This window comes from Ruegeria sp. C8, assembly GCF_056537565.1.
Map to the genome: position 1 here is coordinate 57,672 of NZ_JBQFRV010000005.1, position 115,343 is coordinate 173,014.

A 115,343-nucleotide genomic window follows, 5' to 3' on the forward strand; every position below is an offset into this window, starting at 1 on the left:
TTGTCGGAGCGGTTGACAAAGACATGCAAGCATCAGTCGCAAGCCTCGTGCGGGTTCCAACGCGGCCCCTACGGATGTCTGGCGCGCGCACTGATCTTGTTATTCAATTGATCGGCGACAACAACGAGGTGATTTCATCCGCGCCGGTTTTCACAATGGATACGCACGACGCCAATGGTGATGACTGCGGTTGCGGCGGAGGCGGCAAAAAGGATCCGGCTGAACCGCCCTACAACTTCATTGCAGCAATGGGTGATGTCGACCTCGGAACCGCAATTCGAATTTGCCAGGGTGATACGACGCTATGGGAACGCAAACGGCCGGCGCGGTCCATTCAAGTAGCATCGGCCGAAGCCAGTATTGGCAAATCTGGTATAAAGGTTTCCTGGAAAACGAATGGAGCCAAACGAGGTTATGCCCCTGATGTCTGGCTGCAATGGTCCGCTGATGGCGAACGCTGGAACGGCCTGACCGTTGGCGTGACGGGTAACTCTGTTGAGATCGACCCAGCCGTCATCCCAGCCGACAAAGTCAGGATCAGGGTACTCGCGCATGACGGCTATTCCACCGCGACGGCCGACACCAAGCCAGTTAAACTACCCGTGGCGCCGCCCGAGCTTGCTATCATTCATCCCTTGGAGGGTCAGGTGGTGCGCGCAGACAGACCGCTACACCTCTGGGGCACATTCACAGGGCGAACAACAGTAAAACCTGTTGAATGGTATCTGGACGGTAAAAAGGTCGCGAAAGATCTGGATGCCTGGGTCGATGCATCCAAACCCGGTGAGCATGTGGCAGAACTGCGCGCAAAAGGTGCGAACCGGGTAGCCGTCAAGTTTTCTACAAGTGCCCGCTAGTTGACCACCTTTGATGCGCTGCAGAACACAACGTTCCAATGATCGCATCCAGGGCTGACGCCTGAAGTCCGGCGCGCGTAAGAAGTGATTGCAGAGTCCACATGGCAAGAGGCAATACGCGCAGTGTGCTGAGGACTGAGAAAAGCGACAAAGACCTAACTTAAGAGTGTCTCATCAAAATCTGCACATCTTGGGCAGGGGAAATGCGCATTCGCCAGTCACATCTGGCGGCATGAAACGTTTGACCGCAGATAACTTGGCATGGTGCGCCTTCGCGACCGCCTCCGCAATATTGGCAGCGCAGCCTTTGCAATGGCTTGCACAAAGCTGGCTTGGCCCGGCTTACGGGTCGCACGGATACATCTATGTTCTGCTGATTTTTGGTTTGGCCGGCATGAGCCTTCTGAGCGGCCGTTCGAATGTAGCGGGCTATCAAATACCAACGATTGCCTTGTTGTTACTGGCAGCTTTGATCCGATTTTTAGGACAGGTTTTGTCGGTCAATATCCTCAGTGCTTTCGCGCTTTCATTGGATGTTTTCGCGCTGGTTGGGGTCTTGCAGCTGCATCGGCGCCCCTTCGCGCTTTCGCCATTCTGGATGGCCACTCTGTTTTTGTTTTCCTTACCAGCCGAGATGGTCTTGCAGCGCACGCTTGGCTTCTCCATCGAAATGGCAAAGGCTATTCCCCGAAAGGCAAAGAGTGAATGGCGTGACCTACATTCTGAAAGTTGTTTTTAGATTTCAAGTTCACCCGGACACTAATAGAAATTGATCGGAATGGTTTCATAGAGTCCGCACGTGATCGATTGTCTAAATTTTTTTGTTTTCAATACAGTAAGGCGCTGTATCTTGAGGCTAACGGACCAGCGTTAGCACCCGGGAGATTTCACAATGGAATTGATTACAGAACAGCTTCGCGCCTTCCCGATCATGGCATTGTTTCTTTGTCTGGGTCTTGGATACGGCGTCGGAAAGTTTCGGGTCGGCAAGTTCGAATTGGGGGGCATCGCTGGCACTTTGTTGGTGGCCGTCTTCATTGGCCAGATCGGTGGGATCAACCTTAGTACCGATGTTCAGAATGTATTCTTTTCCCTCTTCATATTCATGGTCGGTTACAATGGGGGGCCTCAGTTTTTTGCGGCCTTGAACCGAACTGCGCTGACCAAGCTACTGGCCGCGTTTATGATGACCCTCTGGGGGTTGTTTTTTGTTATCGTTGTTGCTCGATTGGCGGGCTTGGACAAAGGGCTGGCCGCGGGGCTGGCCGCTGGCGGCCTGACACAATCTGCAATCATTGGCACCGCTGGAAACGCCATAGATCTGCTTGGGCTCGCCGCTGATGAGGCGGAAAAACTGAAAACCAACATCGCCGTAGGATACTCGGTTACTTACATCTTCGGCTCAATCGGCCCGATATTGGCAGTTAGCATCATTCCCATCATCATGCGTGTCGATCTGCGGCAAGAAGCGATTAAGTTGGCTCAGAAACTCGGCGGCGGTGGTCCCAAACTAGAGGAAGGTGAGTTCCTTCCCATGAATCGGTTTGACGCCCGCGCCTATCAAGTAAATGCCGATGCAAGCATTGCCGGAAAGTCCGTCAAGGACATCGAAAGCGGCTATGATGGCGATCTGATCGTAGAACGATTGCTCCACGATGGCGCTCCTGTAGATCCGACCCCCGAAACGATAGTCAATGCCGGAGACACGGTGGTCGTCTCCGGCCTCGTCGCGACTTTGACCCAGTTCGAGGGGAGCGCCAGTGGTGAAATCGGAGAGTATCCTCCTGAACTGACTGTTGTGGAGGAACGTCGCAACGTCGTGGTCACCAACCGCAAACTGACCGGTAAAACCTTGGCAGAACTGCGCGAGGCTCTGACGGCGGATCAAAGGCGCGGTGTTCATATCTCAAAGATCACTCGCATGGGCCATGATGTTCCCGTCCTGCACAATACTGAGATCCACGCAGGTGACGAGATCAGTATTGTCGGCCACAAGGACGACCTGAATCGAGTTGCCAAAGTTGCGGGCTATGTGCCGCCTTCGGCCTCGGTCACCAATTTCATTGCGTTGGGGATTGGCGTGGCCATCGGCTATCTGATCGGAGAGATCAGTTTCGTCATCGCAGGAACGAAGGTGGCTTTGGGGTCCGGCCTCGGTTGCCTGGTTACAGGATTGATCATCGGCTATTTGCGCATCCGGCAACCCAAGATCGGCGGTATCAACCGTGGGGCCGCGAATTTCCTTCAGAGCTTTGGTTTAGCTGTGTTTGTTGGTGTTGTTGGCCTAAATGCTGGCAAACCTGCACTAGAGGCAATTCAGGAATATGGGATCATACTTCTGCTTTTGGGTGTTGTGGTTACATTGATGCCCATGATCGTGCAGTTCCCAATCAACTATTTCGCCCTACGCATTAAGAACCCGGTTGAGGCCTGTGCGGTTGTGACCGGATCACGCTCGGGCAATCCCGGTTTTGCGACACTATTAGAAAAAGCCGGGAACTCGACACCCACACCCGCCTTTACCATGACCTATGCCGTGGCCAATATCTTCCTGACACTCTGGGGGCCGTTGGTTGTGGCTTTTGTTCCGTAAGTCAGACCGCACAACAACCGGGACCCTAGCTTGGAAGCGTGAGATCAGCATGTGTGTCAACCACCACGCTGATCCGTTGCTCTACGCCGTTGCGAGATCTCAACCGTGCAAAGGCAGTCCTTTCGAGGCACGGTAGGCCTGCACGTAACCAGTGGCCACTGCGCGTACAGCTCTTCCAATCTGGCGGTAAGCACTATCATCCAAGTTGGCGAAGGATACCCGCGCCGACCAGTTCGGCGCGTCAAAGCCCGATCCATTCAGCAACACGATCCCGTGGTCCTGAGCCAGTTTGAAGGATATATCCAGCGGGTGGACATTCTCTTTGATCCACTCGACCACCTCTTCGCCCACGTATTTGCGAAGCCAGAATTCGAAGTCGATAATACCGTAGTATTTGTCGAACAGCGGATTATCCGGAACTTCGATGCCCATTCCATCGACCAACTCGTCAAAGCGATGCTTCAGAATACCCCAGCAGAATTTCTGATAGGCCTTCTCGTCGTCCATAAGCTCGACCAACGAAAACAAAGTCATCATCACTTGTTGTGGCAGCGATAGGCCAGCAGTGTGGTTCAGCGCAACATCGCGGCTGTCGGCGACGATCCGGTCGATGAACTTGAACGAGGATGGGTCAGGCGTCAGCGTTTCGTAGCGTGCGTTGACGACGGCTTTGGTTTCATCGGGAGCATCCGCTATCATCTTGTCGAAGATGTTATTCTCAGCCACCAAAATCGCGCCTAAACGCCACCCTGTGCAACCAAAATACTTGGAGTAGGAATAAACCCCGATAGTGTTCTCAGGTAGATGCCCCAAGATAGACTGAAAGTTTGGAACGAAGGTCCCATAAACATCGTCAGTCAAAATGATCAGGTCCGGGCGGCGGGTCTTTACGAACTCAACAAGCCGAGCCGAGACTTCGGGGCTGATAGCGACTGAAGACGGGTTGCCCGGGTTGACCAGAAAGAGTGCTTTGACTTTTGGGTCGGACAGAATTTCGAAATCTTCGTCGTTGAGTTGGAAGTGGTCCTCTTCTTTCGAAGATACATCCACTGTGTTCAGCCCGTAGTCTTCAAGGACCGGCATTTCCAGATAGGGCGTGAAAATCGGTGTACCCAACGCAATCGTGTCACCGGCATTCAGCAATCTCTGGTTCTTGAGCGCTTTGAAGATGTAACACATCGCTGCGGTTCCGCCCTCAACTGCATAGATATCAAACTTTGCATCCGGTCGGTGCCCCGCGCACATCGCCCACATAACGTATTCGTGGACGATCGCTTCGTTGTGTTCCATGCAACGGTCGGGCATTGGGTAATGGTCGCCGACGATACCATCGGTCAACTCGAGCACGAAATCGTCTGGCGTAAACCCAAATTTCTCAATCGCAAAATCAACGACCGCCACCAAAGTATCTGCACCAGGAGGGCCGTTTTCTTCAACCGATTTGGCGCAATACTTTTTTAACCGGTCATAGCATCCTGGCCCTTGCGGCATCCCAGCCAGACCGACCTCCGGCTCATTCCGATGGCGCTGAGCTTCTGTCATGGCGAACTGCCCCAAAAGGAAAAATGCCTCACGCGCTTTGGTGGCGATCCAGTTTGGGTTCCCTCGACCGGCATTTAGATATGGCAAAGCCATCTGCCGCGCCTCTTTTTGCGCCAACTTGATAAGTTCGTCTTTGATTTGGAAAGGACTTAGGTTTTCAAATTTATGCAGATTGAGCGATTCTGGCATGACTTCCAATCCTTGCGTTAAAACAGATGACGTAGCTCAGCGGATCGCATGCAAGGCAATGTGTCAATGAAAACAACGCTAGTTGTAGGGGTCAGTGCGCAACCGAGGATTGGGTGTCGTCATTAGAAGCTTTGGCTGCAACCTTTTTTGCAAGGTAGTCAGAGTGATAGAAATTGCGCTGAGGCTCTGAGCTGACATGCCGCGAGAAGTTGCAATGGCCGAATAGGGGGCGTCACAATCATTCTGCGTGCGTATGATAAACGCCGCTTTCTGAGGGTCTGTCGAGAAGCGTTGGGTAGCGTGCAACTCTACTGAAAGTCGCTTCACAAAACACCCGGGCTGTGAAGTTCTTGTTTACGTTGATGTCCAAGGTTTAATTCTAGGCGAACAGAAGCGTTTGCTCCTAATGGTTCGAAATCTAACCAGAATGCGGTTGTGCCAATGGGAAAGGCCAGGTGATCTGCCGAAACCAATTTTTCTGAAATTCTAAGAAAATTCCAACGAGCATTGAGCAATCGACTCAAAACTCACGTTCTTCTTGTCGCTTCAAAAGATGTGTCTCAATCAGTTGAAAAGCATATCCGATGTAGACTCTCTGCAGAAATCCGACAGCGGCGATGTCTTCACGCTCCAGTGCGTTGGCCAAATCAGAGGTCTCTCGCACCAATGAGTCGTAGGCAATTATGCCAACAATCTGTTCCATACGATGCCAGACGCTGGACGACTGGAAATATGCCTGGTTCCAGAATTCGCGCAGAGAGTGGTTTCCGATCAGAGATGTGATCAGGGTCTGTAGTCGTTGGTTCAGTTTTACGTATTCCTGAGAGTCCAGCTGCTCGCGCAACGCGACGGCTTTTTCATGGATCGAACGCGCTTCTTCGCGGTGAAATTTTGTGACAGTGATCGGCGACAAGGTTCCGATCAACTGTGCAAGCTCCATCCTCATTTCGTAAAGATGGCGGACACGTTCTGCTGAAAGCTCGATGACAACGGTGCCGACACCATTGCGCGTCTCTACTAATCCAAGATGCCCGATGCGCGCGATGGCATCTCTGACGGGGGTTCTGCTGACACCGAATTCTGTGGCAAGCGCAGCCTCTTTCAGTTGAGTGCCCGGAGGGTAGTGCGCGAAGCAGATGCGCTCCAAGATTTGTTCTTGGATCTCGTCTACGGTTGCCTTTGAGGGCGTCGCAATTCCTGAATCTGCGATAGTCACGTTTCTGATCCCTCTGGGTGCTCTTTGCTGTCTTAGACTACCAATCAGTAGTCTCTCAACAACCGACCGTACCCAGTAATTTGGTCATCAACACCCGCTTTACGCAAGACATCCCAGGCCATGGCTTGATTGGAACAAACTACGGGTTTGTTCAGGGCGTCTTCGAGTCGTTCAATGACTTCGAGTGACCGCAACGCACTGCAGCTAATAAACACGGCATCGGCCGTCCGAGAATCGACCGAATGGGCCAACTGTTCGATCACGTCCGGGCGCACACGGATCATGTCGCTGTCTTTTTCCAGATTCAGGCCGAGTATATCAGTGACATGGAACCCTTGATTTTCAAGATATTGTTTTTCTCTCAGATTCACTTCTTCCAAATAGGGTGTGCACACCGCTATCTTTTCTGCCGCAAGTGTTTTGAGAGCGCGAATGGCGGAGGTGATCAAAGAGGTCGCGATCGCGTTGGGTGCGCCTTTGCGCAGTTCGCGAAATACGTTTTCTTCTCCTAGGACCAAACTGCCGGACGTGCAGGCATAGCTGATCACATCCAGACTACCATCTGGCAACAGGGTTGACGCAGCGCGTGCCAGGTCAGCCCCGACTGCGGTCAGACTGTCAACTGTGATGCTGTCTGGAATGGCCACTCGGGTGAAATGTGCGCCGACGCCTTCTGGCATCAGTTTCATCATATCGTCTTCGATTGTCTGCTCGGTCGCGAGTAGGACGAAACCCATTTTTGCCCGTTTGTGGCGGCCCTCATCGAACATGGATCCTGGATCAATTCTCATAGCCTGCATGCACCTTAATCATTTTGTCGTGAAAATAGTGAGTAAAATTGATCATTGACATTAAGCTGTATACAGGACAACTGTCCCGCCAGCCTGATTGGGGTTCCTCAAACACAGGCCGAGATTCGATCAAAGGGAGGTACCTTCGCAAATGCAGGTGTCAAAATTTCTGAAAACTGGGGCTGTCGCGCTCGGCTTTGCCGGGTTCGCCGCGTCCAGTGTATCGGCTCAGGACATCATTCTGGGCCACGTCATGGATCAGGAACACATCTTCCACAAAGTATCCGAACAGTTCATCGAACGGCTGGACGAGCTTTCTGGTGGAACCATGTCGGTTTCTTATCACCCCGGTGGTGATCTAGGCGATTGGACATCGATCGTTGAGCAGGTCGCTCAAGGCGCTGTTCAGATGACAATGTCGTGGAACCATTCCGAACTTGATCCGCGCTGGGACGTGTCCGTTCTGGGCTATGTCGCAAACGACTGGGAGTCGGGCAAGGAAGTCTACGGTCCCGGTTCGACGATGAACGAAGTCTACAACGGCATCATGAACGACCTGGGCATGGAGTTGCTGGGTACGATTCCAACGGACTTCACGGGTTTCGTTGTGCGCAAAGGCGTTGACGTTCCCGTAAACTTCCCGGCCGATGCAGAAGGTTTCAAGATGCGCGTTCCGGGTATGCCCATGGCGATCGAGCGGTACAAAGCAACCGGCTTTTCGGCCGTTCCGATGGCATTCTCCGAGGTGCATACAGCATTGCAGACCGGCGCCATTGACGGTCGGGCTTACTCGCCGCCATCCGAAGTTCTGTTGTTCAAGGACGTGTTGAGCGCGTACGTCTTCACGCGCGAGAACTTTGAACACACCTTCTGGACTGCAAACAAAGCCTGGTTTGATGGCCTGACAGCGGAGCAGCAAGGCTGGGTGAAAGAGGCGGCCAACGAGGCTGTTACTTGGGCGTGGGAAAACGCCGAGTCCGAAAGCCCCAAGTGGTTCGAGCAGATCGAAGCGGCCGGGATTGAAGTCGTTGAACTGACCCCCGAGCAGCTGGATGCCTACCGCTCAAAGGTTGTCGCCGTCGAATACCCCTACATGGAGGAGATCATCGGCACAGAAGTGATGGGTGCCATCAAGCAGGCGGCCGGCGTGGAATAGCGCCACTTACGAACACGCGCAAAGCCCGCTTTGCGCGTGTTTCCTTTTGGGGATGGGAGGGAAAATGACGAAGGATATCTTGCATACGGACAGTCTGGACGATGTCCTGGTGCCATCGCCGATCATACCGGTGCCTGCGGCAGAGGATCGCGAACTGCCTGTCTATCGCGGCCTGGATGGCCTGTACTCGCTGGAATCCCAAGTTGCGTGGCTGATGCGAGTCATCATGTTTGTCGCAATGCTTGCCCTTGGCCTGGTCATGGCCGCGCAGGTGTTCATGCGATATGTCATTTCGTCTCCGTTTCTCGGTATCGAAGAGCTGGCACCGATGATGGCCTTGTGGATCTACTTCATCGGAATGGCGTATTGCTCCCGCGAGCGTGACCACATCGAAGGTGGTGTAATGTCGCTGATCTTTCGGAATCGAAAGACATTGCTTGCCTTCCGTTTGTTCGGGTCGATCCTCTGCCTGGTCGCACTAGTCGTTTTCGCCAAATACGCGTGGGACTTTGCGCAGTTCAACATCAACCTGAACCGTAAAAGCTCGTATATGAAATTTCCAAAGTACATGTGGGATTTCAGTATGGTCTTCGGCTTCGTGCTGATGGGTTTCTACATGCTGCTTCAGATCTTTCTCGAAGCCCGCGCCCTGAACACTGGCAAGGGAGGAGAATGACATGACGCTGTTCTTCGTTGCTATCGCAATCGTCATTGTCCTGCTGCTGATCGAAGTACCCGTCGGCTTTGCCTTCGGCATCGGTGCGCTTGTCTTTGGCACTTTACAGGGCACAGACATCTCGTTTCATGCCGGGTTCGGCTATTCGCAGGTCAGTGCCTTCTCGCTTCTTGCCATTCCGCTGTTTATCCTGTCGGGCACCCTGATGGGCGCTTCGGGGATATCCGAGCGACTCCTGGATTTCGTTAATTCCTTCGTCGGACGCACCAAGGGCGGGCTTGGCGCAGTTACTGTTGTGACTTGTGCGTTGTTTGGCGCGATTTCGGGATCGGCCTCTGCTGCGATTGCGGCCATCGGGAAAATCATGGTCCCGCGCATGATCAAGGAAGGGTATCCGCCGGGCCATGCAACTGCGCTAGTGGCTGTTTCTTCTGTTCTTGCGCTGATGATCCCACCCAGCATTCCAATGATTGTCTTCGCGATTGCGATCCGCGAGTCAGTGGCCAAGTGTTTTCTTGCAACCATGGGCCCCGGGATCCTGCTTGCCGCGACCTATTGCGCGTTGAACTTCTGGTTTCCGCGCAACAATACGACGATCACAGTTTCAGAGAAACTTTCTTTTTCCGGCACCGTGAAGGAAATCGGCCAAACCGGTAAACGTGCGAGCCTTGCGATTATCATGCCTGTGATCATTTTGGGTGGCATCTACAGCGGCATCGCCACTCCGACCGAAGCAGGGTCGATGGCGCTGGTTTATACTCTGGCCGTTGGTCTGTTGATCTACCGTACGCTGCCGTTCGACAAACTGTTTGCCTCAACAGTCGAAGCCGCACGTCTGACTGGCGCGATCCTGATGGTTCTGTTTTTCCTGTTCGTCATGAGCCGCGGTATGGTTTTGGCCAAGGTGCCGACACAGTTTGCCGATCTGTTGCTGACCATATCGGAAAACAAGATTGTCATCCTGTTGTTGATCAATCTGCTGTTGCTGATCATGGGCATGATCATCGACGACGTTTCGGGTGGAGTTCTGGCTGCGATTATCCTGCTGCCGGTAACGCAGAAGATTGGTTTGGATCCGATCCATTTCGCTGCCATTGTCGGTACAAACCTGGGATTGGGCAACATCTCTCCGCCCTGTGCACCGCTGCTTTACATGGCCGGGGGCGTCACACGACAACCCCTGTCAACCTATGTCGGCCCGACCTTGAAGTTCCTGCTGTTGGGTCACCTGCCAATGGTCTTCGTTGTTACCTTCGTGCCGCCGGTCGCTCTTTTCTTGCCGGGTCTCCTAAACTGAGGCGCGAAAACGCCGCCCGCGTGGAAGGCGGGCGGCGTTGAAATTGAAAATCGAAATGGCCGCCCATGCGACAATGACAGGACGGCCTGAAGTTCAACCCTGCCATCGGTTTTGGTGTCATGCCGTTGGCTTTTCTCGAAGGAAAAAGGCACATGCTTGAACACGCAAAACAAAGAACGACTGAGCTTCAGAGCCGCATGAAGGATGCAGGCATTCAAAAGGCAGTGTTTACGGATGAAAGCTCAATGGCCTATCTGGCAGGTTTCTGGGGTTACCTGGGGATCGAGTTCGGGCGCCCAACGATGTTGGTGGTGGACGCGGATGACTCGCCTGTCGTCATCACACCGCTGATGGAGTCGGAGATGGTCGGTGCGATGACATGGGTCGAAGACGTGCGCACCTGGGAAGATATCGGACAACGCACATGGGGCCGCGCGCTGGCCGGTGCTTTGGGCGAGAGCCCATCCGAGATCTGGGTTGAAAAGGGTTCGATCCCTGCAATTGTCCGCAATCATCTGGACGAGACTTATCCGGGTGTTCCTCTCAAGGATATCTCTCCGGTATTGGGCGCGATGCGGACCATCAAGTCACCTTTCGAAATAGAAGTGATGAAACAGGCTGGAGAGATCGCTGGTGCGATGATGCTTGCGGCGCACAATTCCTTGAAAGAAGGCGCACAGGAATACGAGAGCGCGCTGGCGGTAATTGATGCAGGTTCGCGCAAGGCGGCCACTTTCTTGACTGACAAAGGTTGGGACAGCTTCGTCTCCCCTATGATCCACAACCTGCAGATTGTTCAAAGCGGCAAGAATACCTCGATGGTGCATGGTCGTGCCGGTGTGAAAGCATATGAAAAGTTTGATCCCGTCTATTTCTGCTTCTGCAACATGGCGCAGTTCAAACAGTACAAGCTGGGCTTTGACCGTATGTTCCACATCGGTGAAGTGAAAGACCTGGACCGCGAGGTGCAGCAGGCTGCGATTGACGCACAGCAAGCCGCGATCCACGCGATCCGCCCGGGCGTTCTGGCCGAAGACGTCGCTGCAGCCGCCAACGAAGTCTATCAAGAGCGTGGTTTTGAAACCGGCTACCGTACCGGTCGATCCATCGGTGTTGCATATCTGGAAGCGCCGGAGCTCAAAGCCGGAGACAAGACAGTTCTGCAGCCGGGCATGACCTTTGCGGTCGACGGCGGCATTTCGGTCGATGGTGTCACTGCAGGTCGGATTGGTGACTCGGTGGTCGTGACGGAAACCGGGTTTGACTACATCACCAACTTTCCGCGTGAGATCCTGCTTAGTAAATAGGCCTACAGACGGTGGTATCGGTCAGGGCAGCAGATTGCTAAATGGTTGAACTATCGCAACTGTGACGCACGAGTGCGGCGCGCGTCTTGGCGCGCCGGAGGATTCATCGGAACCTGCGTGGATGGGTAACATGCAAAAACTGAAAAAAGAGACTCTGAAAGGTATCTGCAACCAGATGGCCTCACACGACTGGAGCGATGCGGAAATAGACGAACTTGTAGACCCGAAACTGGGCATCATTACCGGATTTCAGGAGTTGCTGGACGAGTTGGAGGTCCTTCGCAAGATCGACCTTGGCACAATACCTCCGGCCCTGACTGTTCAGAAGCGATAGACAGATGACAAATGAAATAGCATTTGACACTGTCCGCGGTCTGAAATCCAGGCTCGATGCCGGTGACATAACGCCAACTGAACTCGTCGCGGTTTTTGCCGAGCGGATTGCAAGGCACAATGACCGATCCAAAGCCTTTATCACCGTGACAGATAAATCTGCGCGCCAGGTGGCCGAAACCCTCACGCGCGACGATCTGGAGCGGTCGCGTTTTGCGGGTATTCCATACGCATCCAAAGATCTTTTCGACATCGAAGGTGTTCTGACATCAGCGGGATCGCGCGTGTTTCATGACAGAATTGCATCGGAGGACGCCTTTGTCATCGCCCGTACGCGAGAGGCAAACGCGCTGAGCCTGGGCAAGACCAATCTTCATGAGTTTGCTTACGGCGCAACCGGCGAGAATGAGGTCTATGGAACTTGCGTGAACGCCTATGACCCAAGCCGACTGGCCGGAGGATCATCCAGCGGATCAGCGGCAGCTGTGGCCTTCGGCTTGGTCCCTGCCAGCCTAGGTACGGACACTGGCGGATCGGTGCGTGCTCCAGCAGCGCTGAACGGGCTAGTCGGACTGAAGCCAACCATTGGCCGAGTGCCGACGACGGGTGTGGTGCCGTATTGCTGGACGTTAGACCATGTGGGCATCATGACTCGGGACGTCACAGATTGCGCTGATTTACTCGGGATCATTGCGGGCTACGATCCACGCGATCCGGGTTCGCAAAACCTAGCGGTCGAAGACTATGCCGCAGCGCTCGATGGCGATATCTCTGGGTCGCGCATCGGCATTCCCACAAATTTCTATTTCGAGCGAACTGATCCGGAAATCTTGACAGCATTGGAAGATGTCAAACGCTTTGTGACTGCGAAGGGCGCGGCCTTGGTCCCCGTGACCTTTCCGGATCTCGAATATAGCCGCGCCGTGTCTCTCGCCGTTCAGATGCCGGAAGCTCTGAGCGCGCATTCGGCCTATTTGCAAGACCGGGGTGAGCTTTATGGGCAGGACTTTCGCGCCGGATTGGCGCTGGGACAGACGCTCCTGGCGGAACACTACATTCGGGCCAAGCGCTTCGTAGAACTCTATCGGCAAGAGACCAACGCGTTGTTTGATGAGGTCGACCTGATCCTGACGCCGGCGACGCCGGAAATTGCGCAAAAGCTGGGAACTGTGAAGACAACCCGTGACGGTGTGGAAGAAGCAGTTGGCAATGCCATCACGCGCTTTACCACCTTCTTCAACATGTCCGGCCATCCTGCGCTGACGATGCCCTGTGCAATGCACTCGGAAGGATTGCCGATAGGGTTGCAGCTGGTTGGCAGGTATTTCGAAGAAAGCACAGTTCTTCGTGCCGCCTTTGCCATTGAAAACGACGGGGCGTTCACAATCCCGCGCCCGAATGTAGACGGCTAAGGATGAAACTTCGAACCTTTATTGTCGATGCTTTTTCCGACCGTACGCTTAGCGGAAACCCTGCTGGCGTTTGCCCACTGCATCAATGGCTGCCTGTACAGGTCATGCAATCCATCGCGAGTGAGCTGAACCAATCTGAAACGGTGTTTTTTGTTCCTCGCGCAATTGCGCGCAATCGCGCAGGGCATGCCGAATTCGACATACGTTGGTTCACCCCAACGCGCGAGGTGGATATGATCGGGCACGCGACCCTAGCGGCCGCTCACATCGTGTTTTCCAATCTCGAGGTCCGGTTGGAGGTGGTCACCTTCCATTCCAAGTCCGCCCGGATGACCGTTCGACGTGGGGAAAACGGATTGCGTCTGGATATGCCCGCACTTGTGCCAGAGGTGGTCGATGCCCCCACGGGTCTGATCGAAGCACTGGGGAAGAAGCCTTCAGCTTTATTGGCTGCAAAGCACTATCTGGCTGTTTTTGAGAGCGAAAATGATATTCTGAGCTGTGCTCCGGAATTTGCTGCTCTGGCAAAACTACCATTGCCCGCAGTGATCATATCGGCGCAAGGGACAGGGGAATTTGATTTCGTTTCACGGTTCTTTGCCCCGGCAAATGGTGTGCCAGAAGATTCCGTATCAGGCGTTTCACATTGCTGTTTGACGCCATACTGGTCTCGGAGACTGGAGAAAAAACATTTGTTGGCTCGTCAGCTTTCTGCGCGAGGCGGAGTCATTGCTTGTGAAGCGGATGGCAACCGCGTCATCCTTGAAGGCGTTGCTGTTACTTCGTTGGAGGGTTTTTTGTTCGCTCAATAGAGCGACTGCCAACCGACCCTGGGCGCCAAACGGACCGCAGAGGCTCTTAGGCACGTTTCTGCCGCGCTGATCGTGCTGGATGGCTTGCGACTTTTGGTGGTTTTGACATATAAGCCGAGATAACCTCTGGGGGGGATATAGAAAGGCCGCAGAGGCACTGACAACGTGAGAGCAGTTCAAAGATATACGCAGAATGCGATGGCAGCTTTACTCTGCCTGTCTTTGATCTTTTGGTCGCTTCAGCCAAACGTGGGCCATGCTCCGACAGTGATTGAAACCGTGCAGGAGCATTTGCAGATCATTGCAGAGCACGGGCATACCCATGGCTTTGAAGAAGATTTGTTGTGGGCGATGCACGGGCACAGTCATGATGGTGCAGATCACGACCACAGCCAAATGGTCATACCGGAACCGGAAAATGCGCTGTCACTAGCCTCGCTTTCTGATGACAGGGCGTTCGACCGAGCGCCGGACGGCCCAACCAAGAACTACGGTATAGACCGACCTCCGCGCGTGTGACGTCGCCCCATTCGGGGTTTTCGACATCACATAACAACGGAGAACATCCATGAATCTAATCTCACGGGGTCTGGACAGGCGCGCGACGCTCCTGCTGGCCCTCATTATAACCAATCTGGCACTGAGTACGTCTCAGGTACTGGCTCATAACGTCACGGAAGGCGATGCGGGCTATATCCAGGAAATTTGGGGCGTGAACATCATTCCCTTCATGTATCTTGGCGCCAAACACATGGTCACAGGCTACGATCACATCCTATTCCTGCTTGGCGTTGTGTTCTTTCTCTACCGAGCCAAAGATGTCGGCATCTATGTCAGCCTCTTTGCGATCGGTCACTCGACAACAATGCTGTTGGGCGTTTGGTTCGGCTGGGGCGTAAACGCATATATCGTCGACGCCATTATCGGCCTTTCGGTTGTCTACAAGGCGCTCGACAATCTTGGTGCGTTCCAGCGCTGGTTGGGGTTTCAGCCGAATACCAAAGTCGCGACGCTTATCTTTGGCCTGTTCCACGGCATGGGTCTGGCGACCAAAATCCTCGACTACGATATCGCTCCGGAAGGGCTTCTTGCCAATCTGTTGGCGTTCAACGTGGGTGTGGAACTTGGCCAGCTTACGGCCCTTGCGATCATCCTTATCGTTATGGGGTTCTGGCGCAAAAGCCCTTACTTCTTCCAGCAAGCTTACAGCGTAAACGTCATCATGATGACCCTCGGGTTCATTCTGATGGGCTATCAGATGACCGGCTATTTTGTTGCCGCGTAACGGAGTTCAGAAAATGTTCAACACAGAAAGACCAAGTCTTGAAGAACTGCCAAGCTCGGCTCAGCTTATCCGCTCGACCGTCATTGCAGGTGCGTCTGCCGTCGCGATCCTTGTCACGGTGGTTCTGCCAGCCGAATACGGGATCGACCCGACCGGCGTTGGCCGCGTGCTCGGGCTGCAAGAGATGGGCGAGATTAAATCGCAACTTGCAGACGAGGCCGAAGCAGACCGCAAACTCGAAAGCCAGGATCAGTCGAGCTTGCTGAACGACGTCCTTGGCCTCTTTGTTGGGTCGGCTCATGCGCAAGAGGCCGAGGTCTGGCAGGATGAAACCAGCTTTATACTGACGCCCGGAGAGTCGACTGAATGGAAGCTGGTCATGGAAGAAGGCGCGACGGTTGAGTACCGTATGGTCGTTACAGGCGGTCGGGTGAACTTCGACCTGCATGGTCACGGTGGCGGTCAGTCGATCACCTATGAAAAGGGGCGTGGATCGACCGGTGCCGAAGGCACCATCGAAGCGGCCTTTGCCGGTGAACATGGTTGGTTCTGGCGCAACCGAGACTCTGGTGACGTATCAGTGATGGTTCAAGTCCGCGGGGACTACAGCGAGGTCGTCGATTAAACGAAGCATTCGTCGCGCAGGTTTTCTGCGCGGCGGATCATTTAGGCGAAGGGAGGTTTCGGGCCTTTAGTACCGCATCATGTCAACACGCTGTCCACGCCCGTCTTGGCGCCGTGCGGCGACGCGGTAGGACACTGTCGCCACTTTGCTCATCTATTGGCTATATGTCTCGCGCCCAATGTTCACCTCACAGGCCAAGCCCCCCAGGCGCTTCGATATTCCAAGTTCCAGCGTTCCACCGTAGGCGGCCAATAAATCAACGGAAATCGGCAGCCCCAACCCTGTTCCTTTTACAGAGGTATCGAGTCGACCGCCGGAACGCAGGACCTCAAGCCGGGCCTCCTCTGGGATTCCGGGGCCGTCGTCCTCGACGCGAAGTTCGATGCCTCTTTCCGTTCGCCTCGCGGTGATTTGGAATGTCGTCCGGCTCCACTTGAGGGCATTGTCGAGGAGGTTTCCGATCACTTCCTCGATGTCTTGGGGGTCCATGCGAACGTGAAGACCAGTCTCGCAATTCGAAACAAGCGTCTTCCCCTCGCGTTCGGCCATCACCGAGAACAACCGGGACAGTCGTTCCACCGAATTCGAAAGATCTGTCCTGGAATGCGTTAACTCTCCGGTGTTTGATGCGCGCATGCGCGCAAGTGAACGGCTAAGCTGGGCGTCAATTCGGGTTAGGGCTTCTTCCGCAGGTTCCGTATGTGCGCCGGCGTCTGCGAGTTCTGCCAATTCGTTTCGCAAGATGGCCGTCGGTGTCTTGAGGGCATGTGCCAGATCCGCTGCTTGCCTTCGCGAACCTGAGACAATCTCGCGGTTTCGATGCAGAAGTTTGTTGAGATCTTCCACCAGGGGAGAAACCTCCTCCGGGTAGTCTTCGGGAGCCAACTCATCGCCTCGATCCCAACGATGAGCGACATCGGCGCGCAATTTCCGGAGCGGGCCAACAATGGCGGACATCAACAAAAGAGAGCTTGCCACTCCGATCAACCCAACTAATCCGAAAACCGGGAGCAGGTATCTTTGTGCAGCGCTGCGTTCGTTGATCAGTTCGCTCCTGCTTTCGGCGACAGTTACGCCCCACTCCGTTCCATCTTCGAATGTGATCTTTTGATAGACGCTACGAATGGCTTCGCTATCTGGACCGGAGGTGTTCCAAATGATTGTTTCGTCATTTCCGCGCGGAGGCTCGGCGATCGTTTCATCGAAGAGTGAAGCGGATGTATAGATGGCGCCGGTACTGTCCGTTACTTGCCAATACCGCCCCGAATATGGCGTGCTATAGGCCGGGTCGAATACCAACTGCCGCAGGGTTTCAGGGTCATCCGTGGTGGCGCTGAGGCCAACAACAACCTGCGTGTGCCGGTCTTGTAGCGTTGCGTCGAACTGCTCCAGAACGCGCGTATTGATGTAGGAAAACACCATCAGCGTACCGACCCCTACGGACAGCGCTCCCGAAGCGATACCTCCGAGTAATGCCCGTTGGCGCAACGAGAGCATTAGGCGGAGTCAATCATATAGCCGCGACCCCGGACGGTTGTGATCAAATCGGAGCCCAGTTTCTTGCGCAGGCGGGTCACAAATACTGCAATCGTGTTGGAATCTCGGTCGCCGTCATATTCGTAGATGTGTTCAGACAACTCAGTACGCGACACCATGCGACCGATGTTGTGCGCCAGATAGGTCAGAACAGCGATCTCCTGCGCGGTCAAATCGACAGGTATGCCCCCAACGGTGACCCGACCATTCCGCGTATCCAGAGAAACCTCTCCCATTTCTATCACGGGGTTCAACTGACCGCTCTGACGTCGCAAGATGGCCCGTACCCGCGCCGCCAATTCAGGCATGTGAAACGGTTTGGTCATATAGTCATCCGCGCCAGCATCCAGACCGTCGACGCGTTCGCTCCAGCCATCTCTGGCCGTCAGGATCAAGACCGGGGTTTTGACACCCGCGCTGCGCCATTCGCGCAGGACCGAAATGCCGTCACGCTCAGGCAGGCCGATGTCGAGGATGATCATGTCGTACGGTTCAGTCGACCCCAAATGCAGGGCATCTGTACCATTGTGGGCCACGTCGACCACGCGACCTTCCGCACCCAATAGCTTTTTGACTTGCTCACAAAGCTGGGGTTCGTCTTCAGCAAGGAGTATTCGCATATCCAGAGACTACAGCTAAATCAGCGCGATCTTAACTCTAATTTTTTCCACCGCCATTGCCGCCGCCGTTGCCACCGCCATTGCCGCCGCCGTTGCCACCGCCATTGCCGCCGCCGTTGCCACCGCCATTGCCGCCGCCGTTGCCACCGCCATTGCCGTTTCCATTTCCACCGCCGTTGCCGTTGCCGCCAGCATTGCTTCGGCCCGCACTGTTCCCACGGGTGGCAGAGGCGCTCTGACCGTTGTTGCTTTGGGATTTGGTCGAATTGCGTGCGGCTTCGGAAATCTCGCGCCCGGTACTTGAGCGGTTCGAGACGACTGTGCCGGTTTCGGCGTTCACGATCACGCTTACGATCTTTCCGCCCGGCTTTTTGACCAGAATACGATAGTAGATCTTGTCTGTTTTGAATGCGCGCGCATCAACAGGGGTTCCGCCGTATGCTTTCTTCACGCCTTTGATGACACGGTTCAGCCGTATTGCACTGCCTGACAACGTTGCCATACGCAGTTCAGACTGTTTGAGTTCGCGTGCATCTGCCGCCGCTTGTCCCCCGGACAAGGCGGTTAGCAAAGCTGCAACCAGAAAAAACGCTTTGGCCTGCATAACACCCTCAAACACCTTCATCGAAGACTACTAGGCCAGACATGAACCGATGATGAACAAGCAGTTAGCCCTGCGTTCAAGCGACCTCAAGTTAAATCAGTGGCAAGGGCTTTGATTCGGCTGCGAGTCATACTGCCGAAACACTGTGGTCAACCTCAGCACGCTGATTGCCGTTGCTGAAGGTTTTGAGGAGATTGAAAATGAAAACCACCAAGTGCGGACTGCTAAAAGCTTCGACGATCGCGATTGCCTTGTTGGGGTCCACGGCCATTGTAGCCACCGTCGCAGCTCCTGATTTTGCTTATGCCAAACCAGGCAACGGTAATGGTGGCGGCAATGGCGGTGGAAACGGTGGTGGTAACGGCGGCGGCAACGGCAATGGCGGCGGAAACGGCAACAGCGGCGGCAATGGCGGAGGCAATGGAAACGGCGGCGGGAATGGCAACGGCGCTCAGGGAGATCGCGGAGACAACAGCTCGGCTGGAAATGGTAGCCGTGGCAACGGGGCCGACAAAAGCCGTGGCGGCACCAGAGTCGGGATATTCGGACAAGGGAAAACAAAGTCTCAGTCTGCTCGGTCAGGTACGAAAAAAGGCGGAGGGTTCTCTCTGAAAGATCTGTTCAACGGGAATGGCAAAACCCGCCAAACGACAACCGTTCGAACGCAAAAGGCCAAGGTGCAAAGAACGGTTCGTCAGACTGTCACTGTAGAAGAGTCCAAGCGCCCTGTTTCCCGCACCAAAGGTAATCGTATGGCTGCGCTGCTTGGTGCACATCCGTCCGAGTTGGGTGCCCTGAACGCGGCCAATGCAAGTCCAACGGCCCTCGCCAATGCTGCGCCCAATTCACGGGTTGGCAGAATTGCCACGTACCGCGACACTGTGCTGGCCGGAGAACCCTTGCGTGAGGAACTGGAAGAACAGTTGGAGTTTCTCGAGGGACTGGAAGAGCCAGATCGTACAGTTCAAGAAATCGAGGATGACTTGGAAGTCGCATTGGGTGAGGTTCAAACCAATCGGGACACAGTCGCAGAGCTTGAACAGGCTTTGGAGGACGCGGGCGGTAGCGACCCGGATATCGAAGCACAGCTAGAAGAGGCCCAAGTTGAATTGGACGCTTCGATCGATGAAGCTCAGACTTTGAATGACGAGAGACAGGCAGCCATTGAATACAATGAAGCCGTTGAAGAGGTGGAAGAGCTGACAGAACTTGTTGAAGAGCAAGATCTGGCTGAACGTGAGGCCCTGGAAGCCGCTGCCAACAAGCCTGTCACCGATGCGGTTGAGGAACAGGTCAAAGCGCTGCTGGGACTGTGACCTGAGGCTTACTGGCCATCGCCCGCTTCCACTTCAGGATGAACTGAAGGCTGTAGCGCCGGCGAGCCTTTCGGATACCAATTTGGCAGGTCGACCTAGTCGGCCTGCTAGGCGCAAACTCTTGATGATTGCGATGCGCAACAAGAAAATCCCGCCCCAATTTGGGGCGGGATTTGTGTTACAATTCCCATGTTTAGGACGATAATCGAGAATTGTCGGGGGGGTCAGCTGATTTGTCTTCAGACGTTCTGGTGAGCCTCGGATAGCCGCTTGTTTTTTATGATCTCTGTCAGTGCGTTTTCAATAGGAGGGAAGCGGCTATTGCTCGAATTCATTGTGGTTTGCAGGCGCTCTTCAGCAGATTCGCTAGAGGTCCTCATCGCAATTTCAGTGCTGCGATCTTCAGTCATAAAGGCAGGCTTGACCATTTTGTTCCCCTTGTTTTCGTCAAACGATGTACGTCTCGTTCGATCCAACTTAGTCAGTATGCCTAAAGTTGTTTGAACCCACTGCGAATACACTGTTCACGTTCGGTTAATGTTGTTTACGAAATAAGAACAAACGAATTGTCCGGCCGTGCGCTCCTTCAATTACCCCATTCCAACTTTGCGGTTTGAAAGGTCGTTAGCTGAGGCTGTCGTGCCAACGAACCATCGCGTCATAGTGGGAGACTTCAGCGGTAAGCCAGTCTCCGCCTATTGCATTGGCCAAATCCCGACGGGGATCATAAATGGAAGACGCAGTTAAAGGAGGCAAAAGGATGAAAACGGCTCTAGCAATCACAGCGACGGTGTTCGTAATGCAAACCGGGTCGGTTGCGAGTGCGAGTTTTGACATCCAGTCTCTTGATCTGAGACAGACTGTTGGGTCGCACAATGCTATGCAGCCTGTTCTCGTGAAATCAAAAGCAGGACATTGTCCACCGGGCTTGGCCAAAAAAGCAGTTCCGTGCGTCCCCCCCGGACAAGTCAAACGATACCGAGCTGGGGATTACATCTACGATGGCTATGTGCGCATCAACGATCCCTACAGATATGGTCTGAAAAGAAACGGTTACTATGTGCGGGCCGGAAACTATGTCTACGAGGTAGATCGACGAACGAACGAAGTGCTGAACTTGATCGGTGCAATAGCGGATATTCTCAACTGACGGCCAAATGGCGTAAAAAGAAAACTGGGGAGAATCGGCTGATCCGTAGGCCGTCACGTGCGGCCTTTTCCTGCCATGGGCCAACAACCTCAATTGCTACAATGCGACCCGCCAAAACTGACATTCGTTACAACCGCAAGATTGTGGAGTAGGTTGCGGACGCGGACTAAGCCGTCCTTCGATGTCTGGCAGTGAGCAATTTTGTTGCGCTTTATTGCCAGCAACTAAACCGAGGGAAAGCGCAGTAACGGGCACTACCTGCAGTCGCCGACCTGCAGGCAAAGACGTCGCGATCATTCTGCAAAGACAGTACTTTTTCTGATCCGTTGCATTCCATGACGCGTAGTCACTCAATGAATGACTTGGGTGAGGTGTACGGATTTGCAAGTCGTCTGGTTCAAGCGAGATCTCCGTGTTTTGGATCATGCGACCTTGGCACATGCGGCCAGGGTTGGTCCCGTGCTGCCGCTCTATGTTGTTGAACCCGAGTTTTGGCTGCAGCCCGATGCCTCAGAACGACAATGGAGCTTTGTTTCTGAGACACTTGCGGAATTGCGTGAGGCAACTGCTCAGTTGGGACAGCCACTGGTCGTTCGTATCGGAACAGTGATTGAGACACTTACGGAACTGAAAAAACAGGGATTTCTGGAGGCCTTATGGTCACACGAGGAGACGGGGAACGATTGGACCTATCGCAGGGATCGAGATGTCGCGGCTTGGTGTCGTGACGCAGGTGTCCCTTGGCATGAGATTCAAAACCACGGCGTTATCCGCCGACTGAAATCCCGAGACGGCTGGGCGAACCATTGGGACGCGCAGATGTCGCGACCAACAGAAAAGGCGCCGCAGCTTGCACCCTTGTCCATTGAGCTTGGTGCGCTCCCAAGCAGCAAAGATCTTGGCCTCGCAGGGGCCGTATGTACGGGTCGGCAAATGGGCGGGCGTCAAGTGGGGCTGGGGCTTTTGAACAGCTTTCTGAGCAACAGGAGCATTGACTACCAGCGTGCAATGTCCAGTCCCTTGAGTGGTGCGACGGCATGTTCGCGGCTGTCTCCCTATATTGCGTGGGGCGCGATCTCTGTTCGCGAAATTGCGCAACAGACGGAAAATGCGCGGCGCACGCTTCCCGTGGGCGCAGGGAAATGGCAGAAATCGATGCGATCCTTTTCAGCGCGTTTGCACTGGCATTGTCATTTCATTCAAAAGTTGGAGGACGAACCGCAAATAGAGTTCGAAAACCTTCACCCGCTCTATGATGGCTTGCGCCCCAAGAAACCGGATGCGGTGCTTCTACAAGCATGGTCAACAGGTGAGACAGGGTATCCTTTCTTGGACGCCTGCATGCGATCTCTGCGCGCGACAGGTTGGTTGAATTTCCGCATGCGGGCAATGGTGATGGCAGTCGCAAGCTATCATTTGTGGCTCCATTGGCGCTCGCCGGGCCTGCATCTGGCCAGGATGTTCACCGACTATGAGCCCGGTATCCATTGGAGTCAGGTCCAGATGCAATCTGGCACAACCGGCATCAACACCATCCGTATTTACAACCCCGTCAAACAAGGCCTGGATCAGGATCCGAACGGCATATTCATTCGTCGGTGGGTGCCGGAACTGGCAGAGATACCGGATGCACATCTGCATGATCCATGGAATGCGGATAACGCAGCTGCGGTTCTTGGCCGAAAATACCCAATGCGCGTCTTTGACCATCTGGCGGCGGCAAAGGCTGCGCGAGAAAAAGTGTGGGCGGTGAGGCGCGGGCCGGAATTTCGCGATCGAGCGCACGCAATCGCCACCAAACACGCAAGCCGAAAGGCTGAACGCTCTCGTAAAAGAAAAGCCAAAACACCGCGGAATGTGGCTCAACTTGACCTACCGTTCGGAGACCTCAAGTGAAAATGCGCAAGAAGGCGGATTTACCGCAAAAGATCTGTCCAGTCTGCCAACGTCCCTTCGTGTGGCGCAAGAAATGGGAGAAGGTCTGGGATGACGTCAAATACTGCTCGAAACGCTGCAAGGCTGCCGCATGACTTTGGAATTTCGTGTGGTGGATAACGCTTTTGCACAGCTGAGGTTCGAATCTACGCGCGCCGCAGGATTGAGGCGTTTGGAGCAATTCGTGCCCCGCACTGGACGCGACTATGCGCAAAGCCGAAATTATGACTTTGGCCCCGACCGACGCGGCAATGTATCTACTCTCTCACCCTGGCTGCGACACCGCTTGATAACTGAGGAAGAGGTTCTTTCACGCGTTCTGTCCGCACATGGTGAAATGGTTGCCGACAAGTTCATTCACGAAGTGTTTTGGCGCACGTATTTCAAAGGCTGGTTGGAGCAACGGCCAAGTGTTTGGTTTAGCTACCAAAGAAACTTGGTAGCGCAAGTGGAGCGTTTGGAAGCCGATACAACGTTGAATGCGGCGTATCGGGATGCTGTGTCAGGCCGCACAGGTATCGAGTGTTTTGATTTCTGGATGCGCGAGTTAAGCGCAACGGGATATCTCCATAACCACGTAAGGATGTGGGTGGCCTCCATTTGGATTTTCACGCTCAGACTCCCTTGGGAACTGGGCGCAGATGTCTTCATGCGCCACCTTGTCGACGGCGATCCGGCGTCAAATACCCTGAGTTGGCGTTGGGTGGCGGGTCTCCACACAAAGGGAAAAACCTATCTCGCGCGCGCCGACAATATCGCGAAATACACCGATGGACGGTTTCAGCCCCAAGGCTTGGCCAACGTCGCTGAGCCACTGGTTGAAGCAACAGATCATCCGCGCATCGAAATCCGCCCGCAGTCAGAAAAACCCCTCTCAAAGCCGTATCTGCTGCTGGTGACAGAGGAAGACATGTCCGCAGCAGATGCCGTCTCGTTGCGCCCCGCAAGCGTGGTCGGCCTAACGGCTACACATGGTCGTTCGCCGGGTCCGGTCGGTGACTTGCCGTCTGCTTTTGTCAAACAAGCAATGAATAGCGCACTCTCGCCGTTCGGAGAGATTGGACAAGTCAAGGACGATTGGTCCGAGCCCCTGATCAAGGCGGCTCATACAAATAAAGTTGATACGATTGTCACAGCCTATTGTCCTATCGGTCCGACACGGGTGCGCTTGGACCGTGCCGTACCAAAGCTGAACGAGGCCGGCATTGATCTGCGTCGTATCTGGCGCCCTTACGATGCGCACGCGTGGCCACACGCCAGAGCAGGGTTCTTTGGCTTCAAGAAGAAGATCCCGTCCATAATGCAGGTCCTGAATCTGACCCGCTAGCCGTGTAAACAAAACCGGGAAAACGCCGTGACATACGCCGCAATTGTGCTTCCAAATCAAATTTTTGCAGAACACCCCGCATTTGAATTGCCGTTGCAAAAGGTGATCTTGTTCGAAGATCCGTTGTTCTTCGGAGACCCGCAGTATCCCGCCAAAATGCACAAGCAGAAGCTCTGGCTCCATAGGGCGAGCATGGCTCGATATCGCCAAGAGCTCGAGATCAAGGGCTTTGATGTGGACCTCTTTAAGTATGAGCCCTCGACCAAAGCGTGCCTGCATTTGTTCGAGCGGCTTTCTCTGGATCAGATTTCTCGGGTCGCGATGGCTGATCCCGTAGATTCAGTCGTGGAAAAGCGTTTGAGTGAGGCATCGCAAGCAACAGGAATTGCGATCGAATTCCTTCCTTCGCCCGGCTTTCTGAACACACGTGCCAGCAATCAGGCCTGGTCTGCCGGCCGAAAACGTTGGTTTATGGCGGAATATTACAAAAGCCAGCGACGCCGATTGAACATTTTGCTTGAGAACGATATGCCATTGGGCGGCCAGTGGAGTTTCGACGAAGACAATCGCAAAAAGGTTCCAAAAGCCCTGCTACAAAGCTTGCCTTGGATCGACTGGCCGCAGCACGACAGTGTGGACCAAGCGGCGAAAGACAATGTTCTGTCTGAATTTCCCGACGCGCGCGGACATCTCGATACCCTTTATTATCCTACTTCGCACGCGGCTGCACTGGCGTGGCTTCACCAGTTTTTGGAACGGCGTTTCGACCGGTTCGGTGACTTTGAGGATGCGATTGTTGAGGGCGAAAGCTGGCTTTGGCATGCTGTCCTCACACCTGCATTGAACATTGGCTTGATCACGCCAAGGCAAGTCATTGACGCGACTCTGAACCATGCCCAGCGCAAGAAGACGCCCCTCAACTCTGTAGAGGGGTTTATCCGTCAGATCATAGGTTGGAGAGAGTTCATGCGCGCCACCTATGAAGATTTGGGCGTACGTATGCGCACAACCAATCATTGGCGTCACAACCGACCAATGCCTTCCTCCTTCTATGACGGCACAACAGGGATAGACCCGATTGACGATACGATCAGACGGATCCTGCAGACTGGCTACTGTCACCACATCGAAAGGCTGATGGTACTCGGCGGGTTTATGTTCTTGTGTGAAATCAAGCCAGACGACGTCTACCTGTGGTTCATGGAAATGTTCGTGGACAGCTACGATTGGGTCATGGTTCCAAATGTTTATGCAATGAGTCAAAACGCGGATGGGGGGCTGATCACGACCAAGCCTTATTTTTCCGGATCAAACTACATTCGGAAGATGAGCCATTGGGGCAAAGGCGAATGGGCCGAGATTTGGGACGGCTTGTATTGGCGCTTCATTTTCAAACATAGAGACACGCTTTCAAAAAATCCGCGTTGGGCCATGATGTGTCGCACAGGCGATAGGATGTCGCTGGAAACAAAAGAGAAGCATCTGGAAAAGGCCAACTCTTTTCTGGCCGAATTGAACTGAGTGCAACTACGGTTCCGCTCAATAAGGGTTAGGGAAGTTTACGCCCATTGCGTGTCACGATTAGTGTCGCTTTGCCTATGTGGTGGCATAGTCGGTAACCGCTGCTCGGCAACCAACTTGCCAGATTGTGGACAGCCAAGCGGAAAACGCTTCTGCAAACCGCGTGTTGCCAGCTAGCTCACCATAATACTGGCTTTGCTCGATCCACAATTTCGCATCGGCCTTGGAGGCCCGAGCAGTGTTTTGCAAATGCTCCCATTGGGGGTCGTTTGGCGCGATCTCCGAGCCATCTTCACGAACGCCTGCGCACATCCGGCACCAGAAGGCTTCGGCCAGTGCCAAACCAGTCAGAGAACGGCCGGAAGCAATGGCATCGCGCAACGAAGGCAGCAAGAACCCGGGATGTCGTGAAGACCCGTCAAATGCCACGCGACGTGTCGTGTCGCGGATGGTGCTGTTTGCAAATCGCTTTTCAACCAATCCAAGATATTCAGTTGGCGTGGTGCCAGGAACGGCTTCGACATAGGGCAAGATCTCTTCTGTCTGAACCTTCTTGAAAAACGCTACGATGTCCGGATCCTGCATGCAGTCTGAAATCGTCGGTACGTTCAGAATTTCCCCAATATTGGCAAGCAGCTGATGACCTCCGTTCAGGATGCGCAGCTTCATCATTTCATATCCGTGAACATCGTGTGTCATCGTGACCCCAGCCTGTTCGAGGGGCGGTCGCCCGGCACAGAAGTCATCCTCGACGACCCATTGACGAAAATTCTCATGCGAGACCGGAGCGCGATCGTCGATTCCAAGCGCCCGACATTGCGAAATGACCTGCTCGGTCGTCGCGGGCACGATGCAATCCACCATCGAGTTCGGGAATGCGCCCTTTTGGGCGATCCAATCCGCCAGCTCCGTGTCGACCAGACGTGCCAAACCAACAATGCAGGTTTTTAGTATTGCGCCGTTGCCCTGAAGATTGTCGCAGCTAAGCGCCGTAAACGGTTCCAATCCATTCTCACGTCTTTGCCTGTATGACTCGACCATCGCACCGAAAACTGTGCGTGGCTCATGCGGGTTCTTCGCGTCGTACCTTATGTCTTCATGATCCAAGTTGAACACGCCGGTGTTGGCATCCAGAAAATAGCCGCCCTCGGTTACAGTCAGGGACACAATTCTGATAGACGGATCAGCCATCCGGCGGATGAGTGCTGCGTTACCTGCCTCAATCGGCAGATAGTCGATCATCGGGCCTATGACCTCTGCGGATATTCCTTGTGGATCCAACTCGATCAACGTGGTCAGGCAATCCTGCGCCAACAGCCTCTCACGCATCTCAGCGTCGTAGCTGCGCACTCCGGCTCCGATAATGCCCCAATCGTAGGCTTGGCCCTGCTGCAAGAGCTGATGAATGTACCACGCCTGGTGGGCGCGGTGGAAATTTCCAAGACCGATATGAACAATGCCCGGCGTCAGCTCCGAACGCTTATAGTTAGGGGTGCCGACAGTCGCTGGGAGGTCTGCAAGCCTGTCTTGCCGCAGCTGGATCAGAGGGTTTGAGTGTGCCACAGGGTTCATCAGCTCATCCAATTTCCACCGTCGACATTGTAGGTTTGTGCAACGATGTATTTTGCCTCGTCCGAGGCGAGAAACACTGCCATGCCCGTCAGGTCTTCGGCCCGGCCCATGCGGCCATAGGGAACGGCAGCGGCCACTTCGCGTTTCTTCTGTCCCGGCAGTTTACCTTCGTGTTTGGCAAAGAACGCATCGACGCCGTCCCAGTGTTCGCCGTCCACCACACCTGGCGCGATCGCGTTCACGTTGATCCCGTGCGCGATCAGGTTCAAGCCCGCAGATTGGGTCAGGGAAATGATCGCGGCCTTGCTGGCACAATAGACGGCGACCAGCGGTTCACCGCGCCGCCCGGCTTGCGACGCCATATTGATGATCCGGCCTTTGGTGCCATGTGCGATCATATGGCGCGCGACGGCTTGCATGGTGAACAAGGCACCGGCAACGTTGATGTCAAAGACGCGCTCATAGTCGACGCGCTCAATCTCGACAATCGGGGCGGCTGTGAAGATCGCGGCGTTGTTGACCAGGATGTCAATTGGGCCGAAATGCGATGCCGTGCGGGCGACGGCGTCGTCGATACTCTGCTGGTTTGTCACGTCCATTTCGACAGCCAGAGCGGACGCGCCGATCTCGGCTGCGGCCTGTTTAGCGCGTTCGATGTCGATATCCGCGATGGCAACGCGTGCGCCTTCCGCGACATAGGATTTGGCAAAGGCCAGCCCGATGCCGCGCGCGGCACCGGTGATCAGAGCGATTTTGCCATTCAGACGGGTCATTCGATCCGCAGTCCTTTTTCATCGAAGCGGTGGATGACGTCGGCCCGTGGCGTCAGGTGAATACGATCCCCGTGACGGAACCCAACCTCGCCATCGGCGCGAACCGTGATCGTTTCGGCCAGTCCGGTGTCGTGGACATGGAAGAAGGTGTCTGAACCCAAATGCTCCGAGACGCTGACAACCCCGGACCACTCGCCCTCGGTTTCCGAAACAGCGATATGTTCCGGGCGGATGCCGATGGTTTTCGCGCCATGTTTTGCGGCCTCTTCACCCTCGATGAAGTTCATTTTGGGGGAGCCGATGAAGCCCGCAACAAACAAGTTACGAGGTGTACGATAAAGCTCCAGCGGGCTGCCGACCTGTTCGATCACTCCGGCCTGAAGGACGACGATCTTGTCAGCCATGGTCATGGCTTCGACCTGATCGTGGGTCACGTAGATCATAGTGGTCGCTAGACGTTCATGCAGCTCGCTGATCTCAAGCCGCATGCCAACGCGTAGTGCCGCGTCGAGGTTGGATAGAGGTTCGTCGAACAGAAACGCCGCAGGTTCGCGCACGATTGCGCGCCCGATGGCGACCCGCTGGCGTTGGCCGCCGGACAGCTGGCCGGGGCGACGGTCGAGATAATCGGTCAGGTTTAGGACGCTGGCGGCACCTTCGACCCGCTTATCGATCTCAGCCTGATCCAGCTTCGCCATCCGAAGAGGAAAGGCGATGTTCTTGCGCACGGTCATATGGGGGTAGAGCGCATAGGACTGGAAAACCATCGCCAGCCCTCGTTTCGCGGGAGGGACATCGGTGGCATCCGCGCCGTCGATGTCGATAGAGCCCGAGGTGATATCCTCTAACCCTGCGATCAGACGCAGCAGGGTGGACTTACCGCAGCCCGAGGGGCCGACGAAGACGGTGAACTCGCCATCTTCGATGGTCAGGTCCAGCGGTGGAATGACCTGCACGTCGCCGAAGCTTTTGGTCACGGACTTGAGTTGAATACGTCCCATGTGTCGTTTCCTTATTTCACAGCGCCGAAGGTCAGGCCGCGGACAAGTTGTTTCTGGCTGAACCAGCCAAGGATCAGGATTGGTGCAATCGCCATGGTCGAGGCCGCGCTGAGCTTGGCAAAGAACAGGCCTTCGGGGCTGGAGTAGCTGGCGATGAACGCTGTTAGCGGAGCCGCGTCGACGGCAGTGAGGTTGAGGGTCCAGAACGCCTCGTTCCAAGCCAGAATGAAGTTCAGCAGCACGGTCGAAGCGATGCCGGGGATGGCCATTGGCGTCAGGACGTAGAGAATTTCTTCTTTCAATGTCGCCCCGTCCATCCGTGCAGCTTCCAGAATTTCACCCGGAATTTCGCGGAAATAGGTGTACAGCATCCAGACGATGATCGGCAGGTTGATGAGCATCAGGACGACGACCAGCCCTCCGCGCGTATCCAGCAGGCCCAACCGAATGAACAGCAGGTAGATTGGGTAGAGAACGCCGACCGCAGGCAACATCTTGGTCGACAGCATCCAAAGTAGAATGTCCTTGGTGCGCTTGGACGGAACGAAGGCCATCGCCCATGCGGCGGGGACGGCGATGATGACGCCCAGAATGGTCGAGCCCCCGGCTATGATGACCGAATTCCATAGGAACCGCATATAGTCGGACCGTTCCTGCACGATGGCGTAGTTTTCCAGCGTCCAGTTGAAGTTCAGGAACAACGGTGGGCTGGCGATTGCCTGCGCCTCGGTCTTGAAGCTGGTCAGGATGGTCCAGAGTATCGGGAAAAAGATCAGCAAACCAACGGCCCAGGCGAGGGCGGTATTCAGCGATTTGCGGCGGGTTGTGACAGCGCGGGCCATGATCTTACCTCCTCACGCGTCCAGGTTCTTGCCGACGATGCGCATCAGGAAGATCGCAACGATGTTGGCTAAGATGATTGCGTAGACACCTCCGGCTGATCCGAGGCCAACGTTCTGGCTCTCCAGCACGCGCTGGAAGATCAGGTAGGTGAGTGTACGGGTGCCGAATGCGCCGCCGGTGGTCACGAAAATCTCAGCGAAGATCGACAAAAGGAAGATTGTCTGGATCAGGATCACGATGGTGATCGCGCGGCTCAGATGCGGCAGGATGATGTGGTAGAACCGCTTCAGGACCGGCGCGCCGTCCATCTCAGCCGCTTCCAACTGCTCACTGTCCAGCGATTGGATCGCGGTCAACAGGATCAGCGTCGCGAATGGCAGCCACTGCCAAGATACGATCATGATGATCGAGGTCATAGACGCCTCGGACAGCCACGAGATCGGCTCGGCCCCGAAAAAGCGCCACAGATGGGCCAACAGGCCGTTTACCGGATCCATGAACATGTTCTTCCAGACCAATGCAGACACGGTTGGCATGACGAAGAAGGGTGCGATCACGAGGATGCGGACAACACCTTGGCCCCACATCGGTTGGTCCAGAAGCATCGCCAGAAGGATGCCCAGGATAACGGTGATGACCAGAACCCCTCCGACGATCACAAGCGTTGCCTGAACCGCGGGCCAGAAGGAACTGGACGATACGAACCGGACGTAGTTGTCGAAGCCGACCCAGCCCAGATCCCCACCGCGCAGGGGCAGATATTTCTTGAAGGAAAAATACAGCGTCATCGTCAGGGGCACGAGCATCCAGCCAAGTAGCAGGACCACTGCGGGTGCCATCATCAGGCGCGCGACGGATCGGGAGTGTTGAGTAGCCATTACGCAAACCCTCTCTGTTCAGGCGTAGCTTAGCCTGCGAGAAAAATGTGGGTTGTGGAAGGGGTGAGCGGGGGGGCAGCTCTTCTGCCCGCCCGCGTGGGAGGATGCCTCAGTACCCTGCGGCTTCCATTTCTTCGGCGGTGAAGGCCTGCGCTTTGGCAAGTGCTTCCTCAACCGTTTGCTGTCCGGCGTAGACTGCCGAGAACTCTTGGCTGACCTGTGTCGCAATACCCGCGAACTCTGGGATCGCAGCGAACTGGATGCCAACATATGGGACAGGTTTGACCGTTGGGTTGTTTGGATCAGCGGACAGGATCGAGTCCAGCGTCATCTTGGCAAACGGAACCTTCTGGTATTCCGGGTTCTCATACAAAGAGGAGCGCGCGCCCGGCGGTACATTTGCCCAACCTTCGTTTTCAGCAACTAGCTCAATATAGTCTTTAGACGTTGCCCATTCGATGAACTGCTTGGCTGCGTCTTCTTGCTGTGTACCGGCCGGAATGGCCAGTGCCCAAGCCCAAAGCCAATTGGAGCGTTTGCCCAATCCGGTGTCGGGTGCCAGCGCAAAACCAACGCTGTCCGCGACGGTCGAGTCGTCCGGGTTGGTCACGAATGACGCCGCAACAGTGGCGTCGATCCACATGCCGCACTTGCCTTGCTGGAACAATGACAGGTTCTCATTAAACCCGTTGGTAGCATAGCCTGCCGGACCGGATTCCGTCATCATTTCAACGTAGAAGTTCAGCGTGTCAGACCATTCGGGCTGATCGAACTGGGGCTTCCAATCTTCGTCGAACCAGCGCGCGCCGAAGGAGTTAGACATCGCCGTGATGAACGCGCCGCCTTCACCCCAACCGGCTTTGCCACGTAGGCAGATGCCGTTGATGTCGGCGTCTCTGTCGGTCATCGCCGCCGCTGCTTCTTTGATGAATTGCCAGCTAGGCGCCTCGGGCATTTCCATGCCCGCCTTTTCCATCAGGTCAGTGCGGTACATGATCATCGAGCTTTCGCCGTAGAACGGCGCCGCATACAGCGTTCCGTCATGGCTTAGACCGCCCGACATCGCCGGCAAAATGTCACCGACGTCGTACTCTTCGGAAAGTCCGTCAAGCGGAACCAGCCAGCCATTTGCGCCCCAAATCGGGGTCTCGTACATACCAATGGTCATGATGTCGAACTGACCACCTTTGGTGGTGATGTCAGTGGTCACGCGCTGGCGCAGTACGTTTTCTTCCAGCGTCACCCACTCGACGTCAATGCCGGTCGCTTCGGTGAATTTGTCGGTGTAGCCCTGCATCCGGATCATGTCGCCGTTGTTTACGGTGGCGATCGTGATGGATTGTGCGTGGGCCGCGGCCGTCGCGACGAACGTCAAAGCAGTCGCCGCACGAAGTGCGTGTTTCAGATACATCCCTGTCCTCCCTGAGCTTGGATGTCGTGTAGAGAGGGTAGTTCAAGATTTGTCGCGGCGTCAATAAAAACTTTACGCGCGTTAATTTTTGACGTTATGCGGATTCCCTGAGAACCAATCGGGCCGGGAAGAGGGTTTCTGTCCGATTCTCAAATTTCCCACCGTTTTCAATGAGTTCGAAAAGCGTTTCGACACTTCGGGCCGCCACATTGTCGTAGTCATGCGCCGCGGTTGTCAGTGAGGGGCATGTGAATTTTGCAAAGGGATGATCGTCGTTCGAGGCCACCCGCAGAGTACAGTCGGCTTTCCGCCCGACGCGAATCCCCTGCTCAAAACACGCCGCCAGAAAGCCGATTGCCAATCGGTCATTGCTGCACAAAACCGAGTCCGTGCGTAACTTGCGTTCATCCAAAACCTTGAGCGCACCCTGTCGACCAATCTCCTCAAAGGCCCAGCCAGCGCCTTCGATTTTGATCACATGCGGTTCAAAACCCAGGCGCTCCATCACCTCGACATAGGCCTTCCGCCGCTTGTTGGCATTGGGGTTTGCAGGTGTCCGCATTTCGAAGAACGAGGGTGGCTCGCCAGTGCGGGTCATGTATTCCACGGTCTGAGACACAAAGCTGAAGTTGTCGGACCCGATAAACGCCGCGCCCAAACCGTCAAGGTTACTGTCGAACAGAACCGTCGGCACACTGGCACAGAATTTCTCGATCGCTGACTTGTCAGAGATACGCCCCAAAGGCGCCAACAACACGCCCGCAGGTTTCAAAGATTGCAAACCGTCCAGGATTTCGTTTTCCAGTTTCTGTTCACCGTGAGCGCTGAAAAGGAACGGACGATACCCCGCTGCAATACAGCTTTGTTCAAGATACCGAGCGATTTCAGCAAAGAACGGATCAGCCAGATAGGGCACGACAATGCCGATATTCTTGGTCAGTTTACGGTTCTGGTTCACCGCATAGATGTTCGGGCGATAGTCAAACCGCTCCAGCGCCTCTTCGATACGCGCTCTTGTCGTTGGGCGAACGCTATCGGGATCGTGGAAGTATTTGGACACAGTGGGCCGCGAGATTCCGCTGAGCGCCGCGAACTCTTCCATATTCTTGATTTTGGTCATGCCAGTCTGCCTGCGGATCACAGCCGCTTTGATCTTATCTTACTTTTACATATTCTTTGCGCGCGCTAAAAAGATCAATAGCCAGGCAAGTTCTGTTTGTTTCTGTACGCAAGCGGTTTGAATGTATCTCGGGATTGATATCGGAGCATCGGCGGTCAAGCTTGTTTGATCGAATTTTCGCGACGTCCTCAATGGGGACTACAACGTCTCCGCAACACCCCGGCTGGTCAGAGCAGCACCCAAACCTTTGGTGGAAGGCGACGCTTGATGAGTTGAACCAGCTTTCAGGGCCAATCGCACTATCAGTGCGATCGAATGACCTTGTTTCAGTCATTTTCTTTAGGCACGTGGGTCGGTTTTCTACCATCGTAGATAAACGCGTTTCAAACGCATTCGATCTGCTCGCATGTTTGCAGGAATTGGAACTCAGGGCTTTTGCAACGCAGGCAACCGGCATAACGTTCCTTTTTTTGATGAAATTGGCGACGAGTTGCAGATCTACGTGACGGAGAACCGAATTGAATTTCGGCAGCGAGCCCAAAGCAGATAACTTGAACGTCAGGGTCTTTGAAGATTTGCACTCGATTTTGCGACTTGCGATTTCGATGTGCCCTGCTAGCAATAAACTATGAAAAAGTGGATAATCTCAAATATTAGTTTTAGTTGCAGTATCGTCATTTATGGCGGGTCAGAAGTTTCACCAGTTTATGTACGATGATATTTGTTTGGACAAGGGTGGTGGGCGAAACCCGGGCGACTTTCCGATCTGCGTAGTTGAATAGCTCAACGACAGCTAAGTCCGCATAGCTGACAACTGTCCAAAAGGCTCCACTCTTTCTATTGAGACGGAACGGCTTGCCGTTTGGGCCAATATTGCGCGATGGACTGTTCTGATATGTCCCAGAAATCTCGCATCGAAGAGTGCGGCTGAAAAGCTGGTCAGAGGTGTCAAACGAAAGACACCCAAGCAGTACTTAGCTGAGGAGGAAATCAGGACTATATTTCGACCGACCTCGGTGGACAGACAAGTACTGCCACCCTGTGCTGCTGCTAAGTCGCAGAAAGCCTGTATTCCTTCTGATCGAAAGAGTTTTGCGAAGCTGGGAAGAACCGTATGGCGGGTGACACGGTCAATGAGGCTATCACGTCGGAAGTCAACGAGCGGCTATCCGAAGTTCCGACCCAGATGCGCGGCGTATGCCGCTTTTGCAATGGGCCTTTGAAGCAGGCAGAGCGTCCGAGCCTGCCTGCTTCTCTGCGTATTCAAGCGCGACTATGCGTCGGAGCGCAGGATGACGGGCGTGATCCGCGTGCCTTCGCCCTGAACATAGGCCATCTGAATGATCAACTCGGCCAGAGGTTCCAGATACCGTGCGCTCAGCATGGCCCCGCTATCGACCGGGTCATAATTGATGGCACGCACCAACTCGGCCACCGTTTCTTTTGCCCCAGCATCGTCCCCGGCAAGGAACACCTGAGGGCGGATGCCGCCATAGGTTGGATCCGAGTCAACGACATCAGCAAAGATCGCGTTGAAGGCCTTGACGACCGGAACGCCCGGCAGCTTCGCCTGGCAGACCTCGCCTGCGGACGTGGAATGCCCCAGGGTCAAAGCCATGTAGTCATCGGTCAGGGGGTTGGTGCAGTCGACCACCAACTTGCCTTCCAGTGACCCCAGAGCGTCCAATGTATCGTCCAGCGCCGTGAATGGGACGGCGATGAACACAACCTCGGCGTGTTGAACCAGATCGGCTGCAAGGCCACCTTTTATACCATGTCGGTCCGCGGCCTCGGCCCCCCGTCCGGCATCTCGCGAGCCTATATGAACCACATGATCCGTTGCAGAAAACCGGCGCGCAAGCGCGTTGGCGACATTGCCAGTTCCGACGATAAGCAAATTTCTTGAGTTGGGCACGACGACGTTCTTCCCCTTGATAATGTTGCGATTCCGAGGATAGTGGAATCGGTATCATGATGATAATTGTTTTTTGCGCTCTCTTTCAGATTGCAGCGCTTCAGGCGGGCGATTGGTGTGTTTCAGCCGCGCTGTAAGTGCCCGTTGGCAGGGTGAATGGTGAAATAACACGATGGCAATTGATCTCGACGATTGGCTGCGCGCGCTTGGAATGGAGCGCTACATCTCAGCGTTTCATGACCATGATGTGGATGGCAGCCTGTTGCCGACGATCACTGCAGAAGATCTCAGGGATATGGGGGTCGCGTCGGTTGGCCATCGCCGTCAGTTGCTGAACGCAATTGCTTTGCTCCGCAGTGGTCAGGCATCGGACCTGACAAACGGTCCATTTGCGGAAAAGGCGGATCGCAGTCACTCGGTCGCGCCGCAACAGCGGCGGCAGCTTTCAGTGGTGTTCACGGATCTTGTCGGCTCGACCCAACTGTCCGAACAATTGGATGCAGAAGAGCTTTCGACCCTGTTGACCAGCTACAAAAGCGCCGTGACCGAGATTGTCGAGGAATATGGCGGCTTTGTCGCGCAATATCTTGGTGATGGCGTTCTGGCCTATTTCGGCTGGCCGCAGGCCTATGATCATGACGCCGAACGGGCGATCCGATCGGGGCTGAGCATCGCCGATTCGATGCATTTTCTGGGGCGGCCGCATGGGGTCAAGCTGAATTGCCGCATTGGCATCGCAACGGGCAATGTCGTTGTCGGGGACCTGATCCGCAACTCGTATATCGAAGAGGATCAGGCCGTCGGGCGCGCGCCCAACCTGGCTGCCCGTATCCAGTTGATGGCAAAACCGGGCACCTTGGCGATTTCGGATGAAACCAAAAAGATCGTCGAAGGCAAATTCGATCTAACCGATCTGGGAAATCACAAATTGAAAGGCTTCCGGGGCGAGGTGCGTATCTGGCGCGTCGAAGGCGCAACGGACGGCCCCTCCCCCGATTTCAAGCGTCGGTCCAAAGAGAAGCTACCGATCATCAACCGCAAGGTTGAGCTGGGCCAGTTGGATAGCGCGTGGGAGCAGGTCGAGCAGGGCGTTCCGCGCTCGATGCTCATTTCCGGTGAGCCGGGGATCGGCAAGTCCCGACTGGTGGAAGAGTTCGTATCGCATGTGCTTGAGGCAGAGGGCGACGTTCTGCGCTTTCAATGCTCGCCCTTTCACACCAATGACGCCTTGTATCCGGTGCTGAACCAAATCTGGTCTATGGTTTTGGGCGGGGGGCAGCTTTCGGCCGGGGACACGGCCCAGCGGCTGGAACAGATTTTTTCGGCTACAACTCTGGATCCGAGCAAGACAGCCTCATTGGCGGATGCCTTGATGCAGTTTCGCGAACACGGGCGCGACACCACGCTGCCTCTTGATGCGCTGGGCCGGAAAGAGATGACGTTTCAGGCGCTGATTGCTCTGTTCGAATGGTATGTGCGCGACAAGAAAGTGCTGGTTGTCTTCGAGGACCTTCACTGGATCGACCCGACCACCAAAGAGCTATTGGGACGGCTGCTCGAGACGTTCAAAGATGAGCAGGTCATGGTACTGCTTACCTGCAGGCCCGCGTTTCAAACCGCGTGGGAGGTCAATTCCCGCGTCGAACTGACCCGGCTGTCCAACGAGGAAATCGGCGAGATTGCCGCACATGTCTACGATCTGAAACCAGTTCCGATGCCAGTGCTGGAATTGATCGCAGATCGGTCCGACGGGGTGCCGCTTTTTGCCGAAGAGCTTTCCAAGTCGTTCATTGAAACCGGGGTCTTTGACCGAACCGATGGGGGCGGCACCTCGATTGATGAGACGGCGGTACCGACCACGCTGAACGAGTTGTTGGTCGCCCGCCTTGATCGTCACCCCGAATCCCGCCGGATACTGCAGACGGCTGCGGCCATTGGTCGGGATTTTTCCTTCGACGTTCTGTCTGCCGTGATTGATGAATCCGATCATGCGCTGTCGGCTCATTTAAACACGTTGGTATCGGCGCAGATTATTGTTCCCGCCCCGGCTGCGGCTCGCAGATACTCATTCCGCCACGCCCTGATGCGCGATGCAGCGTATGAGACCATGCTGCGATCCGTGCGTGCAATGGTGCATGCGCGTATTGCGGCTGTACTTGGTGCGCGGTTTCGCAAAATCACGCCCGCTCATGTTCTCGGCAGCCATTGGGGGTTGTCCGGCAACCATGCGGAAGCGACTCGGTGCTTCCAACAAGCTGCGGAGCAGGCAAGTTCGCGCTATGCAAATACAGAGGCCACGGCCTATTTTAAATCCGCGTTGAACCATCTGGAACAGGTCACCCTTTCAGACGGGTTACACCCCGGCACCCTGCCGGAACGTGCCGATCTGCTGGAACAGCTTGGCACCGTCTTGACCTTGGTTCACGACCTTGACGGCGCGGTTGCGGCTTATCGTGAGGCCGTAGTGTTGGTTCAAGACAACCCGCGGAAAACTGCTCGGTTGCACCGTCTGACCGGCAATGCGTTGCAACAGGATCGCGCGGGATCACTGGCCGAACTTGCCGCCGCCGAGGCTGCGCTGGATCAAACCGCGTGGCGGGACGACGCCGAGCTGCTGCGAGAGTGGATCGACATCCAGCTTAATACGCTCAATGTTCACTACTGGAGCGGGGATGGCGAGGCGATGTCTCAACTGGCGGCCGGGCTTGCGCAGGATGTGGGCAGCATGACCGCAGAACAACGCGCCGAGTATTTCGATCAACTGGTGCTGCGTGACCTCAGAATGTCGCGCTATGATCCGACTGAAGACACGATTGGAACCGCATCGAACTATGTGTCTGCGGCTGAGGAAACCGGCAATCTCGCCATAGTTGCCTCGGCCCTGTTTATCCTTGGGTTCGTCAATCTGCACAGCATCCGCCTGCCTCAGGCACAGGAGGCGATGAGCGCAGGTTTGGAGGCCGCGCGCAAATCCGGTCACCGGAAGATCGAGGTGCGCTGCATGACCTATCTGTCGCTCGTCTACCGGCGCATGCACAACCCATCCGAGGCCACGCGCCTGTCTCATGAAAGCATTGCGCTGGCGCGGGAACTACAGATGCACGAATATATTGCATTGGCGACCGCCAACCTGTCGTGGGAGGCATGGCAGCGCAGCGCAGACAGTACCGCGTGCAAGCTGGCCCGCGACGCGATGGTTCAATTCGAGAAGACCTCGATCGCTTATCCGTTTGAATGGTCCGCGCTGTTGCCTTTGATTGCATCCAGCCAGACGCAGAAAGACCTGTCAGAAGTACCCAACCTGTGCGCCCGCCTTCTGGACAGCAGCCAGCAAAACCTGCCCGAGACGCTGCGCAATGTCGTGGCAGATATCGCCACCCTGACAGGCTCGGATGACATGCCCCTGATCAAACAGCGCATCGCTGCGTTGATCGACGCTGCACGCTATTCTGGGTTCCTCTAACACGGCCCATTGGCCCAAGACTGCCCCAGCCCGAGGGAAAGCTTGCGGCAACGGGTTCGATTTGCTGTAGTGAACGTGCCTGTATTGAGTGGAGGAGACATAATGTCCGAAAGCGATATTGAGAATTTTAGACACGACCTGATTATTGCAAGCGATGATGGCACAGTGCTGCATATCCCGCGTGAGGTCTGGGACAACAAAGCCTATCAGGTTGATCCCGAGAAGTACCAGAACGACAAGGGCTGGGCCTTGGTGCGAGAGCTTCTGGAATGTGGTGTGAGCCTTGCCACCATCCCGCCCAAAGACTTCCTGCCGCCTGACAAGTTCGAACCCGAAGGGACCTGCTATCTGGTCAATATCGACGGGCTGAAACAGAGGCACAAATTCACACGCAGCTAGGATCAGCCCCTCTGACAGACATGGGGCAGGAGGGGGAAGACCAGCACCGAGCGCCTGCCCACGCGGTTCCGTCCGTACAGGTTCTGGACCGTGTCTTGCCCCATATGAAACGCCTTGGCGTCACCCGGCTGGCTGAACTGACCGGCCTGGATTGCATCGGCATTCCCGTCTACGCCGCGCATCGCCCGAATGCGCGGTCTCTGGCCGTGACGCAAGGCAAAGGCGCGACCGTCGCGGATGCAAAGGTTTCGGCCTTGATGGAGGCGGTCGAGCTCAGCTGCGCTGAAACTCCGGTTTTGCCCCTGCGTCTGGCATGCGCCGATGACTTGGCGAAGTCGGAAAAAGTGATTGATCTTGAGCGTCTGCCCAGGATCTCAGATCACCCCATTTCGCGCGGCAAACCCGTGCTTTGGGCCGAGGGAAAGGCGCTCTCAGATGATCATTCGGTCTGGGTCCCCTTTGAACTAGTCCACATGGATTACACGCTACCCCTGCAGCCCGGATTGGGGTGTTGTCTGATGTCGTCGACCGGCCTCGCCTCGGGCAGCAGCGTTGATGAGGCTACCTGTCAGGCTCTGGCCGAAACGCTGGAGCGTGATGCGGTGACTTTGTGGAAGCTCAACCCAAGCAACATGGCGTCCTGCCGGGTCGATCTGCACTCCGTCACAGACCCGACTTGCAAAGCGCTTCTTGACAGGTTTGACGCCGCAGGCGTGGCTTGCGCGATCTGGGACGTGACCTCGGACCTTGGAATTCCCGCATTCTTTGCAACAATCATCGACCGTCAGGATGACACGAGACGTGGCTTGCAGGCGGCCTCGGGGGCAGGGTGCCACCCTGCGCGGGGCATCGCCTTGTCTCGTGCCCTGACCGAAGCGGCGCAAAGTCGGCTGACCCTCATCTCAGGCGCGCGGGATGATCGCACGCGCGACTATTATGAAGCACGGCGTAATGCAGAAACGCTCTGGTCGCAGCGCGCCGAGATCGTTGAGGCGGACACGCCACACCGGTTCGATCGAGTGCCGTTTCATCAGGTCCGCTCCCCTCGTGATAGCCTTGACTGCATGCTGGCCGCGCTAGAACGGGCCGGGCTTGAGGTGCCGGTTGCAGTTGATCTTTCGGTTCCCGACCTGCCCGCAACGGTCATGCGGGTCATTGCGCCGGGGCTTGAAGGTACATCCTACGCGCCCGGATACCGCCCCGGAGCGCGCGCGCGGAAGGTGTCATGAGCCAAGGTGACATCGTCCTCTTTGCCGGTCCTTCCCTGCCGCGCCGGTGTGACGTGGAAGACCGGTTGCCGATCCGGCGTCTTGGGCCTGCGGCGCAGGGCGATCTGCTGAAGGCAGCGCTTGCTCGCCCGCGTGCCATCATCCTGCTGGATGGCTATTTCGAGGCCTTGCCTGCCGTCTACCACAAGGAAATCCTGTGGGCCTTGTCCGAAGGCATCCCCGTCTATGGTGCCGCCTCGATCGGTGCTCTGCGCGCGTGTGAGCTTGGCAGTTTTGGCATGGTCGGGGTCGGTGAGATCTTTGACGCGTTCGCCCAATTCCGGCTTGAAGCTGATGATGAGGTCGCCCTGATCCATGCGCCTGAAGAGGTCGGTTTTGCCAACCTTTCCGAGCCACTGGTGAACATCCGCTGGACACTGGATGCCGCTGTCGCCGCGCAGGTTGTTGAGCGGCAGTTGGCGGATGCCCTTGTCGCAGCCGCCCGTCGCAGGTTTTATCCCGATCGCAGCTTTGACAGCCTCTTGGAAGACTGTGCAGCTTTGGACCCGGTCGCCGCAGACCGCCTTGAGGCATGGCTTCCCGAGGGTCGAATTGATCAGAAAAACCGCGATGCACAGGCCTGTTTGAAGCGTGTGGAGAACGACTGGCGGAACGATACGCTTCCCGCCGCGCCAGCGTTCGAGTTCCGGCATACGGATGCGTTCGAAACCCTTCTGACAGGCGTGCTGTCTCATAACCCGCTGAATGATCCTGAGGTCCTTGCGCGATGCATGACCGCCTCCGGTGATCGGTTCGACGCGCTGCGCCTTGCCGCAGAGATCGACGCGCTGGCTCTTGCGCTGGACCAGCACTCCGGGCAACCCGTTCCGGGCGAAGACCTTGTGCTTGCAGTATCAGAGTTTCGGCAGCGGCACGGCCTGCTTGATCAGCAGGCGCTGCAGCACTGGCTGAGTCGAAACGGCGTGGATATCGACGCCCTGTCCCGCAAGTTGGAGGAAAGCGCGCGGATCGCCCGTGCGCGGCAACAGATTGAGCCCCACCTGAACGACCGTATGCGAGACTTGCTCGTCTTTGCACAGGGGTCGTCACAACCTGCGGACAAAGGCTAGCGCTGACGCCGTTTTCGTTCGACCTTACGCTTGATCTTGTCCTTCTTGCGCTTGGTGCTGACCGACTTGCGTCTGGTTGCGCGTCCCTTCGGCCCGCGTCCTCGGGGCAGGGCCTGATCGTCAATGGAGAGTAACTCCAATTCCAAGCCGCCCGTGACCGGTGTCGCCTCGGTCAATCGCACAGTGACACGTTGGCCTATTGCTATGATCAGACCGGTATCCGAGCCCATGAGGGTTCCCGCTTCGCGGTCGAAATGGAAGAACTCACGCCCCAGCGATCGGACAGGCACCAGCCCGTCCGCGCCGGTTTCGTCCATCTTCACGAAGGCCCCGAAGCGCGCGATTCCGCTGATCCGGCCCTTGAACTCATTGCCCACACGTTCGCTGAGATAGGCCGCCAAATAGCGGTCAGTCGTGTCGCGTTCAGCCATCATCGAGCGTCGCTCAGTGTCCGAGATATGGGTCGCGGTTTCGTCAAGCCGGGCGATTTCATCCTCGGTCAGACCGTCATCACCCCAGCCATGGCCCGAGATCAGCGCGCGGTGGACGATCAGGTCAGCATAGCGACGAATGGGCGAGGTGAAATGTGCATAGTTCCGTAATGCCAACCCGAAATGACCGAAGTTTTCGGGATTGTAATAGGCCTGCGCCATCGACCGCAGGGTCGTCAGGTTGATCAGTTCCGCATCCTCGGTACCCGCAGCCGCATTCAGCAGGGCGTTCAGGTGACGGGTTTGCAGAACCTGACCCTTGGCAAGGTTCAGGCCAGCGGCTTGGGCCGTTTCGCGCAAGCTTTCCAGCTTTTCAGGCGCGGGTTCTTCGTGGACGCGGAACAACAGTGGCCGACGTTTCGCAATCAGCGCTTCAGCTGCGGCGACGTTGGCAAGGATCATGAACTCTTCGATCAGCTTATGCGCGTCCAAACGGTCGCGGAAGGCGACGCTGGTGACCTCGCCCGTATCGGACAGAACAATCTTGCGTTCCGGTAGGTCCAGCTCCAGCGGTTGCCGCGCCGCGCGCGCGGTTTTAAGCGCGGTATAGGCGGCGTAGAGCGGCTTCAGAACCGTCTCCAACAACGGTCCCGTGCGGTCATTGGGGGAGCCGTCGATGGCCTCCTGCACCTCAGCATAGTGCAGCGACGCGGCCGAGCGCATCAGGCCGCGCACGAAGCGGTGGCCGATCTTGTTGCCCTCGGCGTCGATCTGCATCCGCACAGCTATACAGGCCCGCGGGACGCCTTCGTGCAGAGAACACAGATCACCGGACAGGCGATCCGGCAGCATCGGCACGACGCGATCCGGGAAATAGCTGGAGTTGCCGCGTTTGCGTGCCTCGCGATCCAACGCGGTGCCGGGCTGTACATAGGCCGCAACGTCGGCAATCGCGACCCAGATCACATGACCGCCGGGATTCTTGGGGTCGTCATCGGCATGGGCATAGCAGGCGTCATCATGGTCGCGCGCATCCGAGGGGTCGATGGTCAGCAGCGGCATGTCCCGCAGGTCTTCGCGGCCCTTCAGGCCAACGGGCTTGGCCTTGTCGGCCTCGGCGATGACCTTGTCGGGAAAATCGTCGGGGATGCCATGTTGATGGATCGCGATCAGCGATACAGCCTTGGGTGCGGACGGGTCGCCCAAACGTTCGACAATGCGGGCGCGGGGCAGGCCCATGCGGGATTTGGGTCCGGCCTGTTCGGCCTCGACCAGCTCACCATCTTTGGCCCCATGCACCGCACCTTCAGGCACTTGCCATTCGGTCTGGCTGGCCTTGTCGATGGGCACGATCCGCCCGCCCTCGGCCCCTTTTCGGAACAGGCCCACAATTTTGCGCGGATTGGTCCCAATACGGCGGATCAGGCGGGCTTCGTAATTGTGGTCTTCTTCCTGCACCACGGTCAGACGGGCCAGAATCCGGTCGCCTTCGCCCAAAGCGGGATCGCTGGCGCGGGTGATCAGCAGCACGACCGGCTCAACCCCTTCGCCATGCCACTCCAGAGGCCGCGCGAACAGGTCGCCATCCTCATTTGGGGCCTTCACCTGCAGCACGCTGACCGGAGGCAGACGGTCCGGGTCGCGATAGCTGCGCTTGCGCTTTTCCAGATGCCCTTCGGCCTCAAGCTCTTTGAGGATGCGTTTCAGATCAATCCGATCCGCGCCCTTGATGCCAAAGGCCTTGGCGATATCGCGTTTCGAGGTCAGGGTGGGGTTCGCCGAGATCCAATCCAGGACCTCTTGCTTGGTGGGGATGCGAGTCATGGGTTTGGCCTAGCACGGTGGTGAGACGGCGTCATGACTAAAATCGCAGCCCCCTGACCCAGTCAGGCGAAGTAGTCTTTCAGGATGCGGGTATAGATCGCCTTGAGCTGCTCGATCTGAGCTACCTCGACGCATTCGTCCACCTGATGCATGGTCCGCCCGACCAGCCCGAACTCGACCACCGGGCAGTGGTTCTTGACAAACCGCGCGTCGGACGTGCCGCCCGTTGTCGACAGCTCGGGCGTGATGCCAGTCTCGGCTTTGACGGCTTTTGACACCAGATCGGAAAGCGTGCCCGGAGGGGTCAGAAAGCTTTCGCCCGAGATCTTGATCCGTGTCTCAATCTCAACGCCGAAATCCTGCGCCACCTGATCGGCCTGCTGCAGCAACCAATCGCTAAGGGCAGCCCCGGAATGCAGGTCGTTAAAGCGGATATTCACCGCCCCGCTGCATTGCGCCGGGATCACGTTGGTCGCGGCATTGCCAGTGTCGATTGTCACTACGGCCAGCGTAGAGGCATCGAAGTGATCGCTTCCCTGATCCAACTCGTGACTGGCGAGCCGATCCATTAACCGCGCCATCGCCGGTAGAGGGTTCTTTGCCCGATGGGGATAGGCCGAATGCCCCTGCACCCCGGTCGCTGTAAACCAAGCGGTCATTGAGCCGCGACGACCGATCTTGATCATCTCGCCCATATGGTTGGGACAGGTTGGCTCTCCCACCAGACAGGCCGACATCTGCTCATCCGCTTGACCCATATAGTCCAGTAAGGCCGTCGTACCGTACAGCGCGTCGGCTTCCTCATCCCCGGTGATGGTCAGGATGATGGCCCCGTCAGGAGGGGTATCGCGGACGAAATCAACAGCTGCGGCGGCAAAGGCCGCGACCCCGGATTTCATATCGGTTGTGCCGCGTCCGAACATGACGCCGTCATGCACCTCGGCCCCGAAGGGGGGCTTGGTCCATGCGGCCTCATCGCCCACCGGAACAACGTCGGTGTGGCCGTTGAAGCCAAAACTGCGCGGATGTCCCTTGGCCCCCCAACGGGCGAACAGATTGCAGATGCCACCGCGATCCACCCGCGTGCAGTCAAACCCCGCGTCTGACAGCAGATTTTCCAGCAAGACCAAAGCCCCCCCTTCAACGGGTGTGACCGATGGGCAACGGATCAAATCCGCTGTCAATTGAACTGCGTCCGTCATTTCGGGCCTCGGGGTTGGGTTTTCGTTCAGGTTACCGCACAGATTCAACGAATTGGCCGGATTGCCAACCCCATTCCGCCAGATTCCCCCGGTAATTCCCACAATGTGTCGAGTTGAGACGCCAATAAAACATGGTGCTTTACCCCGCGGTGACCTTGCTGTTTTGACCTCAATCGCGCTACAGGGCGGCGAAACAGGTAATTTGACCATGAAACGCGCCTTTTACGCATTGATCAGCCTGACTTTCGCCGTTCTCGCACAGCAAAGCCTGGCCCAATCCTTGAACGTCACCACGGTGACCCGCCCGCCGTTTTCCTATGTCGAGGACGGTGCCGAGGCTGGTTTTTCCATGGACCTGCTGGCAGCCCTCGCCGAGTCGCTGGAGTGGGAGTACTCCGTCACCCGGGTCGAGGCTTTCGGTGACATGCTGGGGGCCGTGCAGGATGGAGCGGCGGATCTTGCGATTGCAAATATCTCTATCACTGCGCTTCGCGAGACGCAGATGGATTTCAGCCAGCCGATCTTCGAGGCCGGGTTGCAGATCATGGTGCCCTCGGATTCGGCGCGCAAGCCGTCACTGCTGCAGGCGCTGCTGTCGGCCGAGCTGTTCTTTGCCATCGGCCTGGCCTTTGCCATCCTTCTTGGGGGCGGCATGCTGATGTGGGGTTTCGAACGTCGCGCGCAGCCCTATTTCGACCGCAAATTGAACGAGGCGTGGTTCCCATCCTTCTGGTGGGCACTGAACTTGGTCGTCAATGGCGGCTTTGAAGAGAGGATGCCCCGCACGCCCTTTGGCCGGATTTTGGGGGTCATACTGGTAGTGTCGTCCCTGTTCATCGTCTCGGTCTTCACCGCCCGGATCACCAGTGTGATGACGGTGGATGCGATCACCGGAAATGTGAACTCGGTCAATGACCTTTACGGCAAAAATGTCGGCACGATCGAGGGATCGACGGCTGCCAGTTTCCTCAACCGGCGCGAGATCGAATACGTCGCCTACCCCGGGCTTGATGAAATGTTGGAGGCTTTCAAGGCCGAAGACTTGAATGCCGTCGTATTCGACGCTCCGGTCCTGTCCTATTTCGCCGCCCATGAAGGTCGCCGGATCGCCACGATGACCGGTGGGATTTTCCTGCGCGAAAACTACGGCATAGCCTTCCCGACGGGATCACCTTTGGTGGAAGACGTCAATCAGGCGCTTCTGGCTTTGCGCGAAGATGGCACCTATGACGAGATTTACCGTAAATGGTTCGGGTCGCGAAACTAAGAGGCTGGCCTCTGGATTCACAGGGACAGCCAACTGAGCGGACCAGCTAAAACAGTACAATTATCGCCTATGGATATCAGTGGTGCGGGTGGAGGGACTTGAACCCCCACGCCTTGCGGCGCCAGAACCTAAATCTGGTGCGTCTACCAATTTCGCCACACCCGCAACCGGACGCTTGTGCGTCGGACTGGAGCGCTGGATAGCAAAGCTTTCCCGCCAACGCGAGGGGTAAAATCCACCCAATGACAAGTTTTTGCACTTGAACAAAACGCCATTGCGATTCGCTGGTATTTGCCAAGCGCTGCGGTATAGTCCGCCAACGTTGCCAATTTGCAGACTATGCGGTTTGTCGCGAGATAGGTGTTTTTGAAGAAGAACCCCGTACACGTAGGGGTTGAGGCATTCTTATGAATCGCGCGCCTTAATGGCGCCACATTTGAAACGCCAAAATATCTTATTCGCGTCAAAATAACACCGCCTTGAACGGGCTTCTTGGTCGCGTAGGAGTTAATGAGTCTTTTCTGCCACTTAGGCGCCCTTACGAGTTTTTTTGCTCAACTCCAGTCTCGAGGTTCTTTGCTGTGACCGATCCGAACAACTCCGCTGCCCACGAGCAGGATGCCGTCATCTTTGCACGTGAGAGTTTTCTGGGTGAACTCAAAACCCTGAACCGTGACTACCCCAATACCGGCTTTGGAATTTCACTGCGCACCCATTCGGGTCAGCACTATCTTCTGGCAAACGCGCGGATGCCGCTGCCTGCCAGCAAATCTGATGGCTTTCCGACCGGGCGTCGCGTTGCCTGCCTTGAAAACGGCGACCGCTTCAGCTCGATCGAGGTTCTGGCAGATTCCGAAGGCTACGAAACCATTACACCACGGGCCGAGGCCGAGATTCTGGGCAACGCCCTGAACCTGATTGCCCGTATCGACACCCTGACCGGGATCCCGGCTCAAGGCGCGGACCACGCGCACCGGATCGCGGCAACAGGAACCGGAGGCTGAACATGGCGCGCAATGACCACCTTTTGTCTGTGGGCAACGAAGCTCTGATGCCGATGACGTCGGCGATGACGTCGTTGACATCGCAGATCGACCAACTGACAGAGGTGGCGGATGCGCGCTCCTCGGCGCGACTGGCGACGCTCAAGACGCGGATGGAGAACTTCACCGCCAGCGTGACGATGGTGGGGCAGGTCAAGGCCGGCAAGTCCTCGATTGTGAACATTCTGGCTGGCCGTCCTGCGTTGCTGCCTTCGGATGTGAACCCATGGACCTCGGTGGTTACGACGCTGAACATCAATACGCGCCCGCCGGGCGACACCAAGTCCAAGTTCACCTTCTTCGAGCAGGAAGAATGGGACAACCTGATGGTGGGCGGCGGTCGTCTGGGCGAGCTGGCCAACCGCGCCGGTGCGGATGACGAAATGGACGATATCCGCCGCCAGATCGGTGAGATGAAGGCCAAATCGGAAGAACGTCTTGGAAAGCATTTCGATCTCATTCTGGGTCAAAGTCACCAGTACGACTATTTCGACGAAGAGCTGATCCAGCGCTACGTCTGCCTGGGCGATGAGGACGATCCGGATATCGATCCCAAAACCGGACGGTTCGCCGATGTAACCAAATCGGCCGAGCTTTACATGGACATCCCGCAATACCCGATTGCGCTGAAGCTCTGCGATACGCCCGGTGTGAACGATACATTCATGGTGCGCGAGCAGATCACGCTGCGTAGCCTGCGTGGGTCCGAGGTTTGTGTTGTTGTGCTGGCCGCAAGTCAGGCGCTGACCACGATGGATATGGCGCTGATGCGGATCATCGCTCAGTTCGAAAACCGTCAGATTGTCCTGTTTGTGAACCGCATCGACGAGCTGGCTGATCCGGTGAATCAGGTGCCCGAGATCCGCGACCGGATTCAGGACACGCTGAAACAGAACAACATCGACGCCAATACAAGTGTCGTCTTCGGCAGCGCCCTATGGGCCGAGGCGGCCTTGACCGGCAACCCGGATATTCTGACCGAGGAATCGCGCGAGACCCTGAACACCTTCTACCTAGCTGCAGGGTTCGGGGATCAGGCGCCGTCACTGGATAAGATCTGGGCGCTTTCGGGCTTGCCCGATCTGCTGTTGGCAATGAACGAGCGTATCGCCGAGGGGGCAGGGGCCAGGTTGCTGGACCGCGTGCGTCACCGGGCGCGCAACATTGCAAGCCAGATTCGCGCCACCGCGGTTGCGAAAACGCTGTCTGGGGGTGAGGGCGTCGTTCGCGATCTTGACGGTGCGTCGCCCGAGGATGCGATTGCCGCCGTGTCCGCCGAGTATGACAAAAAGGCCGCTGACCTGACCGCCAAGCTGCGCGACAAGGTGCTGGAGCGCTTGAACTCGGCCGAGACGAGTTTTGTCAAACGGGCCACCGACTCTCTGATTTCGCATCTGGAACAGAATGGTGAACAGGGGACGTGGCAGTATGATCCTGCGGGTCTGCGGACGCTGCAGAAAGCGGCCTATTTCAGCTTTGCACGTTCGATGCGCAAGGAAGCTGGGGCTCTCTATTCGGCTGCGGCGGCGGATGTCGAGGCGCTGTATCAGAAACTGCTTGGCAATCATCTGGGTGAGTTCAACATCGAAGCCCCGATCGTGCCCCGTGTACCGCCCCCGCTGGGGATCGGTCGCACCATCGCGCTGGACCTGCAAAGCACGTGGTGGCGGCGCTGGTGGCAGCGGCGCAAAGGGTTCGAAGCTTATGCATCCGACTATACCCGTCTGATCGCGTCCGAGGCGAACTCGATCACCAAGGATATCGAAGAAAATCAGGTCGCCGCTGTGCTTGAAAACGTGCGGGCCGTCCTGACCGACTTCCTGCGCGAGCAGAAGGAAACCCTGCTGAATATCTCGGCCACGGCCGAGAAGGATGCAGGGCAGAATCCGGCGCTGATGGCGGGTCTGCAATTGCAGAAATCCCGTGATGAGATTCTGGGCAGCATCCTCAAAGATCTAAGCAACGAAGCGGCGTAAGTAGAAAAATGGCAAAAGACATCCAAAACCGTTTCATCACCCCCAAGGCATGGGAGCGTATCGAGCAGTGGTCGCGCCGTAAGCCGGTTTTCGCCCTTATGGGCGAGTTCAGCGCCGGTAAATCGACGCTTATGAATTTTCTGCTGCGCAAGCAGGCCTTGCCGACGCAAGTCACAGCAACCCAGCTGCCGCCGGTTTGGTTCAGCTATGGCAACCGCTCAGCTTACGTCAAACGCCATGATGGCAGCACCGAAGATATCTCGCTGGATCAGCTTGAGAGTGTGGGTGTCAATGACGCGCAGTTCATCCGAATTTTCCTTGAGGCTGATATTCTTGAGGCGGTGGATCTGATCGACACGCCTGGTATCTCGGACCCCAAAATCTCGACCGATGTTTGGCAGCGCGCTGTCGGGCAGGCTAATGGCGTTCTGTGGTGTACACATGCGACACAGGCCTGGCGGGAAACTGAACGTGCGACATGGGTCTCTCTGCCCGAACGGTTGCAGCACAATTCGATCCTGCTGATTACGCGCGCCGACGCGCTGGGCCAGAAGGACCGCCAAAAAGTTCTGCGGCGGGTCAACCGCGAGGCCGGGCATCTGTTTAACCGTTCGATCCTGTTTTCCGCCCGCGACGCGATTACCGCGCGTGACAAGACCGGCGACCCCGAGATGTGGGCGCGCAGCGGTGGCGGCAAGATGATCGACTGCTTCCTTGGGATCACCGAGCAGATCATGGACACCCGCGCCGACCATCTGTCGCGGTACCAAATTGACAAGAGCCAGTCTGACGGCCCGCTGGTGCGCCCGACCCGGCCCAAGCGCAAGGATGAGACCGCTGAGGTCGCGCCGCTGCAGCTGGTGGATCCGGTTCCTTCGGAGACCCCGGAGGTGGCAGATCAGGACAGTGGCGTGGTCACCAATTTCCCAGTGCGCCCGTCCCGCGTCGAACGCCGCTCGGACGAGGTAGAGCGGGAGCGGATCAATGCGGACGAGGCCGAGCGCCTGCGCGCCGAAATGGTCCCGACGCCGGACCCTCAACCCGCCGAGACGGAAGAGGACCAGCTGCGCGCCCAGTTCAGAGAAGAGCCCAAAAACCCGCTGGACCTGTCCTCTTTCGCTGACACCGAGGCGGATCTGGACGTGTTCGAATTCTCAGGCGCAGAAGACGAAGATGAGAATGTCTTTGCCGAAGAGGAGGATACGCCTAGCTCGGCCAATGACGTGGTTGAGGCAGCGCCGGAGGCTGAGGAATCCGAAGACCTTCTGGTTTCGCTCAACAAGACCTTGTCCAACACACCCGAGGCTGCGCCGACAGAGATCGCCGAAGACCAGTCTGATGCGCCCGGGATCGAGGTTTCGGTCTCGTCGATCACGGCTTTGATGGCGGAACAGTCGGGCAGCGATGACGACGACTTTGAACCGGAGCCCGAAACTAACGGTCTGGTCGAAGTGCGTCTGATGCCGCAGCCCGAACCGGAAGAGGTTGAGGAAGATGCAAACGAGGGGCTGCTGGACATCCCCGCAGGCGAGCTTCCCAGCGCAGCCGCAATGTGGCGAGAGCTTGCCGCCGCTGGGGATCTGCCAACCGATGCCGAGGGGCTTACACGCGCGTTCTTGGCCTTCCTGGCCGAGTTCGACCAGATTGCCCACGAACACATCGAAACTCAGGCCAAAGAGGCGATCAGGTCCATTCCCAAAGCCGGGGAACACAGAGGGGCAGAATGGCATGTTCTATAGCCGACGCCGACAAGACACGAAGAAGGTCAGGGTTTAGATGTCTATTCAAGTTGCTCTGACCGCGGCGATGGAGACCATACCCGACTGCGTCGCAGCCGGGTATGTCGACATGGAGACGGGGATGTTGTTGGGCACCAGCGTCAAGGACCCTGATGCCTCAGACGTGCTGGACACGCTGGCTTTGGCCGCGGCAAACCTGTTTCAAGGGCGCGGGGTGGTGGCTTTTGAAACCATGCTGCGCGAGGCAGGCGGGGACGCTTCTGAAACACCGGGATTTGGGGAAATCGCGGTGTTTTCCGGCGACAGGTTGATCATTTTCCAGCGGACCCGGGAATATCCCGAACATGTGGTCTGCTACATCTGCAGCAACAGCGCGAATGTAGGGTTGGCGCTTACCAAATCACATCTCAGCTTAGGGCCGGTTGCGGCCGCAGTCTGAACGGGACCAGAGGGGGTCACGGTATGATGGATACGAACATACTCGACATGCTCGACAATATCGGGCGGTCCTCGGTTGCACGTTTGTCGCGCTCTGTCGCGGTCGAGGGCGAGACCTCGGTTGCGCGCCGAGCGGGTGTTCTGCGCGCAATTCGCGGTACCGTTCTGCCGCGCCGGTTGGAGTTCACCGCGGCCAACGGCGACGTGCTGGCGATCGAGGTTAGCAATGCTCGCGTGACCGATGTGTTCCGCGTGCGGTCGGGTATGGTGCCGGATTTTGAAACCGAACCACGCGAAGGGCTGATCGGCAAACTTGCGCAGCTGGTGTCGGACATCGCCGACGCGCCCGCGCCGCTGGAATTTGTCTCGCTAAAACCCGACGCCGAGCTTGAGGCCGATGACGTCGGTGTCACGCTTGGCGAAATCGAAACGGCCTGCGCCCGGATTGAACTCCCGGCGGAGCCGATTGTTTCGGTGGTACCGGATATTGAAGAGCCTGCGCTTCAGACAACGGATGCCACCTCTGCCGCGCGGGGGTTCTTTGACAGTGCCGAGCGTTTCGCGCAGGCGCGTGGCCTGATCGACGGAGGTGATCCTCAGTTCGAAGGAGACGCCGCACTGCGCCCGGATGCCGGTCTTCTGGCGCGTTTCATGGCGGATCTGACCGGATGGAACGATGATAACCAGTCCGAGCTGCAGCAACCTCAACTGATTGTCATGCGTCCTTCGGGGGGCAAGGGGGCCGCCGTGGCGGTGGTGCAGGATCAAGGTCAGACCGCTATTGCCGTCCATGACGCGCGCAAGCTGGGTGCCGTTGTTGGCCTGTGGACCAAACTTTCCGGGGGTGACTCATGAGCGCCACCCGATCCTTCAAATTTTCCATCAATTCAAACCAGTGTTTCTTGTTGCCAGGGTAAAAAGTTATGAGTGAAACCAGTCGCCGCGAGCTTATTCGCATTGCCGAAGACATGAACGAGACGAGTAACGACGAAACCCGTCAGTTCATCTCGCGCATTGTCGGAGACCTTTCGGGGTTGAAACCGTCGATCGCCTTTGTCGGGCAGATCAAGGCGGGAAAATCGCGTTTGATCAACGGCTTCACGGGGCAGGCCGAATACCTGCCCTCGGATGTGAACCCGTGGACGACGGTGATCACCGATATGCATTTCGGCCATCCTTCGGGCCGGACCGACGGGGCAGAGTTCCACTTCTTCGACAACCACCAGTGGCAGGCTCTGATCGCCGAGGGTGAAGAGCTGCGCAACATGTTCCCTGATGAAGAGGACAGCTATAAGCGCGAGATGATCGAAGAGCAGGTCGAGGCGATGAAAACCCGCGCCCGTCTGCGTCTTGGCGACAGTTACGAACAATTGTTGGGTCAGCACCACGATCTGGAAGACCTGAACTCGGACGATCTGGCCCGCTATGTCTGCGCGGGCGATGATCCGAGCGATAGCGAAACCCACGATCCCGGCTCGGATCGGGGGCTCTACAGCGATATCACCCGTAAGGCCGAGGTCTATTTTGACATCGGCCATTTCCCGTTTCCACTGACCGTTACCGACACGCCGGGCGTCAACGACCCGCTGCTGATCCGCGAGGAAATCTCGCGCCAGTACCTAAAGGAATCCGATTTCTTTGTGGTGGTTCTGTCTGCGCATCAGGCCTTGTCGCGGGCTGACCTGAAGCTGTTCCGCCTGATGCAGGCGCTGGAACTGGGTCAGATCGTCGTCTTCATCAACCGCGTGGATGAGCTGGGCGGCGGGGCCGAGGATGCAGGCAAGGTTCGCAGTGATGTTCTGGATGGTCTGGAGCAGGCGCTGGGGAATTCGGACATTGACGTGCTGATGGGCAGTGCCCAATGGGCGCATTATGCGCTGACCGGGGATGAGACCGGCGTCAATCACGATGACGTTCTGGCCTGGCTGCGTGCCCACCCCGAGCAGATGAAACAGTATCTGGACGGTGTGGAAGAGATCAAGCAAGGTCCCGGCCCAATCAGCCGCGAAGGCGTGCTGCGCTTTGCCGCCATGATCGCCTCGGGCCTGCCGGATCTGCGGCGGCATGTGACGCAGGCCTTGGCCGACGGCCCTCGCAGCGAACAGCTACGGATGGCGTGGCAACATCTGAACAGTTTCGCGCAAGGCGAATTGGAACGGTCGCAGGCCGAGCTGCGCGCGCTGGAGTCCGAGGATGGCTCGGCCACAGTCGATCTGGACGAAAACAACAAGACGCTTGGTGAACTCAGGGCGCTTGTCGCCGACAAAACCGAGGTGATGACGCGCGATATGGATGACGTGCTGGCCAATCTGCGTGGCGTCATGGATGACACGGTGGCCGAGGCGGTCTCGGCCGTGGTGCGTGGCCCGGATGGCAATTCGCCTCTGTTGGCCAAAGGCGCTGAGACCGAGCTGAACTTTACCCCTCTACGCGACCGGATGCGCGAGTTGATCCAGGGGGCCACGCAGGTCGTCCGCCAGCGCATGCTGAGCGAGCTTTACGCGATCGACATGCAGGCCAACGCGGCCCTGCGCGCCTTGCCCGGATGGCAGGACCCGGTCGACAACCGCATGAACACCAGCGCGGTGCGGTGGTTCCGTCCGGACACCACAGCTCTTACTCGCGGTATTACGGTGGAGTTGCGGGTGAACTGGCTGTCGCGCCTGATTTCGCGCAAAAGCGTCGTCACGCGCGCAGAGCGGATGATCGTGCAGGAATTCGAACTGATCGGGGATGATCTGATCGACACGGCTCGCGAAAACATGATGGAGCGGCTGAAAACGGTTCTGGACCACTATGTGGCGCTGTTGGGCGGCTATCTTGAACACCGGACCGGATCGGGTGAAACTAATGCTCAGGCCGAAGCGCAGGATGCGTTCGATCGGGCCCGTCGCATCGCCGATGAACTGGAAACGGTGTTCGGCCCGGTGCGCGCGGATGAAGGACAAGCAAAGGCAGCGGAATGATCGAATTTCCCGGAACCGAACAGGACGTCAGACAGCTTGAGCGCTTTCTGAACGCAACCGAATCCCTGCCAAAGGATTCGGCGCTGGAGGATATGCGCGCGAAGGCTTTGGCCCATGCCGAGCGTCTGTCCAATGCGGTCAATATCGGTTTTGCCGGGGAATTCGGGGCGGGCAAATCCAGCCTCGCCAATATGCTGGCCGGGGCGGACATCCTGCCTACCGGCCCACAGCATCTGAAGCTGCCGCTCGTGATCGTCGCCTACGCGGACGCACCGGAAACCACCGTCGGCTGGTGGGACAAGGAGCCCAAGACTTACTCGGGGATTGTGCTTGAGAAAGCGGCTGAGGATAAGCCGGACTTCATCTCCGTCGGGTTGAACACGCCCGCGCTGCGCGAGATATCTCTGTTCGATCTGCCCGGCTCGGGCGCGTTGGATGAGACTTACAAGCCAACGCTCGACCTGCTGCGTTTTGTGGACTGCGCCATCTGGTGTACCAACGGCACAAACGCCTGGCGCGAGACCGAACGTCATCTCTGGACACAGGTCCCGCAGGAATTGCGCGACAACAGTCTGCTGGCCGTTACCCATACCGATTTGCCTCACGTCCGTGATGCACTGGACCGTGTGCTTGCCCGGTTGAACAAGGAAAAAACAGGCCTTTTCAACGCCGTGGTTCCAATCGGTACACCTGTCGCCGTGAAAGCTATGGCGCAAGAGCCTGAACCAGATTTTGATCTGTGGGAAAACTGCGGCGGTCAGAATCTAGCCGAGAAGGTGCTCGAGGCGGCTTCCGCTCGTCGGATGCATGACCTGAACGCAGCCCGAAAAGACATCGCCGAGCTGTTCCAGCCATTTCTGGAAACTCTCGCTGGCCCCGAGTCAGAGCCGGAGACCGAGAGCCCTTCGGTTCAAGCTGCGCTCGGATCGGCCCTGCCACCGTTGAACAACCCGATCCTCGAAGACTGGCTGGCCGCGATTGCCAGCATCTATGAGGACCTGCGTGAATCCTCGGATATCGAACCGGCCGCGTTTCTGCAGAGCTGTCAGGAAATCGTCGAGGACTTTGCCGAACGTCTGGAACAGGGCGGTGAAATCGACCCCGATGCGGACTGGATTCCCGGTGAATTCGAAAAGGCCACCGACCTTCTGCTGCTGCTGCAATTCGAAAGCGGCGACGCGCCTTTGCGCGATGCCATCAGCATTCTGGCGCAGCTGAGCGACAACCTCGCCTGGGCTGGTAGCACTGTGGCGACCGAACAGTCCAAGACCGGAACCTGACGCTCTCCACCTGGAATTGAGCTGCACTGCGGCGATTCGAAGCCTGTCCAAAACGATTCCCTATTGTTTCGAATTCGTAGACCAACCGCGTGTTTTGGACGGTTCAGTTTTCGAATCATATATGTGAATTTACCACATATATGATTGCAATATGGGATCAACACTATATGTTGATTTAGGGGAAATACGATCCATAGTGAAGCCATGAGGCGGCCCCAATAAAGTCAAATTTGAAACGTCTAACCGGACTTAAGTGTCCTGCGGTTGTTTTTGGTTATGAGTTCGCGGGCTGATTGCCCAGTTTTCTGTGCCGCGATTTGAGAAATACGGGCGGATTGAAATGAGCCATAACCAGGCTGTCGGTGCATCGCACGACGAACCAAAAATTGAAGGTCTGCAACCCGGAGCCAAGCTCCTGCGGGGGCAGTATGAAATCCTGAGCTATCTCAGCAATGGCGGCTTTGGAATCACCTATCTGGCCCGTGACAGCCTGGAGCGGGACGTGGTGATCAAAGAATGTTTCCCCGGCGCGCTCTGCCGTCGCGATGGTGACCTAGTTGAAGCCGCTGATCCGTCCTACTCTGAAGATCTGCGCGCGATTGTGGACCTCTTCATCCAGGAAGCGCGCAACCACGCACGGCTGGTGCATCCCAACATCGTCGACGTGCATCAGGTGTTCGAGGACAACAACACCGCCTATATCGCCATGGACCTGATCCGCGGATGCGACCTGCTGGACTACATGGACAAGCCCGAGAACGAAAGCGGCCCTGACTTCATCGTGCAGGTGACCGAAAAGATGCTGTCTGCGGTCTCGTTCATCCACCAGAGTGGCATGCTGCATCGGGACATTTCCCCCGACAACATCCTGATCGACGAGAATGGCGATCCGGTTCTGATCGACTTTGGCGCTGCGCGCGAGCAGGCCGCGAACAAGTCGGCGGCGCTGTTGACGCTGCGAGTGATCAAGGATGGCTACTCGCCCCATGAATTCTATGTGCGCGGCGCTGAGCAAGGCCCCAGCAGCGACCTCTATGTGCTGGCTGCAACGCTGTATCACGCGATCAGCGGTGAGCGTCCGATCGATGGTCAAAGCCGCCTGAACGCGTTCAACAACGGACAAGAAGATCCCTATTCCCCGCTGACCGGTCGGTTCGAAGGCTATCCCGAAGGTTTCCTGGAAGCGATCGATAAGGCGATGGAAGTTCATGCCACCGACCGCCTGCAATCGGCGCTGGACTGGTTGCGCATGTTCCGCGGGCCGGGGGTGATGTTCGATACATTCGCCTATCGTCCGGTCTCGGTCATCGTCGGTATGGACCGTGAAGACAAAGAGGCCGAGAAAGCCCGGATCAAGGCTGAAAGCGAAAATGCCGAGGCGGTTGTGACCGCTTTGTTGGCGGGCAATTCCGATATTGTCATGGGCAATGAGGACAAGGCCGAAGAGGATTTGTCCAAGCTCTCGCTCCGCGAGGAACCGGCGGTGGCCGTTGATACCGTCGTCAAAAGCGGATCGAGCGGCAATGGCAAGCTGTTGGCAGGCGTGGCTGTTGTGGCCATCGCTCTGGCCGCAGGTGGGTATGTGATGATGTCCGGTGATGCGGACAAGGCCGAGACAGCGGCGGCGGTGGCCCCTGCTACGGAAGCGGCGGAACCCGCAACCGCAGCAGTGGAAACCGAAACAGCGGCGGTCGGACCGGCCCAAACAGAAGAGCCTTCACAGGAACTGGAACAAGTCAGCGCTGCAGTGCAGCCTGTCGAGCAGGAGCCGGTTGAAACTGCGGAGACGGTTGCCACAGAAGCAGCCCCCGCAGAAACGGTGACCGAAGAAGCAACGCTCGAAGAAACCGCTTCTGCGCCCGAAGAAACAGCAGTTGCGAACGAAGAAACCACAGTCGCACCCGAAGAAACAGCAGCCGTACTCGAAGTGACAGCACCTGAGGCCGAGGCCCCAGCAGCTCCGGTCAATCTGGCCGAGGCTCAGGTTGCGTTCTCGCATTGGGATGTTGAGGTTCCGTTTGATACGTCCCGCCGTCGCGCCTCGACCGGCAATATGTTCTCGATCACGGGTGTGGATGCCAATCAGGATATGTCGGTGATCGGCGACTGGGTTCAGCGCGGGGCCACCATCTTTACTTTGAATGGCAAGCCGGTACGCGACGATGCCTCCTTTGCGGCACAGGTGCTTGAGAACCTGCAGGTGGATCCCGACGGGTATCTGCGCGTGGCCGCGCGCTACCGTCCTCTGGGCGAGACGCGGGCGCAGAACGGATTGCTGGCGCTGCCTGCATTCCGCACGATCGGGTTGGAAAACGGCTACGGCTTTAGCGTCAACGGCAATGGGGCCGGTGGCTGGCAGACAGTTGTGACAGAGGTGCCCGAGGGTGCGTCGGGCAGCTTGCAAACTGGGGATGTGCTGGTCAGCGAGGCCGAAACAGGGCTTGCGTTCGAAGGACCGGAAAGCCTCGATGCGGTGTTGGCGCAACTGGTGTCGGGCGAACAGCCTCAGGCGGAGTTTGCGGTATTGCGCAATGGTGCAGATGCCAACGTAACCATGCCTCTTGCGCAGGAGTGATCAGACCGGTTCGAACGTAATCTGCCAGCGTGTGTTTGCTGAGGGTGGCCCTCGAAAGAAAGCCACCCTGACGGGATCCGGCCCGACGCAGAATGGTAAAAAGTTTCCTGGTTTCAAGATTGAAGACCGCAGCGCGGACAGTCGCGGTGCGGGTAGCGAAACGGCACAGAATTGCGTGCCAACAAGTTGAAGGTGTCGACACCATGTTCAAATACAAAAGCCCTCTCAGCCGGCTTCTAGAAGGTGCCGGCAAAGCCAAAGAAGAAGAAACGACCGAGGCAGCAACCCCGGCTGAGGAAAAGCCCGAACCGATTGCGGATTTCAACGCGCTGCGCGCGGCGCTGGGCGGTGGCAATCTGGCCTCTGAGGCGTATGAAGAGAATTATGACGAAGAGGATGAGCTGACCGCCGAAGGTGAGATGCCCGAGTTTTCGGATGCCGAAGACGTGGCCGAGGACATCGAGGAAGAGACTTCGATCTTCGCAGAAGAGGCTCCGGTGACCGAAGAGGTGGCCGAGGAAGTGGCGTTTGATGAGGCGGATGCCGATGAGCAGATCGTAACCTTGCATCTGTCCGAAGACGAGCGGGTCGAAGTGCCGGTTCAGGATGACGTCGACGTGGCTGAGCCCGAAGTGATCGAACCGGTCGCGGTCGAGCCTACTCCGGAAGCAACCTCGGCTCCGGTCGAGCCTGAGATCGAAGTTCAGGAACCGGTGGCGGAAGCCGCCGAACCGCAGCCTGAACCGCAGCCCGAACCCGAGGTGCAGGCCACAGCGGTTGAGCCGACACCGACACCAGCGCCGACTCCGGCCCCAGCCCCAGCCGAGGACCGCCGTTCGCGTGTTAAGACCACTTTCCTGGGTTTCGAACGCGCAGATACCCACGTTCAGGACCTGATCGAAACCGCCGAGCCGGTGGCTAAGACCGAAGCCGCGCAAGAGACCTTCCCGGTGGGTTGGCTGGTTGTCACCCAAGGCCCCGGCCGTGGGTCGAGCATCACCCTCACGGAAGGTCTGATGCAGATCGGTCGCAATGATGATCAGGCCATCCAGCTGGATTTCGGCGACACCGGCATCTCGCGCAGCAACCATGCCGTGATTGCCTATGACCCTGAAGATCGCAAATGCTATCTGGGTCATGGCGGCAAGGCCAATCTGGTGCGCCTGAATGGCAAGCCGGTCCTCAGCACCGTGGCGCTGTCCAATGGCGACCTGATCCGCATCAGCGAAACCTCGATCCGTTTCATGGCCTTCTGTGACGAAGGTTTTGATTGGCGGGATTCCTGATAGATGCTCGCGACTCCGGCATATGACGTTGCGCTGATCCTGAGTCAGGGTCAGCGGGACACGCAGGAAGATGCTATCGCTGCGCGTATGTTCGACGCGGCGGATGCAGGCTATGTGGTGATTGCCGACGGTATGGGCGGGCATGAGGCCGGTGAGGTCGCCTCAAGCCTCGTGGTTGCCGCCTGGCGCGAGGCGTTGGACGCCGAGCTGGAAAGCGACACTCTGTCGGAACGCGCGGCGATAGATGCGCTGCCTTTGGCGGCCATGCAGGCCAACGCGCTGATTTCGAACCGCAATGAAGAACAGGGCGATGGCTGCAACATGGGGTCCACCTTGCTGGGCACCTTGCTGTTGGGGCAGCGTTTGTTCTGGATTTCGATTGGCGACAGCCCGCTCTACCTGTTTCGGGACGGCGGGCTGATGCAGATCAATGAAGACCATTCAATGGCGCCGATGATCGACGCGCAGGTTGCCGACGGCACGCTGACCGAAGCGCAGGCGCGGTCTCATCCGGACCGCAATCAGCTGACCTCGGTCATCATGGGCGGTGCGATTCCCAAAGTGGATTGCCCAGAAGATCCGCTGGCAATGACGGCTGCAGATATCCTCATCCTCGGCAGTGATGGCCTGCAGACCCTGACGGATGACGAGCTTCAGGCGGTCGTAGGCAGCCACGCGCAGGCATTGGCGCAAGAAATCGCAGAGGCACTGCAGCAGGCGGTGCTGGCGAAGAACAACCCTGATCAAGACAACCTCTCAATCGCAGTCGTGAAACTTGCGAAACAATAATAAGGCAAAGCAACGGGACCCATGAAAAACACATTGATCATATCGAGCCTGGCCCTGGCGGCGGCGACAGGTGCAGCATCCGCGCAAGAGGCGTGCTCGAACTACGAGATTCAGCGCGGCGACAGTCTGCGAGAGCTGGCGATTCAGGTCTATGCGACGGAAGATTTCCGCATCATTTTTGACGCCAACCGCGATGTGATTGGATCCAATCCGAACATCATTCGGGTCGGTGACGTGCTGGCAATGCCTTGCCTTGAAGATATCGGTCGTACTCCGGTTCTGGCTGATACCGAGGCCGAGCGTCTGGCCGCCGAAATGGCTGCCGAACTGGTCAAAGCTGCCGAAGAGCGTGCGGAACAGGCAATCGCTGAGGCCGAAGCCCGTGTGGCCGCCGCCGAAGCCGAGGCCAAGCAGGTGAGTGAACAGGCCGTGGTTGAAGCCAAGGCCGCCGCGCGTGAAGAAATCGAGGCCGCACGCGCCGAAGGCGCCGCCCTGATCCGCGACGCCGGTGCAGGCGAACGCCCCGAGGTGCGTGACCGTCAGGTGCTATTGATCACCGGCGGCGACTATCAGCCATTCACGGACGAAGCTCTGCCACATCGGGGCCTCTATACGCATCTGGTGGAAACCGCGATGCTGCGCGCCGCGCCCGAGCAGGCCTACAAGATTCAGTTCGTCAACGACTGGAACTCGCATCTGGATCTGTTGATGCCGACGCTTGCGTTTGACGGAACTTTCCCCTGGTCGCGTCCGAATTGCGAAGAACCTGCGGCGCTCTCTGAAAACGACCGCAACCGCTGTGAGACCTACAACTTCTCGAACCCGTTCTACGAAGTGGTCGACACGTTCTTCGCCCGCGAAGGCACAAGCTATGTCGAAGCGCTCAGTTACGCTGATTTCGCCGGCACCACGATCTGCCGCCCTGAAGGTTGGTCGCTGTCACACATGGATGCGGTCAGCCTGTACGAGCCGATCATCACCTTGCTGCGCCCGGAATCGCCGGACGAGTGCTTTGAAGCAGTGATGACGGGCGAGGCCGACATTGTCGCAATCGAAGCGCACCTCGCCGACGGAGCCATCGGTCGCCTTGGTTACGAGCACCGCATTGTCGAGAACCCGAATTTGGCGGCGATCAAGTCGCTGAATGTCATGACGCATAAGGACAACCCGGACGGAGAAGCGATTCTGGAAACGCTCAACAAGGGTCTGGCGATCATGCAGCAATCCGGCGAATGGCGAGACATCGTCTCATCCGCTCTTCGCTATCAAATGGAAAACGGCTGAAAAAACTGAAAAGCCATCTCAAATTTTATCTGGAGAAAACACCGAATGCCCAACTTCACGCTCCAAAATGTTGCGTTGACAACCGCTGCCGTATTGACGGTCAGTGCCGGAGCCGCTGCCGCCCAACAAGCCTGTACGAATTATACCGTACAGGACGGCGATACCATGGCGTCCATCGCGTTGACCGCGTATGGCACGTCCAACTACCAGCCCATCTTCAACGCGAACCGCGATGCGATCAGCAACCCCAACGCGCTGGATCCCGGGCTGTCTCTGGTCCTGCCTTGTGAGGACGGAAACCTGCCAAACGGTCAGAGCGCAAGCGACATCATCGCGGCGCAGCAGGAACGTTTTGCAAATTCTGCGCAGAGCAGTGCGTTCAAACGGCCGATCAAACTGGTGACCGGCAATGGCTGGGCTCCGTTCGCGGATGAAACCCTGAACGGTGGCGGGTTCATCACTCGTCTGGGCACCACAACGCTGCAGCGTGGTGGCAATAACGAGCAATTCTCGATCAGCTTCGTGGATGACTGGAACTCGCATATCGAAACCCTGCTGCCGCTGGGTGCGTTTGATGTGTCGATGGCCTGGAATATCCCCGACTGCACCAACCGCAGCTATGAATGGTCATGGGAGACCGAGGTTCGCTGCACGCAGTTCCACGCCTCGGCCCCGGTCTATGACATTGTGTTCGGCTTCTACAGCGTGCCCGAAGGCAAATACGCCGGAGCCACCAGCTTTGATGATCTGCACGGCGCCACGATCTGTCGTATGGAAGGCTGGCCTCTGCACGATCTGGAACAAGAAGGTTTGCTGCGCGACGACACCATGACGGTTGTGCAGCCCGCCACCGCACGGGAATGCCTGGATGCGGTCATCACTGGAACAGCCGACATCGCCACGTTCGAATTGCAGCTGTTCGCAGACGCCATGAGCGAAATGGGCCTGAATGCCAACGACCTAGTCGAGAACCCCTATGTCTCGACGCTGTCGTCCCTTCGCTTCATCACTCACCGGTCCAATCCTCAGGGTCAAAGATACCTTGCCCTGATGAACAAAGGCCTGAACGAAATGCGTGAAACCGGGGAATGGTACGCCATCATCTCGGATAGCCTGAATGAGCATAACGAAAGACTGCTAGACGCAATCAACTGAAACCTCATCTCCACATTCCAACTTATGGGAGGAATTAAAAATGCTAAGAGAAAAACTCAATACCAAAGTGATGACGGCAACCGCCGTCCTCACACTCTCCGCAGGTGCTGCAGCAGCGCAGGAAGCCTGTTCAAACTACACCGTGCAGGACGGCGACACGATGGCAACCATCGCGATCGCAGCCTACGGCACATCGAACTATCAGCCGATCTTCAACGCGAACCGCAACGAGATCACCAACCCCAATTCGCTAGAGCCCGGCTTGGTCCTGGCTCTGCCGTGTGAGGATGGCAGCCTGCCCAACGGTCAGTCGGCGCAGGAAATCATCGCGGCGGAAGAACAGCGTGCGGCCAGCGTGAAACGGTCGAACGTCTATGCACCGCCGATCAAACTGGTTGCGGGCAACGGCTGGGAACCGTTCACGACAGAATCCCTGAGCGGTGGCGGCATCATGACCCGTCTGGCAACGACCAGCCTGCAGCGTGCCGGCAACAGCCGCGACTTCTCGGTCAGCTTCGTGGATGACTGGTCTTCGCACTTGGACACTCTGCTGCCGCTGGGCGCATTCGACATCTCGATCGCCTGGACGCTGCCCGATTGTACAAACCGCTCTTATGAGTGGTCTGAGGCGACCGAAGCTCGCTGCACACAGTTCGTGGCGTCTGTTCCGATCTACGACGTTGTTGGTGGCTTCTTCACGCTGCCCGAAAGCGAATATGCCGCCGCAACAGAGTTTTCGGATCTCGAAGGCGCAACCCTTTGCCGTATGGCGGGTTGGAGCATGGTCGTTCTGGAAGAAGTTGGCCTGAACGGCAAAAACCTGAACCTGGTTCATCCCAACTCAGCGCGTGAATGCCTGGACGCCGTTCTCACCGGCACAGCAGACGTTGCTGCATTCGAGGTTGAGTTGTTTGCTTCGACCATGAACGACATGGGTTTGACATCGGACGATATCGTCGAAAACCCCTATGTTTCGACACTCTCGTCGATGAGCTTCATGGCTCACCGTTCGAACCCGTTTGCCCGCGAATACATCGCGATGATGAACAAGGGTCTGAACGAGATGCGCCAGTCCGGCGAATGGTACGCGATCATCTCGGACACGCTGCGCGAGCAGAACGAAAAGCTGAACGCCGGTTCGAACTGATCCCTCGGTTCAACTGACGCAGAAGGGCCGGTTGTTTCAACCGGCCCTTTTTCTTGTCATGAAGACAAAACCGGTGTTTGAATTCGATCTGTTCGGCACGCCCGTGCAAGCTGTCCGAACGCTCTGACTTTCCACAGGACTGACCCATGATCCAAGACAACCCCGCGCTTATTGATGCCATTCGCGACAGGTTCGCCCATGTCGACACGTGCCCGTTTCAGGGCGAACGCATTTTCTTTGAGAATGCAGGCGGCGCCCTGACGTTGAAATCGGTGGCTGAGACCTCGGCTTTCTATGCGGCGATCCCGGACAATCCGGGCCGTATCAACCCTGCGGGGCAGGGTACGCAAAATGTGATCAACAAAGCCAAGCAGGATCTAGGCGTGTTCATGAACGCCTCTGGCGGTCAGTTCATTGCTGGCGAAAGCGGGACCGAGCTGTTGTTCCGCATGATCCGTACTGCGTGTTTGGCCGCACCCAAGGGGGTCAAAGTGATTGGCTCCTCCATCGAACACCCAGCCACCCGAAGCGCCGCGCGCCGCTGGGCCGAGATTGCTGGGCTGGACTATGTGAACGTGCTCCATGACAACGATACCGGTCTGGTTACACCCGACGACTACGCCGCACTGATGACCCCGGATGTGGCGGTGGCGACGATCCTGCATGCCTCACCTGTGACGGGCATGGGCATGGATGTGGCCGCGATCTCGGCCGCGATCCGGGCGGTTGCGCCGGATTGCATGATCATCGTCGATGGCATCCAGCACGCAGCCCATGGGCAGCTCGATCTGGATGCTTACAACGTCGATGGCTATGTGATCTCACCTTACAAAGTGTTCTCGCGCCACGGGTACGGGATTGCATGGATCTCTGACCGTCTGACCCATACGCCGCATGACATGCTGATCGACGCCCCCGCGACAGGGTGGGAGTTCGGCACCCGCGATACCGGTTCCTACGCGACGGTCTCGGATGTGGTGTCCTATTTCGACTGGCTGGGTGGGGAAGTATCGGACGAGACTGACCCGCGCGCCCGGATCGAGGCTGCGGGTCGTGCCATTCACGCCTATGAAACCCATCTGACCAACACAGCCATCAACGGCACCGGCAACCTGCCCGGTCTGCGCGATATGGATCATGTCACCATTCTGGCCGGGGCCGACAACCCAGCGCGCGAGGGGCTGGTGTCGATCGTGGTCAAAGGCAAGGCATCCGAAGATGTGGTCGAGACACTGAATCAGCAGGGCATCCGAACCCATACGCGCAAGGCCGACCATTACTCGGGCAATGTGCTGGGGCCATTGGGGCTATCGGATTGCATCCGCATTTCCTTCTGTCACTACAACACGGAACAGGAAATCGCACGCCTCTTGGCCGCCGTCAAAGAGCTAGGGGAAGACGCGTAGCGCTACAGTCTCTGACCGTCCTCGCCAAAGGCGAGGACGTTGGCCTGATCGAACGCGATCCCTGTCTGCGCGCCCGGTTCAACCCTGTGTTGACCGAAGGCGCGGATGGTGAAGGGTTTTCCGGTCCCGATATCGACCATGATGTTCGTATCCGCACCCAGGTTTTCCACATGCACCACGGTGCCGGATAGAGCCCCGGTTTCAGAATGGGTGGCGTATTCCGGACGGATGCCGAAATAGGTGCCCTTTGGTCCGCCGATCATATCCGCCGGGACAAAATTCATGGCGGGGGAGCCGATGAACTCGGCCACAAAGCGGTTGGCGGGGTTGTTGTAGAGGTCCATTGGGCTGCCGATCTGTTCCACGCGTCCATCCCGCAGAACCACGATCTTGTCGGCGAGTGTCATCGCCTCAGTCTGATCATGGGTCACGTAGATCATGCTGGCGTCAATCTGTCGGTGCAGATTGGCGATCTCGACCCGTGTGTTCAGGCGCAGGGCGGCGTCCAGATTGGACAGCGGCTCATCAAACAGGAACAGTTTCGGGTTGCGCACAATCGCACGTCCGATGGCGACGCGTTGCCGTTGGCCGCCTGAGAGTTCGGCGGGACGGCGCTCCAGATAGTCCTCAAGCGACAGCATCCGGCTGGCCTCGGAAATGCGGCGCGAGATTTCATCCTTCGGGTGCCCAGCCTGTTTAAGCCCAAGCGCCATATTTCCACGCACCGTGAGATGCGGGTATAGCGCGTATGACTGGAACACCATCGCGAGCCCGCGTTTCGCCGGTGGCACGGTATTGACCTGCTCGCCGTCGATTTCGACCGTGCCCGAGGTCGCATCCTCCAATCCCGCAATTACCCGCAGCAAGGTCGATTTCCCGCAGCCCGAGGGGCCGACAAAGACCACGAATTCGTTTTCCTCGACCGTCAGGTCGATGTTCTTCAACACCTCAACTGGCCCGAAGGATTTACACACTTTGCTCAGCTTCAGGGCGGTCACGTCACGCCTCCTTCAGGTCAACCGGTTGCCCGGTTCTAATGCTTTCATCAGCCGCCAAGCAGATCCGCAGGGATTGCACCGCGTCGCTCATGTGGCGGGTCAGGTCGATATTCTCGGCGATGACGCGCAGCATGTAGGCTTGCTCTGCATCGCACAGCTCCTGATGGCCCGGTTCGCCGTCCATTTCGATCAGAGTGTCCCGATCCGGGCAATGTACTAGAATGCCGCCCACTTTGGTGTGCCCGTCCACATCGTCCGAAGCGCCTTTGTTGCCCTCGGTGATCGAAACGGCGCCATTGGGCGAGATGATGTCTTTCACGAAGAACGCGGTTTCGGACATCATCGGGCCCCATCCGGCCTCGTACCAGCCGACTGAGCCGTCCTCGAACACCACCTGGAACTGGCCGTAGTTATACATATCCGGTGCGATCTCGTCCGATAGGCGCAGGCCCATGCCGTTGACCCGAACGGGCAGGGCGTCGGTGATCTGGCACATCACATCCACGTAGTGCACGCCACAATCGACGATGGGCGAGGTGGTCTGCATCAGCGCCTTATGCGTCTCCCATGTCGGGCCGGTGGATTGCTGGTTCAGGTTCAGCCGGAACACGTAGGGGCCGCCCAGATCTCGCGCCTCGGATATCAATCGCATCCACGAGGGGTGGTAGCGCAGGATATAGCCGATCACCAGCTTGCGCCCCGTCTCGACCGCTTTGGCGACAACGCGGCGTGCATCCTCGACCGTGGTGGCCAGAGGTTTCTCGACAAACACATGCGCGCCCGCCTCCATCGCAGCGCAGGCATAGTCAGCGTGGCTATCGGAATAGGTCGCGATGACCACGAGATCAGGTGCGGTCTCTGCCAGGGCGGTGTGGAAGTCCGAGAAGGCGGGATAGCCCTGCAACTCCGACTGATCGACCTGGCCAGAGCGATTGACTAACCCAACAATCTGCGCGTCGGTATGATGATGATGCGCCAGCGCGTGGCTGAGGCCCATATTGCCCAGACCTGCGATAAGGACTCGGATCATTTGACCGCCCCCGAGGTGATGCCGCGGATCAATTGCCGCGAGAAGATGACATAGAGAACCATGACCGGCAGGATCGCCATGCTCAGCGCGGACAGAACCGCGTTCCAGTCGGTGACGAACTGCCCGATGAAGACCTGACTACCCAGCGTGAGCGTCTTGGTTTCCTCGGCCGGGGCGAGGATCAGTGGGAACCACAGATCGTTCCAGATCGGGATCATGTTGAACACCGCCACCGTCGCCATGGCCGGGCGCACAAGCGGTAGAACCAGCCGGAAGAAAATCGTGTATTCGCTGAGGCCGTCAATACGCCCCGCGTTTTTCAGATCGTCGCTGACCTGACGCATGAACTCGGACAAGATAAAGACAGCCAGTGGCAGGCCCTGCGCAGTGTAGACCAAGATCAGGGCCATCAGAGTGTTCACCAACCCGGTTGCGACCATCATCTCAAGGATGGCGACCGTGCCGATGCGGATCGGGATCATGATGCCCAAGGCCAGATAGAGGCCCATCAGGGTGTTGCCGCGAAAGCGATACTCGCTGAGGGCAAAGGCGGCCATTGCGCCGAACAGCAGGATGAAGAACAGCGACACAACCGTGACGATCATCGAGTTCTGGAAGTAGAGGAAGAAATCCCCTTGTTTCATCACCGTCTGATAGCCGATCATCGAGAACGTCTCGGCATCCGGCAGGGCCAGCGGCTCGCGAAAGATCGCTTTGCGGGACTTGAAGCTGTTGATCACGATCACGAAGACCGGGAACAGCGCGATCAGGGTGTACAGGATCAGCGCGCCATGCATGGCGGCGATATTGAACGGGTTTCTGCGGGCTTTGTTCATCTTGCTACCCTCAGAACTGATACCGGCGGATGCGGGTCTGGATCAGGAACAGATAGACGCAGACGCCGGTTAGGATGATCGCAAACATCCCCGTCGCAATGGCCGAGCCCATATGCGGATCGCCAAGCTGCAACTGGAACCCGAAGAAGGTGCGGTACATGAAGGTGCCCAGAATATCGGTCGAGAAATCGGGGCCTGCCAGAGCTCCTTGGGCGGCATAGATCAGGTCAAACGCGTTGAAATTCCCCACGAAGGTCAGGATCGAGATGATGCCGATCGACGGCAGGATCAGCGGCAGTTTGATCTTCCAGAAGGCGGCCATACCGGTGATGCCTTCGACCTCGGCGGCCTCAAGGATTTCTTCTGGGATTGAAAGCAGCGCGGCGTAGATCAGCATCATCGGGATACCGACAAACTGCCAGACTGACACGAGCGCCAGGGTGGTCAGGGCATACTCCTCTTTCCCCAACCACGGAGCATAGAGGGATTTCAAGCCAACAGCGGCCAGCATGTCCGGCGCAATGCCCCAGATCGGCGACAGGATCAGTTTCCAGGCAAAGCCAACGATTACGAAAGACAGGATTGTCGGAATGAAGATGGCCGAGCGGTAGAAAGCGGCAAACCTCAGCCGCGGGTGGCTGAGCATGGCGGCCAGAGCGATGCCGATCGGGTTCTGCACCAGCATGTGAATGAAGAAAAACCAGAAGTTGTTACCTAATGCATTCCAGAACGCATCCGACCATAAGGGATCGCCGAACAGGGTACGGAAATTGTCCAGCCCGACAAAGACGCGGGATTGATCGACCTCGGTATAAAGCGCCAGCCGCAGCGTGTTGAAAAGCGGCAGGATCATCACGGCAGTGTAAACCAGCACGGCGGGTGCAAGGAACACCACTATGTGCCATTTGATCCGGCTGTTGCCCATCTTGTGCCTCGACTTTTTTGGGTGGGTCCGGCCCGAAGGCCGAACCCGTTGGTTTCGTGAGTGGTTATTGGTGCGGCGCGTACCAGGAGGCGAGGCCATCCTGCAGGCGCTGCCCGGCGTCCTCGGGGCTTTCTTCGCCCTTGATGACCTGAGCCGAGGCGTTCCAGGTCTCGTTCTCAAGGTTCGGCGTGCCGCGCGACAGGATCTGGTAGGTCGAGCGGATGGTCGAGCCACACTCGCCACGCCAGCTTACGAACTCCTGCGCCAGTGGGTCATCCATCGCGACGTCAAAGCTGGACAGCGAGAAGAAGCCGGGCAGGGCGTTGGCGTAGATGGTTGCGAACTCTTCCGAGCCAACCCAATCCAGGAAGGTGCGCGCGGCCTCAGCGTTGGGCGAGGCTGCGTTCAAGCCGATGGCGATATCGGTGTGATCCGAGATATAGCACTCATCGCCCGCATTCTGGACCGGAGGTTTGAATGCGCCCATTTCGAAATCGGCCAGATTGTTGAAACCGCTGATCTCCCAGCTGCCTGCCGGATAGACGGCTGCGCGGCCCAGAGTGAACAGGTTCTGGCTGTCCGGATAGGTCTGGGCTTCGAACCCGTCGCCCATGTACTCACCCCATTTCGCCAATTGGCGATAGGGCGCGACCCAGGCTTCATCCGTCAGCTTTTGCGAGCCTTCGATCAGCGCCAGACGGCCTTCTTCACCTTTCCAGTAGTTCGGGCCGATATTGTTGTAGCCCATGGTGGCCGCTTCCCACTGGTCATTGGTGCCCATGGCCATCGGAATATAGGTGCCGTCCTCTTTGATCTTGTCGAGCGCGGCGAAGAACTCAGCCTCGGTTGTGGGCACGTCGATGCCCAGCTCGTTGAAGGCGTCTTTGTTGTAGATGAAACCGTGAATGACCGAGGCCATGGGAACGCAGAAGGTCGCCGCACCATCATCGGTCTGCCACGCAGATTTCGCAACGTCCGAGAAATTGGCCATGCCGCCCAGATCGGACAGATCCGTCAGGTGACCGGCCTCATAAAGACCAAGCGAAGTGTCAAACGGACGGCAGGTGATCAGGTCTCCGGCCGACCCGGCATCCAGTTTGGCGTTCAGGGCCGCGTTGTATTCCGCAGGGGCCGAAGGCGTGAATCGAATTTTGATATCCGGGTTCTGTGCCTCAAACGCGGGGATGATCTTTTCCTGCCAGAGCGCCAGATCGTCATTGCGCCAGCTTTCGATAGTCAGAACCGTTTCGGCATATGCGGCGCCTGCAAGGGCCGACGACGCCAGCAAAACGGCGCTTAGTGATACTTTCTTCATGGTCTTTTCTCCCTTGGTACTTTGTTTGGTTTTAAAGTTGTTTTAGCGCTGGGCGTAGGTGGCCATCAGATTGCGCCAAAAGCGCCTCGGCCCGGTCCGGGCTGTCGGCGCCCGCGGCCAGCAAGATTGCCTGTTTCACGTTACCGGACGCCTGCGTAAGCGCAGCACTGGCCTGCTCTGCCGAAACCCCGGCGATTTTTCCAACGATCCCTTCGGCGCGTTGGCGCAGTTTATGGTTGTCGGCGATGACGTTGATCATCATCCCGTCATGGACGTGGCCAAGGCGAATGCCCATCAGCGTGGACATCATATTCAGAGCCACTTTCTGCGCCGTCGCGGCCCCAAGGCGCGTTGAGCCAGCGATGGGTTCGGGTGGCGTGTTCAGGTGGACGGCGCAATCCACGTAGTCGAATAGCGGGGCCTCTGCGTTGTTGGCGATCCCGATGACCTTGGCACCCTGCGCGCGCGCATGACGGGCGAATTCGACGGCATAGGGCGTGCTGCCACTGGCGGAAAGGGCGATTACAGCGTCACTCGGTTGTACCTTGGCCGCCGCAGTTTGCGCCGCAGTTTCATCATCTTCGGTATGACCGGGCATCGCCGCGCCCTGTGGTACCCCGCCTGCCATGCAGATCGCCATGGACTCAGGCGAAAGGCCAAAGGTTCCGGACAGCTCGGCTCCGTCCGCCAGTCCCATTAGGCCCGACGAACCGGCCGCAGCGTAGTAAATCTTGCCGCCCAGACGCACCGTATCCGTAAGAATGGCAGCCCCCTCTGAAAGGGCATCCAAGCAGCCGTCAAGTCCGCGCAATGCCGCCTTCTGTGCCTCAAGCAGATAGCCCAGGATGTCGACATCCGGCCGCAGGTCCAGCCCTTCGACCTCGTCGCGCAGCATTTCGGTTTGCGGCAGCATTTGATTCCTCCCCAGATGAGAGTAATACCTATATAATACCTTTTGTCTACCTCTCGTTGGAAAAATATGCCAAAAACCCCTGAAATAACCAATAATTCTCAGTTTCTATAAGCTGAGGTCTTTTTTTTCGGCAAAAGGTATCTTAAAGGTATCTATATGGATGAGTCCTTCCAATACCTGATTGCAATCGACGGCGGTGGCACAAAATGCCGTTTCGCGATGGTCACACCTGACGGTCGGGTCGAGGTGACATTGGGTAGTGCCAATGCCTTCTCGGATCGTCAGAAAGCGCTGCGCACCCTCGATGAGGGGCTGCAGGCCTTGGCCTATAAGGCGCAATTGCCCCGAGCACATCTGGCCGAGATTCCGACCTACGCGGGGCTGGCTGGGGTGACGGATGCCGTTGCGGCGTCTGAGGTTGCGCGCAGCCTTCCCTCGCGGATTGTCGAGGTCGAAGATGATCGCAGATCAGCGGTTGTGGGCGCGCTGGGCGCGCAGGACGGTTCTGTGATTGGCGTTGGAACGGGGTCCTTTCTGGCCCGCCAGGCCGATGGGCGAACGCACTTTATTGGCGGCTACGGGGCTTTGATCGGCGATCAGGCCTCGGGCAATTGGTTGGGCGTTCAGCTGCTGCAACGCGTTCTGTTGGCGATGGACGGCATTCAACCCCACGGCGCGCTGACCCGAAAAATCAGCACGGAATATGACGACGATCCCATGCAAATCGTTGCGTTTGTTGGTCAGGCGAACCCCTCTGATTTCGCAGGCCTTGCCCCCGAGATCATCGCGGCTGCGGCTGGTGGCGATCCCGTGGCGCAGGAACTGATGCAAGGCGGGGCCGACTATCTGGCGCAGGGGCTGCGCGCCATCGGTCACACCGACGGATCGCCCATCTGCATGATCGGCGGGGTCGCACCGCACTATGCAGATTATCTGCCCCCTCACATGCAGGCCTGCCTGACCGAGGCCAAGGGCTCGCCGCTAGACGGAGCCCTGATATTGGCGCGTCACCTGGCTGAGCGGGCAAAGGTAGGGGCGGGCTAGTGAGCGACACGATCGAGACATTCCTGAAACCCGCGGATTGGCTGCAGGAGGCCACAGGCCCTCTTTACGTTCGGTTGCGCAAGCGACTTGAGCAAAGCATTGAGGCCGGAGTTTTGGCCGAAAGCGCCCCGCTGCCAGGCGAGCGCGAGATGGCCCATCTGACCGGCCTGTCCCGTGTTACCGTCCGGCGCGCGCTGCAGGATTTGGTCGAGCGTGGCATCATCGTGCAGCGTCAGGGCTCGGGCAGTTTCGTGGCGGACGGAACGCCTCGGGTCGAACAATCGCTGTCTCTGCTGACCTCTTTTACCGAAGACATGACCCGCCGCGGATTGGATTCGACCAGCGAGTGGCTGGACCGGGGCATCCACACACCCTCACCGGAAGAGGTTATGGCACTGGCCCTGTCCTCGGGCGAAGAGGTGGCGCGGCTGTCGCGCCTGCGCATGGCCAATGACAGGCCAATGGCGATTGAGCACGCGGCCCTGCCGGTCGATATCCTGCCGCATCCCGAAGGCGTGACATCCTCGCTCTACGAGGTGCTGGAACGCGACGGCAACCGCCCGGTGCGCGCCATGCAGCGGATTTCAGCGATCAACCTTGAGGCCAACGATGCCGCCGTTCTGGGGGTCGAGCCGGGCGTGGCCGGGCTGCGGATCGTCAGGACCTCGTTCCTGTCCAATCGACGGGTGGTGGAATTCACCCGCTCTGTCTATCGCGGTGATGCCTACGATTTCGTGGCCGAACTGCGCCTTGCAAACAGCTAGGAAAGCACATGCAACAGCAGATCACCCGGATGCGCCGGGAAATCGATGAGATACCCGAAGCGGTCGAACGGCTGCTCAGCCTGGGTCAAAAGGACATCACGGCCACGGCCGAGGTCGCCCGGACCCTTGATCCCGCTTTTCTGACGAGCGTGGCGCGTGGGTCGTCGGATCATGTCTGCACCTATCTCAAATACGCGTCGGAAATCCTGTTGGGCCTGCCGGTGGCCTCGGTTGGTCCTTCTGTCGCGTCTATCTACAACGCGCCGCTTCGGTTGCAAAACAGCCTGTGTCTGGCCGTGTCCCAGTCCGGGCAAAGCCCGGATATCCTGGCGATGGTGCGCAGCGCGGATCGTGATGGCGCGCTGACCATCGGGCTGACAAATGACGCGGCCTCTCCATTGGCGGCATCCTGTGCCCACACCATTGATATACAGGCAGGCCCCGAACTGAGTGTGGCCGCGACCAAGACATTTGTGTCCTCGGCCGTGGCGGGCCTTTGGGTCTTGGCTGAATGGGCGCGGGATGAGGCGCTTTTGGCGGCCATTCGCGGCTTGCCAGAACGGCTGGCGCAGGCTGCGCGTATCGACTGGCCTGAGGTTCGGGCCGCGATTGGGGCAAACCCGTCGCTGTTCACGCTTGGGCGCGGGCAAGTGCTGGCCATGTCCAACGAGGCGGCGTTGAAGTTCAAAGAGACCTGCCAGTTGCACGCGGAGAGCTATTCTTCGGCCGAAGTGCTGCATGGGCCGGTCTCGATTGTCGAAGAAGGGTTTCCTGTCCTCAGCTTTGCTGCTGCCGACGCTGCGGAACCCGCGTTGTCCGAGGTCGCCGACGCGATCAGCGCCAAAGGGGCCCGCGTTTTTGCGACCACGATCAAGGTCAAATCTGCGTCGCCGGTCGAACATGTCCGCACGCAACACCCGCTGACCGACGCGCTGAGCCTGATCGTTTCGTTCTACTCCATGGTCGAGGTTTTCGCCGCCTCGCGCGGCATTGACCCGGATGCCCCCCGGCACCTCAAGAAGGTGACGGAGACGGTATGACGGAGACGACCCACGCCCTCATCGGAGCGGATATTCTGACGCCGGACGGCATCGTGAAAGACCACGCGCTGTTGCATCGGGGTGGGCGGGTTGATGGCGTCGTTCCCATGTCGGAACTTGGCTCTGGGCACGTGCCAGTCACGCTGGAGGGTGGACTTCTCGCGCCGGGTTTCGTCGATCTGCAGGTCAATGGCGGTGGTGGGGTGATGTTCAACAACCAGCCGGATGTTGACGCGCTACAGATCATGGCTGGGGCTCATGCGCAGATCGGGGCGACCTCGATCCTGCCGACCTTGATCACGGATTCGCCCCAGATCACCGCAAACGCCATCTCGGTCGCGATTGAGGCCGTGCGGCAAGGCGTTCCGGGCATCTTGGGTTTGCATCTGGAAGGCCCGCATCTGGCCGTCTCACGCAAAGGCGCGCATGACGCTGCCTTTATCCGCCCGATGGGGGATGCGGATGTCGCGGCCCTGCTTGAGGCCGCCGCCCAATTGCCGGTGCTTAAAGTGACACTGGCGCCCGAAAGCGTCACGAACGCCCAGATTGAAACACTGACGGCGGCAGGTGTATTGGTCTCCTTGGGGCATACCGATGCCAGTTATGAGGTCTGCGTTGCCGCCGCAAAGGCTGGTGCGCGCTGTGTGACGCATCTGTTCAACGCGCAAAGCCAGATGCAAGGACGCGCGCCGGGAACCGTTGGCGCGGCATTGGCCGAGGGAAAATTCTCGGCGGGTCTTATCGCGGACATGATCCATGTTCATCCCGCCATGATCCGCAATGCGTTGAATGCCAAGCTGGGACCCGGTGAGATTTTTCTGGTCAGCGATGCCATGGCGACGGCAGGGTCGGATATCCGCGTGTTTGAACTCAACGGCCGCGAAATCCTCCGCGACGACAACCGGCTGACGCTGGCCGACGGAACGCTGGCAGGCGCGCATCTGGAATTGCTTCAAGCGGCGCGGAATCTTACCGAACAGGTCGGTGTGTCGTTTGAACAAGCCCTGCACATGACCAGCCTTGTGCCTGCGAATCTGATCGGCAATCGTCAGATCGGACGTCTGACCAGAGGCGCGCTGGCACATGTCTTGCATATCGGCCCTGAGGGGGATCTGCTGGCCGTCTGGCAGAACGGGCAGAAAATCCTCGGATGACCCTATCGGCAGAACCGGTCTGCGTGCTTTGAAAACCGCCCATTTTGCGCTATCCTGAGGCGGAGCAGTAATCAGGAAAAAACGGAATGCGTAAATGCATAGGCGGCGTCATGACCGCCGCATTGTGGGCATCCATGATGCAGGCAGGTTCAGCAGAAACTTATCAAGGGTCAGAAAATCGACTTTTGGACAATACGATACAACTGGCCTCGGCGGATGTGGTGATCTCCCTCCGGCCGGTGCCGCGACCTTCGGCTGAGGCCGTTCGGGTGTCGGTAGAAGGCAATGCCCGCTTTCAGGCATGGCTTGGCGCGTTTCAGCGGAGGGCGGTTGCGCAGGGGATCACTCAGCAGACTTTGGACCAGGCACTAGCCGGGCTGAGCTATGACCAAAAGGTCATCAAGCGGGACCGTAATCAGGCAGAGTTTTCAAAGCCGATCTGGGAGTATCTGGACGCGGCCGTCTCGGACACGCGCATCTCCAATGGTCGCGCGGCATTGGACCGGCATCGGAAAGTCCTGCGGCAGATCGAGGCGCAATATGGCGTCGAGAAAGAGGTCGTAACTGCCATTTGGGGCCTAGAGACCTCCTTCGGGTCGTATCGTGGCAGCAACCAGACGATCCGCTCGCTGGCGACATTGGCCTTCGATGCCCGCCGCGCTTCGTTTTTCGAGACCCAGTTGATTGCCGCTTTGCGGATCATTCAGGCCGGGGATGTAAGTGCGGGTCGCATGGTGGGCAGCTGGGCTGGCGCCATGGGGCATACGCAATTCATGCCGACCTCGTATCTGGATCACGCGGTTGATTTCGATGGCGACGGTCGGCGTGACATCTGGTCTGAGGACCCGACGGACGCGCTTGCCTCGGCCGCCGCCTATCTGGCCCGGAATGGGTGGACTAAGGGGCAGCCCTGGGGTGTTGAGGTGCGTCTGCCCGAGGGGTTCGACTATGCGACTGCCAAGCGGGATTTCACTCTGATGCCGTCTGACTGGGCGGCACTTGGTGTGGTCGGGCTGGATGGCAACCCGGTGCGAGACCACGGTCAAGCTGCGATCTTGCTTCCCGCGGGCGGGCAAGGTGTAGCGCTGATGATCTTCGACAATTTCAGCGTGATCGAGGCGTACAATGGCGCGGATGCCTATGTGATCGGAATTGGTCACCTGTCGGATCGGCTGAGCGGAGATGCTCCGTTTCAGGCCGGTTGGCCGCGTGGCGACCGGGTGCTGAGTTTTACCGAGAAAAAGGAATTGCAAACGCGGTTAACGCAGGCCGGGTTTGATACCCAGGGCATAGACGGACGTACCGGACCGAATACGGTGAATGCGGTGCGGGCCTATCAACTGGCACAAGGACTGCTGCCAGATGGCTATGCGTCCATTCGTTTGCTTGAGCGGTTGAGGTAGAGGAGGGGGGCGCAGCCAAGCTGTCGATTGCACTATTGTTTGGTATTGCCTCGCACTTGCCAGCTTGGGCCAAATACCTTGGTGCTCTCGCACTTAGCCGAGCGCTAAGGCGAAAAACGCGATTGCATGCTAATCGTGTTTAGGGTGTTTGGGCGGCGCGGACTGCTCTTTTGCGCTCGTTGGCTGGACGGAAGCAGGTGCGGCGCGCATGCGGACAGCCTCGGCACTCCAGCTGAACTCGGTTCTTATGCCTAATGATCCTTCATTACCATCAAAACCTCAGAGACAGGCATGACATGCCGCCATCCAACTTGGCGCAATCGGTGTTGTCGATCTGGATGACCTCATACCCAGCCTTGTCCAAAACATCTGCAGTACGCGAGAAACCGGCCGCCATGAGCACCAGATTGTTGAAACGTATTGCATTGGCGGCCGCTTCTTCACCGTCGGCAACATGCAGAACCCGGTAGCCTTTAAAACACCCGGACGTATCCAGGCGCTTGGTTGAAAGGATGGTTTCGGCATCCATCAGCGAACAATCGGTCTTGAAATGCAACACGCCTTCAGGCGTGAACACCTCGCGCAAAGTATGGCCCCACTCACTGGCGATTTCTGCCAGTTCGGCCACTCCTGCAGCGTCGGTTCGATCCGAGCGGCCGACCAGAATTTCCTTTCCGGTCACCAGAATATCACCTCCTTCGACATGGCCGGGCCCCTTGATCTCGCGGACGTCGTCGTAACAGGCACGGATCGTCGACGATATTTCTGCCACCTCACCCAGGCGGGAGGGCGCGCCAGGTCGCATCAGGATAGCACCTTGCGGCAGGCATAGCGCAGTGTCCTCGACGAACTGGGCGTCCGGGTACGCTTCCAGTGGGTGTAGCTCAATAACTTCTGCTCCAGTGCTCCGCAGCGCGCTGACATAGGCCGAATGCGCAGCCAGCATACCCTCTAGGCTGGGATTGCCGATATCCTCGGCACGCAGGCCGTCTGCAATGGTCGAGGCAGGCTTGCGCGTTATGGCACGGGTAAATTCAAAGGTCGGGTTTCGCATGAGTCACTCCTGATCCGAGCGGCGCCCGGCAGTATCAATTTCCAGAATCGAGGGGCCGTTTTGGGCATCGGCTTCTGCCAGTGCAGCGGCAACAGCTGTTGGATCTTGCCGAACGCGTTTGTAGGGGACGCCAAACGAGGCAGCAGTGGCCGCAAAGTCAGGTGGGGTTGGGTCGCAACCGATCACTTCGACGCCCACGCCCTCCATGGACGTGGCGATTTCGCCATAGCCACGATTGTTCCAAAGAACAAAGGTAATACGCAGGTTTTGCTCCACTGCGGCCATGATCTCGGGCAGTGAGAATTGGGCACCTCCGTCTCCGGCGATGCAAATCACGGACGCCTCCGGGTCGGCAATCGCGGCACCGATGGCGGCCGGAATGCCATAGCCAAGAGCCCCGTATCCGGTGGCCGCATTGAACCAACCGCCGGGACGGTCGTGATCATAGTAGAGGTTGCCCGCATAAATCGGCTGGGTGGAATCTCCGATCATGAGCGCATTCGGGACTGCGGCGCGCATGGCCGCCAGAATCCCGACTTGAGCGCGGTAGTCCGAACCTATCTCTTCGAACGCTGCGGCGCGGGTTCTTTCAGCGCGGTCCATTCCATCTCGCTGGTTGGATTTTCCGGGCAAGGCCGACAGCAAGGACGAAACAACCTGACCGGTCCGACCCTCTATGGTTATTGCGGCTTCGTGACGGGTCAATTGATCCGGACAAATATCCACTCGTATGAGCCCTGACATAGAGGCCATATCTCCGGTGGCATACATGTCATAGTCCGTTGGGCCCAACTCGGTCCCCAAAGCGAGGACGCAATCGGCTTCTTCGATCAATGCCCGGACGGCTTTCAAGCTTGGACTAGCGGGAACAGTCAGTGGGTGCCCATGCATCAGACCGCGCGCATTTACGGTTTGCACGACAGGCGCATCGAGACGCTCTGCGAGAGTTTGAAGACCTTCCTCGGTCGCTTTCGATCCGCCCCCTGCCAAGATGACGATTCTTCGCGCAGCCGACAACCGGTCTGCGGCTTGTTGGACTAAGTCGCGGTCCAATGCCTGATGGGGATGATCTTTCGAAGTCAGGGCGCTTTCAGCGACCAACCCCGCCACATCCAGCGGGATTTGGATATGGGTGGGGCCTGGTCGTCCAGCGGAATAGGGTGCAAACGTGCGATCCAATGCAGCGCTCAAATCACCGGGCTGGTCCACATGTTCGGACACCAGCGCAACAGTTTTGGCGAGCGCATGTTGGTCGGGCAGTTCATGCAAGTGGCCAAGACCCTTGTGTAGCGTGCTCTTCTCGTTGACGCCGGAAACCACCAGCATCGGAACGGAATCTGCGCGGGCCTGCGCCATCGGCGTCAGCGTATTTGTCAGGCCGGGCCCCGTGATCACGAAGGCCACGCCCGGCTTGCCTGAAACACGCGCATAGCCGTCAGCCATAAAACCTGCACCTTGCTCGTGCCTTGGGGTCACATGCTGAATGCCCGAGGCCGCAAGACCGCGGTACAGCTCAACTGTGTGCACACCGGGAATACCGAACACGCAGGATACGCCCCGTTGCTTCAACTCGGCGACCAGTGCCTCGCCCACTGTTTGGTTGGTCATGCAACACTCCGTTTGCTAAGGTTTGCATGGGCGACGATACGGTCTAGCGCAGTCGCGAATTGGCTGTCGTCGATGGTGAGGGCGACCCGAACCCAGTCCTTTAGGCTTTCACCAAAGGCCGAGCCGGGCATCACCGAAACGCCGTGTTCCAGCAGATCCCAGGCATAGGTGTCACCATCCATCCCAATGCCCGTCACGTTGACCAGCGCAAACATGCCCGCATCCGGTTGGTGGACAGTCAGCGGCGTTTCACTGTGAAGGCGGCGTGCCAGACCATCGGCGCGGGCTGCAAAACGCGACGCCATGCCTGCAGCGACCGATGATCCGTCTCGCACAGCTTTTTCGGTCATGTCTGCGATAAAGGGCTGGTTGCCAAACAGCATCGTTTCCGAGACCGGTAGCAACGCAGTACAGAACGCAGCTGGACCGACGCACCAGCCGCTGCGAAACCCGGGGGCTGCGTGCGATTTGGAAATCGACGACACGGCGATGACCCTATCGGCCAGATCCGGGTCCGACAGCGGAGAGACAAATTCCGCCCCTTCAAACACCAGATGCTCGTACACTTCGTCCGAGTTGATCCAGAGGTCGTGCTTGATCGCAAGCTCGCCGATTTTCCGCACATCTTCTGCGGTCAGGATCGCGCCCGTTGGATTATGCGGAGTCGTTAAAAGTATAGCGCGGCTGCGTGGGGTGATGCGCGCGGCGATGTCTTCGGCCTGCAACCGAAATCCGCTTTCCGGGCGCAGCGGCACCGGCACGGGTTCGGCGCCTGATGCGCGGATCACGCCCTCGTATGTGGCATACATCGGGTCGCCGACCAACACCTCGGACCCGGCTTCGGCAACGCCCTGCATCACCGTATAAAGCGCGGTCTGCGTGCCGGGAAAACAAAGGATATTCTCGGGCAAAAATTGCCGACCGCGGCTTTTGGTGTAGGACTCTGCCAAGGCATCGCAAAGCCCGGCCTCTCCGCGGCCGTTGGAATAGCCGGTACGGCCCGACTGCAGCGCCAAGGCAGCGGCATCGCAAAGCTCTGGTGGGGTTGGCACGTCGGGCTCGCCGATTGTCATTTCCACCAGATCAGCACCTGCCTCAACCATGGCTCGCGCCTTCAAGTGTACCTCCCACTTGCCGCCGCCCAATCCGGCCAGCCGGTCAGTGATTGCTGTCAACCTCATAGGGGCTCACTCTCCTGCGTTAGATTCAAATCGATAATGGCGGAAACGGATTGCAGCCCGATTTCGACCAGTTCACCCTGCTCAAAGGCATCGGGTAAAGCGCCGCCTTCCAGCCACAGACCGTCGATGACCGCGTTGCAAGCGATAGCCAGCTGCCGCAACTGGGCAGGCGAGACCGAGCGGTTCGCTTCTTTCAGAGAGGCCGCGATCAACCCTTCGAGCTGGTCCCGAAAATAGGCGTATGTGCGTTCGTGGGTCGCCTTCATTTGCTGGTCATTCTGTACTTTGTTCAAAAAGCTGGCCCAAAGAGCGATAGCACGGGGGTCGACAACCGGCGGCGTCAATGACGCGGTCACGAAAGCTGCCAACTTGGCTTGGGCGCTAGCTTCGACTTCGTTCGCAGGCGCGAATGTCTGATCTGTCATAGAGTTCATGTGGTGCTCATACGCCGCGACGATCAGCTCCTCTTTGGAGTTAAAATAATGACGGATGAGCCCCTGCGTAACATCCGCGCGGTCCGCGATTCCCCGCACTGTGGCGCCACGGACGCCTTGTTCTGCCACCAAATCAAGCGTCGCGAGAATCAGTGCGTGTTGTCTGGCTTCAGCCGACTCACGCTTAAATTTCTTGCGGTCTTCGCTCACGATTGGTCCTATTTTGCGGATGCTGTAATTATACGCTTGCATAATTACTATGCTCGCGGCTTACTGCAATCAGAAAGTTGGGGTCAAAGAAAAAATGGACACAGCCGCCGCTGACGCAGTTGCTCAAGAAACGGATACGCGCCGAGAGGCGATCCGCGTTGAGGACTTGCACAAGTCTTTTGGAAATCTCGAGGTGCTAAAAGGCGTGGATCTCACAGCACATCAGGGTGATGTCGTGGCGATCATCGGTGGCTCGGGGTCTGGCAAGTCGACCATGTTGCGATGCATCAATTTCCTTGAAACACCGACCTCCGGCAAAATCGTAATCGGAGGCGAGGAAGTGGCAATGCGGGCAGATGGCAGTCCCGCCAGCCAGAAGCAGATAGAGCGCATTCGAACAAAGCTGGCGATGGTGTTCCAGCAGTTCAACCTGTGGACCCACCGCACTCTTCTTGAGAATGTGATCGAGGTTCCGGTACATGTGTTGAAGGTGCCCAAACCCGAGGCGATCGAACGCGCGCGCGAATTGCTGGTCAGGGTAGGCCTGGGCGGCAAAGAGGACACCTTCCCAGCATATCTATCCGGGGGCCAGCAGCAGAGGGCCGCTATTGCTCGGGCATTGGCGGTTGATCCTTCCGCCATGCTCTTTGACGAGCCAACATCCGCACTGGATCCGGAACTCGTGGGCGAAGTGCTGACGGTAATCCGTGATCTGGCTGCCGAAGGGCGAACCATGTTATTGGTCACCCATGAGATGAAGTTCGCGCGCGAAGTGGCGAACCATGTCGTCTACCTCTACCAGGGGCGCATTGAAGAGCAGGGACCACCTGCCGACCTCTTTGGAAATCCGCAATCGGAACGACTGAAGCAATTCCTCAGATCCGTCGGATAGTATCAAAACACTAAATAACACCAACCGGGAGACTCCTAATGAAATTGAAAGCACTTTTGACTGCAGCAACAGCCGCAGCCGTTCTGACTGCCGGCGCGGCCGCAGCTGAACAAGTTAAGATCGGTATCGCTGCCGAACCCTATCCCCCATTTGCGTCACCCGACAGCTCGGGCAATTGGGTCGGATGGGAGATCGAGGTGATCAATGCCGTCTGCGCCGCAGCCGAGCTTGACTGTGTCATCACCCCTGTCGCCTGGGATGGTATCATTCCGTCGCTGACCGGCCAGCAGATCGACGCGATCATGGCGTCGATGTCGATCACCGAAGAGCGTCTGAAAACCATCGACTTCAGTGATGCGTATTACAACACACCCGCAGTGATTGTGGCCGACAAGTCGATGGATATCGAGCCCACCGCAGAGTCCCTTGCTGGCAAAATCATCGGGATCCAAGCCTCGACCATCCACCAAGCCTATGCCCAGGAATACTTCAAGGATTCAGAACTGAAAGTCTATCAGACTCAGGATGAGGCCAACCAAGACCTTTTCGCGGGTCGCATCGATGCCACTCAGGCCGACAGCATTGCCATGGCGGATTTTGTGAATTCGGACAATGGCGGCTGCTGTGAAATCAAAGGCGCTGTCGCGGATGATCCGGCAATCTTGGGCCGTGGCGTCGGTGCCGGTGTGCGCAAGGGCGATACCGAACTTCTTGAAGCGCTCAACAAAGGGATCGCTGCGATCCTGGCCGATGGGACCCACGAGAAAATCACCTCGGGTTATTTCACCACCAGCATCTACTAAGGCGTAGCTGTGACCGGACTGTTAGAGACACTGGGCCTTGGCACCAGCATGGAGTTGCTGTCGCTGTCTAGTTGGGGTGGCAACCTGTTACGCGGGCTTGCCAATTCCCTGCAAATCGCCTTCGGCGCATTTGGAATGGGGCTGGTTATCGGGCTGTTCGGAGCCTACGGAAAACTCTACGGTGGGAAGGTCACGCGTGACCTTCTTGCCATCTATACGACTGTGATCAGGGCGGTGCCTGAATTGGTGCTGATCCTGATCCTGTATTATGTCGGCAGTGATATCATCAACAAGATCTCTGAGGCGGTCGGTGGCGGTCGGGTTGAGATCAACGGTGTAGCCGCCGGTATTTGGGTTCTGGGCGTTGTACAAGGGGCCTATGCCACCGAGGTTCTGCGTGGAGCCATAAAGGCGGTGCCTGTCGGGCAGATCGAGGCGGCGAAGTCCTATGGAATGCCCGCTTTCATGATCATGCGTCGGGTGACCATACCAGCAATGATGGGATTTGCGGTGCCCGGGCTAGCCAATCTGTGGCTTATCGCCACCAAGGACACGGCCTTGCTCGCTGTCGTCGGGTTCAGTGAGTTGACGCTGGAAACACGACAAGCGGCAAGCAGTACCCGTGCTTATTTCACCTTCTTTTTGGCTGCTGGCTTTCTATACCTGATGGTCACCCTTTTCTCAGGAGTCGTTTTTGCGCGCATTGAGAAATGGGCGCGGCGTGGTCAACCTTCGTTGAAGGGGGGCTCGGCATGATCACTGTAAAAGCTCTTATGCAACCGCACCGTATCGTCATGATGTTGCTATTTGCAGCATTGGTGATCTGGTGTGCGTTCTCGCTGCGTTGGGATTGGATTCCAAAATATGCCCCTTTGGCGTTGCAGGGTCTCTGGACCACAATCTGGCTCTTGGTGGTCACAACCGTACTAGGCTTTTTAATGGCTGTGCCTCTGGGATTGGCGCAGGCGGTGGGCCCTTGGTACTTGGCAACGCCCGCCAGGGTATTCTGCACGATAATTCGAGGCACACCGCTGCTGTTGCAGATATGGTTGCTATACTACGGGCTTGGTTCGTTATTTCCGCAGTTTCCCTGGATACGATCGTCTGAGCTTTGGCCCTACCTGCGTCAGGCTTGGCCCTACGCCGTCCTGGCGCTGACATTGTCCTTCGCAGGATACGAGGGCGAGGTCATGCGAGGCGCGTTCTCTGGTGTGGCAAAAGGTCAGCTGGAGGCTGCAAAGTCTTTCGGGATGCCACGATTCACAATGTTCCGCCGGATCTGGCTACCCCAAGCCGTACGCAATGTTCTGCCCACCTTGGGCGGTGAAACCATCTTGCAGCTCAAAGCAACGCCACTCGTAGCAACGATCACAGTGGTCGAGATATATGCTGTTTCGTCCCGGGTTCGAGCAGACACATTTGTGGTCTACGAGCCCCTGTTGTTGTTGGCTTTGGTTTACATGGCCATCGCCGGTTTAATTGCCTTGGCCTTTCGACGATTTGAGGAAGTTTGAAGTATTGGCAGCAGTGCTTACGTATGGTCGATAGGTGTTTTGGGTCAGAAATGCTTGATGTTTGGGTCAGACATGAATGACGTGATGCAATCATTCCTTGAGGTTTTGGCCATCGATTAAGTCAAAGATCTGTGACGTTCCACAATTATCGTGATCAACCGCCGCAGCCACCTAGATGGTTTCACTCTGATTGACGTGGTGTCCGACGCCAAGTGGATCACCTTCGCCGCCAAAAAAGGAACTTTGCGACGCGGTTATCCAACGCGACGGAATCAAGTGTGTAGGGCCGGTGAAGATTGACTGGAAAAGTGGCAATGTGGCGATCGAAACACTCACTGCTTTTGTTCAAGCCATGCCCGCGCGCCGTTATGTCGTGCTTTTCCCAGAGGGTACGCGCACTAACTCCGGAAGCCTCGGCAAGTTCAAGGCAGGAGCTATAATAGTAGCGCGCACCAACGGCCGAACAACACGACCCGTCGTAGTTCACGCATCCTACAAAAGCATGCCGCGCGACAAACACTTGCCCAAAAGCGGAACGATCCGGGTCGAGGTATTGCCGTCATTAAAATGCGATCACTCCGCTTCAGTGGACGAAGATATTGCTCACCTGCGAAGCGCAATGATGGCCGTTTTCGACGCCGGATTGTGTAGGTAGGTATGTGGTTCTTCGTTGCTCCTGCGACTCCAATAGTAAGACAAAGGTCCGCCCTGGGCCATAAGCCGACTTTCGATGCGGCCGACGCAAATGGCCGCCTTGGGCCGATTTTGATGTTAGTGCTTGGGCAATGCCAAAGGGATCGCAATCAGCGGTGATAACTTGTCGACCACAACTGAAAGTGCAACTAACGAGCGGGCTAAGGGCTCTGCCCCCGCCGCCTATCGGCGTCTCCCCCGGGATGTTTTAGCCAGATGAAGGGCGGATCAGGAGGCCGCTTTCATCAGGCCCTGCGCGATGATCTCGGCCTCGGCTTCATCCAATGATTTGTGGATGCGCACGAACATCTCGTCGATATCCGTTGGGGTCAGGATCAGAGGCGGAGAGATGATCATCCGGTCGCCCACATGCCGCATGATCAGGTTGTTGGCAAAGCAGCGGTCGCGGCAGATATAGCCTACCGTGCCGGGGTCGGAGGCGAATTTGGCGCGGCTGGCTTTGTCAGGGGTCAAAGCGATCGACGCCATCATACCGACGATCTTGGCCTCGCCCACCAGCGGGTGATCGGCCAGCGCCTCCCATTTCTGTTTAAGGTAGGGGGCGGCGACGTCGCGGACATGCTCGACGATCTTTTCTTCTTCAAGGATGCGCAGGTTTTCCAGGGCCACAGCCGCTGCGACCGGGTGGCCGGAATAGGTGTAGCCGTGGTTGAATTCAGTGCCGCCGATCACCTCGGCGATCTCGTCATTGACGATGGAGCCTCCGATAGGCGCGTAGCCCGAGCTGAGGCCTTTTGCGATGGTCATGATATGCGGTTTGATGCCGACGGTTTGCGATCCGAACCAGTTGCCGGTACGGCCAAAGCCACAGATCACTTCATCGGCGATCAGCAGGATATCGTATTTGTCGCAGATGCGCTGGATTTCGGGCCAGTAGGTATCAGGAGCGACGATCACGCCGCCTGCGCCCTGAACAGGCTCGGCGATGAAGGCGGCGACGCGGTCTTCGCCCAGTTCCAGAATGGCTTCTTCTAGTTCGCGCGCACGGGCGAGGCCGAACTCTTCGGGCGTCATGTCACCGCCTTCGGCCCACCAGTTGGGTTGATTGATGTGGTGGATGTTCGGGATCGGGATGCCGCCCTGCGCGTGCATTCCGGCCATACCGCCCAGCGAGGCAGAGCCCACTGACGAGCCATGATAGGCATTGTGCCGGCTGATGATGATGTTCTTGTCGGGCTGACCTTTTTCGGCCCAATAGGTGCGCACCAAGCGGATGTTGGTGTCGTTCGCCTCGGACCCGCCAGCGGCGAAGAACACGTGGTTCAGGTCGCCCGGGGCAAGCTCTGCCAGTTTGTTGGCCAGTGCAATTGCGGGAACGTGGGTCGTTTTGAAGAAGGTGTTGTAGTACGGAAGCTCGCGCATTTGGCGGGCTGCGGCGTCGGCCAGTTCATCGCGCCCGTAGCCGATATTCACGCACCACAGGCCGGCCATCGCGTCCAGGATCTGTTCGCCTTCGCTGTCTGTCAGATAGACGCCATTGGCGCGGGTGATGACGCGCGCGCCCTCTTTTCCCAACGCTCCGTTGGCGGAGAACGGGTGCATGTGGTGGGCGGCATCCAGCGCCTGCAATTCGGCGGTGGGCATGTGGTTTGTGATCGTGGACATCCGAAAGACTCCTGCAACGGTGGTTGCGAGTCACAATATGATCAAATTATTTCCTGTCAATCGAATCGGTGTTTTCTAAATGTCCGAGGCAGCGTCGATCATCAGTTCCATGCCTTGCTCGATATCCTGAGCGGTCGCTTTCGCCACGTTTTCCGCATCCACAGCGCGCAGCCCTGCGATGATGTCCTTATGGCGATCAGGCAGGCTTTGAGTGCCGAAGCGGCCGCAGACCACACGCAAGGATGGCCCGAATCGGAGCCACAGACGCTCGGCCAGATCGCTTAGGACGGGCGCATCGGCATGTGCGTAGAGCGTTTCGTGGAATCTGTGGTTCAAGTGCAGGTAGCCATGAACGTCACCATCCGCGATCATCTGGTCCAATTGCTGGTCGATTGATTCCAGTTGATCAATGTCGCTGGCGGACATTTTGGCGGTGGATCGCCTTGAAAGCTCTGATTCTATGGCAATTCTGGCGAAGATCACCTGCTCAACATCACCGCTGGACAACAAGGGTACACTGACCCGGCGATTGCCCTGAAACACCAATGCACCGTCCGAGATCAGACGTCGAATCGCCTCGCGCACGGGGGTCATGCCGACGCCGAGCGAATCAGTCAGGCCCTGAATAGTGACGGGCTGACCTGGTACCAGCTCGCCGAACATGATCATGGATTTCAGGGTGTGGTAGACCTGTTCGTGCGCGGGCCGTTTCCCGGCGTCAATATTGGGCTTAGGTGCCTTATTTTTGATCAAATCCAATTGGTTTGCCTTGTCTCGATGGGTGCCGACTTGCCGGGCTGTTGACCTTTTGGAACCATAGTTCAGAAAGTCGAAAAACGCAAAACTTGATCAAATCCAAAAAAACGGGACAATACCCACCATAATCGCAGGGAGAACAAAAATGATGTTCAAGACGCTGACACTGACAGCGGTTCTCGCATTGGGGACTTCGGCGGCCTTCGCCGAAGAGGTGCGAGTCTATAACTGGTCGGACTATATCGACGAGGAGCTTCTAACGAAGTTCGAGGAAGAGACAGGGCTGACCCTGATCTACGACGTGTTCGACAGCAACGAGTTGCTGGAGACCAAGATGCTGGCCGGTGGGTCGGGCTATGATGTCGTGGTGCCCTCGGGTACGTTCCTTCAGCGCCAGATTCAGGCCGGAGCGTTCCGGGAACTGGATACAGCTCAGCTGTCCAATGCTGGCAACCTGTGGGATGTCATCCAAGAGCGTACTGCCGGATACGACCCGAACAATGCTTATTCGATCAACTACATGTGGGGCACCACTGGCATTGGTGTGAATGTCGGCAAAGTCAAAGAAGCGCTGGGGGATGACGTTGCGCTGAACAGCATGGACTTGGTGCTGAAACCCGAAAATATGGAGAAACTGGCCGAGTGCGGAGTGCATTTCTTGGATGCTCCCGCCGAAATGATCCCGATGACATTGCAATATCTGGGTGAGGACCCGGACAGCCATGACCCGGACGTCATCAAGAAGGTCGAGGAAGTACTGACCGGCGTGCGCCCTTATATCCAGAAATTCCACAGCTCGGAATACATCAACGCGCTGGCCAATGGCGATATCTGCGTGGCAGTTGGTTGGTCGGGTGACATTCTGCAGGCCCGTGACCGTGCGGCCGAGGCCGACAACGGCGTTGAGATCGAATACCACCCCTTCGCCGAAGGCTCGCTGATGTGGTTCGACCAGATGGCTATTCCGGCGGACGCTCCGAACCCGGAAGGCGCGCATAAGTTCCTGAACTTCATCCTTGATGCCAACAACATGGCGGCGGCGTCGAACTATGTGTACTACGCCAACGGCAACAAGGCCTCGCAAGAGTTCCTTGAAGAAGACGTGATCGGTGATCCGGCGATTTATCCGGATGATGCGACGATGCAGAACCTCTACATCACCACGCCTTACCCGGCAAAAACACAGCGGGTTGTGACCCGTATGTGGACCAAGATCAAATCGGGCACCTGATCCGATTTCGCGCAAGGCGGCGGGGATCGCCTTGCGCCCACTTCCAGATTGTCGAACGGGGGCCGTTTTGAACTCTGACGTCTTTGCGCCGTGGGATGACCCGCAGGCGAAACCCTTGATCCAATTCCAGAATGTCACCAAACGGTTTGGAGATTTCACGGCCATAGACAATCTGTCTCTGGACATTTTTGAGAAAGAATTCTTTGCCCTGCTCGGTCCGTCGGGTTGCGGCAAGACCACGATGATGCGCATGCTGGCGGGGTTCGAAACGCCGACCGAAGGGCACATCATTTTGGGCGGTCAGGACATTGACCCGATCCCGCCCAACAAACGCGCAGTGAACATGATGTTCCAGTCCTACGCGCTGTTTCCGCATCTCAGCATCTGGGAAAACATCGCCTTCGGTCTGCGCCGGGACAACATGCCCAAGCATGACCTTGAGGACCGGGTGGAAGAGATGCTGCGCCTGACTCGGCTCGAGCAATTTGCTCGCCGCAAGCCGCATCAGATCTCGGGCGGTCAACGGCAACGGGTCGCGCTGGCGCGGTCGCTGGCCAAGGCGCCCAAGCTATTGCTGCTGGACGAACCTCTGGGTGCGTTGGACAAGAAACTGCGACAGGACACGCAGTTCGAACTGATGGATATTCAGGAGAAGACCGGCACGACCTTTGTGATCGTTACCCACGATCAGGAGGAAGCCATGACCGTCGCCAGCCGCGTGGCGGTAATGGATCAAGGTCGCTTGATGCAGGTCGCCACGCCCGATCGCATCTATGAAAACCCGAACTCGGTTTATGTCGCGGACTTCATCGGCGACGTGAATATCATCGAAGGCCACGCTACCGCGAATGGTGAGGAAACCTATCGGATCGACTGGGCCGAAGGGCAGGCTCCGCTGACGGCAACCTCGGCGAACGGCTTCTCGGAGGGTCAGGCCTGCCATCTGGCGATCCGGCCCGAGAAGGTGACGATCTCAACCGACCGCCCTGCCGAGGCAATCAATGCCGTGCAAGGCAGGGTGTTGGACATCGCTTATCTGGGCAACCTCTCGACCTATCATGTCGAGCTGCCGAACGGCACGATCATCAAGGCGCAAACGGCCAATACTCGCCGCATCTCGCGTCGGTCATTCACATGGGAAGACCCGGTCTGGCTGTCCTGGACAGCGACGGCTGCGGTCCTGTTGGCAAGCTGATGCGCCGCGCGCTGCTGATCGCAGTTCCTTATGTCTGGCTGTTGGCGCTGTTTTTGGTGCCGTTTTTCATTGTCCTAAAAATCTCACTTTCGGACACGGAACTGGCGATTCCGCCCTACACGCCGACGTTGGACCTGTCGCAGGGTTGGGCCGGGATCAAGGATTTCTTCAGCCAGCTGGATTTTGAGAATTTCGTCTGGCTGACCGAGGATGACCTGTATTGGAAGGCCTACCTCTCCAGCCTGAAGATCGCTGTGATCTCAACCTTTCTGACGTTGCTGGTGGGATACCCGATTGCCTATGGCATGGCGCGCGCGCCGGCCGAATGGCGACCGACACTGATGATGCTGGTGATCCTTCCGTTCTGGACCTCATTCCTGATCCGCGTTTACGCTTGGATGGGGATCCTGTCGAACGAAGGGTATCTGAACCAGCTCTTGCTGTGGACGGGTATCATCTCGACCCCGCTGACGATTCTGAACACCAATACGGCTGTCTATATCGGGATCGTCTACACCTATCTGCCGTTCATGATCCTGCCGATCTATTCGTCGTTGGAGCGCATGGACGAGTCACTGATCGAAGCCGCCGAGGATCTGGGGTGTTCGCGCCTCCAGGCCTTCTGGCTGGTAACGATCCCCTTGTCGCGCCCCGGCATCATTGCGGGCTGTTTCCTTGTGATGATCCCGGTGATCGGTGAGTTTGTGATCCCCTCACTTCTCGGCGGCTCGGGCACCCTGATGATCGGTAAGGTCTTGTGGGAGGAGTTCTTCTCAAACCGTGACTGGCCGGTGGCAAGCGCGGTGGCGGTGGTTCTGCTGCTGATCCTCGTGGTGCCGATTGTGTTGTTCCAGCGCAACCAGCAGAAACAGGCGGAGGCCGAGAAATGAACAGATTAAGCTGGTTCAACACGGTTTCCCTGACGCTAGGGTTCGCGTTCCTGTACATCCCGATGATTATCCTGATCATCTTCAGCTTCAATGAAAGCAAACTGGTGACTGTCTGGGCCGGGTTCTCGACCAAATGGTACGGAGAGCTGGCCCAGAACGAAGCGTTTCTGGACGCGGCATGGGTGACGATCCGGGTGGCGGTGTTTTCATCGACGCTGGCAACCATTCTGGGCACCGCCGCGGCCTATGTCCTGGTACGCGGAGGGCGCTTCTTTGGCCGTACCCTGTTCTCGGGAATGATCTACGCGCCGCTGGTCATGCCAGAGGTGATCACAGGCCTGTCGCTTTTGCTGCTCTTCATCGGGATCGGGTTGGACCGGGGGATTCTGACCATCGTATTGGCCCATACGACCTTTTCGATGTGCTTTGTGTCGGTGGTTGTCTCCTCGCGCCTTGTGACCTTTGACCAGTCGCTGGAAGAGGCCGCCTTGGACCTTGGCTGCTCGCCCGCGCAAGCGTTTCGACTAGTAACCCTGCCGATCATCGCACCGGCGGTGATCTCGGGCTGGCTGCTGGCGTTTACTCTGTCTCTTGATGATCTGGTGATCGCGTCCTTTACTTCGGGCCCGTCTGCCACGACCTTGCCGATCAAAATCTTTTCGGCCGTGCGGCTTGGTGTCAGCCCTGAGATTAACGCGCTGTCGACCCTAATGATCGCGGTTGTGACTATCGGCGTCATCACCGCCTCCTTGGTCACTAAGCGTGCGATGATGCGGCAAAAGCAAGATGAGATGGCCGCCATGCGCGCCGAATGAAACGGATATTTCCGGACTACACCTATGGTGATGGGCCAAGGCAGGGGTGCTGGTGGGACGAAACTATCGCCGCCCCCGACTGGCCTGAACAGAAGGGTGATTTGCAGGCTGATGTTGCCATTATTGGCGGCGGTTTCACCGGAGCTTCAGCCGCACTGCATCTGGCGGATGCGGCCGTGTCCGTCGCAGTGTGTGAGGCCGAAACACCCGGTTGGGGGGCTTCGGGACGCAACGGTGGGTTCTGCTGTCTGGGGGGATCAAAACTCAGCTACAAGGCCATGTGTCGTCGCTATGGTGAGGTTTCGGCGCAAGCCTATTCCGGGGCTGAAAGCGACGCTGTGCAACTCGTCGCAAGCCTTCTGGACAGCTACGGGATCGACGTGGATCGGCATTCAAAAGGTGAGACGCAACTGGCTCATTCCCGCCGCGCGATGGAGGCGCTGAGGCGCAGTGCAGATGAGAACGGTATACTGCATGAAGCTGCTGACCTGTCCGGTCTAGGCCTGAAAGGGCCATTTCACGGAGGGTACACGACACCTGTCGGGTTCGGCCTGAATCCTCGGAAATACCTTTTTGGCCTAACCCAAGCCGCGCAGGCGCAAGGCGCAATGTTTTTTCAGAACAGCCCCGTTCTGAGCATTGAGAAGACCGCGTCAGGTTTTGCTGTACAAACACCAAAAGGCCAAATCCGAGCCGACAAGGTATTGGTCTGCACCAATGGGTACTCCAGCGAAGATATCCCGTCCTGGATGTCGGCTCGTTACATGCCTGCCCAATCCACTGTGCTTGTCACCCGTCCTCTGACACCGGCAGAGAGGGCCGCGCAGGGTTGGACCTCAGATCAGATGTCCTACGATACGCGCAATCTCTTGCACTATTTCCGCCTGATGCCGGATGGCCGGTTCCTGTTTGGCATGCGGGGCGGGCTGCGGTCCTCACCCAAAGCCGAGGCAGCGATCCGCATGCAGGTGCAGCGCGACTTCAAGCGTATGTTCCCGGCGTGGTCTGAGGTGGACGTCACTCATATCTGGTCGGGCATGGTGTGCATGTCGCGCGAACTGGTGCCTTTTGTTGGGCCGGTTCCGGGACAGACCGGGATGTTCGCGGGCTTCGCCTATCATGGCAACGGGGTCGCCATGGGCACCTATAGCGGTCGGGCCCTGGCGCGGTTGGCCCTGGGTCAGACCAGCGGATTGCCAAATGTCATGTCCGAGACAGCCCGCCGCTTTCCATTGGGTCGTTGGCGGCGTGCCCTGATGCCGCCCGCCTATGCCGCTCTGGGACTAGCCGATCTGTAATACGCTTCTAAGAGCCGTGCGGAAACAACCCATCGGCGCTTGAGGCCTGCGTGAAAATACTGGAACGTGTGGCAGACCCCATGAAACCCGACCGGAGGGCAGAAGATGAAAATTGGCGGTGTTCACTACCACTCGATCTGGCGCGACGCTGAAAGCGGCGAGGTCAGGATCATCGACCAACGCTGGCTGCCGCACGATTTCCGAATCGCCACGTTGTCCTCTCTGGCCGCGTTTGAGGCCGCGATCCGCGAGATGTGGGTGCGTGGCGCGCCTTTGATCGGAGCGACTGCTGCCTATGGGATGGCGGATGGGATGTCTCGGGACCCGTCTGATCAGAGTTTTGAACATTCAGCCTCGGTTTTGAACGCGACCCGTCCAACGGCGGTAAACCTGAATTGGGCGTTGCAGCGCTGCCGGGAGGCCCTGCTGCCTCTGCCGCCCGATCAACGCGCCGCCGCGGCCTGGGCGTTGGCGGATGAGATCTGCGAAGAGGATGTCGAGATCAATCGCCGGATCGGAGAACATGGGCTTGCTTTGATCCGCGAGATCGCCGCCCGCAAACCCGCGGGTGAGCCGGTGCGATTGTTGACCCATTGCAATGCCGGGTGGCTGGCCACCGTGGATTGGGGCACTGCGACCAGCCCGATGTACCAGGCGCATAACGCTGGTTTGCCGATCCATGTCTGGGTCGATGAAACGCGACCCCGGAACCAAGGGGCCTTAACAGCGTGGGAACTGGGCGAACATGGCATCAGCCATCAATACATCGTCGACAATGCAGGCGGTCACCTGATGCAGCACGGTCTGGTCGATCTGGTGATCACCGGGACGGACCGGACCACCTCGACCGGCGATGTCTGCAACAAGATCGGTACCTATCTAAAGGCCCTGGCCGCGCATGACAACAACGTGCCGTTCTATGTGGCCTTGCCCTCACCCACCATCGATTGGACGCTGCGGGACGGGGTTGCCGAAATCCCGATCGAGGACCGACCGGACCGCGAAATCTCGCACGTGTTTGGCATGACGGAGGACGGTATTGGAGAGGTCTGTGTCGTCCCCGATGGCTCGGATGTAGGTAACCCGGCCTTTGACGTCACGCCGAACCGTCTGGTCACCGGTTTGATCACCGAGAGGGGCGTATGCGACGCCAGCGCCGAAGGTCTGGCGGCCATGTTCCCTGAAAAGGTTGGCCAAGCCGCCTGAGCGCAGAAAGACAAGGATACAAAAGACATGATCGAAAACATGTACAAGGCGCAGGCCGCCGCAGACTGGCGTGCGGCTGCCGGCGCCGATCCGGCTGATCAGGAATTGGCAGAGCGGGTCTACACTTCGCGCCTCATCGGTCAGAACCCGGATCTGCTGATGCATGGCGGTGGCAATACGTCGGTCAAGCTAGAGCGCCCCGATTTGTTCGGCGAGATGCGGCCGGTTCTGCACGTCAAAGGCTCGGGCTGGGATCTGGACACGATCGAAGCGCCCGGACTGCCGGGTGTCTGGCAAGAGCCGCTGTTGAAGCTGCGCGCGCTCGATAAGCTGTCGGATGAGGACATGGTGAACTATCAGCGCTCAAGCCTGCTGAATTCGGCCTCGCCCAACCCGTCAGTCGAAACGCTGTTGCATGCCTTCCTGCCACATATATACGTCGATCACACCCACGCCACGCCGTTTCTGATTCTGGCCGACCTGCCCAATGCTGAAGAGGTCTGTCGCGAGATTTTCGGCGACCGCTTGGGGATCGTGCCTTACATCATGCCCGGTTTCAGCCTCGCGAAGGCGGCGGCGGATGTGTACGACGCCAACCCTGATGTTGAGGGGCTGCTGCTGCTTAAACATGGTCATTTCGCCTTTGGCGCCACCGCGCAGGAAAGCTATGATAAGATCGTTCAGCATACCAATGAGGTCGCGGCTTATCTCGGCCTGACCGAACTGACGCCAATTGGTGAACGTCTGCCTTCCAACGGGCTGGACATGTTGCCCGTCTTGCGTGGCGTGATCGCTGAGGTCACTGCGGATCAGGACAGTCCGATGCCTGTCTTTGATCTGAGAAATGGCCCCGCGACACATGCGTTTATGGCGCGCGGCGATGTGGACGCGCTGGCGACCCGCGGCATGGCCTCACCGGATCACGTGCTGCGTACCAAGGGCTGGCCGCTGGTGCTGAAACAGGCGGACCTAACCGACCGAGAGAGCATCAAGGCCAAGGTCGAAGCCTTCGCTGTGGATTACCGCGCCTATTTCGACCGTCAGGCCCCTCAGGCCGCGGAACCCAAGACCATGCTGACCCCTGATCCCAAACATGCGTGGATCGAAGGGATCGGTGTGCTGGGGATTGGGGTGAACGCTAGGGCGGCCTCAGCCTCGGCTGATCTTGCTGAACAGAACATCCGCGTGCGCGCTGTCACAGAAGATGCGGGCGGGTTCTACCCGATTGGCGAAAAGGACATGTTCGATTGCGAATATTGGTCGTTGGAGCAAGCAAAGCTGGGCAAAGGCACCCCTCCGCCGTTTCAGGGCCAGGTCGTCATGGTGACCGGCGGGGCAGGCGCGATTGGTCTGGCAACCGCCAAAGCCTTTGCCGCCAAGGGCGCGAATGTCGTTCTGGTGGATCGGGATCAGGAGGCGCTGGATGCGGCCCTATCCCAGTTGGGTCGCTGGCATGCGGCCTGCGCGCTCGACATCACGCAAGCTAACGCTGCCGATACCGCGATGACCGCTGCGGTCGCGGCCTTTGGTGGGCTGGATATTCTCGTGTCGAATGCGGGCACAGCCACTGGCGGCGCTCTGGTCGAGCTTGAGGATGAAGCCTTCCGCGCGGCTTTCGAGTTGAACTTTTTCGCGCATAAGGCCTTTGCCACCGCCGCTGCCAAGTTGATGCAGGATCAGGGGCGTGGTGGGCAAATCCTGTTCAATATCTCCAAACAGGCGGTCAATCCCGGTCGCAATCTAGGCGCCTATGGAACCCCCAAAGCCGCCACGATGTTCCTGATGCGGCAACTGGCGCTGGAACTGGCGGGGGCTGGTATTCGGGTCAACGGGGTCAATGCCGACAAGATCAGATCAGGCCTGCTGACGGATGCGTTCATCAAGGAACGCGCCGCCGCGCGGGGTGTCAGCGAAGAGGTCTATATGGGCGGTAACCTTCTGGGCCGCGAGGTCGAGGCGCATCATGTCGCCGAGGGTTTTGTCAATCTTGCTTTGATGGAGCGCACTACCGGCCACGTCATCACGGTCGACGGTGGCAATACCGAAGCCGAACTGCGCTAGCGTCACACCCTGAAAACACAAGCGCGCGACCGATGAACGGCCGCGCGCAGGAAAAACGTGTCAAATGCGGCGTTAGAAATGCGCCGATTGAGTGGCCGGGTTTTTCGCAACCGGCGGGGCGAACTTGGTCAGGTCGATCCCTTCAACCGAGGCTTTGTATTCCTCGATCGTCGGCGTCCGACCCAGAATGGCCGACAGGACAACAACCGGGGTCGAGGCCAGCAGCGATTCACCTTTCTTGTCCGGCGCATCTGCCACAACGCGGCCCTGGAACAGGCGGGTCGAGGTGGCCAGAACCGTGTCGCCCTTGGCGGCCTTTTCCTGGTTGCCCATGCACAGGTTACAGCCGGGACGTTCGAGATACAGGATGTTCTCGTACTCGGTCCGCGCCTTTTCCTTCGGGAAAAGGTCGTCGAATTCGAAGCCCGAGTATTTTTCAAGTACTTCCCAGTCGCCTTCTTCCTTCAACTCGTCGATGATGTTGTAGGTCGGAGCTGCGACGACCAGCGGGGCCTGGAACTCGACCTTGCCGGTTTCCTTTTCAAGGTTTTTCAGCATCTGGGCCACGATCTTGATGTCGCCCTTATGCACCATGCACGAGCCGACAAAGCCCAGATCCACATGCTTTTCGGCATTGTAGTACGAGATCGGGCGGATTGTGTCGTGGGTATAGCGTTTCGAGACGTCGGCGTTGTTGACATCCGGGTCGGCGATCATCGGTTCAACGATCTGGTCCAGATCGACGACTACCTCGGCGAAGTATTTCGCGTTGTCATCGGGGCGCAGCGCTGGCTTTTCGCCCGACTTGATTTCGGCAATGCGCGCATCGGCGATTTTGATCAGCTTTTGCAGCATGCCGTTCTCATGCTCCATGCCTTTGTCGATCATGATCTGGATGCGCGACTTGGCCAGTTCCAGCGAACCGATCAAGGTCTCGTCATTCGAAATACAGACCGAAGCCTTAGCCTTCATCTCAGCCGTCCAGTCAGTGAATGTAAAGGCCTGGTCGGCCAGCAGCGTGCCGATGTGAACTTCGATCACACGGCCCTGGAACACGTTGTCGCCATGCTGTTCCAACATCTGTGCTTGGGTGGCATGTACGACATCGCGGAAATCCATATGCTCGGCCATCGTGCCCTTGAAGGTCACCTTGACCGATTCAGGGATCGGCATCGAGGCCTCACCTGTGGCAAGCGCCAAAGCAACAGTGCCCGAGTCGGCCCCGAAGGCCACGCCTTTGGACATACGAGTGTGGCTGTCGCCGCCGATGATGACCGACCAGTCATCCACGGTGATGTCGTTCAACACCTTGTGGATCACGTCGGTCATCGAATGGTAGACGCCCTTCGGGTCACGCCCGGTAACGAGGCCGAAGTCATTCATGAACTTCATCAGGCGGGGGGTGTTGGCTTGCGCCTTCGCATCCCACACGGAGGCCGTGTGACAGCCGGACTGATACGCCCCATCGACGATGGGTGAGACAACAGTTGCCGCCATCGACTCAAGCTCTTGCATGGTCATCAGGCCGGTTGTGTCCTGTGAGCCGACAATGTTGACCTTGACGCGCACGTCCGATCCGGCATGCAGGGTCTTGCCGGGTGTGGTCCCAACGGCGTTCTTGTTGAAGATCTTTTCAACCGCGGTCAGGCCCTGGCCCTCGTGGCTGATTTCTTTCGACGGAGCAAAGACCAGCGGTGCCGCTACACCCAGTGCTTCGGCCGCGAATGTCTGCAGTTTCTTACCGAAAACGATGGCGTAGGAACCGCCTGCCTTCATGAATTCAACTTTTTGCGGCGTGAAGGACGAGTTCACGTCGACTAGCTCTTCCCCGTCTTCGCTCAGCAGTTTGTGGTCTTTGGTGTTGATCTTCAGAACCGTGCCAGTGGCAACCGAGTACTTTTCTTCCAGGATCGGGTTGCCGTCATTGTTCAGGATTGCGTTGCCATCCTCATCCACCTTTTTGACCCAGTTCTTCAGGTCCAGTCCGATGCCGCCGGTTACGCCGACTGTGGTCAGGAAGATCGGCGAAATGCCGTTGGTGCCAGCCACGATGGGAGCGTAGTTGACGAAGGGCACATAGGGGCTGGCTTGTTTGCCGGTCCACAGGGCCACGTTGTTCACACCCGACATACGGGACGATCCCACACCCATGGTGCCTTTTTCAGCGATCAGCATGACGCGCTTGCCGGGATGCTTCAGCTTCAGCGCTTCGATCTCTTGTTGCGCGGTCTCGGAGATAAGGCATTTACCGTGCAATTCGCGGTCCGCGCGCGAGTGTGCCTGATTGCCGGGCGACAGCAGGTCGGTCGAGATGTCACCCTCGGCGGCGACATAAGTGACGACTTCGATCTCTTCGTCGATGTCAGGCAGTTTGGTGAAGAACTCGGCCTTGGCGTAGCTTTCAAGGATGTCTTTCGCGACGGCATTGCCAGCATCGAGCGCAGCTTTCAGCCGGTCGGTATCCGCGTCATACAGGAAGACCTGAGTCTTCAGCACCTCAGCCGCCTTGCCCGCAATCGCTACATCGTCACCCAAAGCCAGATCCAGCAGAACCTTGACCGAGGGGCCGCCTTTCATGTGCGATAGCAGGTCGAACGCGAAATCCTGCGAGATTTCTTCGACATCGGCCTGACCCAGAATGATCTCTTTCAGAAACGCCGCCTTCTCACCCGCGGCGCTGGTTGTGCCGGGCAGGGTGTTGTAGATGAAGAAATGCAGCGAGTCCGCGCGATGTTCGTTCTGAGGGTCGCGGATCTGGTCAATGATCTCTTTTGTCAGGGCACCGTCATCGACGGGTTTGGGGTTCAACCCCTGCTCTTTGCGTGTTTCGATCTCGGCAAGGTAATCAGTATACAGGCTCATGGCTATCCCGACGTATTGGCGTTAGAAGGTGCTTGAGGTCCCGGTCTCAGACATGGGTCTGACGCCCGGATATGCTCTTTGTATGCGGCGGTATACTAAATCGATAGGTATTGCAAGTCGCGACACTGGGACAGGTTGCCCCAGGCGCGATGTGTTACTCCCGGAACGCCCGCGTGAAATAGTCGGTCAGCGGTTTGGTCAGGTAGGACAGCGGAGTGCGCTCGTCTGTTTTGATCATGGCCTCCACCGGCATGCCCGGCAGCAAAGTTTGCCCGTTCAGGCGATCCAGCTGACCGTCATCAGGGACCAGCTCGGCCCGGTAGAAGGTAAAGCCTGTGCCTTCATCGGTGAATGTGTCCGCCGAGACATTGATGACATGGCCATCCAGTTCCGGGGTTTCCCGCTGGTTGAAACTGGGAAAGCGCAGGGCGACCTCTTGCCCACGAAACAGCTGGTCCACATGGATCGCATCGACCTTGGCTGCCACTAGAAGCGGCGTATCCTGAGGCACCACATACATCATCTGTTCAGCCGGTTGGATGACCGACTGCAGGGCGAAAACCTGACTGTCATAAACGGTTCCAGAAACGGGCGCGCGAATATCCAGACGCGAAAGGCGCTCGGTCAGCGAGAGGCGTCGTTCAGCAAGCTCGGCGATGCGCGTCTGTGCGTCACGCAGCGTTGTGATCGCTTCTTCCCGGCGGGCCGCGTTCAGCTCCAATATCTGGATTTCGGTCGAGGCGATCTGCCCTTTGAGCCGGGCGATGGTCGCCTCGAGCCGCCCGATGGCACCGGTCAGGTTGGCCTCTTCCCGTTGCAGGGCAGAAACACGGCTGGCTTGTGTCAGGCCGCGCTCCAGCAGGTTTTCCTGATCCTTCAATTCTTCACTGATTAGCTCAACCTGTGCGCGCGCTGCGGTCAGTTGTGCTTGCGTACCGTCAATCTCGCTTTCGATTTGGGTCTTTTGCCGATTTAACTGTTCGGTTTTCTGCGCCAGAGTTTCTGCGCGGGCGTCAAACAAGCGCTGCTGACCAGCGATGAGGTTGGGACTGATAGATTCCCGATCTTGAACCTCGCGCAGTTTTGCTGCCAACTCCTCGGAGGTGGCGCCATCGCGTTCCGCTTCCAGCCGGGCCTGACGGCTGAGCAGTTCGAACAATTGCGTCTCGACCACAGTCTTTTCCGAAGCCAGAAACGTATCATCCAGACGCAGCAGAAGTTCACCGCTTTCCACCAGATCCCCATCGCGCACAAAAATCTCACCGACGACCCCGCCATCGGGATGCTCTACCACCTGACGGTTGCTTTGCACCTCGATCACGCCTTGTGAGATGATCGCACCGGCCAGTTGGGTTCGAACGCTCCAGATGCCGATGCCCACAACAAGGATGAGCAGCGCAAAAAAGCCCACAGTTGCGGGGAAGGTTATGCGCCAACTGCGGCGCGCAGGAGGGTTGCTCATTTCTCACCCACTTTATTGAGGTGTCGTTTGATCGCACCGGCATTCTGGACCATCGAACCCAGAACCTCGTCCCGGCTGCCTGCTTTGACGATCTGGCCTTTCTCGACCACAATCAGGTCATCACATTCCGAAATCGCTTGCGGGCGGTGCGTCATGATAATCGCGGCCTTGCCACTTTTCTTGAGGCTGCGCACCGCGCGGTTCAGCGCTTCAGTGCCGTCGGCATCCAGGGCCGAGTTCGGTTCGTCCAGGATCAGCAGAACAGGATCACCATATAGCGCCCGGGCAAGCGCGATCCGTTGTTTCTGACCGCCGGACAACTGGCTGTCATTGCCTTCTAGAAAGGTGTCGTAACCCTTCTCCAAAGACATAATCAGCTCATGTGCGTTGGCCTTCTTAGCGGCGGCGACAACGGCGGCGTCATCGGGTTGTTGCGACATCCGGGCGATGTTCTCTGTCACTGTTCCGTTGAACAGCGTGACCTGCTGCGGCAGATAGCCAATGTAGTGGCCCAGATCATCTGCTGCATATTGATCCAATGTCGCGCCACCCAAGCGAATCTCGCCCGCTGCGGGGGTCAACAGACCCAAAAGCGCCTTGGCCAGGGTCGTCTTGCCCGAGCCACTTTTACCGATTACACCCAGCGCCTTGCCGGGTTCCAAGATCAGTGAGGCATTGCGCAGGGTTGGCTTTTGAACGCCGGGCGGAATGACCGTCAGACTTTTCGCGACGAGACGCGCCTCGGGCACGGGCAGCTTGGTCTTGTTCTGCTCGGGCGGAGTTTCATCGAGGAAGGTGCCAAGACGAGACCACGCGGTTCGCGCGTTTTCGATCAGCCCCCATTGTCCCACCACCATTTCCACGGGTGCCAAAGCGCGGCCCAGCAAGATCGAACCTGCGATCATGGCCCCGGCTGTCATCTCGTTGCGCAACACCAGCCAAGCGCCAAGCGCTAGCATCGCGGATTGCAGGAACAGGCGCAGCGATTTGGTCAAAGACGTGAAACTACCGGTCCAGTCGCTGGCCGAGATGCTCTGCGACAAGGCGTTGCTGCGCTGTGATAGCCAGCGCTGTGCAACGTCGCCTTGCATGCCTTGCGACCGTACAACTTCGGCGGCTTGCCGTGCTTGTTCCGCAAAAGCATTGGCCCGGCCTGAGGCAACCTGCGCCTCGGCGACCTTCTGTTTGGTCAAGATCTGGTTGAGCAATGCGATGACGATCAGCAAGGACCCACCAGCAACCGCCAGCCAGCCGAGCAGCGGGTGAAACAGGAAGATCGCGGCCAGGAAAACGGGCGTCCAGGGAATATCCATAACGGCGAGGAATACGGGCGAGGCGCAAAGCGACCGCACGGCCTCCAGATCGCGCAAGGCCGTTGCCGGGGCGGAACGCACCTGTGGATACAGTGCGCGCCGGATGGTTCCGTCAAAAACCCTCTCGTCCAGCGAGGATTGGAACTTGGCCCCGAACCGCGCCACGATCCGGCCGCGCGCATAGTCCAGCATGGCCATCAGGCCGTAGAGCAGCCCAACCAGCAGAAACAGCGCCGTAAGTGTCTCGACCGAGCGCGAACTGAGAACCCGGTCATAGACCTGAAGCATGAACAGCGGCCCGGTCAGCATCAGCAGGTTGACGAAGATGCTGAATAGAAACGCGACACCCAGAAACGATACGCTCTGGTTGCGCACGCTCTGAAGCTCTCGCCTCGGGTTGGGCGGTTTGCGGTTTGTCTGTTTCAAATCAATGTCCCCGACACGATGTCCAGCCTGATGCGGCTACGTTTTTTTTACCGCGAACCGAGTCTCGAAGAAAGAGAAAGGGTATGCAACTCGATCGTCACAGAACCAGCGAAATCCGGCCAAGTGGCTAAAATCTGGCAGGTTCTCGTCGGGTCCAGCAATCCAATTAGGCATTGCAAGTTTCAGAATGATTTGGATTATCAAGGGCACGTTGATCGCGCTTCGTCGATCACCCGCCATCCGTGCGGGTTAAAAAGAATTGGGGAGATTACAATGAAAGTGAAACACTTGCTGGTCGCAGCCAGTGCCATGGCCCTTTTGGCTGGTGCTGCCTCTGCGGAAACGCTGCGCTGGGCACGCGCGGGCGACTCGCTGACGATGGACCCGCATGCGCAGAACGAGGGTCCGACCTCAGCCATGGCGCATCAGATCATGGAAACGCTGGTGATGCGCGACCATTCCGGGGCGCTTGTACCGTCGCTGGCGACCGAATGGGCTCCGTCCGAAGAAAACCCGAATGTCTGGGTGTTCAAGCTGCGTGAAGGCGTGACCTTCCATGACGGTGCCGAGTTCGACAGTGAAGACGTCGTGTTTTCGCTGAACCGCGCGATGACGCCGGATTCCGACTACAAAGAGTTGCTCGCCTCGGTCAAAGAGGTACGCGCGCCGGACAAATACACGGTTGAGATCGAAACCGATGGCCCGAACCCGATCATGCCCAACAACCTGACCAACATGTTCATGATGGACAAAGGCTGGGCCGAGGCGAACAACGCCGTCAAGGTGCAGGACTATGAAGGAGGCGAGGACACATTCGCCGCCAAGAACGCCAACGGTACTGGCCCGTACAAGCTGGTCAGCCGTGAACCCGATGTGAAGACCGTTCTGACCGCGAACGAGAACTACTGGGGCAAGGATGAGTTCCCCCTGGAAGTGACCGAGATCATCTATACCCCGATCCAGAACGCCGCGACCCGAGTTGCTGCATTGCTATCGGGTGAGGTCGACTTCATTCAGGACGTCCCCGTTCAGGATCTGGCCCGCGTTGCGGATACCGATGGTCTGGACGTACGGACTGCGCCTCAGAACCGGGTGATCTTCTTCGGCATGAACATGGGGGATGCCGATCTGGGTTCGGACAATGTGGACGGGAAGAACCCGCTGGCAGACGTACGCGTGCGTCAGGCGATGTCCAAGGCCATTAACCGGGATGCCATCAAGCAGGTCGTTATGCGCGGCCAGTCGGCCCCTGCTGGCATGATTGCACCGCCTTTCGTGAACGGTTGGGATGAGGGCATGGACAGTTCCTCCACGACCGATATCGAAGGCGCCAAGGCGCTGATGGCCGAGGCTGGGTATCCAGATGGGTTCTCGATCACGCTGAACTGCCCCAACGACCGCTATGTCAACGACGAAGCGATCTGTCAGGCTGCCGTTGGCATGCTGGCGCAGATTGGTGTCACGGTGAATCTGGATGCCAAACCCAAGGCGCAGCATTTCCCGCTGCTCTCGAACCTTGAGACCGACTTCTACATGCTGGGCTGGGGCGTTCCGACCTACGACTCCGAGTATATCTTCAACTTCCTGGTTCACACCAAGGGTGAGAAATACGGCTCGTGGAATGCGACCCGCTACAACAACCCAGAGTTGGACGCCAAGATCCAGGGGCTGGCCTCTGAAACGGACCTTCCGAAGCGCGACGCCCAGATCGCCGAGATCTGGCAAGTTGTGCAAGACGATCAGCTGTATATCCCGATCCACCATCAAGTGCTGAACTGGGGTATGAAGTCAAATGTCGGCACAATTGTTGAGCCGGAAGATTCGCCGAAGATCAAATACTTCACCATGAACTAAGGTTCAGGGTGCAAGACAGGGCAGGGCGCGGATCAGCGCCCTGTCTTTTGGTGTTTCACGACTGTTCACCCAAAACAGAGAGGTATCGCCATGACCTTCAAGGCAACGGCCATCGGTTTGGCCTTTTTAGCCGCAAGCGCCGCTCAGGCAGCCGAGTTCAAATGGGCCTCGACCACCGATCCACAGACCATGGACCCGCATGCCGTCAACTCGGCCGCTGTTCTTGGGTTCCTCAACAATGTCTACGAAGGACTGGTCCGCCGCGGCAAGGACATGAGCGTCGAGCCCGCTTTGGCCACTAGTTGGGAACCGATTGGAGACGGCGAAGGCTGGCGGTTCACCCTGCGCGAGGGCGTGACGTTCCACGATGGCAGCACATTCGACGCGCAGGATGTTCTGTTCAGCTATCAACGCGCCTCGGATGAGGTCTCGGATACCCGCAGCTGGTTTGCACCGATCAGCGAGGTAAAAGTGGTCGATGACTATACCGTCGATTTCATGACCACCGCGCCCAACCCGCTTTTCCCGTCGTCCATTGCAAACTGGATGATCGTGGATCAGGGCTGGGCTGAGGCCAATGATGCCGCTCTGCCCGACAAGGAAACCGGGAACTACGCGACACTAAATACCAACGGCACCGGCGCGTTTCAGATCACCGCGCGTGAGCCCGGTCTGCGCACCGTTCTGGAACCTTTTGACGGTTGGTGGGGTGAAGCCGAGCACAACACTACCCGCGCCGAATTTAACCCGATCCAGAACTCTGCCACCGCTGTCGCGGCCTTGCTTTCCGGCGATGTCGATATGATTGAGCCCGTTCCGATTCAGGACGTGGCGCGCCTTCAGGGCAATGATGAGGTCGAGGTCATTCAGGGGATCGAGGCCCGCGTGATCATGCTCGGCTTTGATCATCAGGCTGAGGCTCTGAAATACACTGACGATGCTGGTAAACCCAACCCGTTCCGGGATGCACGTGTGCGTCAGGCAGTGGCGCATGCGGTGAATGTCGACGCCATCCTTGCCACGATCATGCGCGGCAATGCCGAGGCGGCGTCGCAACTCGTAAGCCCGGCGATGAGCGGTTACTCGGCGGCCAATGCAGAGCGCCCCGCCTATGATGTCGAGGCCGCAAAGGCCTTGCTGGCCGAGGCCGGATATGCGGATGGGTTTTCGTTCGGCCTGAAATGCCCCAATGACCGCTATCTGAATGACGAGGCCGTCTGTCAGGCGATTGTCAGCATGCTCGCACAGATCGGCCTAACGGCTGAGCTGGACGCGATGCCGGTGCGCAACTACTGGCCCGAGCTGCGCGAAGACAATTATGACATGTACCTGCTGGGCTGGAGCCCGGGCACGTTCGACGCCGAACACCCCGTGCGTTTTCTGGTCGCGACCCCAAACGAAGAAAAAAAGCTGGGCAGCTGGAATTTCGGCGGCTTCTCGAACGCACGTGTCGATGAACTTCTGCCGCAGATTCAATCCGAACTGGATGAAGGCACGCGTCAGGCCATGTTGGACGAGGTCACCAGCATCATTCAGGATGAACAGGTCTATGTTCCGATGTATGTGCAGCCTCTGGTCTGGGGGACGCGCAGCAATATCGAGTTGACCCAACGGCCGGACAACTTCTTCATCCTACGGTGGGTGACCGTAAACTGACAACGCGGTTCAAGGGGCCGGGTCGTTCTGGTCCCTGTTTCGTTAGCGGTATCTTGACCATTTGGTCAGACGCGGCCTAGACAGGCCGATCAACCGGGGATTCTGAATGTTCGCATATATTGTTCGAAGGATGTTCCAATCCGTGATCGTTTTGCTGGTCGTGGGTCTGGTCGCGTTCTCGATGTTTCGTTTTGTCGGCGATCCGATCGACAACATGCTGGGTCAGGAACGCACACAGGCCGATATCGACCGGCTGAGGACGGAACTGGGCCTCGATCAGCCATTTGTCGTGCAATACGCCAAGTTCCTGCAAGGCGCGGTTCAGGGCAATTTCGGCGTGTCCTACCGTCAGGGCCGTCCGGTCTCGGCCATCATCGCCGAACGTGCGCCCGCGACGCTGGAGCTGGCCTTCGTGTCAGGCTTCCTCGCCATCACCATGGGCATCGCGTTGGGCGTCTTCACCGCGATCCGACGACAAGGGGTTGCGGCGAATATCATCATGACGGTCAGTCTGATCGGGGTCTCTCTGCCCACCTTCCTGATCGGGATATTGCTGATCTACATATTCTCGGTCGAACTTGACCTCTTACCCAGTTTCGGCAGGGGTGAGACGGTCATGATCGGGGGCTGGTCAACCGGGTTTCTGACCACCTCGGGCCTCAAGGCACTGATCCTGCCCGCGATTACGCTGGGCCTGTATCAGATGACCCTGATCATGCGTCTGGTGCGGTCCGAGATGCTTGAGGTCCTGCGCGCCGACTACGTCCGTTTCGCCCGCGCCCGAGGGCTGTCGGACAGGGTGATCAACTTCCGCCACGCGCTGAAAAACACGTTGGTGCCGGTGATTACGATCACAGGTTTGCAACTGGGCTCGATCATCGCCTTCGCCATCATCACCGAGACCGTGTTCCAGTGGCCCGGTGTTGGACTGCTGTTCATCAACGCGATCCAATTCGTCGATATACCCGTCATGGCCGCCTATCTGATGCTGATCTCGGTCATGTTCGTGACGATCAACCTGATCGTCGATCTTCTCTACTATGCCATTGACCCGCGCCTGCGTGTCGACGCGAGGGCCACATGACCGATACGATCGAAACCCCGCAACCCGCCTCCAAATCGCGCTTTGCCAAAGCGTGGGACAGCGATTTCGCATGGTCCTTCCGGCATTCGCCCGTGGCTGTCATCGCCTCGGCCGTTGTGCTGATCCTTGTGTTTTGCGCCATTTTCGCGCCCTTGATCGCGCCTTACAATCCGTTCGACCCGGCCACGTTGAACCTGATGAACGGCTTCACTCCGCCGGGCACACCAAATGCGTTTACGCAGGAGACCTTTCTGCTAGGCACGGACGATCAGGGCCGAGATGTGTTCTCGACCATCCTCTACGGGCTGCGCATTTCCTTGTTCGTGGGGGCTGCCGCCGTATTGTTGGCCCTGATCATCGGAGTCGTTCTGGGGCTGGTCGCGGCCTATTTTGGCGGCTGGGTCGAAACGCTGATCATGCGGATCGCCGACGTTCAACTGACCTTTCCGGCCATTCTGGTCGCCATGCTGATCTTCGGCATTGCCAAGGGCGTGACCCCGCCTGAATATCGCGATGAGATGGCAATCTACGTTTTGATCATCGCCATCGCCTTGTCAGACTGGGTGCAGTTTGCGCGCGTCGTCCGCGGGGCGGCGCTGGTCGAGAAGAACAAGGAATACGTGCAGGCGGCGCGGCTGATCGGTCGCGGTTCGATCCCGATCATGTTCCGTCATATCCTGCCTAATGTCCTCAGCCCGGTTCTAGTCATCGCGACGATCTCGCTGGCGCTGGCCATCATCGCTGAGGCGACGCTGAGCTTCCTTGGTGTCGGCGCGCCTCCGACCCAACCTTCGCTGGGAACGCTGATCCGTATCGGGCAGGGGTTCCTGTTCTCGGGAGAGTGGTGGATTCTGTTCTTCCCTGCCTGCACCCTTCTGGCCCTCGCCCTGTCCGTGAACCTGCTGGGCGACTGGCTGCGCGATGCGCTGAACCCAAAACTACGGTGATTTCATGAGCCTTCTGACCATCCAAGACCTCACCGTCGAATTCCCGACCCGCCGCAAGCTGTTCACTGCGGTGGATCATGCAAACCTGTCCGTCAAGCCGGGTGAAATCCACGGTTTGGTGGGCGAATCTGGTGCAGGCAAATCCACTATCGGTGCGGCTGTCATGGGGCTGCTGGAACGCCCTGGACGGATCGCAAGCGGCCAGATCAAGCTGGGCGGCGAGCAGATCAGCGGCCTTGACGCCGAGGCGATGCGCGGCCTGCGCGGCAAGAAGATCTCAATGATCTTTCAGGACCCGCTGACCTCGCTGAACCCTTTGTTCACGGTCCGAGAGCAGCTGACCGAAACCATTCTGGCCCATCTGGGGTGCACCGACGCAGAGGCCAATCAACGCGCCCGAGATCTGATTGACCGGGTGGGTATCCCGGACCCCGATACGCGCTTGGACCAATATCCGCACCAATTCTCGGGCGGGATGCGCCAACGGGTTGTGATCGCCTTAGCGCTGTGTACCGAACCGGATGTGATCATCGCGGATGAGCCGACCACGGCATTGGATGTCTCGGTTCAGGCGCAGATTCTGGACCTGATCAAGGAATTGGCGCGGGAACGGCAGGTCGGTGTTATTCTGATCACCCATGACATGGGCGTCATTGCCGATACGACCGACCGCGTGACCGTCATGTATGCTGGCAAGGTTGTCGAAACCGGAACAACCGCGCAGGTGATGGGGCAGCCGCAACATGAATACACGCGGTCGCTGATCGCGGCGGTGCCACGGCCGACGCTCAAGCTGCACCGGTTCCCTCAGATCAGCTATGGCGGGCGTGAGACGCGCTTTGCGATCGAGGATATGGCGCGCCATTGGCCGAAAGTGGACAATGACACGTCCAAGCCCGTGTTCGAAATTCGCAACCTGACCAAACGCTTCCTGCAACGGCGCGGTCTTTTGCCTTGGGATCGGACCTATTTCACCGCTGTCGATGATGTGAGCTTTGATATCCGTGCGGGCGAAGTTTTCGGCGTGGTTGGTGAGTCCGGCTCAGGCAAGTCCACTGTGGCGCGGATGATTGCAGGATTGTACCCGATCGATGGCGGCTCGATCACGTTTGACGGGCAGTTGGTAAGCGATCTGGGCGACAAAGCAGTGCAGGACGCATACCGCAAGAACATCCAGATGATCTTTCAGGATCCCTATTCCTCGCTAAACCCCAGAATGCGCGTGGACGAGATCGTGGCAGAACCGATCCGCCATCACCGACTCATGAGCGGTTCAGATGTCAAGCGTCGGGTGGATGAGTTGTTGGATCAGGTTGGGCTGGGTTCGGAAGCGGGCCTGAAATACCCGCATGAGTTCTCGGGCGGGCAGCGTCAGCGTATCTCCATCGCGCGCGCCTTGGCGACGCAGCCTCGGTTCCTGATCTGCGATGAGCCGACCAGTGCGCTAGACGTCTCGATCCAGGCGCAGATCCTGAACATCCTGAAGGACCTGCAAGAGCATCTGGGCCTGACGATGCTGTTCATCAGCCACGATCTGCCGGTCGTGCGGCAGATGTGCGACCGCGTTGCCGTGATGAAGGCAGGGCAGATGGTCGAGATCCAAGAGACCGATGCCCTGTTCGCCAACCCGCAGACGGACTACGCCAAGGAACTATTGCACTTAATGCCGCGACTTGATGATCTGTCGACCGAAGGACTGGGCGTTTAGGTCTTGGTTTTGGGGTCCACATAAGTCCAGCGATAAGCGGGCGGGGTTGGTCCCTTGTTGCGGCCACCTTGCTCCATCTGCTCCCATGCGTGAGTCAGGATGCCGACAGAACGGGACAAGCAAAACAACCCGCGCGCCAAGGGTGGGGCAAAGCCTAATTCGGCATAGATCACGGCCGTCGCGCCATCGATATTCATGGGGACGGGTTTGCCTTTGCGATGGGCCAGCTCGTCTTCAATCGCCTGCCCGATCCGCATGAAATCACCGCTGCATGCCCCTTGATCGACGGCTTCGGCGACCAGCGCCATCAGGCGCGGGGCGCGCGGATCGGTCGGGGTGTGAAAGCGATGGCCAAAGCCCGGCAGGATCTTTCCGTGAGTGGTGATCCAGTCGTCCAACGCTTGCCCCAAATCGCCCGAATGCCCTGCAACAAAGTGATAGAGCTGCACCGCCTGCTCTCCGGCCCCGCCATGCACATCGCCCAGCATGTTGACCGCGCTGGCCATCGCGTTGTTCAGGGGCAGTCCGCAGGTCACGGCCATTCTGGCGGCAGCGATTGAGGGCGCTTGCGGGCCATGATCAACGGCCGCGACCAAAGCCGCTTCGAACAAACGGGCTTTGGCTTCGGTCGGTTTCTCGCTACGCAGCATGAACCAGATCATTTCGGCGAAACCCAGATTGCCGATCAAATCCTGGATTGGCTCTCCGCGCAGGTGTATCCGGCCAGGCTCCATGTCGATGATCGAGGTTTGCCACCAATCGGATACATCGCTCATATGATGCCCTCCTTTTTCAAGGCGTCGATCTCATCCTGCGACAGCCCGAGTTCAGACCAGATTGCGGAATTGTCTGCGCCCAATTCCGGCGGTGCAGTCCCAGGATGTTTGCGCGAGCCGTCCATGACAATAGGGCTGCCAGCGAGCTGTAGGTCTTCACCGTGAATGTCCAGCGTACCGATCAAACCCCGCCCAGATAATTGCGGGTCGTCGAGCGCATCGGAGACGGTTAGAACCTGCCCGGTGGGCACTCCAATATCATTCAACTCTCGAACCCATTCCTTTGCCGGTCGCGTGGTCAGCGTGTGCTCCAATTCCGCGCGCAAGGCGTGACGGTTGGTCTTGCGATCCTCTCGTGTTGTGTAGGCTGGATCGTCCAGCAGGTCGTCCCGGCCCAGATGCTGAGCAAGCGCCTGCCATTGTTCATCGCGGTTGGCGGCAATGTTGATCGGACTGTCTGCAGTAGCAAAGGTGCCCGAGGGGGCCGAGGTTGTGTTTTCGTTCCCATGCGCGGCAGGCGTAACGCCACCGATCAGGTGGTTCGAGACGACCCAACCCATCGTAGAAATCACCGCCTCGGTCATAGCAACATCCAGAAACGCGCCACGTGGGGTCGCGTTCAGGGCGGATGAGATGGCGAATGCTGCGGTCAGGCCACCGACCGTATCCGCCAGTGGGTAGCCAACGCGGTAGGGCGCCGTATCTGGCGCGCCGGTGATCGACATGACACCGCTGACCCCTTGAACGATCTGGTCATAAGCGGGATCATCGCGGCGGGGTCCGTTCTGCCCAAAGCCACTGATCGCGCAGTAGATTAGTCGCGGGTTTTCAGCTTTCAGGGTTTCATAGCCCAGACCCAATCGATCCATAACGCCGGGCCTGAAATTCTCGACCAATACATCCGCCGAGTGAACCAGACGTTTCAGCAGCGCCTTGCCCCGGTCGGATTTCATGTCCAGCGTGACGGATTTCTTCGCGGCATTCTGCGCCAGAAAACTGATCCCCATGCCCGCCTTATTGCGCTCAGGATCGGCGCCCAACACCCGGGCAAGATCGCCCGAGCCGGGGCGTTCGACCTTGATCACCTCGGCGCCCATCAATGCGAGCTGGTAGCAGCAATAGGGGCCGGCAAGCACGTTCGTCAGATCTAGAACGCGGATGCCGGCCAGAGGGTCAGTCCCCATCCGCAATCCCCGCGGCCCGTGCCCGCGCACGGCGAGCGCGGTAGCTTGGCAGCAGAACCAGAAGGACGGCGATCACCAGCAGGCCTAGGGTCATCGGGCGTTCCCAGATGAAAGCGATACCGTCATAGAGCTGCATCGAGCGGGCAAAGTTGTCCTCCATCATTCCTCCAAGGATGAACCCGATCAGAAGCGGGGCGAGGGGGTAGTCCGCGAATTTCAATGCGGTGGCGCAGATGCCGAAACCGACGAGGAGCAGTAGCTCGGTCGCGTTGTTCTGGCCGATATAGGCGCCCATCAGGGTGAAGAACAGGATGAACGGGATCAAGAAGTTGCGCGGTACGGCCAGCACTTTGGCGATGTAGGGGATCAGCGGCAGGTTCAGGATCAGCAGCACCAGGTTGCCGATGAACATCGACATGATGACGGCCCAGAAAATCTGCGGCTCATCCACCATCAGGCGCGGGCCGGGTGTCACGTTCAGCGCGATCAGAGCACCCAGCAGGATGGCCGTTGTGCCCGACCCCGGGATGCCCAGCGTTAGCAGGGGCACGAATGACCCGGTACAGGCCGCGTTGTTGGCAGATTCCGGTGCGGCCAGACCTTTGATCGAGCCTTTGCCAAACTCTTCCTGTTCCTGCTTCGGTGCAATATTGCGTTCGACCGCGTAGCCAAGGAAGCTGGCAATTGTCGCCCCCGCACCCGGTAGGACGCCGATGAAGAAACCTTGCACGGATTGGCGACCGATCACGGGCGCGATGGCTTTCGCTTCGTCCTTGGTGATGCGGAGGTCCTTGATTTCTCCGTCGTCGCCTTTCAGGTCTTTGGGTTTCAAGACGAGAAACAGCGCCTCGGGCAGGGCGAACATCGCCATAGCCAGCGTAATGAAGCCAAAGCCGGACTGAAGGTCCATGATCCCCATGGTGAAGCGCGGCAGGTTGAACAAAGCGCCTTCGCCGACGGTTGCCATGATCAGGCCGAGGATTGTCATGATCATGGCTTTGGCGACCTGACCTGACCCCGCAAAGGCCGCGATAGCGGATAGGCCCACGACCATAAGGGCGAAGTACTCGGCCGAGTGGAACAGCAGCGCGACCGAAGAAAGCGCGGGTGCGAACACCATCAATAGAATGGCGCCCAATGTGCCACCCGCGAAACTGGCGATGGCCGCGATGGTCAGCGCCTTACCTGCCTTGCCTTGCCGCGCCATCGGGTAGCCATCGAAACTTGAGGCCACGGTGCCCGCAACCCCCGGTGCGTTCAGCAGGATTGAGGAGGTCGAGCCGCCGAAAATCGCGCCGTAGTAGACGCCTGCCAGCAGGATCAACGCCGCCGACGGATCGCCCATCGAAATTGCGACCGGGATCATGATAGCGATGATCGACATCGGGCCGAGGCCCGGCAACATGCCAATGAAAGTGCCGATCAGGCAGCCGGCGATGACCATCAGCAGGTTTTGGATTGAGAATGCCGTTTGCAGGCCGATCAGAAGTCCTTCAAGCATGTCAGCCTCCGAAAATGCCCGGCAGGGGGCGCATGTAGATGCCCAGCACTTCCTGAACCAGATACCAGACCGCGCCGGTGGCGATGAAGGCGACCGGCAGCATGATGTGCCACTTGCGCTCGCCCAGGATGAAGGAGCCGAGGATCAGGAAGGCAGAAGTTGAGATCAGAAAGCCGACGGGACGAAGGCACAGGGCGTAGATCACCATTAGGGCCAGCAGCATCAAAGCTTGATCAAGGTGGTAGTCGCCCAGACGGCGGTAGTCGATATCCGCCGCTTTCGGTTCGGACTTTTCGAAGCCCAGCAGGATGATCGTGCAGGCAATGATGCCCAGAACAGATAGCACTTTAGGGAAGGTGCTTGGCCAAATGGGGTTGCGTTGCATGAAGGGGGGCAGGCTGCCATCCATCGTAAACCAGGCGGCGTAGCCATAGGCCAGACAGACCCCAAGCAAAACAAGCGCGATCCAGCGATCCAGCGCCATGACATCCCCTCCCTCGTGTTTTTTGTTGATTGTGGCAGAGCGGGCGGGCCGCTCTGCCGTGAGTGGTGCTTAGAGGAAGCCCAGTTTTTTCATCAGATCGCTGATCTGCTGCTCTTGCTGCTCGAGGAAAGTCGAGAAATCGTCGCCCGAGTTGTGGATGTTCACCCAACCATTGCGCGCGCGCACTTCTTCCCACTCGGGGGTGTCATACATCTTGGCGATGGCGTCTTGGTAGGCGGCCAGCTTGTCTTCGGGCAGGCCGGGCGCTGCGAAGAAACCGCGCCAGTTGACGAAGATGGTGTCGATGCCCTGTTCCTTCATGGTCTGTGCGTCGGGCGCTGCGTCTACACGCTCATCCGCAGTCACACCGATGATTTTCACCTCGCCTGCATTGGCCAGATCAACCGCTTCCGAGAAGCCGGTGGACAGCGCTGCGATCTCACCCGACAGCAAGGCTGCCATGGCTTTGCCGCCTGCATCATAAGGAATGTACTTGACGCCAAGCGCGTCCTTGCCTGCTGCTTCCATCACCATGGCCGCGACCAGATGGTCCATTCCGCCCGGAACCGAGCCACCGCCGATAGCTGTTGCACCCGGGTCCGCGTCATAGGCGGCCAGCAGGTCCGCCATCGAATTGATCGGGCTGTCCTTACCGACAACAATGGCCGCGTAGTCGCCGATTGTGCCCGAGACCAGCGTCAGGTCGCGGAAGTTGTGCGGGAAAACACCCGTCAGTGAGCGGATCACGATGGGTGTCGAGTTCACCATCAGCGTACCGTGGTTGCTGTCGGCGTTTTCGATCAGGTAACCGATGGCTTTACCACCGCCGCCGCCCGACATGTTCTCGTAGGACGCGGTACCGACAAGCCCCGCTTTGGTCAGCGCCTCGCCCGTTCCGCGGGCCGTACCGTCCCAGCCGCCGCCTGCGCCGCCGGGGATCAGGAAGTGGATGCTGTCCACGACCTGGTGGCCGTCAGCCAAAACAGGTCCCGCAAGACCAACAGCGGCCACAGCCGCGATCAGGGCGCGACGGCCCAGTTTGAAAGTTGTCATGATGTCCTCCCATTTGACAACTGGCCGCTTGGCGGCACAGATTGTGGTCAAGAAAACACATCAACCTGACATCAACCTGTCATGCGCGAAAATACTGCGAACGCCTCATGAAATTCCTGCTGGTCGAAGACAATATGGACCTCGCGAACGCTATCGGTTCGCGGATGCGACTGGACGGCCATGTCGTTGATCATGCTGCAACTTTGGACGATGCGACCGCGTTTGTCGAGGCTGAGGAATATGACCTGATCCTGTTGGACATCATGCTGCCCGATGGGGATGGGCGCGATTTCCTCAAACGCCACCGTGCAAGTCATCTGGACACACCTGTCATCGTTTTGACCGCGCGCAGCCAGGTCTCGGATCGAATCGGGTCGCTGGATCTGGGGGCCGACGACTACGTCACCAAACCCTTCGATCACGCAGAGCTTGAGGCCCGCTGCCGCGCCGTTTTGCGCCGTAAATCAGGGATCGCCAAATCGACGATCGAGATCGGCGGTATCGTCTTCGACCCGGTGGCCGG

General features: G+C 57.8%; 98 protein-coding genes and 1 tRNA gene (2 of these 99 cut by a window edge). 61 read left to right on the plus strand and 38 right to left on the minus strand.

Translation table 11 applies throughout. From position 1 onward, the window contains the following. The 3 genes from ACR0KL_RS08575 to aspT all read left to right on the plus strand — a co-directional run. Positions 1-857: the 3' portion of a hypothetical protein gene (locus ACR0KL_RS08575; RefSeq protein WP_480776878.1), read on the plus strand. The gene continues 2,704 nt to the left of window position 1, outside the view; the window shows 857 of its 3,561 coding nt (coding positions 2,705-3,561); its start codon lies off the left edge, out of view; it ends in the stop codon at positions 855-857. Positions 858-1,089: 232 nt separating this feature from the next. Beyond that, complete coding sequence (locus tag ACR0KL_RS08580; protein ID WP_480776879.1) at positions 1,090-1,596, plus strand: hypothetical protein; 507 nt, start codon at positions 1,090-1,092, stop codon at positions 1,594-1,596. Between the two features lie 153 nt (positions 1,597-1,749). Then, on the plus strand, positions 1,750-3,450 hold the full coding sequence (gene aspT, locus ACR0KL_RS08585; protein ID WP_170638020.1) for an aspartate-alanine antiporter: 1,701 nt from the start codon (positions 1,750-1,752) through the stop codon (positions 3,448-3,450). Between the two features lie 99 nt (positions 3,451-3,549). On the opposite strand, the gene ACR0KL_RS08590 is transcribed toward aspT, so the two are convergent. The 3 genes from ACR0KL_RS08590 to ACR0KL_RS08600 form a co-directional block, all read right to left on the minus strand. After that, positions 3,550-5,181, minus strand: a complete 1,632-nt coding sequence (locus ACR0KL_RS08590; RefSeq protein WP_480776880.1) for a bifunctional aspartate transaminase/aspartate 4-decarboxylase — start codon at positions 5,179-5,181, stop codon at positions 3,550-3,552. 520 nt (positions 5,182-5,701) lie between these two features. Further along, positions 5,702-6,397 (minus strand): GntR family transcriptional regulator, encoded by a 696-nt coding sequence (locus tag ACR0KL_RS08595; protein WP_480554833.1) that lies wholly within the window; start codon positions 6,395-6,397, stop codon positions 5,702-5,704. Between the two features lie 44 nt (positions 6,398-6,441). Continuing rightward, positions 6,442-7,188: a maleate cis-trans isomerase family protein gene (locus ACR0KL_RS08600; protein ID WP_480776881.1), complete on the minus strand. Its 747-nt coding sequence runs from the start codon at positions 7,186-7,188 to the stop codon at positions 6,442-6,444. A gap of 151 nt (positions 7,189-7,339) precedes the next feature. Here ACR0KL_RS08600 and dctP point away from each other — a divergent pair, with 151 nt between their 5' ends. The 10 genes from dctP (at position 7,340) to ACR0KL_RS08650 (ending at position 16,091) form a co-directional block, all read left to right on the plus strand. Next, a complete protein-coding gene (gene dctP / locus ACR0KL_RS08605) occupies positions 7,340-8,344 on the plus strand; it encodes a TRAP transporter substrate-binding protein DctP (protein WP_170678183.1) in 1,005 nt (334 codons plus the stop codon). A gap of 64 nt (positions 8,345-8,408) precedes the next feature. Next, positions 8,409-9,020 carry a TRAP transporter small permease gene (locus tag ACR0KL_RS08610; protein WP_170678181.1) on the plus strand — a complete coding sequence of 204 codons (612 nt, stop codon included), beginning with the start codon at positions 8,409-8,411 and terminating at the stop codon, positions 9,018-9,020. Between the two features lies 1 nt (position 9,021). After that, complete coding sequence (locus ACR0KL_RS08615) at positions 9,022-10,317, plus strand: TRAP transporter large permease (protein WP_480776882.1); 1,296 nt, start codon at positions 9,022-9,024, stop codon at positions 10,315-10,317. A gap of 152 nt (positions 10,318-10,469) precedes the next feature. Then, positions 10,470-11,624 carry a M24 family metallopeptidase gene (locus tag ACR0KL_RS08620; protein ID WP_170678177.1) on the plus strand — a complete coding sequence of 385 codons (1,155 nt, stop codon included), beginning with the start codon at positions 10,470-10,472 and terminating at the stop codon, positions 11,622-11,624. Between the two features lie 130 nt (positions 11,625-11,754). Continuing rightward, a complete protein-coding gene (locus ACR0KL_RS08625; protein ID WP_170678175.1) occupies positions 11,755-11,958 on the plus strand; it encodes a hypothetical protein in 204 nt (67 codons plus the stop codon). Between the two features lie 4 nt (positions 11,959-11,962). Next, positions 11,963-13,369 (plus strand): amidase, encoded by a 1,407-nt coding sequence (locus ACR0KL_RS08630; RefSeq protein ID WP_480776883.1) that lies wholly within the window; start codon positions 11,963-11,965, stop codon positions 13,367-13,369. A gap of 2 nt (positions 13,370-13,371) precedes the next feature. Then, on the plus strand, positions 13,372-14,181 hold the full coding sequence (locus ACR0KL_RS08635) for a PhzF family phenazine biosynthesis protein (protein WP_170678171.1): 810 nt from the start codon (positions 13,372-13,374) through the stop codon (positions 14,179-14,181). Positions 14,182-14,379: 198 nt separating this feature from the next. After that, complete coding sequence (locus ACR0KL_RS08640) at positions 14,380-14,700, plus strand: hypothetical protein (protein WP_480776884.1); 321 nt, start codon at positions 14,380-14,382, stop codon at positions 14,698-14,700. Between the two features lie 49 nt (positions 14,701-14,749). Further along, positions 14,750-15,466, plus strand: coding sequence for a HupE/UreJ family protein (locus ACR0KL_RS08645; protein WP_480723673.1), 717 nt, complete (start codon positions 14,750-14,752; stop codon positions 15,464-15,466). A gap of 13 nt (positions 15,467-15,479) precedes the next feature. Continuing rightward, a complete protein-coding gene (locus ACR0KL_RS08650) occupies positions 15,480-16,091 on the plus strand; it encodes a transmembrane anchor protein (RefSeq protein WP_170666236.1) in 612 nt (203 codons plus the stop codon). A gap of 153 nt (positions 16,092-16,244) precedes the next feature. Here ACR0KL_RS08650 and ACR0KL_RS08655 read toward each other — a convergent pair whose 3' ends face one another. From ACR0KL_RS08655 to ACR0KL_RS08665, 3 genes are all read right to left on the minus strand, one after another. Next, complete coding sequence (locus tag ACR0KL_RS08655; RefSeq protein ID WP_170678167.1) at positions 16,245-17,513, minus strand: sensor histidine kinase; 1,269 nt, start codon at positions 17,511-17,513, stop codon at positions 16,245-16,247. A 74-nt stretch (positions 17,514-17,587) separates the two neighbouring features. Continuing rightward, positions 17,588-18,247 carry a response regulator transcription factor gene (locus ACR0KL_RS08660; RefSeq protein ID WP_170642565.1) on the minus strand — a complete coding sequence of 220 codons (660 nt, stop codon included), beginning with the start codon at positions 18,245-18,247 and terminating at the stop codon, positions 17,588-17,590. Positions 18,248-18,284: 37 nt separating this feature from the next. After that, on the minus strand, positions 18,285-18,872 hold the full coding sequence (locus ACR0KL_RS08665; RefSeq protein WP_480776885.1) for a PepSY domain-containing protein: 588 nt from the start codon (positions 18,870-18,872) through the stop codon (positions 18,285-18,287). A 179-nt stretch (positions 18,873-19,051) separates the two neighbouring features. Between ACR0KL_RS08665 and ACR0KL_RS08670 the strand changes: the two genes are divergently transcribed. After that, entirely contained in the window at positions 19,052-20,167 is a 1,116-nt protein-coding gene (locus ACR0KL_RS08670; protein ID WP_480776886.1) for a hypothetical protein, read from the plus strand. A gap of 239 nt (positions 20,168-20,406) precedes the next feature. Here ACR0KL_RS08670 and ACR0KL_RS08675 read toward each other — a convergent pair whose 3' ends face one another. Continuing rightward, positions 20,407-20,595 (minus strand): hypothetical protein, encoded by a 189-nt coding sequence (locus ACR0KL_RS08675; protein ID WP_170375770.1) that lies wholly within the window; start codon positions 20,593-20,595, stop codon positions 20,407-20,409. A gap of 302 nt (positions 20,596-20,897) precedes the next feature. On the opposite strand from ACR0KL_RS08675, the gene ACR0KL_RS08680 reads away from it, so the two are divergent. The 5 genes from ACR0KL_RS08680 (at position 20,898) to ACR0KL_RS08700 (ending at position 26,100) form a co-directional block, all read left to right on the plus strand. Beyond that, positions 20,898-21,317, plus strand: coding sequence for a hypothetical protein (locus tag ACR0KL_RS08680; RefSeq protein WP_480554822.1), 420 nt, complete (start codon positions 20,898-20,900; stop codon positions 21,315-21,317). A 357-nt stretch (positions 21,318-21,674) separates the two neighbouring features. Next, on the plus strand, positions 21,675-23,213 hold the full coding sequence (locus ACR0KL_RS08685; RefSeq protein ID WP_170678163.1) for an FAD-binding domain-containing protein: 1,539 nt from the start codon (positions 21,675-21,677) through the stop codon (positions 23,211-23,213). A 2-nt stretch (positions 23,214-23,215) separates the two neighbouring features. Further along, positions 23,216-23,347: a DUF2256 domain-containing protein gene (locus ACR0KL_RS08690; protein ID WP_170552600.1), complete on the plus strand. Its 132-nt coding sequence runs from the start codon at positions 23,216-23,218 to the stop codon at positions 23,345-23,347. 242 nt (positions 23,348-23,589) lie between these two features. Then, positions 23,590-24,579, plus strand: a complete 990-nt coding sequence (locus tag ACR0KL_RS08695) for an FAD-binding domain-containing protein (RefSeq protein ID WP_480554820.1) — start codon at positions 23,590-23,592, stop codon at positions 24,577-24,579. Between the two features lie 27 nt (positions 24,580-24,606). Continuing rightward, entirely contained in the window at positions 24,607-26,100 is a 1,494-nt protein-coding gene (locus tag ACR0KL_RS08700) for a cryptochrome/photolyase family protein (RefSeq protein ID WP_170678159.1), read from the plus strand. A gap of 75 nt (positions 26,101-26,175) precedes the next feature. Here the strand turns inward: ACR0KL_RS08700 and ACR0KL_RS08705 are convergent, their stop codons facing one another. The 8 genes from ACR0KL_RS08705 to ACR0KL_RS08740 all read right to left on the minus strand — a co-directional run bounded on the left by ACR0KL_RS08705 (position 26,176) and on the right by ACR0KL_RS08740 (position 35,613). Next, a complete protein-coding gene (locus ACR0KL_RS08705) occupies positions 26,176-27,672 on the minus strand; it encodes a mannitol dehydrogenase family protein (protein WP_170678157.1) in 1,497 nt (498 codons plus the stop codon). After that, a complete protein-coding gene (locus ACR0KL_RS08710; RefSeq protein WP_170678155.1) occupies positions 27,672-28,445 on the minus strand; it encodes an L-iditol 2-dehydrogenase in 774 nt (257 codons plus the stop codon). The genes ACR0KL_RS08705 and ACR0KL_RS08710 overlap by 1 nt, the downstream gene beginning before the upstream one ends. Then, positions 28,442-29,446 carry an ABC transporter ATP-binding protein gene (locus ACR0KL_RS08715; RefSeq protein ID WP_170375758.1) on the minus strand — a complete coding sequence of 335 codons (1,005 nt, stop codon included), beginning with the start codon at positions 29,444-29,446 and terminating at the stop codon, positions 28,442-28,444. Before ACR0KL_RS08715 ends, ACR0KL_RS08710 begins: the two co-directional genes overlap by 4 nt. An 11-nt stretch (positions 29,447-29,457) precedes the next feature. Continuing rightward, positions 29,458-30,288, minus strand: coding sequence for a carbohydrate ABC transporter permease (locus tag ACR0KL_RS08720; protein ID WP_068333782.1), 831 nt, complete (start codon positions 30,286-30,288; stop codon positions 29,458-29,460). Between the two features lie 12 nt (positions 30,289-30,300). Next, positions 30,301-31,167: a carbohydrate ABC transporter permease gene (locus ACR0KL_RS08725; protein ID WP_170375757.1), complete on the minus strand. Its 867-nt coding sequence runs from the start codon at positions 31,165-31,167 to the stop codon at positions 30,301-30,303. A 109-nt stretch (positions 31,168-31,276) separates the two neighbouring features. Next, the gene (locus ACR0KL_RS08730) at positions 31,277-32,578 is read right to left on the minus strand and encodes an ABC transporter substrate-binding protein (RefSeq protein ID WP_170471559.1); all 1,302 of its coding nucleotides are present in this window, start codon (positions 32,576-32,578) and stop codon (positions 31,277-31,279) included. Positions 32,579-32,672: 94 nt separating this feature from the next. Further along, the gene (locus ACR0KL_RS08735) at positions 32,673-33,698 is read right to left on the minus strand and encodes a LacI family DNA-binding transcriptional regulator (RefSeq protein ID WP_480540341.1); all 1,026 of its coding nucleotides are present in this window, start codon (positions 33,696-33,698) and stop codon (positions 32,673-32,675) included. A gap of 1,273 nt (positions 33,699-34,971) precedes the next feature. Further along, positions 34,972-35,613, minus strand: coding sequence for an NADPH-dependent F420 reductase (locus tag ACR0KL_RS08740; RefSeq protein ID WP_480554817.1), 642 nt, complete (start codon positions 35,611-35,613; stop codon positions 34,972-34,974). 172 nt (positions 35,614-35,785) lie between these two features. On the opposite strand from ACR0KL_RS08740, the gene ACR0KL_RS08745 reads away from it, so the two are divergent. From ACR0KL_RS08745 to ACR0KL_RS08760, 4 genes are all read left to right on the plus strand, one after another. Continuing rightward, complete coding sequence (locus ACR0KL_RS08745) at positions 35,786-39,076, plus strand: adenylate/guanylate cyclase domain-containing protein (RefSeq protein WP_170678149.1); 3,291 nt, start codon at positions 35,786-35,788, stop codon at positions 39,074-39,076. 102 nt (positions 39,077-39,178) lie between these two features. Next, a complete protein-coding gene (locus ACR0KL_RS08750; protein WP_480776887.1) occupies positions 39,179-39,475 on the plus strand; it encodes a hypothetical protein in 297 nt (98 codons plus the stop codon). A 20-nt stretch (positions 39,476-39,495) separates the two neighbouring features. Next, a complete protein-coding gene (locus tag ACR0KL_RS08755) occupies positions 39,496-40,704 on the plus strand; it encodes a YcaO-like family protein (RefSeq protein WP_480554815.1) in 1,209 nt (402 codons plus the stop codon). Continuing rightward, positions 40,701-41,813, plus strand: a complete 1,113-nt coding sequence (locus tag ACR0KL_RS08760) for a TfuA-like protein (protein ID WP_170678145.1) — start codon at positions 40,701-40,703, stop codon at positions 41,811-41,813. Before ACR0KL_RS08755 ends, ACR0KL_RS08760 begins: the two co-directional genes overlap by 4 nt. Here the strand turns inward: ACR0KL_RS08760 and rnr are convergent. Then, positions 41,810-44,068 (minus strand): ribonuclease R, encoded by a 2,259-nt coding sequence (gene rnr, locus ACR0KL_RS08765; RefSeq protein WP_480776888.1) that lies wholly within the window; start codon positions 44,066-44,068, stop codon positions 41,810-41,812. The two genes, ACR0KL_RS08760 and rnr, sit on opposite strands and share 4 nt — an antisense overlap. 62 nt (positions 44,069-44,130) lie before the next feature. Continuing rightward, positions 44,131-45,270 (minus strand): succinyl-diaminopimelate desuccinylase, encoded by a 1,140-nt coding sequence (dapE, locus tag ACR0KL_RS08770; protein WP_480776889.1) that lies wholly within the window; start codon positions 45,268-45,270, stop codon positions 44,131-44,133. Between the two features lie 208 nt (positions 45,271-45,478). Between dapE and ACR0KL_RS08775 the strand changes: the two genes are divergently transcribed. Continuing rightward, positions 45,479-46,537, plus strand: a complete 1,059-nt coding sequence (locus ACR0KL_RS08775; RefSeq protein ID WP_480776890.1) for a transporter substrate-binding domain-containing protein — start codon at positions 45,479-45,481, stop codon at positions 46,535-46,537. A gap of 80 nt (positions 46,538-46,617) precedes the next feature. On the opposite strand, the gene ACR0KL_RS08780 is transcribed toward ACR0KL_RS08775, so the two are convergent. Beyond that, positions 46,618-46,702: transfer RNA gene (locus ACR0KL_RS08780), tRNA-Leu, on the minus strand. 416 nt (positions 46,703-47,118) lie between these two features. On the opposite strand from ACR0KL_RS08780, the gene ACR0KL_RS08785 reads away from it, so the two are divergent. The 14 genes from ACR0KL_RS08785 (at position 47,119) to ACR0KL_RS08850 (ending at position 65,621) form a co-directional block, all read left to right on the plus strand. Next, positions 47,119-47,541, plus strand: coding sequence for a hypothetical protein (locus ACR0KL_RS08785; protein ID WP_170459901.1), 423 nt, complete (start codon positions 47,119-47,121; stop codon positions 47,539-47,541). Between the two features lie 2 nt (positions 47,542-47,543). Beyond that, entirely contained in the window at positions 47,544-49,556 is a 2,013-nt protein-coding gene (locus tag ACR0KL_RS08790) for a dynamin family protein (protein WP_170375735.1), read from the plus strand. 8 nt (positions 49,557-49,564) lie between these two features. Then, a complete protein-coding gene (locus ACR0KL_RS08795; protein WP_480776891.1) occupies positions 49,565-51,295 on the plus strand; it encodes a dynamin family protein in 1,731 nt (576 codons plus the stop codon). A gap of 37 nt (positions 51,296-51,332) precedes the next feature. Continuing rightward, positions 51,333-51,734: a hypothetical protein gene (locus ACR0KL_RS08800; RefSeq protein ID WP_170678135.1), complete on the plus strand. Its 402-nt coding sequence runs from the start codon at positions 51,333-51,335 to the stop codon at positions 51,732-51,734. 23 nt (positions 51,735-51,757) lie between these two features. Next, complete coding sequence (locus tag ACR0KL_RS08805; RefSeq protein WP_170678133.1) at positions 51,758-52,588, plus strand: hypothetical protein; 831 nt, start codon at positions 51,758-51,760, stop codon at positions 52,586-52,588. A 68-nt stretch (positions 52,589-52,656) separates the two neighbouring features. Then, positions 52,657-54,699 carry a dynamin family protein gene (locus ACR0KL_RS08810; protein WP_480776892.1) on the plus strand — a complete coding sequence of 681 codons (2,043 nt, stop codon included), beginning with the start codon at positions 52,657-52,659 and terminating at the stop codon, positions 54,697-54,699. Then, positions 54,696-55,979, plus strand: a complete 1,284-nt coding sequence (locus ACR0KL_RS08815; RefSeq protein ID WP_170678129.1) for a dynamin family protein — start codon at positions 54,696-54,698, stop codon at positions 55,977-55,979. Before ACR0KL_RS08810 ends, ACR0KL_RS08815 begins: the two co-directional genes overlap by 4 nt. A 340-nt stretch (positions 55,980-56,319) precedes the next feature. Next, positions 56,320-58,554, plus strand: coding sequence for a serine/threonine-protein kinase (locus ACR0KL_RS08820; RefSeq protein ID WP_480776893.1), 2,235 nt, complete (start codon positions 56,320-56,322; stop codon positions 58,552-58,554). Between the two features lie 203 nt (positions 58,555-58,757). Then, on the plus strand, positions 58,758-59,840 hold the full coding sequence (locus tag ACR0KL_RS08825) for an FHA domain-containing protein (RefSeq protein WP_170678125.1): 1,083 nt from the start codon (positions 58,758-58,760) through the stop codon (positions 59,838-59,840). Positions 59,841-59,843: 3 nt separating this feature from the next. Continuing rightward, entirely contained in the window at positions 59,844-60,629 is a 786-nt protein-coding gene (locus ACR0KL_RS08830; RefSeq protein ID WP_170678123.1) for a protein phosphatase 2C domain-containing protein, read from the plus strand. A gap of 21 nt (positions 60,630-60,650) precedes the next feature. Then, positions 60,651-61,913, plus strand: a complete 1,263-nt coding sequence (locus tag ACR0KL_RS08835; protein WP_170678121.1) for a transporter substrate-binding domain-containing protein — start codon at positions 60,651-60,653, stop codon at positions 61,911-61,913. Positions 61,914-61,958: 45 nt separating this feature from the next. Then, positions 61,959-63,068, plus strand: a complete 1,110-nt coding sequence (locus ACR0KL_RS08840; protein WP_170552166.1) for a LysM peptidoglycan-binding domain-containing protein — start codon at positions 61,959-61,961, stop codon at positions 63,066-63,068. A gap of 40 nt (positions 63,069-63,108) precedes the next feature. Beyond that, complete coding sequence (locus tag ACR0KL_RS08845) at positions 63,109-64,215, plus strand: LysM peptidoglycan-binding domain-containing protein (protein WP_170552169.1); 1,107 nt, start codon at positions 63,109-63,111, stop codon at positions 64,213-64,215. A 146-nt stretch (positions 64,216-64,361) separates the two neighbouring features. Further along, on the plus strand, positions 64,362-65,621 hold the full coding sequence (locus tag ACR0KL_RS08850) for an aminotransferase class V-fold PLP-dependent enzyme (RefSeq protein ID WP_170678119.1): 1,260 nt from the start codon (positions 64,362-64,364) through the stop codon (positions 65,619-65,621). A 2-nt stretch (positions 65,622-65,623) separates the two neighbouring features. Here the strand turns inward: ACR0KL_RS08850 and ACR0KL_RS08855 are convergent, their stop codons facing one another. The 6 genes from ACR0KL_RS08855 to ACR0KL_RS08880 form a co-directional block, all read right to left on the minus strand. Continuing rightward, on the minus strand, positions 65,624-66,619 hold the full coding sequence (locus ACR0KL_RS08855; protein WP_170471518.1) for an ABC transporter ATP-binding protein: 996 nt from the start codon (positions 66,617-66,619) through the stop codon (positions 65,624-65,626). Between the two features lies 1 nt (position 66,620). Continuing rightward, a complete protein-coding gene (locus ACR0KL_RS08860; RefSeq protein ID WP_480776894.1) occupies positions 66,621-67,649 on the minus strand; it encodes a Gfo/Idh/MocA family protein in 1,029 nt (342 codons plus the stop codon). Next, positions 67,646-68,485, minus strand: coding sequence for a carbohydrate ABC transporter permease (locus ACR0KL_RS08865; RefSeq protein ID WP_170375704.1), 840 nt, complete (start codon positions 68,483-68,485; stop codon positions 67,646-67,648). The genes ACR0KL_RS08860 and ACR0KL_RS08865 overlap by 4 nt, the downstream gene beginning before the upstream one ends. Positions 68,486-68,495: 10 nt before the next feature. Continuing rightward, positions 68,496-69,410, minus strand: a complete 915-nt coding sequence (locus ACR0KL_RS08870; protein WP_170459957.1) for a carbohydrate ABC transporter permease — start codon at positions 69,408-69,410, stop codon at positions 68,496-68,498. A 64-nt stretch (positions 69,411-69,474) separates the two neighbouring features. Then, on the minus strand, positions 69,475-70,725 hold the full coding sequence (locus ACR0KL_RS08875; RefSeq protein WP_170678115.1) for an ABC transporter substrate-binding protein: 1,251 nt from the start codon (positions 70,723-70,725) through the stop codon (positions 69,475-69,477). A 31-nt stretch (positions 70,726-70,756) separates the two neighbouring features. Further along, positions 70,757-71,638 (minus strand): N-acetylmuramic acid 6-phosphate etherase, encoded by an 882-nt coding sequence (locus tag ACR0KL_RS08880; protein WP_480776895.1) that lies wholly within the window; start codon positions 71,636-71,638, stop codon positions 70,757-70,759. A gap of 156 nt (positions 71,639-71,794) precedes the next feature. Between ACR0KL_RS08880 and ACR0KL_RS08885 the strand changes: the two genes are divergently transcribed. The 5 genes from ACR0KL_RS08885 to ACR0KL_RS08905 all read left to right on the plus strand — a co-directional run bounded on the left by ACR0KL_RS08885 (position 71,795) and on the right by ACR0KL_RS08905 (position 77,043). Then, the gene (locus ACR0KL_RS08885) at positions 71,795-72,682 is read left to right on the plus strand and encodes a glucosamine kinase nucleotide-binding domain-containing protein (protein WP_480776896.1); all 888 of its coding nucleotides are present in this window, start codon (positions 71,795-71,797) and stop codon (positions 72,680-72,682) included. Beyond that, the gene (locus ACR0KL_RS08890; protein WP_170638126.1) at positions 72,682-73,446 is read left to right on the plus strand and encodes a GntR family transcriptional regulator; all 765 of its coding nucleotides are present in this window, start codon (positions 72,682-72,684) and stop codon (positions 73,444-73,446) included. The genes ACR0KL_RS08885 and ACR0KL_RS08890 overlap by 1 nt, the downstream gene beginning before the upstream one ends. 8 nt (positions 73,447-73,454) lie before the next feature. Beyond that, positions 73,455-74,486, plus strand: a complete 1,032-nt coding sequence (locus ACR0KL_RS08895) for an SIS domain-containing protein (protein ID WP_170678110.1) — start codon at positions 73,455-73,457, stop codon at positions 74,484-74,486. Next, on the plus strand, positions 74,483-75,640 hold the full coding sequence (nagA, locus tag ACR0KL_RS08900) for an N-acetylglucosamine-6-phosphate deacetylase (protein WP_170678108.1): 1,158 nt from the start codon (positions 74,483-74,485) through the stop codon (positions 75,638-75,640). Before ACR0KL_RS08895 ends, nagA begins: the two co-directional genes overlap by 4 nt. 86 nt (positions 75,641-75,726) lie before the next feature. Continuing rightward, positions 75,727-77,043: a lytic murein transglycosylase gene (locus ACR0KL_RS08905; protein ID WP_170678106.1), complete on the plus strand. Its 1,317-nt coding sequence runs from the start codon at positions 75,727-75,729 to the stop codon at positions 77,041-77,043. 271 nt (positions 77,044-77,314) lie between these two features. On the opposite strand, the gene ACR0KL_RS08910 is transcribed toward ACR0KL_RS08905, so the two are convergent. The 4 genes from ACR0KL_RS08910 to ACR0KL_RS08925 are packed head-to-tail and all read right to left on the minus strand — an operon-like array spanning position 77,315 to position 81,530. Continuing rightward, positions 77,315-78,097: an arginine deiminase family protein gene (locus ACR0KL_RS08910; protein ID WP_170678104.1), complete on the minus strand. Its 783-nt coding sequence runs from the start codon at positions 78,095-78,097 to the stop codon at positions 77,315-77,317. A gap of 3 nt (positions 78,098-78,100) precedes the next feature. Next, entirely contained in the window at positions 78,101-79,705 is a 1,605-nt protein-coding gene (locus ACR0KL_RS08915) for a 5-guanidino-2-oxopentanoate decarboxylase (protein WP_170678102.1), read from the minus strand. Continuing rightward, positions 79,702-80,886 (minus strand): pyridoxal phosphate-dependent aminotransferase, encoded by a 1,185-nt coding sequence (locus ACR0KL_RS08920; protein WP_170678100.1) that lies wholly within the window; start codon positions 80,884-80,886, stop codon positions 79,702-79,704. Before ACR0KL_RS08920 ends, ACR0KL_RS08915 begins: the two co-directional genes overlap by 4 nt. After that, positions 80,883-81,530, minus strand: a complete 648-nt coding sequence (locus tag ACR0KL_RS08925; RefSeq protein WP_170678098.1) for a TetR family transcriptional regulator C-terminal domain-containing protein — start codon at positions 81,528-81,530, stop codon at positions 80,883-80,885. Before ACR0KL_RS08925 ends, ACR0KL_RS08920 begins: the two co-directional genes overlap by 4 nt. Before the next feature lie 94 nt (positions 81,531-81,624). Between ACR0KL_RS08925 and ACR0KL_RS08930 the strand changes: the two genes are divergently transcribed. The 5 genes from ACR0KL_RS08930 (at position 81,625) to ACR0KL_RS08950 (ending at position 85,394) form a co-directional block, all read left to right on the plus strand. Then, positions 81,625-82,422 (plus strand): ATP-binding cassette domain-containing protein, encoded by a 798-nt coding sequence (locus tag ACR0KL_RS08930; protein WP_170678095.1) that lies wholly within the window; start codon positions 81,625-81,627, stop codon positions 82,420-82,422. 38 nt (positions 82,423-82,460) lie between these two features. Further along, positions 82,461-83,225: a transporter substrate-binding domain-containing protein gene (locus tag ACR0KL_RS08935; protein WP_170678093.1), complete on the plus strand. Its 765-nt coding sequence runs from the start codon at positions 82,461-82,463 to the stop codon at positions 83,223-83,225. A gap of 9 nt (positions 83,226-83,234) precedes the next feature. Continuing rightward, a complete protein-coding gene (locus ACR0KL_RS08940; protein ID WP_170552217.1) occupies positions 83,235-83,981 on the plus strand; it encodes an ABC transporter permease subunit in 747 nt (248 codons plus the stop codon). After that, positions 83,978-84,739 carry an ABC transporter permease gene (locus ACR0KL_RS08945; RefSeq protein WP_170552219.1) on the plus strand — a complete coding sequence of 254 codons (762 nt, stop codon included), beginning with the start codon at positions 83,978-83,980 and terminating at the stop codon, positions 84,737-84,739. Before ACR0KL_RS08940 ends, ACR0KL_RS08945 begins: the two co-directional genes overlap by 4 nt. 190 nt (positions 84,740-84,929) lie before the next feature. After that, positions 84,930-85,394 carry a lysophospholipid acyltransferase family protein gene (locus ACR0KL_RS08950; RefSeq protein WP_170678091.1) on the plus strand — a complete coding sequence of 155 codons (465 nt, stop codon included), beginning with the start codon at positions 84,930-84,932 and terminating at the stop codon, positions 85,392-85,394. Between the two features lie 266 nt (positions 85,395-85,660). Here ACR0KL_RS08950 and ACR0KL_RS08955 read toward each other — a convergent pair whose 3' ends face one another. Together ACR0KL_RS08955 and ACR0KL_RS08960 are read right to left on the minus strand one after the other, a co-directional pair. Further along, positions 85,661-87,058, minus strand: a complete 1,398-nt coding sequence (locus tag ACR0KL_RS08955; protein WP_170678089.1) for an aspartate aminotransferase family protein — start codon at positions 87,056-87,058, stop codon at positions 85,661-85,663. A gap of 75 nt (positions 87,059-87,133) precedes the next feature. Next, positions 87,134-87,817, minus strand: a complete 684-nt coding sequence (locus ACR0KL_RS08960; RefSeq protein WP_170678087.1) for a GntR family transcriptional regulator — start codon at positions 87,815-87,817, stop codon at positions 87,134-87,136. 142 nt (positions 87,818-87,959) lie between these two features. On the opposite strand from ACR0KL_RS08960, the gene ACR0KL_RS08965 reads away from it, so the two are divergent. The 7 genes from ACR0KL_RS08965 (at position 87,960) to ACR0KL_RS08995 (ending at position 96,510) form a co-directional block, all read left to right on the plus strand. Continuing rightward, positions 87,960-89,045: a polyamine ABC transporter substrate-binding protein gene (locus ACR0KL_RS08965; RefSeq protein WP_170375682.1), complete on the plus strand. Its 1,086-nt coding sequence runs from the start codon at positions 87,960-87,962 to the stop codon at positions 89,043-89,045. A 67-nt stretch (positions 89,046-89,112) separates the two neighbouring features. Then, a complete protein-coding gene (locus tag ACR0KL_RS08970) occupies positions 89,113-90,240 on the plus strand; it encodes an ABC transporter ATP-binding protein (protein ID WP_170678085.1) in 1,128 nt (375 codons plus the stop codon). Further along, the gene (locus ACR0KL_RS08975; RefSeq protein WP_170376046.1) at positions 90,240-91,130 is read left to right on the plus strand and encodes an ABC transporter permease subunit; all 891 of its coding nucleotides are present in this window, start codon (positions 90,240-90,242) and stop codon (positions 91,128-91,130) included. The genes ACR0KL_RS08970 and ACR0KL_RS08975 overlap by 1 nt, the downstream gene beginning before the upstream one ends. Continuing rightward, the gene (locus ACR0KL_RS08980; RefSeq protein ID WP_170638159.1) at positions 91,127-91,945 is read left to right on the plus strand and encodes an ABC transporter permease; all 819 of its coding nucleotides are present in this window, start codon (positions 91,127-91,129) and stop codon (positions 91,943-91,945) included. The genes ACR0KL_RS08975 and ACR0KL_RS08980 overlap by 4 nt, the downstream gene beginning before the upstream one ends. Beyond that, positions 91,942-93,243, plus strand: a complete 1,302-nt coding sequence (locus ACR0KL_RS08985) for an NAD(P)/FAD-dependent oxidoreductase (RefSeq protein ID WP_170678083.1) — start codon at positions 91,942-91,944, stop codon at positions 93,241-93,243. The genes ACR0KL_RS08980 and ACR0KL_RS08985 overlap by 4 nt, the downstream gene beginning before the upstream one ends. 105 nt (positions 93,244-93,348) lie before the next feature. Next, positions 93,349-94,449: an S-methyl-5-thioribose-1-phosphate isomerase gene (mtnA, locus tag ACR0KL_RS08990; RefSeq protein WP_170678081.1), complete on the plus strand. Its 1,101-nt coding sequence runs from the start codon at positions 93,349-93,351 to the stop codon at positions 94,447-94,449. A 27-nt stretch (positions 94,450-94,476) separates the two neighbouring features. Next, positions 94,477-96,510: a bifunctional aldolase/short-chain dehydrogenase gene (locus ACR0KL_RS08995; RefSeq protein WP_480776897.1), complete on the plus strand. Its 2,034-nt coding sequence runs from the start codon at positions 94,477-94,479 to the stop codon at positions 96,508-96,510. 72 nt (positions 96,511-96,582) lie between these two features. On the opposite strand, the gene ACR0KL_RS09000 is transcribed toward ACR0KL_RS08995, so the two are convergent. The 3 genes from ACR0KL_RS09000 to ACR0KL_RS09010 form a co-directional block, all read right to left on the minus strand. After that, positions 96,583-99,372, minus strand: coding sequence for a bifunctional aconitate hydratase 2/2-methylisocitrate dehydratase (locus ACR0KL_RS09000; protein ID WP_480776898.1), 2,790 nt, complete (start codon positions 99,370-99,372; stop codon positions 96,583-96,585). A gap of 154 nt (positions 99,373-99,526) precedes the next feature. After that, positions 99,527-100,834: an HlyD family type I secretion periplasmic adaptor subunit gene (locus ACR0KL_RS09005; protein ID WP_170678075.1), complete on the minus strand. Its 1,308-nt coding sequence runs from the start codon at positions 100,832-100,834 to the stop codon at positions 99,527-99,529. Then, positions 100,831-102,573 carry a type I secretion system permease/ATPase gene (locus ACR0KL_RS09010; RefSeq protein WP_170678073.1) on the minus strand — a complete coding sequence of 581 codons (1,743 nt, stop codon included), beginning with the start codon at positions 102,571-102,573 and terminating at the stop codon, positions 100,831-100,833. Before ACR0KL_RS09010 ends, ACR0KL_RS09005 begins: the two co-directional genes overlap by 4 nt. Before the next feature lie 273 nt (positions 102,574-102,846). Between ACR0KL_RS09010 and ACR0KL_RS09015 the strand changes: the two genes are divergently transcribed. From ACR0KL_RS09015 to ACR0KL_RS09035, 5 genes are all read left to right on the plus strand, one after another. Beyond that, positions 102,847-104,427: an ABC transporter substrate-binding protein gene (locus ACR0KL_RS09015; RefSeq protein WP_480776899.1), complete on the plus strand. Its 1,581-nt coding sequence runs from the start codon at positions 102,847-102,849 to the stop codon at positions 104,425-104,427. Between the two features lie 90 nt (positions 104,428-104,517). Beyond that, positions 104,518-106,083, plus strand: coding sequence for an ABC transporter substrate-binding protein (locus ACR0KL_RS09020; RefSeq protein WP_480776900.1), 1,566 nt, complete (start codon positions 104,518-104,520; stop codon positions 106,081-106,083). A 106-nt stretch (positions 106,084-106,189) separates the two neighbouring features. After that, positions 106,190-107,167, plus strand: coding sequence for an ABC transporter permease (locus ACR0KL_RS09025; RefSeq protein ID WP_170678067.1), 978 nt, complete (start codon positions 106,190-106,192; stop codon positions 107,165-107,167). Then, positions 107,164-108,114, plus strand: a complete 951-nt coding sequence (locus tag ACR0KL_RS09030) for an ABC transporter permease (protein WP_170471477.1) — start codon at positions 107,164-107,166, stop codon at positions 108,112-108,114. The genes ACR0KL_RS09025 and ACR0KL_RS09030 overlap by 4 nt, the downstream gene beginning before the upstream one ends. Positions 108,115-108,118: 4 nt before the next feature. After that, positions 108,119-109,822 carry an ABC transporter ATP-binding protein gene (locus ACR0KL_RS09035; RefSeq protein WP_170678065.1) on the plus strand — a complete coding sequence of 568 codons (1,704 nt, stop codon included), beginning with the start codon at positions 108,119-108,121 and terminating at the stop codon, positions 109,820-109,822. On the opposite strand, the gene ACR0KL_RS09040 is transcribed toward ACR0KL_RS09035, so the two are convergent. From ACR0KL_RS09040 to ACR0KL_RS09060, 5 genes are all read right to left on the minus strand, one after another. Further along, positions 109,819-110,598 (minus strand): citryl-CoA lyase, encoded by a 780-nt coding sequence (locus ACR0KL_RS09040; RefSeq protein ID WP_170666140.1) that lies wholly within the window; start codon positions 110,596-110,598, stop codon positions 109,819-109,821. The two genes, ACR0KL_RS09035 and ACR0KL_RS09040, sit on opposite strands and share 4 nt — an antisense overlap. Next, on the minus strand, positions 110,595-111,782 hold the full coding sequence (locus tag ACR0KL_RS09045) for a CoA transferase (RefSeq protein WP_170638181.1): 1,188 nt from the start codon (positions 111,780-111,782) through the stop codon (positions 110,595-110,597). Before ACR0KL_RS09045 ends, ACR0KL_RS09040 begins: the two co-directional genes overlap by 4 nt. Next, positions 111,772-113,283 carry a tripartite tricarboxylate transporter permease gene (locus tag ACR0KL_RS09050; protein WP_170471470.1) on the minus strand — a complete coding sequence of 504 codons (1,512 nt, stop codon included), beginning with the start codon at positions 113,281-113,283 and terminating at the stop codon, positions 111,772-111,774. The genes ACR0KL_RS09045 and ACR0KL_RS09050 overlap by 11 nt, the downstream gene beginning before the upstream one ends. Position 113,284: 1 nt before the next feature. Beyond that, positions 113,285-113,767, minus strand: coding sequence for a tripartite tricarboxylate transporter TctB family protein (locus ACR0KL_RS09055; RefSeq protein ID WP_170460001.1), 483 nt, complete (start codon positions 113,765-113,767; stop codon positions 113,285-113,287). Between the two features lie 69 nt (positions 113,768-113,836). Then, a complete protein-coding gene (locus ACR0KL_RS09060; protein WP_480776901.1) occupies positions 113,837-114,820 on the minus strand; it encodes a tripartite tricarboxylate transporter substrate binding protein in 984 nt (327 codons plus the stop codon). Positions 114,821-114,927: 107 nt separating this feature from the next. Between ACR0KL_RS09060 and ACR0KL_RS09065 the strand changes: the two genes are divergently transcribed. Then, positions 114,928-115,343, plus strand: the 5' portion of a protein-coding gene (locus ACR0KL_RS09065) for a response regulator transcription factor (RefSeq protein WP_170460004.1). 253 nt of this gene lie beyond the right edge of the window; the window shows 416 of its 669 coding nt (coding positions 1-416); it begins with the start codon at positions 114,928-114,930; its stop codon lies off the right edge, out of view.

Excerpts from the sequence above, each read along its gene's own strand:
- ACR0KL_RS08580 (WP_480776879.1), top strand. The coding sequence starts at position 1,090 with ATGAAACGTTTGACCGCAGATAACTTGGCATGGTGCGCCTTCGCGACC.
- aspT (WP_170638020.1), top strand. The coding sequence starts at position 1,750 with ATGGAATTGATTACAGAACAGCTTCGCGCCTTCCCGATCATGGCATTG.
- ACR0KL_RS08590 (WP_480776880.1), bottom strand. The coding sequence starts at position 5,181 with ATGCCAGAATCGCTCAATCTGCATAAATTTGAAAACCTAAGTCCTTTC.
- ACR0KL_RS08600 (WP_480776881.1), bottom strand. The coding sequence starts at position 7,188 with ATGAGAATTGATCCAGGATCCATGTTCGATGAGGGCCGCCACAAACGG.
- dctP (WP_170678183.1), top strand. The coding sequence starts at position 7,340 with ATGCAGGTGTCAAAATTTCTGAAAACTGGGGCTGTCGCGCTCGGCTTT.
- ACR0KL_RS08610 (WP_170678181.1), top strand. The coding sequence starts at position 8,409 with ATGACGAAGGATATCTTGCATACGGACAGTCTGGACGATGTCCTGGTG.
- ACR0KL_RS08615 (WP_480776882.1), top strand. The coding sequence starts at position 9,022 with ATGACGCTGTTCTTCGTTGCTATCGCAATCGTCATTGTCCTGCTGCTG.
- ACR0KL_RS08620 (WP_170678177.1), top strand. The coding sequence starts at position 10,470 with ATGCTTGAACACGCAAAACAAAGAACGACTGAGCTTCAGAGCCGCATG.
- ACR0KL_RS08625 (WP_170678175.1), top strand. The coding sequence starts at position 11,755 with ATGCAAAAACTGAAAAAAGAGACTCTGAAAGGTATCTGCAACCAGATG.
- ACR0KL_RS08630 (WP_480776883.1), top strand. The coding sequence starts at position 11,963 with ATGACAAATGAAATAGCATTTGACACTGTCCGCGGTCTGAAATCCAGG.
- ACR0KL_RS08635 (WP_170678171.1), top strand. The coding sequence starts at position 13,372 with ATGAAACTTCGAACCTTTATTGTCGATGCTTTTTCCGACCGTACGCTT.
- ACR0KL_RS08640 (WP_480776884.1), top strand. The coding sequence starts at position 14,380 with ATGGCAGCTTTACTCTGCCTGTCTTTGATCTTTTGGTCGCTTCAGCCA.
- ACR0KL_RS08645 (WP_480723673.1), top strand. The coding sequence starts at position 14,750 with ATGAATCTAATCTCACGGGGTCTGGACAGGCGCGCGACGCTCCTGCTG.
- ACR0KL_RS08650 (WP_170666236.1), top strand. The coding sequence starts at position 15,480 with ATGTTCAACACAGAAAGACCAAGTCTTGAAGAACTGCCAAGCTCGGCT.
- ACR0KL_RS08655 (WP_170678167.1), bottom strand. The coding sequence starts at position 17,513 with ATGGTGTTTTCCTACATCAATACGCGCGTTCTGGAGCAGTTCGACGCA.
- ACR0KL_RS08660 (WP_170642565.1), bottom strand. The coding sequence starts at position 18,247 with ATGCGAATACTCCTTGCTGAAGACGAACCCCAGCTTTGTGAGCAAGTC.
- ACR0KL_RS08665 (WP_480776885.1), bottom strand. The coding sequence starts at position 18,872 with ATGAAGGTGTTTGAGGGTGTTATGCAGGCCAAAGCGTTTTTTCTGGTT.
- ACR0KL_RS08670 (WP_480776886.1), top strand. The coding sequence starts at position 19,052 with ATGAAAACCACCAAGTGCGGACTGCTAAAAGCTTCGACGATCGCGATT.
- ACR0KL_RS08675 (WP_170375770.1), bottom strand. The coding sequence starts at position 20,595 with ATGGTCAAGCCTGCCTTTATGACTGAAGATCGCAGCACTGAAATTGCG.
- ACR0KL_RS08680 (WP_480554822.1), top strand. The coding sequence starts at position 20,898 with ATGGAAGACGCAGTTAAAGGAGGCAAAAGGATGAAAACGGCTCTAGCA.
- ACR0KL_RS08685 (WP_170678163.1), top strand. The coding sequence starts at position 21,675 with ATGACTTGGGTGAGGTGTACGGATTTGCAAGTCGTCTGGTTCAAGCGA.
- ACR0KL_RS08690 (WP_170552600.1), top strand. The coding sequence starts at position 23,216 with ATGCGCAAGAAGGCGGATTTACCGCAAAAGATCTGTCCAGTCTGCCAA.
- ACR0KL_RS08695 (WP_480554820.1), top strand. The coding sequence starts at position 23,590 with ATGGTTGCCGACAAGTTCATTCACGAAGTGTTTTGGCGCACGTATTTC.
- ACR0KL_RS08705 (WP_170678157.1), bottom strand. The coding sequence starts at position 27,672 with ATGAACCCTGTGGCACACTCAAACCCTCTGATCCAGCTGCGGCAAGAC.
- ACR0KL_RS08710 (WP_170678155.1), bottom strand. The coding sequence starts at position 28,445 with ATGACCCGTCTGAATGGCAAAATCGCTCTGATCACCGGTGCCGCGCGC.
- ACR0KL_RS08715 (WP_170375758.1), bottom strand. The coding sequence starts at position 29,446 with ATGGGACGTATTCAACTCAAGTCCGTGACCAAAAGCTTCGGCGACGTG.
- ACR0KL_RS08720 (WP_068333782.1), bottom strand. The coding sequence starts at position 30,288 with ATGGCCCGCGCTGTCACAACCCGCCGCAAATCGCTGAATACCGCCCTC.
- ACR0KL_RS08725 (WP_170375757.1), bottom strand. The coding sequence starts at position 31,167 with ATGGCTACTCAACACTCCCGATCCGTCGCGCGCCTGATGATGGCACCC.
- ACR0KL_RS08730 (WP_170471559.1), bottom strand. The coding sequence starts at position 32,578 with ATGTATCTGAAACACGCACTTCGTGCGGCGACTGCTTTGACGTTCGTC.
- ACR0KL_RS08735 (WP_480540341.1), bottom strand. The coding sequence starts at position 33,698 with ATGACCAAAATCAAGAATATGGAAGAGTTCGCGGCGCTCAGCGGAATC.
- ACR0KL_RS08745 (WP_170678149.1), top strand. The coding sequence starts at position 35,786 with ATGGCAATTGATCTCGACGATTGGCTGCGCGCGCTTGGAATGGAGCGC.
- ACR0KL_RS08750 (WP_480776887.1), top strand. The coding sequence starts at position 39,179 with ATGTCCGAAAGCGATATTGAGAATTTTAGACACGACCTGATTATTGCA.
- ACR0KL_RS08755 (WP_480554815.1), top strand. The coding sequence starts at position 39,496 with ATGGGGCAGGAGGGGGAAGACCAGCACCGAGCGCCTGCCCACGCGGTT.
- ACR0KL_RS08760 (WP_170678145.1), top strand. The coding sequence starts at position 40,701 with ATGAGCCAAGGTGACATCGTCCTCTTTGCCGGTCCTTCCCTGCCGCGC.
- rnr (WP_480776888.1), bottom strand. The coding sequence starts at position 44,068 with ATGACTCGCATCCCCACCAAGCAAGAGGTCCTGGATTGGATCTCGGCG.
- dapE (WP_480776889.1), bottom strand. The coding sequence starts at position 45,270 with ATGACGGACGCAGTTCAATTGACAGCGGATTTGATCCGTTGCCCATCG.
- ACR0KL_RS08775 (WP_480776890.1), top strand. The coding sequence starts at position 45,479 with ATGAAACGCGCCTTTTACGCATTGATCAGCCTGACTTTCGCCGTTCTC.
- ACR0KL_RS08790 (WP_170375735.1), top strand. The coding sequence starts at position 47,544 with ATGGCGCGCAATGACCACCTTTTGTCTGTGGGCAACGAAGCTCTGATG.
- ACR0KL_RS08795 (WP_480776891.1), top strand. The coding sequence starts at position 49,565 with ATGGCAAAAGACATCCAAAACCGTTTCATCACCCCCAAGGCATGGGAG.
- ACR0KL_RS08800 (WP_170678135.1), top strand. The coding sequence starts at position 51,333 with ATGTCTATTCAAGTTGCTCTGACCGCGGCGATGGAGACCATACCCGAC.
- ACR0KL_RS08805 (WP_170678133.1), top strand. The coding sequence starts at position 51,758 with ATGATGGATACGAACATACTCGACATGCTCGACAATATCGGGCGGTCC.
- ACR0KL_RS08810 (WP_480776892.1), top strand. The coding sequence starts at position 52,657 with ATGAGTGAAACCAGTCGCCGCGAGCTTATTCGCATTGCCGAAGACATG.
- ACR0KL_RS08815 (WP_170678129.1), top strand. The coding sequence starts at position 54,696 with ATGATCGAATTTCCCGGAACCGAACAGGACGTCAGACAGCTTGAGCGC.
- ACR0KL_RS08820 (WP_480776893.1), top strand. The coding sequence starts at position 56,320 with ATGAGCCATAACCAGGCTGTCGGTGCATCGCACGACGAACCAAAAATT.
- ACR0KL_RS08825 (WP_170678125.1), top strand. The coding sequence starts at position 58,758 with ATGTTCAAATACAAAAGCCCTCTCAGCCGGCTTCTAGAAGGTGCCGGC.
- ACR0KL_RS08830 (WP_170678123.1), top strand. The coding sequence starts at position 59,844 with ATGCTCGCGACTCCGGCATATGACGTTGCGCTGATCCTGAGTCAGGGT.
- ACR0KL_RS08835 (WP_170678121.1), top strand. The coding sequence starts at position 60,651 with ATGAAAAACACATTGATCATATCGAGCCTGGCCCTGGCGGCGGCGACA.
- ACR0KL_RS08840 (WP_170552166.1), top strand. The coding sequence starts at position 61,959 with ATGCCCAACTTCACGCTCCAAAATGTTGCGTTGACAACCGCTGCCGTA.
- ACR0KL_RS08845 (WP_170552169.1), top strand. The coding sequence starts at position 63,109 with ATGCTAAGAGAAAAACTCAATACCAAAGTGATGACGGCAACCGCCGTC.
- ACR0KL_RS08850 (WP_170678119.1), top strand. The coding sequence starts at position 64,362 with ATGATCCAAGACAACCCCGCGCTTATTGATGCCATTCGCGACAGGTTC.
- ACR0KL_RS08860 (WP_480776894.1), bottom strand. The coding sequence starts at position 67,649 with ATGATCCGAGTCCTTATCGCAGGTCTGGGCAATATGGGCCTCAGCCAC.
- ACR0KL_RS08865 (WP_170375704.1), bottom strand. The coding sequence starts at position 68,485 with ATGAACAAAGCCCGCAGAAACCCGTTCAATATCGCCGCCATGCATGGC.
- ACR0KL_RS08870 (WP_170459957.1), bottom strand. The coding sequence starts at position 69,410 with ATGGGCAACAGCCGGATCAAATGGCACATAGTGGTGTTCCTTGCACCC.
- ACR0KL_RS08875 (WP_170678115.1), bottom strand. The coding sequence starts at position 70,725 with ATGAAGAAAGTATCACTAAGCGCCGTTTTGCTGGCGTCGTCGGCCCTT.
- ACR0KL_RS08880 (WP_480776895.1), bottom strand. The coding sequence starts at position 71,638 with ATGCTGCCGCAAACCGAAATGCTGCGCGACGAGGTCGAAGGGCTGGAC.
- ACR0KL_RS08885 (WP_480776896.1), top strand. The coding sequence starts at position 71,795 with ATGGATGAGTCCTTCCAATACCTGATTGCAATCGACGGCGGTGGCACA.
- ACR0KL_RS08895 (WP_170678110.1), top strand. The coding sequence starts at position 73,455 with ATGCAACAGCAGATCACCCGGATGCGCCGGGAAATCGATGAGATACCC.
- nagA (WP_170678108.1), top strand. The coding sequence starts at position 74,483 with ATGACGGAGACGACCCACGCCCTCATCGGAGCGGATATTCTGACGCCG.
- ACR0KL_RS08905 (WP_170678106.1), top strand. The coding sequence starts at position 75,727 with ATGCGTAAATGCATAGGCGGCGTCATGACCGCCGCATTGTGGGCATCC.
- ACR0KL_RS08910 (WP_170678104.1), bottom strand. The coding sequence starts at position 78,097 with ATGCGAAACCCGACCTTTGAATTTACCCGTGCCATAACGCGCAAGCCT.
- ACR0KL_RS08915 (WP_170678102.1), bottom strand. The coding sequence starts at position 79,705 with ATGACCAACCAAACAGTGGGCGAGGCACTGGTCGCCGAGTTGAAGCAA.
- ACR0KL_RS08920 (WP_170678100.1), bottom strand. The coding sequence starts at position 80,886 with ATGAGGTTGACAGCAATCACTGACCGGCTGGCCGGATTGGGCGGCGGC.
- ACR0KL_RS08930 (WP_170678095.1), top strand. The coding sequence starts at position 81,625 with ATGGACACAGCCGCCGCTGACGCAGTTGCTCAAGAAACGGATACGCGC.
- ACR0KL_RS08935 (WP_170678093.1), top strand. The coding sequence starts at position 82,461 with ATGAAATTGAAAGCACTTTTGACTGCAGCAACAGCCGCAGCCGTTCTG.
- ACR0KL_RS08945 (WP_170552219.1), top strand. The coding sequence starts at position 83,978 with ATGATCACTGTAAAAGCTCTTATGCAACCGCACCGTATCGTCATGATG.
- ACR0KL_RS08955 (WP_170678089.1), bottom strand. The coding sequence starts at position 87,058 with ATGTCCACGATCACAAACCACATGCCCACCGCCGAATTGCAGGCGCTG.
- ACR0KL_RS08965 (WP_170375682.1), top strand. The coding sequence starts at position 87,960 with ATGATGTTCAAGACGCTGACACTGACAGCGGTTCTCGCATTGGGGACT.
- ACR0KL_RS08975 (WP_170376046.1), top strand. The coding sequence starts at position 90,240 with ATGCGCCGCGCGCTGCTGATCGCAGTTCCTTATGTCTGGCTGTTGGCG.
- ACR0KL_RS08980 (WP_170638159.1), top strand. The coding sequence starts at position 91,127 with ATGAACAGATTAAGCTGGTTCAACACGGTTTCCCTGACGCTAGGGTTC.
- ACR0KL_RS08985 (WP_170678083.1), top strand. The coding sequence starts at position 91,942 with ATGAAACGGATATTTCCGGACTACACCTATGGTGATGGGCCAAGGCAG.
- mtnA (WP_170678081.1), top strand. The coding sequence starts at position 93,349 with ATGAAAATTGGCGGTGTTCACTACCACTCGATCTGGCGCGACGCTGAA.
- ACR0KL_RS08995 (WP_480776897.1), top strand. The coding sequence starts at position 94,477 with ATGATCGAAAACATGTACAAGGCGCAGGCCGCCGCAGACTGGCGTGCG.
- ACR0KL_RS09000 (WP_480776898.1), bottom strand. The coding sequence starts at position 99,372 with ATGAGCCTGTATACTGATTACCTTGCCGAGATCGAAACACGCAAAGAG.
- ACR0KL_RS09005 (WP_170678075.1), bottom strand. The coding sequence starts at position 100,834 with ATGAGCAACCCTCCTGCGCGCCGCAGTTGGCGCATAACCTTCCCCGCA.
- ACR0KL_RS09015 (WP_480776899.1), top strand. The coding sequence starts at position 102,847 with ATGAAAGTGAAACACTTGCTGGTCGCAGCCAGTGCCATGGCCCTTTTG.
- ACR0KL_RS09020 (WP_480776900.1), top strand. The coding sequence starts at position 104,518 with ATGACCTTCAAGGCAACGGCCATCGGTTTGGCCTTTTTAGCCGCAAGC.
- ACR0KL_RS09025 (WP_170678067.1), top strand. The coding sequence starts at position 106,190 with ATGTTCGCATATATTGTTCGAAGGATGTTCCAATCCGTGATCGTTTTG.
- ACR0KL_RS09030 (WP_170471477.1), top strand. The coding sequence starts at position 107,164 with ATGACCGATACGATCGAAACCCCGCAACCCGCCTCCAAATCGCGCTTT.
- ACR0KL_RS09035 (WP_170678065.1), top strand. The coding sequence starts at position 108,119 with ATGAGCCTTCTGACCATCCAAGACCTCACCGTCGAATTCCCGACCCGC.
- ACR0KL_RS09040 (WP_170666140.1), bottom strand. The coding sequence starts at position 110,598 with ATGAGCGATGTATCCGATTGGTGGCAAACCTCGATCATCGACATGGAG.
- ACR0KL_RS09045 (WP_170638181.1), bottom strand. The coding sequence starts at position 111,782 with ATGGGGACTGACCCTCTGGCCGGCATCCGCGTTCTAGATCTGACGAAC.
- ACR0KL_RS09050 (WP_170471470.1), bottom strand. The coding sequence starts at position 113,283 with ATGCTTGAAGGACTTCTGATCGGCCTGCAAACGGCATTCTCAATCCAA.
- ACR0KL_RS09055 (WP_170460001.1), bottom strand. The coding sequence starts at position 113,767 with ATGGCGCTGGATCGCTGGATCGCGCTTGTTTTGCTTGGGGTCTGTCTG.
- ACR0KL_RS09060 (WP_480776901.1), bottom strand. The coding sequence starts at position 114,820 with ATGACAACTTTCAAACTGGGCCGTCGCGCCCTGATCGCGGCTGTGGCC.